The 111986-nt window shown below is 69.0% G+C and carries 108 protein-coding genes (1 of these 108 running past the window's edge); 54 read left to right on the plus strand and 54 right to left on the minus strand.

Annotated features, from left to right (window positions below; genetic code table 11):
- Positions 1-218: 218 nt before the first annotated feature.
- Together V5F74_RS02790 and aat are read left to right on the plus strand one after the other, a co-directional pair.
- Positions 219-1388: a pyridoxal phosphate-dependent aminotransferase gene (locus V5F74_RS02790; protein ID WP_029558003.1), complete on the plus strand. Its 1170-nt coding sequence runs from the start codon at positions 219-221 to the stop codon at positions 1386-1388.
- A gap of 114 nt (positions 1389-1502) precedes the next feature.
- Positions 1503-2174, plus strand: a complete 672-nt coding sequence (gene aat / locus V5F74_RS02795; RefSeq protein ID WP_029558002.1) for a leucyl/phenylalanyl-tRNA--protein transferase — start codon at positions 1503-1505, stop codon at positions 2172-2174.
- Here the strand turns inward: aat and V5F74_RS02800 are convergent.
- The 4 genes from V5F74_RS02800 to speB all read right to left on the minus strand — a co-directional run bounded on the left by V5F74_RS02800 (position 2111) and on the right by speB (position 5607).
- Entirely contained in the window at positions 2111-2782 is a 672-nt protein-coding gene (locus tag V5F74_RS02800; RefSeq protein WP_051679163.1) for a DUF2155 domain-containing protein, read from the minus strand. The genes aat and V5F74_RS02800 overlap by 64 nt on opposite strands.
- A gap of 160 nt (positions 2783-2942) precedes the next feature.
- Positions 2943-3353 (minus strand): NADH:ubiquinone oxidoreductase subunit NDUFA12, encoded by a 411-nt coding sequence (locus tag V5F74_RS02805; RefSeq protein WP_024279594.1) that lies wholly within the window; start codon positions 3351-3353, stop codon positions 2943-2945.
- An 82-nt stretch (positions 3354-3435) separates the two neighbouring features.
- Entirely contained in the window at positions 3436-4533 is a 1098-nt protein-coding gene (locus V5F74_RS02810; protein WP_029558000.1) for a calcium:proton antiporter, read from the minus strand.
- A 93-nt stretch (positions 4534-4626) separates the two neighbouring features.
- Positions 4627-5607: an agmatinase gene (speB, locus tag V5F74_RS02815; protein WP_029557999.1), complete on the minus strand. Its 981-nt coding sequence runs from the start codon at positions 5605-5607 to the stop codon at positions 4627-4629.
- A 294-nt stretch (positions 5608-5901) separates the two neighbouring features.
- On the opposite strand from speB, the gene V5F74_RS02820 reads away from it, so the two are divergent.
- Positions 5902-7110, plus strand: coding sequence for a GGDEF domain-containing protein (locus V5F74_RS02820; RefSeq protein WP_051679162.1), 1209 nt, complete (start codon positions 5902-5904; stop codon positions 7108-7110).
- Between the two features lie 7 nt (positions 7111-7117).
- Here V5F74_RS02820 and V5F74_RS02825 read toward each other — a convergent pair whose 3' ends face one another.
- The 3 genes from V5F74_RS02825 to V5F74_RS02835 all read right to left on the minus strand — a co-directional run bounded on the left by V5F74_RS02825 (position 7118) and on the right by V5F74_RS02835 (position 10008).
- The gene (locus tag V5F74_RS02825; RefSeq protein ID WP_394006156.1) at positions 7118-8899 is read right to left on the minus strand and encodes a hypothetical protein; all 1782 of its coding nucleotides are present in this window, start codon (positions 8897-8899) and stop codon (positions 7118-7120) included.
- 10 nt (positions 8900-8909) lie between these two features.
- Positions 8910-9449, minus strand: a complete 540-nt coding sequence (locus tag V5F74_RS02830; RefSeq protein WP_024279600.1) for an RNA polymerase sigma factor — start codon at positions 9447-9449, stop codon at positions 8910-8912.
- Between the two features lie 163 nt (positions 9450-9612).
- On the minus strand, positions 9613-10008 hold the full coding sequence (locus tag V5F74_RS02835) for a flagellar export protein FliJ (protein ID WP_024279601.1): 396 nt from the start codon (positions 10006-10008) through the stop codon (positions 9613-9615).
- Between the two features lie 468 nt (positions 10009-10476).
- On the opposite strand from V5F74_RS02835, the gene ctrA reads away from it, so the two are divergent.
- On the plus strand, positions 10477-11178 hold the full coding sequence (gene ctrA, locus V5F74_RS02840; RefSeq protein ID WP_024279602.1) for a response regulator transcription factor CtrA: 702 nt from the start codon (positions 10477-10479) through the stop codon (positions 11176-11178).
- A 92-nt stretch (positions 11179-11270) separates the two neighbouring features.
- Here ctrA and copM read toward each other — a convergent pair whose 3' ends face one another.
- On the minus strand, positions 11271-11591 hold the full coding sequence (gene copM / locus V5F74_RS02845) for a CopM family metallochaperone (RefSeq protein WP_245279465.1): 321 nt from the start codon (positions 11589-11591) through the stop codon (positions 11271-11273).
- A 675-nt stretch (positions 11592-12266) separates the two neighbouring features.
- Entirely contained in the window at positions 12267-12920 is a 654-nt protein-coding gene (gene chpT, locus V5F74_RS02850; protein ID WP_029557995.1) for a histidine phosphotransferase ChpT, read from the minus strand.
- A gap of 195 nt (positions 12921-13115) precedes the next feature.
- On the opposite strand from chpT, the gene cysQ reads away from it, so the two are divergent.
- The 4 genes from cysQ (at position 13116) to V5F74_RS02870 (ending at position 16699) form a co-directional block, all read left to right on the plus strand.
- A complete protein-coding gene (gene cysQ, locus V5F74_RS02855) occupies positions 13116-13958 on the plus strand; it encodes a 3'(2'),5'-bisphosphate nucleotidase CysQ (RefSeq protein WP_394006159.1) in 843 nt (280 codons plus the stop codon).
- 258 nt (positions 13959-14216) lie between these two features.
- The gene (locus V5F74_RS02860) at positions 14217-14771 is read left to right on the plus strand and encodes a DUF1134 domain-containing protein (RefSeq protein WP_250166740.1); all 555 of its coding nucleotides are present in this window, start codon (positions 14217-14219) and stop codon (positions 14769-14771) included.
- A gap of 144 nt (positions 14772-14915) precedes the next feature.
- The gene (locus V5F74_RS02865; RefSeq protein WP_394006161.1) at positions 14916-16241 is read left to right on the plus strand and encodes a hypothetical protein; all 1326 of its coding nucleotides are present in this window, start codon (positions 14916-14918) and stop codon (positions 16239-16241) included.
- 47 nt (positions 16242-16288) lie between these two features.
- A complete protein-coding gene (locus V5F74_RS02870) occupies positions 16289-16699 on the plus strand; it encodes a DUF1801 domain-containing protein (RefSeq protein ID WP_394006163.1) in 411 nt (136 codons plus the stop codon).
- Positions 16700-16702: 3 nt separating this feature from the next.
- On the opposite strand, the gene V5F74_RS02875 is transcribed toward V5F74_RS02870, so the two are convergent.
- Positions 16703-17482, minus strand: coding sequence for a DUF2865 domain-containing protein (locus V5F74_RS02875; RefSeq protein ID WP_394006165.1), 780 nt, complete (start codon positions 17480-17482; stop codon positions 16703-16705).
- Positions 17483-17779: 297 nt separating this feature from the next.
- On the minus strand, positions 17780-17941 hold the full coding sequence (locus V5F74_RS02880; protein WP_156026377.1) for a hypothetical protein: 162 nt from the start codon (positions 17939-17941) through the stop codon (positions 17780-17782).
- Between the two features lie 273 nt (positions 17942-18214).
- On the opposite strand from V5F74_RS02880, the gene V5F74_RS02885 reads away from it, so the two are divergent.
- From V5F74_RS02885 to V5F74_RS02910, 6 genes are all read left to right on the plus strand, one after another.
- Entirely contained in the window at positions 18215-19144 is a 930-nt protein-coding gene (locus V5F74_RS02885) for a LysR family transcriptional regulator (RefSeq protein WP_024279610.1), read from the plus strand.
- A gap of 272 nt (positions 19145-19416) precedes the next feature.
- Positions 19417-19911, plus strand: a complete 495-nt coding sequence (locus tag V5F74_RS02890; RefSeq protein ID WP_029557989.1) for a formate dehydrogenase subunit gamma — start codon at positions 19417-19419, stop codon at positions 19909-19911.
- Positions 19911-21473 carry a formate dehydrogenase beta subunit gene (locus tag V5F74_RS02895; RefSeq protein ID WP_029557988.1) on the plus strand — a complete coding sequence of 521 codons (1563 nt, stop codon included), beginning with the start codon at positions 19911-19913 and terminating at the stop codon, positions 21471-21473. Before V5F74_RS02890 ends, V5F74_RS02895 begins: the two co-directional genes overlap by 1 nt.
- A gap of 13 nt (positions 21474-21486) precedes the next feature.
- Entirely contained in the window at positions 21487-24318 is a 2832-nt protein-coding gene (gene fdhF / locus V5F74_RS02900) for a formate dehydrogenase subunit alpha (RefSeq protein ID WP_029557987.1), read from the plus strand.
- 70 nt (positions 24319-24388) lie between these two features.
- Entirely contained in the window at positions 24389-25255 is an 867-nt protein-coding gene (gene fdhD / locus V5F74_RS02905; protein ID WP_394007461.1) for a formate dehydrogenase accessory sulfurtransferase FdhD, read from the plus strand.
- Positions 25245-25475, plus strand: coding sequence for a formate dehydrogenase subunit delta (locus V5F74_RS02910; protein ID WP_024279615.1), 231 nt, complete (start codon positions 25245-25247; stop codon positions 25473-25475). The genes fdhD and V5F74_RS02910 overlap by 11 nt, the downstream gene beginning before the upstream one ends.
- Positions 25476-25511: 36 nt before the next feature.
- Here the strand turns inward: V5F74_RS02910 and V5F74_RS02915 are convergent, their stop codons facing one another.
- From V5F74_RS02915 to V5F74_RS02940, 6 genes are all read right to left on the minus strand, one after another.
- A complete protein-coding gene (locus tag V5F74_RS02915) occupies positions 25512-26501 on the minus strand; it encodes a cation diffusion facilitator family transporter (RefSeq protein WP_394006168.1) in 990 nt (329 codons plus the stop codon).
- 80 nt (positions 26502-26581) lie between these two features.
- On the minus strand, positions 26582-27355 hold the full coding sequence (gene pcaD / locus V5F74_RS02920) for a 3-oxoadipate enol-lactonase (RefSeq protein WP_394006170.1): 774 nt from the start codon (positions 27353-27355) through the stop codon (positions 26582-26584).
- Between the two features lie 93 nt (positions 27356-27448).
- Positions 27449-27835 (minus strand): DUF3126 family protein, encoded by a 387-nt coding sequence (locus tag V5F74_RS02925; protein WP_024279618.1) that lies wholly within the window; start codon positions 27833-27835, stop codon positions 27449-27451.
- A gap of 68 nt (positions 27836-27903) precedes the next feature.
- Positions 27904-28788, minus strand: a complete 885-nt coding sequence (cysE, locus tag V5F74_RS02930) for a serine O-acetyltransferase (RefSeq protein WP_394006172.1) — start codon at positions 28786-28788, stop codon at positions 27904-27906.
- A gap of 78 nt (positions 28789-28866) precedes the next feature.
- Positions 28867-29619, minus strand: coding sequence for an alpha/beta fold hydrolase (locus V5F74_RS02935; protein WP_394006174.1), 753 nt, complete (start codon positions 29617-29619; stop codon positions 28867-28869).
- Positions 29547-30956 (minus strand): hypothetical protein, encoded by a 1410-nt coding sequence (locus V5F74_RS02940; RefSeq protein WP_394006176.1) that lies wholly within the window; start codon positions 30954-30956, stop codon positions 29547-29549. The genes V5F74_RS02935 and V5F74_RS02940 overlap by 73 nt, the downstream gene beginning before the upstream one ends.
- 209 nt (positions 30957-31165) lie before the next feature.
- Between V5F74_RS02940 and V5F74_RS02945 the strand changes: the two genes are divergently transcribed.
- The 3 genes from V5F74_RS02945 to V5F74_RS02955 are packed head-to-tail and all read left to right on the plus strand — an operon-like array spanning position 31166 to position 35046.
- Positions 31166-32998: a type I secretion system permease/ATPase gene (locus V5F74_RS02945; RefSeq protein ID WP_394006178.1), complete on the plus strand. Its 1833-nt coding sequence runs from the start codon at positions 31166-31168 to the stop codon at positions 32996-32998.
- 7 nt (positions 32999-33005) lie between these two features.
- Positions 33006-34349, plus strand: a complete 1344-nt coding sequence (locus tag V5F74_RS02950; protein ID WP_394006180.1) for an HlyD family type I secretion periplasmic adaptor subunit — start codon at positions 33006-33008, stop codon at positions 34347-34349.
- A 55-nt stretch (positions 34350-34404) separates the two neighbouring features.
- Positions 34405-35046: a glutathione S-transferase family protein gene (locus tag V5F74_RS02955; RefSeq protein WP_394006182.1), complete on the plus strand. Its 642-nt coding sequence runs from the start codon at positions 34405-34407 to the stop codon at positions 35044-35046.
- 18 nt (positions 35047-35064) lie between these two features.
- Here V5F74_RS02955 and V5F74_RS02960 read toward each other — a convergent pair whose 3' ends face one another.
- Positions 35065-35814, minus strand: coding sequence for a sulfite exporter TauE/SafE family protein (locus tag V5F74_RS02960; RefSeq protein WP_394006184.1), 750 nt, complete (start codon positions 35812-35814; stop codon positions 35065-35067).
- 139 nt (positions 35815-35953) lie between these two features.
- Positions 35954-36661: an aspartate/glutamate racemase family protein gene (locus V5F74_RS02965; protein WP_394006185.1), complete on the minus strand. Its 708-nt coding sequence runs from the start codon at positions 36659-36661 to the stop codon at positions 35954-35956.
- Positions 36662-36914: 253 nt separating this feature from the next.
- On the opposite strand from V5F74_RS02965, the gene V5F74_RS02970 reads away from it, so the two are divergent.
- The 9 genes from V5F74_RS02970 to V5F74_RS03010 all read left to right on the plus strand — a co-directional run bounded on the left by V5F74_RS02970 (position 36915) and on the right by V5F74_RS03010 (position 46105).
- Positions 36915-38609: an ABC transporter substrate-binding protein gene (locus tag V5F74_RS02970; RefSeq protein ID WP_394006187.1), complete on the plus strand. Its 1695-nt coding sequence runs from the start codon at positions 36915-36917 to the stop codon at positions 38607-38609.
- Positions 38610-38828: 219 nt separating this feature from the next.
- On the plus strand, positions 38829-39773 hold the full coding sequence (locus V5F74_RS02975; protein WP_029557973.1) for an ABC transporter permease: 945 nt from the start codon (positions 38829-38831) through the stop codon (positions 39771-39773).
- An 8-nt stretch (positions 39774-39781) separates the two neighbouring features.
- Entirely contained in the window at positions 39782-40663 is an 882-nt protein-coding gene (locus V5F74_RS02980) for an ABC transporter permease (protein WP_394007463.1), read from the plus strand.
- The gene (locus tag V5F74_RS02985) at positions 40660-41721 is read left to right on the plus strand and encodes an ABC transporter ATP-binding protein (protein WP_029557971.1); all 1062 of its coding nucleotides are present in this window, start codon (positions 40660-40662) and stop codon (positions 41719-41721) included. Before V5F74_RS02980 ends, V5F74_RS02985 begins: the two co-directional genes overlap by 4 nt.
- Entirely contained in the window at positions 41718-41933 is a 216-nt protein-coding gene (locus tag V5F74_RS02990) for a hypothetical protein (protein WP_038193370.1), read from the plus strand. Before V5F74_RS02985 ends, V5F74_RS02990 begins: the two co-directional genes overlap by 4 nt.
- Positions 41930-43372, plus strand: coding sequence for an amidase (locus V5F74_RS02995; RefSeq protein WP_394006190.1), 1443 nt, complete (start codon positions 41930-41932; stop codon positions 43370-43372). The genes V5F74_RS02990 and V5F74_RS02995 overlap by 4 nt, the downstream gene beginning before the upstream one ends.
- Positions 43369-44385 (plus strand): ABC transporter ATP-binding protein, encoded by a 1017-nt coding sequence (locus tag V5F74_RS03000; RefSeq protein ID WP_394006192.1) that lies wholly within the window; start codon positions 43369-43371, stop codon positions 44383-44385. Before V5F74_RS02995 ends, V5F74_RS03000 begins: the two co-directional genes overlap by 4 nt.
- Complete coding sequence (locus V5F74_RS03005) at positions 44385-45635, plus strand: Zn-dependent hydrolase (protein ID WP_394006194.1); 1251 nt, start codon at positions 44385-44387, stop codon at positions 45633-45635. Before V5F74_RS03000 ends, V5F74_RS03005 begins: the two co-directional genes overlap by 1 nt.
- Positions 45632-46105 carry an ureidoglycolate lyase gene (locus tag V5F74_RS03010; RefSeq protein ID WP_394006196.1) on the plus strand — a complete coding sequence of 158 codons (474 nt, stop codon included), beginning with the start codon at positions 45632-45634 and terminating at the stop codon, positions 46103-46105. The genes V5F74_RS03005 and V5F74_RS03010 overlap by 4 nt, the downstream gene beginning before the upstream one ends.
- 6 nt (positions 46106-46111) lie before the next feature.
- On the opposite strand, the gene V5F74_RS03015 is transcribed toward V5F74_RS03010, so the two are convergent.
- From V5F74_RS03015 to V5F74_RS03065, 11 genes are all read right to left on the minus strand, one after another.
- A complete protein-coding gene (locus tag V5F74_RS03015; protein WP_394006198.1) occupies positions 46112-47260 on the minus strand; it encodes an acyltransferase family protein in 1149 nt (382 codons plus the stop codon).
- A gap of 187 nt (positions 47261-47447) precedes the next feature.
- Positions 47448-48392, minus strand: a complete 945-nt coding sequence (locus V5F74_RS03020; RefSeq protein WP_394006200.1) for an NAD(P)H-dependent flavin oxidoreductase — start codon at positions 48390-48392, stop codon at positions 47448-47450.
- A 93-nt stretch (positions 48393-48485) separates the two neighbouring features.
- A complete protein-coding gene (locus V5F74_RS03025) occupies positions 48486-49403 on the minus strand; it encodes an enoyl-CoA hydratase-related protein (RefSeq protein WP_394006202.1) in 918 nt (305 codons plus the stop codon).
- 3 nt (positions 49404-49406) lie between these two features.
- Complete coding sequence (locus V5F74_RS03030; RefSeq protein WP_394006204.1) at positions 49407-50615, minus strand: acetyl-CoA C-acetyltransferase; 1209 nt, start codon at positions 50613-50615, stop codon at positions 49407-49409.
- 24 nt (positions 50616-50639) lie between these two features.
- Positions 50640-52445 carry an AMP-dependent synthetase/ligase gene (locus V5F74_RS03035; RefSeq protein ID WP_394006206.1) on the minus strand — a complete coding sequence of 602 codons (1806 nt, stop codon included), beginning with the start codon at positions 52443-52445 and terminating at the stop codon, positions 50640-50642.
- Positions 52446-52455: 10 nt separating this feature from the next.
- A complete protein-coding gene (locus V5F74_RS03040; RefSeq protein WP_029557960.1) occupies positions 52456-53265 on the minus strand; it encodes an ABC transporter ATP-binding protein in 810 nt (269 codons plus the stop codon).
- Positions 53266-53270: 5 nt separating this feature from the next.
- The gene (locus V5F74_RS03045; protein WP_394006208.1) at positions 53271-54452 is read right to left on the minus strand and encodes an ABC transporter substrate-binding protein; all 1182 of its coding nucleotides are present in this window, start codon (positions 54450-54452) and stop codon (positions 53271-53273) included.
- A 44-nt stretch (positions 54453-54496) separates the two neighbouring features.
- On the minus strand, positions 54497-55540 hold the full coding sequence (locus tag V5F74_RS03050; protein ID WP_394006210.1) for a branched-chain amino acid ABC transporter permease: 1044 nt from the start codon (positions 55538-55540) through the stop codon (positions 54497-54499).
- The gene (locus tag V5F74_RS03055) at positions 55540-56418 is read right to left on the minus strand and encodes a branched-chain amino acid ABC transporter permease (RefSeq protein ID WP_029557956.1); all 879 of its coding nucleotides are present in this window, start codon (positions 56416-56418) and stop codon (positions 55540-55542) included. The genes V5F74_RS03050 and V5F74_RS03055 overlap by 1 nt, the downstream gene beginning before the upstream one ends.
- Entirely contained in the window at positions 56418-57272 is an 855-nt protein-coding gene (locus V5F74_RS03060; protein ID WP_394006212.1) for an ABC transporter ATP-binding protein, read from the minus strand. Before V5F74_RS03060 ends, V5F74_RS03055 begins: the two co-directional genes overlap by 1 nt.
- A 126-nt stretch (positions 57273-57398) precedes the next feature.
- Positions 57399-58160 (minus strand): FadR/GntR family transcriptional regulator, encoded by a 762-nt coding sequence (locus V5F74_RS03065; protein WP_029557954.1) that lies wholly within the window; start codon positions 58158-58160, stop codon positions 57399-57401.
- Positions 58161-58569: 409 nt separating this feature from the next.
- On the opposite strand from V5F74_RS03065, the gene V5F74_RS03070 reads away from it, so the two are divergent.
- Positions 58570-59181, plus strand: coding sequence for a cysteine dioxygenase family protein (locus V5F74_RS03070; protein ID WP_394006214.1), 612 nt, complete (start codon positions 58570-58572; stop codon positions 59179-59181).
- A gap of 66 nt (positions 59182-59247) precedes the next feature.
- Positions 59248-59730 carry a YybH family protein gene (locus V5F74_RS03075; RefSeq protein ID WP_394006216.1) on the plus strand — a complete coding sequence of 161 codons (483 nt, stop codon included), beginning with the start codon at positions 59248-59250 and terminating at the stop codon, positions 59728-59730.
- A gap of 76 nt (positions 59731-59806) precedes the next feature.
- On the opposite strand, the gene ilvC is transcribed toward V5F74_RS03075, so the two are convergent.
- The 3 genes from ilvC to V5F74_RS03090 all read right to left on the minus strand — a co-directional run bounded on the left by ilvC (position 59807) and on the right by V5F74_RS03090 (position 63451).
- Positions 59807-60826 (minus strand): ketol-acid reductoisomerase, encoded by a 1020-nt coding sequence (ilvC, locus tag V5F74_RS03080; protein WP_024279649.1) that lies wholly within the window; start codon positions 60824-60826, stop codon positions 59807-59809.
- A gap of 162 nt (positions 60827-60988) precedes the next feature.
- Complete coding sequence (gene ilvN / locus V5F74_RS03085) at positions 60989-61504, minus strand: acetolactate synthase small subunit (RefSeq protein WP_029557951.1); 516 nt, start codon at positions 61502-61504, stop codon at positions 60989-60991.
- A 186-nt stretch (positions 61505-61690) separates the two neighbouring features.
- On the minus strand, positions 61691-63451 hold the full coding sequence (locus tag V5F74_RS03090; protein WP_029557950.1) for an acetolactate synthase 3 large subunit: 1761 nt from the start codon (positions 63449-63451) through the stop codon (positions 61691-61693).
- A 427-nt stretch (positions 63452-63878) separates the two neighbouring features.
- Here V5F74_RS03090 and V5F74_RS03095 point away from each other — a divergent pair, with 427 nt between their 5' ends.
- From V5F74_RS03095 to lpxK, 7 genes are all read left to right on the plus strand, one after another.
- On the plus strand, positions 63879-64361 hold the full coding sequence (locus V5F74_RS03095; protein ID WP_051679152.1) for a hypothetical protein: 483 nt from the start codon (positions 63879-63881) through the stop codon (positions 64359-64361).
- 10 nt (positions 64362-64371) lie between these two features.
- Positions 64372-65337, plus strand: coding sequence for a 4-hydroxybenzoate octaprenyltransferase (gene ubiA / locus V5F74_RS03100; protein WP_374252648.1), 966 nt, complete (start codon positions 64372-64374; stop codon positions 65335-65337).
- An 84-nt stretch (positions 65338-65421) separates the two neighbouring features.
- On the plus strand, positions 65422-66273 hold the full coding sequence (locus V5F74_RS03105; RefSeq protein ID WP_394006220.1) for a 3'(2'),5'-bisphosphate nucleotidase CysQ: 852 nt from the start codon (positions 65422-65424) through the stop codon (positions 66271-66273).
- Positions 66270-66515: a DUF4170 domain-containing protein gene (locus V5F74_RS03110; protein ID WP_024279655.1), complete on the plus strand. Its 246-nt coding sequence runs from the start codon at positions 66270-66272 to the stop codon at positions 66513-66515. The genes V5F74_RS03105 and V5F74_RS03110 overlap by 4 nt, the downstream gene beginning before the upstream one ends.
- Before the next feature lie 60 nt (positions 66516-66575).
- Positions 66576-67274 carry a lysophospholipid acyltransferase family protein gene (locus tag V5F74_RS03115; protein WP_029557946.1) on the plus strand — a complete coding sequence of 233 codons (699 nt, stop codon included), beginning with the start codon at positions 66576-66578 and terminating at the stop codon, positions 67272-67274.
- A gap of 10 nt (positions 67275-67284) precedes the next feature.
- Positions 67285-68580, plus strand: a complete 1296-nt coding sequence (locus tag V5F74_RS03120; RefSeq protein WP_394006222.1) for a 3-deoxy-D-manno-octulosonic acid transferase — start codon at positions 67285-67287, stop codon at positions 68578-68580.
- The gene (gene lpxK, locus V5F74_RS03125; protein WP_245279373.1) at positions 68580-69596 is read left to right on the plus strand and encodes a tetraacyldisaccharide 4'-kinase; all 1017 of its coding nucleotides are present in this window, start codon (positions 68580-68582) and stop codon (positions 69594-69596) included. Before V5F74_RS03120 ends, lpxK begins: the two co-directional genes overlap by 1 nt.
- A 12-nt stretch (positions 69597-69608) precedes the next feature.
- Here lpxK and V5F74_RS03130 read toward each other — a convergent pair whose 3' ends face one another.
- Entirely contained in the window at positions 69609-69980 is a 372-nt protein-coding gene (locus V5F74_RS03130) for a DUF423 domain-containing protein (protein ID WP_024279659.1), read from the minus strand.
- A gap of 299 nt (positions 69981-70279) precedes the next feature.
- Between V5F74_RS03130 and acs the strand changes: the two genes are divergently transcribed.
- Positions 70280-72232 (plus strand): acetate--CoA ligase, encoded by a 1953-nt coding sequence (acs, locus tag V5F74_RS03135; protein ID WP_374252641.1) that lies wholly within the window; start codon positions 70280-70282, stop codon positions 72230-72232.
- 294 nt (positions 72233-72526) lie between these two features.
- Here the strand turns inward: acs and V5F74_RS03140 are convergent, their stop codons facing one another.
- From V5F74_RS03140 to V5F74_RS03150, 3 genes are all read right to left on the minus strand, one after another.
- Entirely contained in the window at positions 72527-72799 is a 273-nt protein-coding gene (locus tag V5F74_RS03140; protein ID WP_024279661.1) for a hypothetical protein, read from the minus strand.
- A gap of 105 nt (positions 72800-72904) precedes the next feature.
- Complete coding sequence (locus V5F74_RS03145) at positions 72905-73306, minus strand: TIGR02301 family protein (RefSeq protein WP_024279662.1); 402 nt, start codon at positions 73304-73306, stop codon at positions 72905-72907.
- A 59-nt stretch (positions 73307-73365) separates the two neighbouring features.
- Positions 73366-73830 carry an NUDIX hydrolase gene (locus V5F74_RS03150; RefSeq protein ID WP_394006226.1) on the minus strand — a complete coding sequence of 155 codons (465 nt, stop codon included), beginning with the start codon at positions 73828-73830 and terminating at the stop codon, positions 73366-73368.
- Positions 73831-74026: 196 nt separating this feature from the next.
- Here V5F74_RS03150 and V5F74_RS03155 point away from each other — a divergent pair, with 196 nt between their 5' ends.
- The 3 genes from V5F74_RS03155 to V5F74_RS03165 all read left to right on the plus strand — a co-directional run bounded on the left by V5F74_RS03155 (position 74027) and on the right by V5F74_RS03165 (position 76494).
- Entirely contained in the window at positions 74027-74590 is a 564-nt protein-coding gene (locus V5F74_RS03155) for an HD family hydrolase (protein WP_250166741.1), read from the plus strand.
- Entirely contained in the window at positions 74587-75093 is a 507-nt protein-coding gene (locus V5F74_RS03160; protein WP_024279665.1) for a tyrosine phosphatase family protein, read from the plus strand. Before V5F74_RS03155 ends, V5F74_RS03160 begins: the two co-directional genes overlap by 4 nt.
- A 219-nt stretch (positions 75094-75312) precedes the next feature.
- Positions 75313-76494 carry an MFS transporter gene (locus V5F74_RS03165; RefSeq protein WP_394006227.1) on the plus strand — a complete coding sequence of 394 codons (1182 nt, stop codon included), beginning with the start codon at positions 75313-75315 and terminating at the stop codon, positions 76492-76494.
- Between the two features lie 7 nt (positions 76495-76501).
- Here V5F74_RS03165 and V5F74_RS03170 read toward each other — a convergent pair whose 3' ends face one another.
- Positions 76502-77428 (minus strand): class I SAM-dependent DNA methyltransferase, encoded by a 927-nt coding sequence (locus V5F74_RS03170; protein WP_394006229.1) that lies wholly within the window; start codon positions 77426-77428, stop codon positions 76502-76504.
- 79 nt (positions 77429-77507) lie between these two features.
- Between V5F74_RS03170 and V5F74_RS03175 the strand changes: the two genes are divergently transcribed.
- Both V5F74_RS03175 and V5F74_RS03180 read left to right on the plus strand, forming a co-directional pair.
- Complete coding sequence (locus V5F74_RS03175; protein ID WP_029557936.1) at positions 77508-78554, plus strand: ligase-associated DNA damage response exonuclease; 1047 nt, start codon at positions 77508-77510, stop codon at positions 78552-78554.
- Positions 78551-80188 (plus strand): cisplatin damage response ATP-dependent DNA ligase, encoded by a 1638-nt coding sequence (locus V5F74_RS03180; RefSeq protein ID WP_394006231.1) that lies wholly within the window; start codon positions 78551-78553, stop codon positions 80186-80188. Before V5F74_RS03175 ends, V5F74_RS03180 begins: the two co-directional genes overlap by 4 nt.
- Here the strand turns inward: V5F74_RS03180 and V5F74_RS03185 are convergent, their stop codons facing one another.
- On the minus strand, positions 80189-80875 hold the full coding sequence (locus V5F74_RS03185) for a S24 family peptidase (RefSeq protein ID WP_250166674.1): 687 nt from the start codon (positions 80873-80875) through the stop codon (positions 80189-80191).
- 222 nt (positions 80876-81097) lie between these two features.
- Between V5F74_RS03185 and V5F74_RS03190 the strand changes: the two genes are divergently transcribed.
- The gene (locus V5F74_RS03190; protein WP_394006233.1) at positions 81098-81448 is read left to right on the plus strand and encodes a DUF952 domain-containing protein; all 351 of its coding nucleotides are present in this window, start codon (positions 81098-81100) and stop codon (positions 81446-81448) included.
- A 3-nt stretch (positions 81449-81451) separates the two neighbouring features.
- On the opposite strand, the gene V5F74_RS03195 is transcribed toward V5F74_RS03190, so the two are convergent.
- From V5F74_RS03195 to V5F74_RS03205, 3 genes are all read right to left on the minus strand, one after another.
- The gene (locus V5F74_RS03195) at positions 81452-82774 is read right to left on the minus strand and encodes an MATE family efflux transporter (RefSeq protein ID WP_394006235.1); all 1323 of its coding nucleotides are present in this window, start codon (positions 82772-82774) and stop codon (positions 81452-81454) included.
- 4 nt (positions 82775-82778) lie between these two features.
- A complete protein-coding gene (locus V5F74_RS03200; RefSeq protein ID WP_024279675.1) occupies positions 82779-83048 on the minus strand; it encodes a DUF6460 domain-containing protein in 270 nt (89 codons plus the stop codon).
- A 66-nt stretch (positions 83049-83114) separates the two neighbouring features.
- Complete coding sequence (locus V5F74_RS03205; RefSeq protein WP_394006237.1) at positions 83115-84008, minus strand: alpha/beta fold hydrolase; 894 nt, start codon at positions 84006-84008, stop codon at positions 83115-83117.
- 417 nt (positions 84009-84425) lie between these two features.
- Between V5F74_RS03205 and ffh the strand changes: the two genes are divergently transcribed.
- The 4 genes from ffh (at position 84426) to V5F74_RS03225 (ending at position 88965) form a co-directional block, all read left to right on the plus strand.
- A complete protein-coding gene (gene ffh, locus V5F74_RS03210) occupies positions 84426-85982 on the plus strand; it encodes a signal recognition particle protein (protein WP_250166678.1) in 1557 nt (518 codons plus the stop codon).
- A 172-nt stretch (positions 85983-86154) separates the two neighbouring features.
- Entirely contained in the window at positions 86155-86520 is a 366-nt protein-coding gene (rpsP, locus tag V5F74_RS03215; RefSeq protein WP_029557928.1) for a 30S ribosomal protein S16, read from the plus strand.
- A 397-nt stretch (positions 86521-86917) separates the two neighbouring features.
- Positions 86918-88414 (plus strand): leucyl aminopeptidase, encoded by a 1497-nt coding sequence (locus tag V5F74_RS03220; protein ID WP_394006240.1) that lies wholly within the window; start codon positions 86918-86920, stop codon positions 88412-88414.
- Between the two features lie 98 nt (positions 88415-88512).
- The gene (locus tag V5F74_RS03225; RefSeq protein ID WP_394006241.1) at positions 88513-88965 is read left to right on the plus strand and encodes a DNA polymerase III subunit chi; all 453 of its coding nucleotides are present in this window, start codon (positions 88513-88515) and stop codon (positions 88963-88965) included.
- Between the two features lie 197 nt (positions 88966-89162).
- Here the strand turns inward: V5F74_RS03225 and V5F74_RS03230 are convergent, their stop codons facing one another.
- Both V5F74_RS03230 and V5F74_RS03235 read right to left on the minus strand, forming a co-directional pair.
- Complete coding sequence (locus V5F74_RS03230; RefSeq protein ID WP_394006243.1) at positions 89163-89612, minus strand: phage holin family protein; 450 nt, start codon at positions 89610-89612, stop codon at positions 89163-89165.
- A complete protein-coding gene (locus tag V5F74_RS03235; protein WP_029557924.1) occupies positions 89609-89863 on the minus strand; it encodes a hypothetical protein in 255 nt (84 codons plus the stop codon). Before V5F74_RS03235 ends, V5F74_RS03230 begins: the two co-directional genes overlap by 4 nt.
- A 189-nt stretch (positions 89864-90052) precedes the next feature.
- Here V5F74_RS03235 and V5F74_RS03240 point away from each other — a divergent pair, with 189 nt between their 5' ends.
- Both V5F74_RS03240 and V5F74_RS03245 read left to right on the plus strand, forming a co-directional pair.
- The gene (locus V5F74_RS03240) at positions 90053-90697 is read left to right on the plus strand and encodes a 2-hydroxychromene-2-carboxylate isomerase (RefSeq protein WP_394006245.1); all 645 of its coding nucleotides are present in this window, start codon (positions 90053-90055) and stop codon (positions 90695-90697) included.
- Positions 90698-90796: 99 nt separating this feature from the next.
- Complete coding sequence (locus tag V5F74_RS03245) at positions 90797-91276, plus strand: hypothetical protein (RefSeq protein ID WP_394006247.1); 480 nt, start codon at positions 90797-90799, stop codon at positions 91274-91276.
- Between the two features lie 193 nt (positions 91277-91469).
- On the opposite strand, the gene V5F74_RS03250 is transcribed toward V5F74_RS03245, so the two are convergent.
- Positions 91470-92426 (minus strand): alpha/beta hydrolase, encoded by a 957-nt coding sequence (locus tag V5F74_RS03250; protein WP_394006249.1) that lies wholly within the window; start codon positions 92424-92426, stop codon positions 91470-91472.
- 121 nt (positions 92427-92547) lie between these two features.
- Here V5F74_RS03250 and V5F74_RS03255 point away from each other — a divergent pair, with 121 nt between their 5' ends.
- From V5F74_RS03255 to V5F74_RS03265, 3 genes are all read left to right on the plus strand, one after another.
- Positions 92548-93021, plus strand: a complete 474-nt coding sequence (locus V5F74_RS03255) for a secondary thiamine-phosphate synthase enzyme YjbQ (RefSeq protein WP_394006251.1) — start codon at positions 92548-92550, stop codon at positions 93019-93021.
- A gap of 105 nt (positions 93022-93126) precedes the next feature.
- The gene (locus tag V5F74_RS03260; protein WP_024279688.1) at positions 93127-93801 is read left to right on the plus strand and encodes a LuxR C-terminal-related transcriptional regulator; all 675 of its coding nucleotides are present in this window, start codon (positions 93127-93129) and stop codon (positions 93799-93801) included.
- Positions 93802-93939: 138 nt separating this feature from the next.
- The gene (locus V5F74_RS03265; RefSeq protein WP_394006253.1) at positions 93940-95298 is read left to right on the plus strand and encodes an AmpG family muropeptide MFS transporter; all 1359 of its coding nucleotides are present in this window, start codon (positions 93940-93942) and stop codon (positions 95296-95298) included.
- A 9-nt stretch (positions 95299-95307) separates the two neighbouring features.
- On the opposite strand, the gene V5F74_RS03270 is transcribed toward V5F74_RS03265, so the two are convergent.
- From V5F74_RS03270 to leuS, 4 genes are all read right to left on the minus strand, one after another.
- Positions 95308-95760: a hypothetical protein gene (locus V5F74_RS03270; RefSeq protein ID WP_394006255.1), complete on the minus strand. Its 453-nt coding sequence runs from the start codon at positions 95758-95760 to the stop codon at positions 95308-95310.
- 331 nt (positions 95761-96091) lie between these two features.
- Positions 96092-97117 (minus strand): DNA polymerase III subunit delta, encoded by a 1026-nt coding sequence (gene holA, locus V5F74_RS03275; RefSeq protein WP_250166686.1) that lies wholly within the window; start codon positions 97115-97117, stop codon positions 96092-96094.
- 4 nt (positions 97118-97121) lie between these two features.
- A complete protein-coding gene (gene lptE, locus V5F74_RS03280) occupies positions 97122-97706 on the minus strand; it encodes an LPS assembly lipoprotein LptE (RefSeq protein ID WP_051679147.1) in 585 nt (194 codons plus the stop codon).
- Positions 97693-100383, minus strand: coding sequence for a leucine--tRNA ligase (leuS, locus tag V5F74_RS03285; protein WP_029557915.1), 2691 nt, complete (start codon positions 100381-100383; stop codon positions 97693-97695). The genes lptE and leuS overlap by 14 nt, the downstream gene beginning before the upstream one ends.
- Positions 100384-100881: 498 nt before the next feature.
- Here leuS and V5F74_RS03290 point away from each other — a divergent pair, with 498 nt between their 5' ends.
- Positions 100882-102315: a sodium:proton antiporter gene (locus V5F74_RS03290; RefSeq protein ID WP_197023010.1), complete on the plus strand. Its 1434-nt coding sequence runs from the start codon at positions 100882-100884 to the stop codon at positions 102313-102315.
- Between the two features lie 242 nt (positions 102316-102557).
- On the opposite strand, the gene V5F74_RS03295 is transcribed toward V5F74_RS03290, so the two are convergent.
- From V5F74_RS03295 to fabD, 4 genes are all read right to left on the minus strand, one after another.
- Positions 102558-103832, minus strand: a complete 1275-nt coding sequence (locus tag V5F74_RS03295; protein WP_394006258.1) for a class I SAM-dependent methyltransferase — start codon at positions 103830-103832, stop codon at positions 102558-102560.
- A 193-nt stretch (positions 103833-104025) separates the two neighbouring features.
- Complete coding sequence (locus V5F74_RS03300; RefSeq protein ID WP_029557912.1) at positions 104026-106524, minus strand: hypothetical protein; 2499 nt, start codon at positions 106522-106524, stop codon at positions 104026-104028.
- A gap of 129 nt (positions 106525-106653) precedes the next feature.
- The gene (gene fabG, locus V5F74_RS03305) at positions 106654-107397 is read right to left on the minus strand and encodes a 3-oxoacyl-[acyl-carrier-protein] reductase (protein WP_029557911.1); all 744 of its coding nucleotides are present in this window, start codon (positions 107395-107397) and stop codon (positions 106654-106656) included.
- A gap of 133 nt (positions 107398-107530) precedes the next feature.
- Positions 107531-108517 (minus strand): ACP S-malonyltransferase, encoded by a 987-nt coding sequence (gene fabD / locus V5F74_RS03310; RefSeq protein WP_029557910.1) that lies wholly within the window; start codon positions 108515-108517, stop codon positions 107531-107533.
- A gap of 227 nt (positions 108518-108744) precedes the next feature.
- Here fabD and V5F74_RS03315 point away from each other — a divergent pair, with 227 nt between their 5' ends.
- A complete protein-coding gene (locus tag V5F74_RS03315) occupies positions 108745-109812 on the plus strand; it encodes a polysaccharide deacetylase family protein (RefSeq protein WP_394006261.1) in 1068 nt (355 codons plus the stop codon).
- Between the two features lie 24 nt (positions 109813-109836).
- Here the strand turns inward: V5F74_RS03315 and V5F74_RS03320 are convergent, their stop codons facing one another.
- On the minus strand, positions 109837-110934 hold the full coding sequence (locus tag V5F74_RS03320) for an AraC family transcriptional regulator (protein WP_394006263.1): 1098 nt from the start codon (positions 110932-110934) through the stop codon (positions 109837-109839).
- On the opposite strand from V5F74_RS03320, the gene V5F74_RS03325 reads away from it, so the two are divergent.
- Positions 110933-111986 carry the 5' portion of a DUF3047 domain-containing protein gene (locus V5F74_RS03325; RefSeq protein WP_394006265.1) on the plus strand. 38 nt of this gene lie beyond the right edge of the window, so the window shows 1054 of its 1092 coding nt (coding positions 1-1054); it begins with the start codon at positions 110933-110935; its stop codon lies beyond the right edge, outside the window. The two genes, V5F74_RS03320 and V5F74_RS03325, sit on opposite strands and share 2 nt — an antisense overlap.

Below are 111986 nucleotides of genomic sequence, written 5' to 3' on the forward strand. Positions count from 1 at the left end.
CCGCCATTCACGCAGGGACCACAGCAATATCCGCCTTGGCTCGCTCCGGGGCACAGGCTACGAGACTGCCGGACACTGGCTTTGGCAGATGCCAAGGTCAATCCGCTGGCCTTCACGTTGGGGCGAACCCGCCTCAGGGACAGGCAGAATAAGGCGGCAGCACGGCAACGCGGGCATCTGCGCGGCGCACGCCGCACGAGCGCAACGGAAATTCGACTATGCGGAACGGTCTCCCTCTTCTCTCCCGGCGCAGCGCCGTCGAGCCCTTCATCGTCATGGACGTGATGGAGCACGCCGCCCGGATCGAGGCGCAGGGCGGGCATGTGATCCATCTGGAGGTGGGCCAGCCGGCGGCCCCCGCCCCGCTCGTGGCCCGGCAGGCGGCGGCGGCGGCGCTTGCGGCCGGACAGGTGGGCTATACCGCCGCCCTCGGCATCCCTGCCCTTCGGGCGCGCATCGCCCGCCATTACGCGGAGCGGCACGGCGTCTCGGTCGATCCGGAGCGGATCGTCGTGACCAACGGGTCATCCGGCGGCTTCATCCTCGCCTTTCTCGCGTTGTTCGAGCCGGGGGATCGCGTCGCCATCGCCGCACCGGGTTACCCGCCCTATCGTCACGTCCTGTCCGCGCTCGGCTGCGAGCCGGTGCTGATCGAGACCCGCGCGGAGGACCGCCACGCGCTCACCCCCGAGCGCCTCCTGGAGGCGCATCGCGCCGCGCCGCTCAAGGGCGTTCTGGTGGCGAGCCCCGCCAATCCCACCGGCACCATGATGGACCGGGCCGCCCTGACGGCGCTCCATGCCTGCGCCCGCGACCTCGGCCTCGCCTTCGTCTCCGACGAAATCTACCACGGCCTCGACTATGCCTTCCCGGCCGTGAGCGCGGTGGAGATCGGCGAGGACGTCACCGTCATCAACTCCTTTTCCAAATACTTCTGCATGACCGGCTGGCGCGTCGGCTGGATGGTGGTGCCACCCGGCGTCTCGCGCACCATGGAACGGCTGCAGCAGAACTTCTCCATTTCCGTGCCGACCCTGTCGCAGATCGCCGCCGACGCCGCCTTCGAGGGCCGCGCCGAAATGGATCAGGTGAAGGCGACCTATGTGGAGAACCGCCGCATCCTCACCGAGGGGCTGCCCGCTGCCGGTCTCGGCCGCTTCCTGCCAGCGGATGGCGCCTTCTACCTCTATGCCGACGTCTCCGACTTCACCGACGATTCGGCGGCCTTTGCCCGTAGCCTGCTCGATGCCGCCCATGTGGCGGCGACCCCCGGCGTGGATTTCGACCCGTTCCACGGCCGCCAGTTCCTGCGCTTCTCCTATGCCGGCTCGGGGCCGGACATGGCGGAAGCGGTGCGGCGCATCGGCGACTTCCTCAAGCGGGGTTGACGTCGGCGACCCGCTTGCGCGCCGCGCGTGTCAATGGGTCGCGGGTGCCCAGGGAGACCGCCGGCACGCCGCCGCGCCACACGGCCGCTCGATTTGCTGGTAGGATGACCCGTCATGAGCCGGCCGAACGACCAGATCGTCGAGATCACGCCCGATGTGCTGCTGAAGGCCTATGCCTGCGGCATCTTCCCGATGGCCGAGAGCGCCGATGATCCCGGCCTCTACTGGATCGAGCCCGAGCGGCGCGGCATCATCCCCCTCGACGCCTTCCACGTCTCCTCCCGGCTCGCCCGAACGGTGCGCACGGACAGATTCGAGGTGCGCGTGGACAGCGATTTCGAGGCGGTCATCGACGGCTGCGCCGAGCCGCAGGAAGGTCGCGACAAGACCTGGATCAACGATCCCATCCGCCGCCTCTATGGCGAACTGTTCGCCCGCGGGCGCTGCCACACGGTGGAAGCCTGGCACGACGGGAAACTTGTGGGCGGCCTCTACGGCGTGAGGCTGGGCGGCGCGTTCTTCGGCGAGAGCATGTTCCACCGCGAGCGGGACGCCTCCAAGGTGGCGCTGGTGCATCTGGTGGGGCGGCTGATCGCCGGCGGCTTCCGGCTGCTCGATACGCAGTTCGTCACCAGCCACCTCAAGACCTTCGGGGCGCTCGAGGTGTCGCGGCGGCACTATCACAAGCTGCTGGAGAACGCCCTCGAGGTAGAGGGCGATTTCTACTGCTGGCCCCGGGCGGTGACGGGTGAGGTCGCCTTGCAGCCGATCAGCCACACGTCATAGATCGGGTGCTCCACCGCGTGCAGGCCTGGGCTCGCCGCGAACATCCAGCCGGTGAAGATGCGCTTGGCCTGCCCCTGCAATGTCACCTCGTTCACCTCGGTGAAGGAGGTGGTGTTCTGCGTCTCGGTGGCGGGACGCGTGTAGCAGACGCGCGGCGTCACCTGCAGCGCACCGAACTGGGCTGTCTCGCCGATGGCGATATCGAACGAGGTGATGCGTCCGGTGATCTTGTCGAGGCCGGCATAGACCGCATAAGCGTTGGCGATCTTCTGAGTCGGCGGCTGCACCACCACCACGTCGCCCTCATCCCCGGGAGGCGCGGGCTGCATACCAGCGGGGGGCTGCTGGGCAGCGGCCGGAGGCGGCGGGGGCGCTGGACCGCGCTGGATCGCGGCGGGGGCCGCCGGTCGCTGCGCGGGCGCCGCAGGCGGGGCCGCGATCACCGGAACGCTGTTGGGCACCTGGGGCAGCGGACGCTGGTTGGGAATGGTTCCGGGCGGCGGCAGCGGGGTCTGCTCGATGGTGCCGCGGCTCTGCGCCAGCGCCTGAGGCATCGCGGCGGCGATCAGGCCGGCGGCCAGCAGCGAAACGGAGCAGAGGAAGCGCATCAGTCTGTGAACCCGTGGAATGAAGGCGGCAACGCCGGGAAGCGGGCCGGCCCTTCTCCCCTTCTGACCGCCTGAATCGGGCGGTGGCAAGGCGGCGCGCGGAGGAGGCTTCACAGAAAGGAGACCGTGCAGAAGTACCGCGGGACGCCGAGGCGCCGGCCTATTCTCCGGGCGTCCAGGCCTTGTAGTCGCCGGTGACGCGGGGACGCAGGCCACCGGCCAGCACCGAGCCCTTGGGACGGTAGGCGCCGGGCGTGCCGGTCATGTTGCGGCGGTGCGGCTTCTGCCAGGAGCGGGCGGTATAGGTCTCATCCACCGGCGGCGTATCCACCCGATGATGCATCCAGCCCCACCAACCCGGAGGAATCGTCGAGGCCTCGGCATAGCCGGGATAGATGACCCAGCGGCGCTCGAAACCCAGCGTCGGGTCGATCTTGCCGCCCTTGGTGCGATAGTAGCGATTGCCGAACTCGTCCTCGCCCACGAGCTCGCCGAAGCGCTTCGTCCACCACATGGTGCCGACGGTCTGCTTGTTCCACCAGGTGAAGATGTAGAGCAGAAAATTCTTCACGGCCCGCGCCTCGTTCAAGTCGCGCGGAACATGCCACTCGCCCCGCCCGATGTCCACCGCCGGACAGCCACCGACCGGCTCTTTAGGGGGCGAACAGCAGCATCACATAGACGCAGAACACGATGAGGTGGATCACCCCGTTGAGCGCATTGGTCTTTCCGGTGCCGAAGGAGAGCACGGAAAGGACGAAGGTGAGCAGCAGCATGGTGCGGTCCTCGTTGTCGAGGCCGAGCACCATGGAGCGTCCGATCATGACGCTGATGAACGCCATGGCCGGGATGGTCAGCGACACCGTGGCGAGCGCCGAGCCCAGCGCGATGTTGAGCGAGTGCTGCAGATGATTGCGGGCGGCGGCGCGCACCGCGCTGATGCATTCCGGAAGGAGGATCAGCGTCGCGACCAGCGCGCCGGTCACGGCGTCAGGATCTTCCAGCGAGAACTGGGCCAGGAAATCCTCGAAGGTCGCGGCGACCTGGCCGGAGAGCGCCACCACCGCGGCGAGACTCGCCAGCAGCATGCCGATGGCGAGCAGGAAGGCGGAGAGGCCCGGCACCGGTTCGCCGTGGCCTTCCGCCTGCCCGGCGAAATGCTCGCGATAGCGCACCGTCTGCATGTAGAGAAAGGCGGCATAGAGCGCGATAGCGATCAGCGACATGTAGACGAGCTGAAACAGCGAGAAGGCGCCTGTCGCCCCTGCGTGCGTCTCGTTGGGCAGGATCAGCAGCATCACGCCGAGCGCGATGATGGCAGACAGATAGCCCGACGCCCCCTGTTGCTGGATCGTCTGCTCGCGATGACGGATGCTGCCGAGCAGGAGGCACAGGCCGACGATTCCGGCATTCACGATCATCAGCACCGACAGCACGGACTCGCGGGCAAGCGTCGGGTTGTTTTCGCCGTTGAGCATCATGGATGCCATCACCGACACCTCGATGATGGTCACGGACAGGGTGAGGAGCAGCGTGCCCCATGGCTGCCCCAGCCGGGCCGCCACGACGTCGGCGTGCCCGACCGCCGAGAAGGCGGAGCCGCACAGAAGCGCGACCGAGCCAGCCGCGAGCACGCCCGGCAGCACGCCCGGTGTCCCCGGTCCAACGTCGGGCCACAGCAGGAAGACGAGAGCGAGCAGCAACCCCAGGGCGGGGAGAATATAGGCCGAGATGCCTGGCCGCTTTCCCATCTCTTGCCTTCCCGAATCCAGCCTGTGTGCGCTGAGCGCCCTCCCTTATCCCGTCCGCCCGCAAAAGGGTACAAGCACCCCCGCGGGACGGAGCTACAACGCCGGCGAGCGCCCCCCCTCCTTGCGCTCGGCCAGCAGGCACAGATAGAGCGAAGCCAGCGTCGCACCGGCGAGCGCCGTGATCTCCGCATGGTCGTAAGGCGGGGATACCTCCACCACGTCGAACCCCTTGAGGTCGAGCGCACCGAGGCGCCTGAGGCAAGCCATCACCTCACGGGTGGAGAGACCGCCACACACCGGCGTCCCGGTGCCGGGCGCAAAGGCGGGGTCGAGGGCATCGATGTCGAAGCTGACATAGACCGGCGCGTCACCCACCCGATCACAGATATGCCGGGCCAGAGCGGCGGGGCCCATTTCGCCGGCCACGTTGCCATGCACGATCTCGATGCCGTAGCTGCGGGGCGCATGGGTCCGGATGCCCACCTGAATCGAGCGGTCCACCCGGATCAGGCCATCCTTCACGGCGCGGGTGATCATGGTGCCGTGGTCCACGCGGTCCCCGTTGTCGTCCCATGTGTCCTGATGGGCATCGAACTGCACCAGCGCCACCGGCTGCCCGAGCCGCGCCGTCAGCGCCCGCAGGATGGGGTAGGTCAGGAAATGGTCGCCGCCGAGGGTCACGAGGTGGCTGCCGCGGGCGTAGTGGGCGGCAGCTTGAGCGGCTATGGCGCCGGGGATGCCCGCCGGCAGGCCATAGTCGAACACGCAGTCGCCGCCATCCGCGACGTCCAGCGTCTCGAACGGGTCGAAGCCGAAGGGATAGAAGGGATCGCCGTCGAGGATGGAGGACGCGGCGCGGAGGGCGCGCGGCCCGAAGCGGGTGCCGGGCCGGTTCGACACCGCCACATCGAGCGGCACGCCCCACACCACCACCTCGGCCCCCCCGCCGTCACGGGCATAGCGACGGCGCAGGAAGGACGTGACACCCGAATAGTTCGGCTCGGTGGACTGGCCGTGGCGGAAGCCCGGATCCAGCGCGCGGTCGACGGGGCGGGGAAGGGTCGGATCGGCCATATTGTCCTCGCTGGCACTTTTCGCGCACGGCACAGCGCCGCCGGCCCATGCGCGGGTGCATCATAGCGAAGGCCGGGCGCCCCGAAAGCACGGCCAAAAGACGCTTGTGCCGTATTCACCGGCCGCGGGCACCCGTCGGCAATCTGCGGAAACAAAGTCAGCCATCGGAAACAAAATTACGCCGTACAATAGTAGGACGACCGACTTGTGCGCACGTCGACTACACGCTATTGGCGCATACAACCTATTTTTCTCCCCGCGTGTGGTTCAACGCCCCCCGGAGCGGCCCCAGACATGGATTTTCAGGTCCAGACTGTGCTGTCGGTCTCGGCCGTGGTGGGCCTGCTGCTGGCTGGCCTTCAACTTCTGGCGGGATGGCGATTGCGGCAGTCCTGCCTGTTCGTCTGGTCGCTCGCCAACCTGTTCCTCACTACCGGCTGCGTTTTCCTTGCCGCGCGCATCGACATCGGCCTTCCGGCGAGCGTGCTGGTCGGCAATGGCTGCATCCTCATCGGCATGGGGCTCATCTACAGCGGAATCCGCACCCTTGATGAGCGCACGCCGAGGCTGGCCGCGGTGGCGGTGGTGACAGCGCTGGGAACGGGCCTGCTCGGCCTGTCGCTGTGGAGCGGCAACAACCTCGCCGATCGCGTGACCATCACTTCGGTCCTGGTCGGTTGCTGGACTGCGACAGCCGGACGCGCCCTGCTGCAGACGCCCGGCGGGGGACCGATCATCTCCCGCGTCGCATCGGCCTTGGTGTTGATGGTTCTGGCCATCGGCTACACACTGAGGGGCTTGGGAGTGCAGTTCGGCATCGTTCCGCTGCCGGGCGATGGCCCAGTGGAAGTGCTGATCGCCATCGTCGGCCTTGGCCTTGCCATCTGCTGGACCTTCGGCAGTCTTTACATGGTGCTCGAGAAAGTCGCCTCCCTCGACGACCTCACCGGCCTGCTCAACCGACGCTCGATCCTGCAGCGCGGGGAGGAATTGTTGCGGTCCGCGCGTGCCCGGCGCATGCCCTTCTCGCTGCTGCTCGCCGACCTCGACCACTTCAAGTCAGTCAACGACCGCTTCGGCCACGACGTGGGCGACCTCGCGCTGAAGCGCTTTGCGGCCGTCGTGCCGCAGAGCATCCGCTCCAATGACGTCGCGGGGCGCTATGGCGGCGAAGAATTCTGCATCCTTCTGCCAGGAGCCGATGCGAAAGGCGCCCATGCCATAGCCGAGCGATTGCGCCTGCTGGTGGAAGCGCAGCTCCGCGAGGTGGCTTCCCACGACATCGGCGTCACGCTCACCGTCGGGGCGGCGACCTATCTGCCGGGGAGCAGCGGGCCGGATACCATCGCCGACCTCATCATTGCGGCCGATGGCGCGCTCTATTCCGGCAAGGCGCTGGGCCGCAACCGCACCGCCGTGGCGCAGTTGCCATCGGGTGAGGTCCCGAGCGCGCCCCGGGAGACGCCGGGTCACGGCACGATCGCCGCGGAGCCCTCGCGCTAGAGGACGCTCATTCCGGCACCAGCCGGCCGCGATAGACCACGGTTGCCTCAGGCCCCTTTGTCGTATCCGGCCGGTCGGCCGGCTCACGCGTCACCACCAGCTCGGTGCCCGAAAGCCCCTTCCGGCCAAGCCGCGCGAGTTCGGGCACGCGTTCGGACAAGCCTGACGAGAAGGCGCCGATCAGCCACGCACCGGAGGTGGGAGAGACCAGCCACAGTCGATAGGTCTCGCCGTCCGGTGGTGCCGGAGCGAACGACCGCACATGCACGGCGCCGCTATCGGGGTCGATCCGCACCGACACCGCGGGAAGCGGCTCCGCCTGCATCACCGCAACCCAATAGCCCTCACCGGGCCAGACCCACTCGCGATAGGCCGCCACCCCGCCCAGCCCCAGGCAGAGCAGCGCGAGCAGAAGCGAAATCCCGCGCCAGGGACCGTGACGCACAACGACGCGCGTGGGCGCGCTCGGCTCGTCCGGCAGCGCCGACACCTCACCGGAAGCAACCTCAGTTGCCCATCCGGGCAGCGGCGCCTCCTCGGCCTTCTCCCCGGCGGCAGGATCAGCCGACGGGGCCTCGCTCGACGGCGCGTCCTGAGGGGCGGGCTCAGGGGAAGACGCCTCGGCGGCATCTGCGAGCGCGGCAGGCGGCGCGACTGCCTCCGCCTCTTCGTCCGGCTTATGCTCCGTGGCCTCGGTCACGTCCAACGCCATGGGCGCTGCGACAGGTTCAGGCACCCCTTCAGCGACGGGCGGCAGAGCGGCCTCCATGGCGGCCGGCTCCGTTTCAACCGGCGTCGGCGCAGGAACGGGGGCGACGGGCGCGGGCTCGGCCGCATCGGGCGCGCCCTCGGAAACCGCTGGGGCCGTCGGCTCCAGCACCACGGGCGGCTCCGGAACGACGGCGTCCGGCTCAGCCACGGATCCGGACGGCGGAAGGCTCTCCGCGGCCGGTGCCGCTGCCGCAGGCGTGCCGTCCCCGACCGGCGTGGGCGACGCCTCCGCGACGGGCTCCGGCTCCGGCGGCGGATCGGGCTCCAGGAACATGAAGGCTGGCGGCGGCGTGAGCGGCTCGGGCAACGGGCGGGGGCGGGGTGGAGGCGCGACCAGTTGCAAAGGCGCGGACGGCTCCGGCAACCGCGCAGCCGTCGGCACAGTCCCTGGTCCTGGCGACGGGGGACGGGACAACTGGGACGTCACCTGAGGCAGCAGCCCCGCCGACCTCGTGTCGCGGATCGGCCCGGCCGGCACCCGTGGGGTCTCCATCGGCTGGGGCGGCCCTATCGGGCCCGCTTCGAGCGGCGGGAAGGCCCGGCGGCGGGACGGCCGTTCCGCTCCACGCGAAGGCTCGACACGCCCCGGCTCGGCGCCCCGGCCAAGGCCGAACAGCCGGCGCACCCGTTCGACTGCGCCCTCCCCCGTCCCTGCCGCCGAACGCAGCGGCCGGCCTTCCGGCATGGCCGGCCGGCGGGGCGGATCGGGTGAAGGCGACATGCCGCGCGGCAGGGTGGCCCCGCGCAGGGCGGGCGGGGCGCTCCTCAGATCCGAGGCGATGGCCCGCCAGATCTCCGGCGAGGGAATGACCGGCACGGCCAGTTCATGCAGCGGCGCCAGCCGGCGCTCCCACAGGCGGACCAGAGCGGCGAACTGCGGCTCGGCGGCGCAGCGGGCACGCACCCGGCGACGGTCCTCGTTGTCGAGGGTGCCCAGCACGTACTCGGCGGCGAGGATGCGGTCCGCATCAGGCGGCGCCACACGCTCGGGCAGGCGATCGGGAGAGGCCCGGCTCATGGGGTGAACCTCATGACCGCCGCCCCAGGAACTCGCCCAACTGGTGGATGCTGCGGGCCATCCAGGCGCGGATGGCCGGCGCGGGCGCGTCGAAATAGACCGAGAGCGCCTCGTAGCTCCAGCCATCATAGAAGGCGAGCAGCAGCATCCGGCGCCGCTCCTCGGGCAGTCGTCCGAGGCAGGTCAGGAGGCGCGTCAAAGCCGGGCTGCGGTGCGGCGAGGCGATCGGATCATGGCCGCGCTGGGCCACGTCGAACGGCTCGAAGGCGTCGCCCACCGGCCGCTGCCAGGCCATGTCGAGGGCGCAGCCGCGGGCGATGGAGACCATCCAGCACACCGGGTCTTCATTCTGCCGCAGGGTATGCGCCTCGGACCGCACCCGCCGGTAGGCCTGCCGCATGGCCTCCGAGGCAAGCTCGGGCCGGCGCAGCAGGCGCAGCACGATGCCGTAGAGCTTCGGGCTGGTCAGCCGGTAAAGCTCTTCGAACGCGCGCAGGTCGCCCGCGGCAACCGCGTCGACGAGGGCATGGACCTTGCGGTGGGGAGTCACGGAACACTCGTGCTCGGGGTTTGGCCGAGCAGAAGGTACCGGAGCGGTAGACCCGAATGGAAGCCTCAAGGTTGCACGAACCGCCCGCGGACGAGAAAAATCGTCTGCCGCACCGCAGCAAAGGCTACCTGCCTACCCCCTTGAAACTCAAGCCATACCGCGTTCAGAAGCGCACCGGCGCGGCGGGCCTGAGCGGGGGGCGGCGGGTTGCGTTGTCCACACGCGCGGAACGGTCCATCTCTCCGGCCGCCTCCACCAGCGCGAGGTCGGCTTCCGCTTCGGTGAGCGTGGCCTTGGCCTCGTCCTGCTGCACCTTAAGGTCGTCCGCGGAGCGGCGCAGATTGTCCCGGCGGTTGCGCGCGGCGAGCGCCAGCGGCGGATAGGCGAAATGGCGCGGATCGGTGATGCCGGAGCGCGCCTCCTCGGCGGCGATGTCGCGGTCGAGTTCCTGGGCCATGCGCTCGAACTCGGCGATCATCGTGTCGATCTGCGCGAGGCGCCGGCGCGCATCGTCGATCTGGAACCGCTTGGCACGGATCAGGGGGTCACGCGACTTCATCGGCGTCTACTCCGGTACAAATGACGCAGCCCCTCAACGCCCGCCCGTGTGCGCCTGAGGCCTCCGGGAATGAGAATGTCCTGTGCTGGTTGCCCTTTCCTTACCTTCGGCGTCGCCATGGCAGGAAAATCGTACGGATCACGCCGTCGGCAACCAATCGTTTACCGCCTTCGTTAATGATGACGCTACGGTTCGGGTGATGCGCCGCCGTGCGCTCAGCCGGACGCCGGATCAAGGGGCTCGGGCGAGGGGTGGTCGGGCGGTTTGCGTGAGGGCTGTGGAAAAACCTTAAGTGCCTGAAACAGAGTCAGTCTTGACTCTCATGCACAAAGATTTTTCCGCAGACTCTTGTGGGTAGGAATCGAGTTCTGTTAACGATTCTACACACGTAACGCGAATCACCCCGATGGCCGAGCAACGAAAGTCGGCGCCGCCGCCTTTCGGCTAGTTGCGAGGAAAGGGATAGCCATGCGCGTCTTGCTCATCGAGGACGACAGTGCTACGGCCCGAGGCATCGAATTGATGCTGAAGACCGAGAGCTTCAACGTCTATACGACCAACCTCGGTGAGGAAGGCGTGGACCTCGGTAAGGTCTACGAGTACGACATCATCCTTCTTGACCTGAATTTGCCCGACATGTCCGGGTTCGAGGTCTTGCGCTCCCTTCGCGTGGCGAAGGTGAAGACGCCGATCCTCATCCTCTCGGGTCTCGCCAATACGGAAGACAAGGTGAAGGGCTTCGGCTTCGGTGCCGACGATTACCTCACCAAGCCCTTCCACAAGGACGAGATGGTCGCCCGCATCCACGCGATCGTGCGCCGCTCCAAGGGCCATGCCCAGTCGGTGATCCAGACCGGCGACCTGATCGTCAACCTGGACACCAAGACCGTCGAGGTGGAGGGCAACCGCGTCCACCTCACCGGCAAGGAATATCAGATGCTGGAGCTGCTCTCGCTCCGCAAGGGCACCACCCTCACCAAGGAGATGTTCCTGAACCATCTCTACGGCGGCATGGACGAGCCCGAGCTCAAGATCATCGACGTGTTCATCTGCAAGCTGCGCAAGAAGCTGGCGAACGCGTCGGCCGGCAAGAACTACATCGAGACGGTCTGGGGTCGCGGCTACGTTCTGCGCGAGCCCATGCATGGTGCCGAGCGCATCGCCGTCTGACCCGACTGCCCTTTCCCTTTCCTTCTCGTCATGAGGCCCCGCTCCAGCGGGGCCTCATGCGTTTTGGAACCTCTTGCGTTTTGGGGCTCCGGCTACTTCGCCTTCGCGCGGGCCTCGGCGCGGGCGAGCCAGGCCTTCATGAAGGCGATCTCCTCCTCCTGCGCCTTGATGATCCCCCCCGCGAGCTTGCGGATCTCGGGGTCCTTTCCGAAGGCGAGTTCCACCTTGGCCATGGCGACGGCGCCTTCGTGGTGGGGGATCATGCCGCGCACGAAGTCGATGTCGGTGTCGCCGGAATAGGCGATGTCCATGTCCTTGTGCATCTGCGCCCCGGCGGCCTTGAACGCTGCCGTGGAGGGTGTGTCAGCCGCAGTCGAGGCCGGCCCACCCATGGCGTGGGGCATGTTCTGCATGTCGTGCATCATCGGGCCGCCGGGCACGGCCGACTGGGCCGCCGCCGGGTTGATGGACAGAAGGCCGGCTACAACGATGGCAGCAAAGGTCAAGGGCACGGCCGCGCGAGAGCGCGCCGCGAAAGTGCGGGACCGCATGGGGTCTCTCCTGAATGATGAAATGTCCGTTCCGGCACCCTCGGCCGGCGCCGTAGCCGTCAGGCGCGCGGTCTGGGCGGCGGGAGTTGGACCTCGGGTCCGTGGGCCGGCCTGTCGCTTGCGGACGAAAAGGCGAGACGCTGGCCGGGTCCGTTCGGCCCAGTCGCGAGGTCGAGCGCCGGCGCGACCCAGTGGCAGGTCATCAGGCATCCCCAGCCGGAGCAGCAGGACGGTCCCGCCGGCCTGGAGGCGCCGCCGGTATGCCCCAGATGCGCCGGCACCAGAGGCTGGGCGTTCGCACGGGGGCCTGCAGGGCTGTGGGAAGAAGGGCGCTTCTCGGGCGCGGTCGAAGTGACCGTCGCGACATGCGCCATCACCCCGTGCGGGCTCACCTCCGCCTGCGCGCCCGGCGCCATCTCATGGGGACAGCTCGCGTGGGCACTGGCCACACCTGCCAGCGCCAGCACGCCGCAAAGCAGCGCGAGACGCAGAAGCAGGCGTGCGGCCAGACGCATGGGAGCATTCCTCGGGCGACGGTCAGGCGGCAGAGAGCGTAACCGTATCACCGTCCTGGGTGAAGCCGATCGAAAGGCCGCAGTCGCGGGCGAGAAGCCCGGCATAGAAGGGCTGGACGGAATGGGCGTCGAGCCCACCCTCGGGAAGGGTGCCCGTTGCCAGCGCCTCGATGCCCTGCGGAATGCGGGCGCTCTGGCCGGTGGAGACGAGAGCGAAGGTCACGTCGTCCCCCTCCCCCGCCCCGGTGACGCGGATGACGCCGCCCCGCGGAACGGTGGTACCGGCGAGCAGGACGAGGTTGAGCAGCAGCTTCACCCGGTTCTTGGGCAGCAGCACACGCGGCAGCGTCCATTCCAGCGACGTGCGCTGATCCTCGACCACACCGCGCACCACCTGCTCGGCGTCCCCCGTGTCGAGGCGGGCGCCGGCCGAACCCGCCGCCCCGAAGGCGAGGCGGGTGAACTGGAGCCGGGCCGAGGCCTGCCGGGCGCTCTTGGCGATGAGGTCGAGGGCCACGTCGCGCATGTCGGCGGCGTTCTCGTCCTCGAGAACCTCAAGACCGTTGACGATGGCGCCCACCGGGCTGATCACGTCGTGGCAGACCCGCGAGCACAGGAGCGCGCCGAGATCGAGCGCGGAAACGGCAAGCGGAATGCGGGGGGCGTCGGCGGACATGACGTTTCCCGGGGCGGCGACGGAGACGGCGCCGGGCACCGCATGCGTCTCGAAATGGCGAATCCGTCTCGAAGGACGGCCGGCCCTGATACACCGCCGCCGGGAAGGGCCACAAGCCGCGCCCCCCTGCGCCGCATCGACATGCGGTCCGCGCCCGTCTAGAGACGGCCGAAACGAGCCCATCGAGATCCGACCATGACCCAGCGCCCTCCCCGCTCCCCCGCGCCCACCGATGCCGCCATCCTCGCGGGGATGGCCGAGGCGGCGCTGGCGGCCGGCGTCGCCATCCGGCGCATCGAGGCGGAGGGCATCGATGCCCGCCACAAGGCGGACCTCAGCCCGGTGACGGCGGCCGACCATGCGGCGGAAGAGATCATCTGCGCCGCCCTCGCCCATCTCCTGCCCGGCGTGCCGGTGGTGGCGGAAGAGGCCATGGCGCTGGGCGCGCAGGTCGATTGCGGCAACCGCTTCGTGCTGGTCGACCCCCTCGACGGCACCAAGGAGTTCATCTCCGGCAACGGCGAGTACACGGTGAATATCGCGCTGGTGGAGGACGGCACGCCGGTGCTCGGCATCGTCTATGCCCCGGCCCGGGCGCTCCTGTTCGCCGGCCGGCCCGGCGCCGCCTTCCGCGCCATCCGCGCCCCGGGCGCGGCGGTGGATGCGCAGGACTGGACGCCCATCGCCTGCCGCCAGGTGCCCGAGGGGCCGATCGTGGTGGCGGCCAGCCGCTCCCACGGCGATCCCGCCACGGACGCGCTGATCGGCCGCTATCAGGTGGCGGAGCGCATCCCGGCCGGCTCGGCGCTCAAGTTCGGTCTGCTGGCCGAGGGCAAGGTGGACCTTTATCCCCGGCTCGGAACCGTGATGGAGTGGGACAGCGCCGCCGGCCATGCCCTCGTCGCCGCAGCGGGCGGCAGCGTCACCCGTCCGGACGGCAGCCCGCTCACCTATGGGCATGCGGACGCCAGCTACAAGGTGCACGGTTTCATCGCCTGGGGTGCCGGCGGCCCGGCCCGCGCGCGCACCGCCGATTAACGCTCCGATAACACGCAATCACCATGGTGATTGTGATGCAACGGCTCGGGACAAGCGACGGCGCGCCTTTGCGCGGTCACACTGGTCGCCATAATCGAACCGATTCGTCCCGCTGTTTGCGAATTTCACCGCCCGCCCGCTGAAGCCCTCCGGCCGAAGCCCACCGCGAGAGACCCCATGCGCTTTGCTTCCGTGCGCTTCTCTTCTGTCCGCTTCCCCCGGAGCCTCCTGAAGACCGCCCGCGCGCTCGCGGTCGCCATGGGCGTTGTCTCTGGCCTGCCGCTCGCCGCCGGGCTCACCCCGGCCGCCGCACAACAAGGGCCGGCGCCACAGAACTATTCAACCAACGAACTGGTGAGCAAGGGCCATTCCTTCTTCGGCAGCGTCTCCCGCGGGCTGGCGCTGTCCATCGAAAAGGCGGTGGGCCAGTGGGGCCAGCCCAACGGCTACATCCTCGGCCAGGAAGGCGCCGGCGCCTTCATCGGCGGCCTGCGCTACGGCGAGGGCGTGCTCTACACCCGCAACGCCGGCGACCTGAAGGTCTATTGGCAGGGCCCCTCGGTGGGCTGGGACTTCGGCGGCGACGGCGCCCGCACCATGATCCTCGTCTACAACCTCAAGAGCGTGGACGACATCTTCCGCCGCTTCGGCGGCATCTCCGGCTCGGCCTATCTCGTCGCGGGATTCGGCATGACCGCGCTCGGCGCCGACGGGATCGTGGTGGTTCCGATCCGCTCGGGCGTGGGCGTGCGCCTCGGGGCCAATCTCGGCTACCTCAAGTTCACCCCCAATCCCACCTGGAACCCCTTCTGATCGCATTGGGGGCCTGACGGCGCTGGCACGCGCGCGCGGGCCATGGCATGAATGGCGCTGGCGCCCGCCTGCGACGGCGGGCGGAAGGCTCGGTCGCAGGGCGGCTCCGCCGATGTGGCCTCTAGGCAAAGGGCGAGTGCGCGCGTGATCGAGCAGATCATGTACTTCATGCTGGGCGTGCTGATCGCAACGCTCGTGGCTTTGCTCGTGCTGCCCGCGGTCTGGCACCGGGCCGTCCGGCTCACCACCAAAAGGGTGGAGGCGGCGGTGCCCATCTCCATCTTCGAGGTGCAGGCCGACAAGGACCAGCAGCGCGCCTTCTTCGCCCTCAACCAGCGGCGGCTGGAGCTGCAATCCGACGCCATGCGCGACACCATCGTCGCCAACGCCGCCACCATCGAGACCCAGCGCCAGCGCACGTTCGAGCTGGAAGGGGAACTGAAGACCCTCCAGGCCCAGCACACATTCCTCCAAGCCACCAGCGCCGAGCGCGATGTGCTTTTGGGCGAGACGCAGGACCAGCTCGCCGACCGCACCGCCACCGTCGCTCGCCTCGAAGAGGCGCTGGCGGATCGGGTCGCCGCCCTCGCCGCGCTGGAAGCCGCCCACGGCACCCTCACTGGGGATGCCCGCGCCCAGGCCGAGGCCTTGAAGGCCCGCGAGGAGGCGCTTGCCGCCGCCCGCACCCGCGTTACTGCCCTCGAAGCGGACGTGGCGAGCCTCAGCGCGCGCCTCGCCGACACCGCCCGCCGGCTCGAGGAAACGTCCGCCACCCTTGAAGCCGAGCGCGCCGCCACACTTGAGGCCCGCGCCATCGCGGCCCAAGCCGCGACCGAGCTTTCCACCGATCTCACCGAGGCGCAGGAAGCCCTTGCCCTCAAGGTGGTCGAGAGCGAGGCGCGGGCGCAGACCATCGCCGCTCTGGAGACCGAGCGCGACCGCCTCGCCCAGACGCTCGCCATGGCGGAGGCCGACCTCGACGCCAACCGCGCCGTCGTCCACGCCTTCGAGCAGCGGCGCGCCAGCGAGTTCGGCGCGGCCGAGGCCGAGAACCGGCGGCTTGAGGATGCCCTGCGCATGCTCAAGGCCGACCACGCCCTCATGGAAGAGGCGGTGCAGCGCCGCCGAGACGACAGCGCTTCTACCCCCGCCCCGCTCGCGAGCGAAGTCCCTGCTGCCGACGGTGCCGACAACGCGATCCTGCGCGAAAGCATGACCGACCTCGCGGCGCGCCTCGCCGCCCTCACCGCCCGGTTGGAGGGTAACGGCTCGCCCATCCGTCAGGCCGTGGCGGATGACGCCGGCGGCGACCTTGCCGCGCGCATCCGCGCCCTGCTCGATCCGGCCGACGGCAATGCCGAAGAAGAGGCATCCACCGGCGACGCTCCGGCGATCGAAGCCAATGCCGTTCCGTCCGATGGCACCGTCCGTCGCAATCGCAAGTCCGCGCGCAGCCGGGCGGCCGTCTGAGGCTTCCGGCCGGACGCGGGCCCCTCGCGGAGACCCCAGGAGGCCGCATGAGCGATCCTGATTCTCCTGCAGCCCGCATCGACGCCAGGATTGCGAGACTGAAGGACTGGCGCGGCGACGCCCTCGCCCGCGTGCGCGCCCTGATCCACGAAGCCGATCCTGAGGTGACCGAGGCGGTGAAGTGGGTGAAGCCCACCAATCCGTCCGGCGTGCCCACATGGGAACATGACGGCATCCTCTGCACCGGGGAGGTCTACAAGACCTATGTGAAGCTGACCTTCGCCCACGGCGCGGCGCTGAACGATCCGAGCGGGCTTTTCAATGCGGGCCTCGGCGGCGGCACCCGCCGGGCCATCGACATTCATGAAGGGAAAGAGGTGGAGCCCGAGGCGTTCAAGGCCCTGATTCGGGCCGCCGTGGCCCTCAACACCGCCCGGCAGGCCTCGAAGGGCCGGTAACGCCTATCGCGAGGCCACCGTGAGCTCGTCGAGGCGCGCCCGCATGGAGCGCGGCAATTCGGGGAAGCGGGACGGCTCGACGAAGTCCGCCGCGCGGTAGGGTGGTCCCTTGGTCTTGCCGGTGAAGACGCGGCTGCCCTCGGCGGTTATCACCACATCGCCGCGCTTCAGCGTGGGGTCTTCCATGACATCCACATGGGTGAGGCCGCCGACCTTGCCGTTGCAGGTGCAGCCCTCGACGAGGCGCTGACGGTAGACATAGGCATTGGGCAGTTCCGAATAGGGCTTGCCCTCGCGGGTGACGGCTCCCTCGATCCCGCGCGCGGGATCCGAGGTGCTCACCACGGTCATCTTCGCGGCCGGACAGAAGGCGGCGCATTGGGCGAGATCGCTCTTCTCCACCCCGGCGCGGCCGGCGAGCGGGAAATACCGCCCGTCGCAGGTGCGCACGCAATAGCCGTGGCCACCGCCGCTGTAGCTCGGCGCCGCATCAAGCATGCGCGGGGTGACGATGATGCGGGGCTGCTCGCTAGACCGATAGGTCGGGCGAGCGCCGAACAGAGCTGAGAAAAAGTCCGTAAGGGGCGACCCGCCATGCGAGGGGAACATCCCCCGCGACTGCGCCCTGGCATCGCTGCCGAAGGGCACGAGCGCCAGCGCGAGGCCCATGGCGAAGGCCACCATCAGCGCCAGCAGCCCGTCTTCCCGGCCGCGTGCCGATGGAAGCGCACGCTTGCCAGTAGTTTCGGCCTGTGGTGCACCTTGCCCAGCTTGATCTGCCATTTTCCACCCCATCCCAGGCTCTTCGCATCCCAAGCGTTACCGCGCGGCCACGCGCCGTCTCGAGGCCATGACTGGCGAGATGCCCGCTCAGGCCCCAGATGATGGCGGCGCTCCGATCGTTCCGCCCGACGTTCGATGCCGGTCAGGGCAGCGGACGTTCGGGCCGAAGGCGCTGGCATCGAATTTGGCGCGGTTGCCCGCGCGTGAAGATGCCCCGGGGCATGGAGCTCAGGACGTGCGATATCGCCCGGACGCCTGGCCGCGCAAGCCACGGACAAGCTCCATCGCGATATGATCTCAGGCGAATGCGGATACGCTGCGAACAGGCGGCCTGGGCGTTTCGGCCGGGTGCTCGTGCGGCTGCATCAGGAAGGCAAGGGTGGGCGTCGCGACCAGCAGGGTGGCGAACAGCATCACGACCACAGAAATCAGAACAGACCCATTGGCTACGCGGAGCATCGCGGGACTCCCTCTCCCCGATTCCGGCTGATGGTCCGCCGCACCATCGCCATCCCTAATATAACCTTAATTGCTGGTGGACGGTTCCCGTGCCCAAGGTCACGTTCGCGAGAGTGGGATTGCGCGAATCAGCAAATACACCTTCGGCTTACCGCCACCGACGGCAGCGATGTTTCCCGTGTCGCGCTGCGGCAGTGGATGACCTCCGCCGGCGCTGCGGTGCGGCAACGAAGCCGCCTTGCGCGCCACCGCCCGCCGCACTGATATGGCGGCATGATAGACAAGCTCGAATACCTGATCGCTCTTGCCCGTGAACGCCATTTCGGCCGGGCCGCCGAAGCCTGCGGCGTCACCCAGCCCACCCTCTCCGCCGGCATCAAGCAGCTGGAGGACACGCTGGGGGTGCTGCTGGTGCAGCGCGGCTCCCGCTTCATGGGCTTCACCCCCGAGGGCGAGCGGACGCTGGAATGGGCGCGGCGCATCGTGGCCGACTCGCGCGCCATGCGTCAGGACATCGACGCGCTGAAGCGCGGCCTCGCCGGCCCCCTGCGCATCGCCGCCATTCCCACCGCCCTGCCCATGGTGGCGGCGCTGACGACCCCGTTCCGCGCCCGCCATCCGGACGTGCGCTTCACGGTGATCTCGCGCACCTCCATCGAAATCCTGAACCACCTGGAAAATCTGGAGATCGACGCCGGCCTCACCTATCTCGACAACGAGCCCCTCGGCCGGGTGAACACGGTGCCGCTTTATCGCGAGCGCTACCGCCTCGTGACGGCCGCCGACGCCAAGTACGGCGACCGGGAGAGCGTGACCTGGGCGGAGGTGGCCGAGCTGCAGCTCGCCCTTCTCACCCCGGACATGCAGAACCGGCGCATCGTGGACAACCTCCTCGCCGCCGCCGGCGCCAGCCACAAGCCGACACTCGAATCCAATTCCATGATCGTGCTGTTCACCCATGTGCGCACGGGACTTTGGTCCAGCGTGATGCCGGCCATGCTCGCAGACTCGCTGGGGCTCACCTCCACCGTGCGGTCGATTCCGATCCTGGAGCCGGACATCTCCCACTCCATCGGCCTCGTGGTGCCCCATCGGGAGCCGACCACGCCGATCACGGCGGCTCTCGTAGCGGAAGCGCGGCGCATCGCTCCGAAGCTGGAGCAGGCCACGGTGACCGATCCGGCAATTGCTGCAATGCAATAATTTGGGGCGGCCATGGCCGCTCCCAAAACCGTGTCCGCATAGAAAAACACGATCAATATACCAAGAACCATCCCAGACTGACCGGAATGACGCAGGCCAGCGCCTTGATTTCCGGTTCCGGCGCGTCTCCAACGGGCGCCGCTTGATAGAGATGTTCTATCGCAACATCCCACAGCTGCCTTGATTGAAGGGCCGCGTATGACACACTTTCCCCCAAGCAACACGAAGCAGCGGCAACGCGGCCTCGGTCAGTTGGGGAAAGTGAGACGTCCATGGCGGTCTATGAGGATTGGAGCACCGAGCGCGCAGCGCAGGTGATCGCGGAGCACAAGCATCTCGACGGGGCGACCATGCCCATCCTGCACGCCCTGCAGGAGACGTTCGGCTTCGTGCCAGATCCCGTGGTGCCGATGATCGCGGAGACGCTCAATCTCTCCCGCGCCGAGGTCTACGGCGTCCTTACCTTCTATCACGACTTCCGCCGCGAGCCGCCGGGCCGCACGGTGGTGAAGCTCTGTGCCGCCGAGGCGTGCCAGTCCATGGGCAGCACCGCCCTCACCGCCTATGCGGAAGAGAAGCTGGGCGTCTCCATGGGCGAGACCTCGGCCGACGGCCGCGTGACGCTTGAGCCCATTTACTGCCTCGGCCTGTGCGCCTGTGCCCCCTCCGCCCTCGTGGACGGGCAGCTGGTCGGCCGCCTCGACCGCGCCACGGTGGACGAAATCGCCGAGTGCGTCGCCGCCGGCAAGCACTTCGGAGAGGTGTAATGAAGTCCCCCCGCATCTTCGTTCCCAACGACGCCACCGCCATCGCCTGCGGCTCCGACCGCGTCGCCAAGCGGCTTGAAGCCGGCCTTCTCGCCCGTGGCATCACCGCCGACATCACCCGCAACGGCTCGCGCGGCATGTTCTGGCTGGAGCCGCTGGTGGAGATCGAGACCGAGCGCGGCCGCATCGGCTACGGCCCCGTCACGCCCGCCGAGGTGGACGAGCTGCTGCACGCCGGCTTCCTGCATGGCGCCGACCATCCCAAATGCATCGGCGTGGTGGACGAGCTGCCCTGGCTGAAGAAGCAGACGCGGCTCACCTTCGCCCGCATCGGCATCATCGACCCGCTTTCCCTCACCGAGTACGAGGCCCACGGCGGCTATCGCGGCCTGAAGCGCGCGCTGGAGCTGGGACCGTCCGGGACGGTGGAAGAGGTGTTCGAGAGCGGCCTGCGCGGCCGCGGCGGCGCCGGCTTCCCGACCGGCATCAAGTGGCGCACGGTCGCCGCTGCCCCGGCCGACCAGAAGTACATCGTCTGCAACGCAGACGAAGGCGACTCGGGCACGTTCGCCGACCGCCTCATCATGGAGGCGGACCCCTACTGCCTCATCGAGGGCATGACCATCGCCGGACTCGCCGTGGGCGCGACCAAGGGCTTCGTCTACTGCCGCTCGGAATATCCCCTCGCTTTCGTGGTGATGGAGAAGGCCATCGAGAAGGCCCGCATGGCGGGGCTGCTCGGCGACAACATCCTCGGCTCCGGCGTCTCCTTCGACATGGAAATGCGCATGGGCGCCGGCGCCTATGTGTGCGGCGAGGAAACCTCGCTGCTCGAGAGCCTGGAAGGCAAGCGCGGCCTCGTGCGCGCCAAGCCGCCGCTGCCGGCGCATGTGGGCCTGTTCGGCAAGCCCACCGTCATCAACAACCTCGTCTCCCTCGCGACCGTGCCTATCATCCTCGACAAGGGCGGCAAGTTCTATCGCGACTTCGGCATGGGCCGCTCGCGCGGCACCATGCCCATCCAGCTCGCGGGCAACATCAAGCACGGCGGCCTGTTCGAGACGGCGTTCGGCATCTCGCTGGGCGAGCTTGTCAACGAGATCGGCGGCGGCACGGCCTCCGGCCGTCCCGTGAAGGCGGTGCAGGCAGGCGGGCCGCTCGGTGCCTACCTGCCGGTGCACCAGTTCGACACGCCGTTCGACTACGAGGCCTTCGCGGCCAAGGACGCGCTCATCGGCCATGGCGGCATCGTGGTGTTCGACGACACGGTGGACATGGCCCACATGGCCAAGTTCGCCATGGAATTCTGCGCCCACGAGAGCTGCGGCAAGTGCACGCCCTGCCGCATCGGCTCCACCCGGGGCGTCGAGACCATCAACAAGATCGTCGCCGGCGAGAAGCGCGAGCAGAACCTCGCCCTGCTGGAAGACCTCTGCCACACCATGAAGCTCGGCTCGCTCTGCGCGCTCGGCGGATTCACGCCATACCCCGTCGTCAGCGCCCTCACCCATTTCCCGGAAGACTTCGGCGCCACGCCGAAGCTGCCGGCCGCCGCAGAATAATTGGAGGAACGACATGTCCCTCGTCCATGAAATCGACTACGGCACGCCGGCTTCCAAGTCGGAGAATCTGGTCACGCTCACCATCGACGGCATGAAAGTGCAGGTGCCGGAAGGCACCTCCATCATGCGCGCCGCGATGGAGGTGGGGAACCAGATCCCCAAGCTCTGCGCCACCGACATGCTCGACGCCTTCGGCTCCTGCCGCCTGTGCCTGGTCGAGATCGAAGGCCGCAACGGCACGCCCGCCTCCTGCACCACGCCGGTGGCGGACGGCATCGTGGTGAAGACCCAGACCGAGCGGCTCAAGAAGATCCGCAAGGGGGTGATGGAGCTGTACATCTCCGACCACCCGCTGGACTGCCTGACCTGCTCCGCCAACGGCGATTGCGAGCTGCAGGACATGGCCGGCGTCGTCGGCCTGCGCGACGTGCGCTACGGCTACGAGGGCGAGAACCACACGAAGCTCGGGAAGGACGAGTCCAACCCCTACTTCACCTATGAAAAGTCGAAGTGCATCGTCTGCAATCGCTGCGTCCGCGCCTGCGAGGAAGTGCAGGGCACCTTCGCGCTCACCATCTCCGGCCGTGGCTTCGACAGCCGCGTTTCGCCCGGCATGGACGAGAGCTTCCTCACCTCGGAGTGCGTCTCCTGCGGCGCCTGCGTGCAGTCCTGCCCGACCGCGACGCTGAACGAGAAGGCCATGTACAACATCGGCACCCCCGAGCATTCGGTGGTGACGACGTGCGCCTATTGTGGCGTCGGCTGCACCTTCAAGGCCGAGATGCGCGGCGACGAGCTGGTGCGCATGGTGCCCTACAAGGATGGCAAGGCGAACCGGGGCCATTCCTGCGTGAAGGGCCGTTTCGCCTATGGCTACGCCGTCCACCAGGACCGCATCCTGAAGCCCATGATCCGCTCCTCCATCCACGAGCCGTGGAAGGAAGTGAGCTATGAGGAGGCCATCGCCTACGCCGCCTCCGAGTTCAAGCGCATCCAGGAGAAGTACGGCAAGCGCTCGGTGGGTGGCATCACCTCCTCGCGCTGCACCAACGAGGAGACCTACCTCGTCCAGAAGCTGATCCGTGGCGGCTTCGGCAACAACAACGTGGACACCTGCGCCCGCGTCTGCCACTCGCCCACCGGCTACGGCCTGTCCGTGACCTACGGCACCTCGGCCGGCACGCAGGACTTCGACTCCATCGAAGAGTCCGACGTGGTGCTTATCATCGGCGCCAACCCGACCGACGGCCACCCGGTGTTCGGCTCGCGCCTCAAGAAGCGGCTGCGCCAGGGTGCCAAGCTCATCGTGATCGATCCGCGCCGCACCGACGTGGTGCGCTCGCCCCATATCGAGGCGGCCTACCACCTGCCGCTGCGCCCCGGCACCAACGTGGCGATCGTGACGGCCATGGCCCACGTCATCGTCACCGAGGGGCTGGTGAACGAGCAGTTCGTGCGCGAGCGCTGCGACTGGGACGAGTTCCAGGAATGGGCCGCCTTCGTCGCCGAGGAGCGCCACTCCCCCGAGGCGGTGGAGAAGTACACCGGCGTTTCCGCCGAGGCGGTGCGCGGCGCGGCTCGCCTCTACGCCACCGGCGGCAACGGCGCCATCTATTACGGCCTGGGCGTGACCGAGCATTCGCAGGGCTCGACCACCGTCATCGCCATCGCCAACCTCGCCATGGCCACCGGCAACATCGGCCGCAACGGCGTGGGCGTGAACCCGCTGCGCGGCCAGAACAACGTGCAGGGCTCGTGCGACATGGGCTCGTTCCCACACGAGCTGCCGGGCTACCGCCACATCTCGGACGACGCCACCCGCGCATCGTTCGAAGCCCTGTGGGGCGTCGGGCTCGACGACGAGCCGGGCCTGCGCATCCCGAACATGTTCGATGCGGCGGTCGAGGGCACCTACAAGGGCATGTATGTGCAGGGCGAGGACATCCTCCAGTCCGATCCCGACACCAAGCATGTCTCCGCCGGCCTTGCCGCGCTGGAGTGCCTGGTGGTGCAGGACCTGTTCCTGAACGAGACCGCCAACTACGCCCACGTCTTCCTGCCGGGCTGCTCCTTCCTTGAGAAGGACGGAACCTTCACCAATGCCGAGCGCCGCATCCAGCGCATCCGCAAGGTGATGGCGCCGAAGAACGGCTATGCGGACTGGGAAGTCACCCAGATGCTGTCCAACGCCCTGGGCTTCCCCATGACCTACAGCCACCCCGGCGAGATCATGGACGAGATCGCGGCGCTGACCCCCTCGTTCGCCGGCGTGAACTACAAGCTGCTCGACGAGATGGGCTCGGTGCAGTGGCCCTGCAACGAGAAGGCGCCGGAAGGCACCCCGATCATGCACATCGGCGGCTTCGTGCGCGGCAAGGGCAAGTTCATGCTCACCGAGTACGTGCCCACCGACGAGAAGACCGGGCCGCGCTTCCCGCTGCTGCTCACCACCGGCCGCATCCTCAGCCAGTACAACGTGGGCGCCCAGACCCGGCGCACCGAGAACGTGGTCTGGCACCCGGAGGACGTGCTGGAGATCCATGCCCACGACGCCGAAGTCCGCGGCATCCGCGACGGCGACTTCGTGAAGCTGGACAGCCGCGCCGGCTCCACCTCGCTGCGCGCGGTGATCTCCGATCGCGTCGCCCCGGGCGTGGTCTACACCACCTTCCATCACCCGGTGACTCAGGCCAACGTGGTGACCACCGACTATTCGGACTGGGCCACCAACTGCCCCGAATACAAGGTGACGGCGGTGCAGGTCTCGCCCTCCAACGGCCCGACCCAGTGGCAGGAGGAGTACGAGAACCTCAGCCGCACCAGCCGCCGCATCGCGGCGGAGTGAGGCCGGGGGCCTCCGCCCCCCTGCTCCCCCCTTCCGGGCGCCCTCAGGTGCTCCCATCTGAATGGACGAGATGACCGACGAGCCCGCCTGCCCGCTCCCCTCAGACCTCCCCGCGCCCCCTCCGGCGCGGCGGGTGGAGCGTGTGCAGCTGCGGGACGGGCAGGTCTCCTCCGGCACCCGGGCGGTGCCCGAGGAAGTGCCGGTAGCCCTCACCTTCAACGGCACCACCCATGCGGTGATGATGGCGAGCCCCACCGACATCGCCGCCTTCGCGCTGGGCTTCGCCCTCACCGAGGGCATCGTCGCGGCGAAAGAGGAAATCCTTTCCCGCGATGTGATCGTCGTCGATGAGGGCATCGAGGCGCGCATGTGGATCGCCGAGGAGAAGATGAAGCATCTCTCCGCCCGGCGCCGGGCGCTCGCCGGCCCCACCGGCTGCGGCCTGTGCGGCGTGGAGAGCCTCGCCGAGGCGGTGAAGCCCGCCGCCCATGTCACTGCCACGTCCGTCTTCGCGCCGGACGTGGTGCTGGACGCCATGGCCACGCTCGGCCCGCTTCAGGCGCTGAACCGCGAGACCCGCGCGGTGCACGCCGCAGCCTATTTCGAGCCCGGCCGCGGCATCCTCGCGCTGGCGGAGGACGTGGGCCGTCACAACGCTTTGGACAAGCTGGTCGGCATGGCCGCCGATGCCGGCTTCGACACCGCGCGGGGCCTGCTGCTACTCACCAGCCGCGTCTCCATCGAGATGGTGCAGAAGGCGGCGGTGCTGGGCGTGGGCGTCATCGCCGCGGTGTCCGCCCCGACTTCCCTCGCCATCCGCACGGCGGAGGCGGCGGGCATCACCCTTGCCGCCATCGTGCGCGATGACGGCTTCGAGATTTTCACCCATCCCGGGCGCATCGCGCCCGCTTCATCGGAACGGGACCATGTCGCATAACTCCACCGAGAAGCTGGTCTATATGGCCAACCAGATCGCCACCGCCTTCGCCGCGCAGAAGCACGAGGCGGCCGTGGAGGCGACGCGCACGCACATCAAGAAGTTCTGGGACCCGCGCATGCGCTCCAAGATCGCCGAGCATGTGGCGCACGGCGGCGAGGGACTTCAGCCCATCGCCCGCGAAGCGCTGGAAGGGTTGCAGGCGCCGAAGGCGGCCTGATTTCGCCCGCCGCCCGCCTGGAGCGGGCGATCGGCTTTACACCACATCCCTCGGCGCGAGGGCGCATTGCATGCGCCCCTCTTCCACCTGCAGCACCGGGTGGACGATGCCGAAGCGGGCTTTCAGCTCCGCGCACGTCTCCGACAGGAAATCATCGTCCAGCGTCGCGCCGGGCCGCACCAGATGGGCGCTGAGCGCCACCGATGTGGTGCTGAGGCCCCAGATGTGCAGGTCGTGCACCTCACTCACCCCCGGCCGCGCGGCGAGATAGGCTTCCACCTCCGCGGCGTCGACGCCCTCCGGCACCATGTCCATGGCGAGGTTCACGCTGTCCCGCAGCAGCCCCCATGTGCCGGCGATGATGGCGACGGAGATCGCCAGCGACACCACCGGGTCCAGCCACAGCCAGCCTGTGAGGGCGATCACCGCACCGGCGATCACAACGCCCAGCGAGATCGCGCCGTCCGCCACCATGTGCACGAAGGCGCCCCGGACGTTGAGGTCGCCCTTGCGCCCCGCCATGAACAAAAGCGCCGTGCCGATGTTCACGCCGACGCCCACCAGCGCCACCACCATCACGATTCCGGTCTGGATCGGCTCGGGATCGGCGATCCGGCCGAAGGCTTCCAGGATGATGCCGCCGGTGGCGACCAGCAGCAGCGTCGCATTGGCGAGCGCGGCGAGGATGGAGGATCGGCCGTAGCCGTAGGTATGCTTCGCCGTCGGCGCCCGGCGCGACAGCCATGCGGCACCCCAGGCGAGCAGCAGGCCGAGCACGTCGGAGAGATTGTGGCCCGCATCCGCCAGAAGGGCGAGCGAGCCGGACATTAAGCCGAACCCGGCCTCGATGACGACGAAGCCGAGGTTCAGCCCCGCGCCGATGGCGAAAGCCCGGAGCGAATCCGGCGGAGCATGGGAATGGCCGTGGCCGCCATGGCCGTGCGAATGGCCGGCGTGGTCGTGGTCTTGGTCGTGGCTATCGTGGTCGTCGTGATCGTGGCCGTGACCGCTCTGATGGGATGCCATGCCGCGCCTCCACGCATTCGCGGCATCTTCCACAAGCGCCGGGCGATGTCACGCCCGGCCGGCGCGACGCGAGCGCGCGCCTATGCGAGGAACGCCGAGACGGCCCGCACAAACGCCTCCGGCTGCTCGATGGCGGAGAGGTGCCCGCCCGGCAGGCGCGCCAGCTTCGCACCGGGGATAGCCGCGGCGATGGCCTCGCCCCAGGCCGGCGGCGTCGAGCGGTCGCCGTCGGAGACGATGACCAGCGTCTGGGTGGCGATGCGCGGTAGGTCGGCGCGGAAATCCATGTCGCGCATGGCGGCGCTGGTGCCCATGTAGCCGGAAGGCTTCGTGCCCGTGACCATCGCACGGACCTCCGCCACCCGGGCCGGGCGCTGCGCCTTGAACTCGGACGTGAACCAGCTGTCGATGACGGAATCGGCGATGGGGCCTGTGCCGTCCTTGCGCACCGCCTTGATGCGGTGATCCCAGAAACGCGCCGGGCCGGCATGGGCGGTGGTGTTGGACAGGATGAGGCGAGTGAGGCGCTGCGGTGCGTTCAGCGCCAGCCACTGGCCCACCATGCCGCCCAGCGACAGGCCGCAGAAATCGGCGGTGGCGAGGTTCAGCCGGTCCATGATCGCCAGCACGTCGCGGCCGAGGTCGCCCATGGAATAGACTTGGTCGGGCGCGGCGCTCTCGCCATGGCCGCGGGCGTCGTAGCGGATGAGGCGGCGGCCCGCGAACAGCGGCACCACCTCGTCCCACATGCCGAGCGTGCAGCCGAGGGAATGGGAGAGGATGAGCGGCGGCGCGCCCTCCGGCCCCGTCACCTCCACCCTGAACCGCTCCCCGGAGACCTCCAGCAGCGCCACGGCGCCCTCCCCTCTGGATTCAATATGCCAGAGGTGTAGCGCGTTCAGGGCCGGGCGCAAGCGTCCCGCTGGACGCCCGCGCCTGTCGCAGGCTCACTCGAGGTCGGTCTCGAAGATGGCCATGCGGAAGTTCTGCGTGGCCTTCCCCTTTTCCTCGTCCTTGGTGAGAGTGCCGATGGCATCATCGCCGAGATAGACCTCGGCCGTGTCCTTGGACTTGGCGAAGGCGACCACCTTGAACTTCGGGTTGCCGAACTTGGTGCGGAGGTAGCTGGGAGCGTCCTTGTCCAGAACCGGCATGCGGAAATGATAGGAAAGCTCGCCGTCCTCCTCGTCCTTGTCCAGAGTGCCGATGGCTTCCTCGCCGAGGAACACCTCGGCGCTGCCCTTCGGCTTCGCGCGGGCGGCCACGTTGATCTGCGGATTGTTGAAGAGGTTCCGCATATAACGCTGCACCTGCTCGATCTCGGTCTTGTCCAAGGGGTGTCCTCCTGAGAGCGGATGGCCGCCTTATGGCCGCCATCGGGCGCGCGTTCAAGCCGGCGGGGTCAGATGTCCGCACCGGACCAGATGTTGTCCTCGAACATCTGGTCCATGGAGCGCGAAGGCTCGGCGCAGCCGGCCTCGCCCACCACCTTGGCCGGGATACCGGCGACGGTCGAATTGCGGGGCACGGGCTTCAGCACCACGGAGCCGGCGGCGACGCGGGCGCAGCGGCCCACCTCGATATTGCCGAGCACCTTGGCGCCGGCACCGATGAGCACGCCGCGGCGGATCTTGGGATGGCGGTCGCCGCTCTCCTTGCCGGTGCCGCCCAGCGTCACGCCCTGAAGGATGGAGACGTCATCCTCGATCACCGCCGTCGCGCCGATGACGATGCCGGTGGCATGGTCGAAGAACACGCCGCGGCCCATGGGCACCTGGGGATGGATATCCACGGCGAAGACGGACGACGCGCGACTCTGGAGGTAGAGCGCGAAATCCTTGTGCCCGTTGTTCCACAGGAAGTGGGCGAGCCGGTGCGACTGGATGGCGTGGAACCCCTTGAAATAGAGCACCGGATCCAGCGTGCGGTCGGCGGCAGGGTCGCGGTCCACCACGGCCATCACGTCGGCGCGCAGGGCCTGGGAGATGTCCTTGTCGCGGGCCACCGCATCAAGCCAGGCGGCGCGGATGGCGGAGCCCGGGAGGTCGGTGTCGCCGAGGCGGGCGGCGATGCGCTCGCCGATCACGGCTTCGAGGCTGGGCTGGCCGAGGATGGCGCTTGTGAAGAATCCGGCGAGCAGCGGCTCGCGCTCGGCGGCCTCCTCGGCCTCGTTGCGCAGGCGCGCCCATACGGGGTCCACCACATCGTGCCAGCGCTCGGTGCCAAGGCGCGTCACGCGCGGCACGGCAAGCTCCGGCATCTGGGAAACCATCGGCACTTGCGGCATCTCTGCCTCCTCGGGGATCAAACTTGCTCCTGTTCTAGCACATGCTGCGGCAAGGCGAGAGGTTCCCGCCGGCCGGCGTCAGGGCCGGGACTTCAGGAAGTCGAGAGCGCCCTGCTTGAACACCTTGTCGCCCACGGCGGGATTGTGATCGCGGTTGGGAATGTCGAGCTGGGTGCCGTCCGGCAGCAGCGCCACCAGCGGCGCGGCGGCGCCTGAAACCGTGTCGCGGGTGCCGATCGCCACCATCACCGGCTGGAAGATGCGCCCCACCTCCTCCCGCGTCAGCACCTGCCGCGAGCCACGGATGCAGGCGGCGAGTGCCTTCAGGTCCGCCTTGTTGGCATCGGCGAAGGCGCGGAACATGCGGCCCATGGGGTCCGCAACGTCGTCGAGGCTCGGCGCCTCCAGCGCGTCCGCCACCGTCTGCGGCAGGCCCGCGCCTTCCACGAGGTGGATGCCGAGACCGCCGAAGATGGCCGAGCGCACCGCATGGGGAAAATGCAGCGCCATCTGGGCGGCGACCCGCGCGCCCATGGAGTAGCCGATCACATCCGCCCGCTCGAGGCCGAGATGCCGGAGCAGGTTGTGGGCGTCCTCCGCCATCAGGCGGGTGTCGTAGAGGGCGGGATCGTAGAGCTTTTCGGATTCCCCATGGCCGCGATGGTCGAAGGCGATGACGCGATAGCCCGCCTCGGTGAGCGTCTTGGTCCAGGAGGGGCCGACCCAGTTGATCTCCTTGGTGGAGGCGAAGCCGTGGATCAGGAGGACCGGCTCGCCGGCACCCTGATCGAGATAGGCGATATCGACACCGTCGGAGGAGAAATGGGGCATGAGGGACCTTCGCGGGGAACGGCGAGCGGGAATGTGTCGCGCCGCTCGGGCGCGCGGGCCGGGAAACTAGAAGGTCCCTCCCCGCCTGCCAACTCCCCACCCGTCTCACCATCCCGCGCCAGGGCGCGCACTGCCTTGGTGGCGGCCAGCACGTCGCGGGTGGCCTCGGCGATGACATCCGCGGCGGCAACAGCGGGAACCGCGATCTCCGGCACGGGCGCAACGGTCGGCGCGCGCCGCACGAACAGCTTTCCGCGTGGCATCGCGCCGGGCGCCGCGTGCCGGTGCCCCCGCCGCCGCTTGCGCCGCCACGTCCGGCGGGCGCACGCGACGCAGAAGGAGTTGAAGCTCGACACCAGCGCGAACAGATAGAAGGCCGCGAGGAAGCCCCACCAGATGAGGTGGAACAGCAGGCTGGTGATGGTGATGGCGCCGCGCCCCAGCGTCTTCAGGATGGCGAGCGTTTGCGCGCCCTTGGCGTCGGCGAGCCGGGCGACGCGGGAGAGGTCCCGGCCGCCCTCGGCCACCTTCAGCCCTTCCAACGCGGCGCGGGTGCCGGCCTTGGCCTCGATGCGGGCGGTGTCGTCCAGCATCCGCGTGAGGGTGGCGAGGCGATCGGTGCGCACCACGCTCTTCACCGCCGCGCCGTCCACCGTCGTCGCGCCGGAGAGAAGGCGGCGCAGGGCCACGAAGTCCACGCTTTCCCGGGCTGCCCGGGTGAAGCTGCGCAGCAGGCCGGCGGAGAGGCGGCCGGTGCGCTTCGCCACCTTCACCAGCGAGATGCCCATGCGCACCGGCAGGCTCGCGCCCACGGTGGCATAAGTGCCGGCAGTGACGGCGATGCCTACTGCCGACAGGCCGAGAATGAGCTGGTCCGGTTCCTCCCCGCGGGCCATCTTCAGGCCCTCGCGGCCGGCGTCGCGGATGTCCCCCCAGACCATGAGGTCGCTCGTCGCCGCGCCCGCGAGGCCGGCGAGATCATTGGGCTGGCCGGTGACGAAGCCCATGCCGAACGCCTTGGCGGAATGCAGCGCCTGCGCCGTCGTGCCATTGGCCGCCTCCACCTGCTTGCGCAGATCAGGGGACACGGCGAGGTGCCGGGCATCGGCCAAAGCGAGATAGGAGGTGGCGAGGGCGGTATCGTCCTCCGCCAGCGCCGCCGCGATGGCGCGCGCCGCATCCTCCCCCGTGAAGTCCCGAAGGCCGAGATCGGCGAGGGCGGCGGGATCGTCGCGGGCGGCGATCAGCTTCGCGCTCTCCTTCGCCACGGGCACGAGCCAAGGCGCCGCACCCAGCAGCGAGATGAAGACGACGAGGAAGGCGAAGATGCGGGCCATGGTCTTTCCGTGCCGTCATCCTCGCATCCCATTGTGGCGAAGTCGAAAGCGTTTACGGCCGGACCAGCCTGCCCTAACGGCAATGCAAATTGAGCCACGGCTGCCCCTTCCACCGCTTCCGCCGGCCGCTCCCGCCGCATAAAAGGAAGGCTTGGCGCCCTTGCGCGCTATACGAGCATTGGCCCCAGCCGGGCCGGAGACGCCGGGGCATGAGCGTAAAGGGATCGAGAGAGCCAGCCGCCTCGGGCGCACCGACGGCGCTGGACCGTGCTCTCCGGACGATCCGGCCGGCCTTCGTCAGCGTCGTGGTGTTCAGCTTCTTCATCAACCTCCTCGGCCTCAACGCCTCCATCTACATGATGCAGGTCTATGACCGGGTGCTGGGCAGCCGCAGCATCGAGACGCTGGTGCTGCTCACCCTCATCACCGCCTTCCTCTATCTGGTGTGGGCGGCGCTGGAAGGGCTGCGGTCCCGACTGCTGGAGCGGGCCGGCATCGCCTTCGACACCAAGGTGGCGGCGGACGTCTTCGATGCCGTGCGCCGCATGGCGCTGCGCGCGCCGGGCAACGGACAGGCGCAGGCATTGCGCGATCTCGACACCGTGCGCGACTTCTATGCCGGTGCCGGCCTCGCCGCTCTGTGCGACGTGCCGTGGGTGCCCATCTACATGATCTGCGCCACGCTGCTGCATCCCTATTATGGCGTGCTGGCGGTGGCGAGTTGCCTGTTCTCCGGCTTCCTCGCCGTGCTGAACAACCGCGCCACCCGCCAGAGCCTCGCCGAGGCGAGCCGCGCCAGCATCAAGGCCAATGCCCTCGCCACGGCCACCCTGCGCAATGCGGAAGTGCTCAAGGCCATGGGCATGTCGAAGGCTCTGCGCGCGCGCTGGAGCGAGGCGCACGAGGGCGCCATGGGCTGGCAGAGCCGGGCCGGCGACCGGGGCGCGCTTCTCATCGGCATCACCAAATTCAACCGTGCGCTGGTGCAGAGCATCGTGCTCGGGCTCGGCGCGTGGCTCGCCATCCAGAAGCAGATCTCGCCGGGCATGATCATCGCCGGCTCCATCCTCGTCGGCCGCTGCATCCAGCCCATCGAGCAGGCGGTGAGCAACTGGAAATCGGTGGTGAACATGCGCACCGCCTATGGCCGCATCCAGCTGCTGCTGCGCGCCGCCCCTCCCCCGCCCGAGCGGCTGCGCCTGCCGGAACCCACGGGGGTGGTGAGCGTGGAGAACCTGTTCGTGCGGGCGCCGGGCCGCGAGACGGCGGTGCTGCGGCAGCTGTCGTTCCGGCTCGACGCCGGCAGCGTCCTCGGCGTCATTGGCCCGACGGCGGCCGGCAAGTCCACCCTCGCGCGGGCGCTGGTCGGCGTGTGGCCGGCCGCGTCAGGCGCACTGCGGCTCGACGGATCGGACCTTGCCCATTGGGACGAGGAGCAGCTCGGCCGCCATGTCGGCTACCTCCCGCAAGACGTGGAGCTGTTCGCCGGCACCATCGCCGAGAACATCGCCCGCTTCACCGCCGCCGAGCCGGAGGCCGTGGTGGCGGCGGCGCAGCTCGCCGGGGTCCATGAGATGATCCAGCAACTGCCGCAGGGCTACAATACCGAGATCGGCGACGGCGGCCTCGCCCTGTCGGGCGGGCAGCGCCAGCGCATCGGCCTTGCCCGCGCGGTGTTCGGCCTGCCGGCGCTGATCGTGCTGGATGAGCCCAATGCCAGTCTCGATCCGGCCGGCGAAGCCGCGCTCACCGAGGCGCTGAAGCAGTTGAAGGCGGCGCGCCGCACGGTGGTGCTCATCACCCACAGGCCGGCCGCCCTCGCCCAGTGCGATCTCGTGCTCGCGCTCAAGGATGGCGCCGCCCTCGCCTTCGGCCCGCGCGACGAAGTGATGAAGCGCGTCGCCCAGGGTTCGGCTCCCACGCAGATGCCCCAACCCGCAGCCTCTGCCGGGGGTGGGGCACCGACTGTTCGCGTCCGCAAATCCGTCGCCGGCCTCGGCACCGCACCGGCCTCGTCGGCCGGCCCGGCGAACCAGCCGTGAGGCGCGCATGACCTCGCCCGCCTTTCCCGACCGTCCCTTCGCTGGCGCCTCGCCCCAGCCGCCCTCGGGCTATCGCAGCGTCGCGCTCGCGGGCTACGCCCTGATCGCCGTCACCTTCCTGGGCTTGGGCGGGTGGGCGGCGATGGCCCGCGTCGACGGCGCGGTGGTCGCGCCGGGCGTGATCGGCGTGGAGAGCAAGCGGCAGGTGGTACAGCATCTGGAAGGCGGCATCGTCGCCGCCATCCTGGTGCAGGAAGGGCAGAAGGTGGGACGGGACGAAACCCTGTTCCGGCTCGATCCCACCCAGTCGCGGGCCAATGACGAGGCCGCCCTCGCCCAGCGACGTGCCGCGTTGGCTCTGGAAGCCCGGCTCGTCGCCGAACGGGACGATGCCACCACCATCACCTTCCCCCCGGAGCTTCTGGAAATCGCCCGCGTGGCCGCCGTCCGGGAGGCCATGGCCGACCAGATCGCCCAGTTCCGCGACCGCCGCGCCGCCTTCCAGAGCCAGATCGACATCCTGAACGGCCGCATCGTCCAGCTCGGGCACGAACTGGAGGGACTTGCCCAGGAACGCGCCTCGGCCCGGCAACAACTGGCGTTCGTCGAGGACGAATTGACCGCCGTTCGCGAGCTGGAGCGCAAGCACCTCGTCAACAAGTCGCGCGTCTCCTCGCTCGAGCGGGAAAAGGCGCGGCTGGACGGGCTCGTCGGCCGCAACATTGCCGACGAGGCCAAGGCGCGCGGCTCCATCGGCGAGCAGAAGATGCAGATCGTCCAGCTCACGCAGCAGCGGGCCGAGGATGTCGGCTCCCAGTTGCTCGACATCCGCGAAAAGCTGGCGGAGCTGAAGGAGAAGGTTCAGGTCACGCGCAGCGTGCTGGAGCGCATCGAGATCCGCGCTCCCAGCAGCGGCATCGTGCAGAACATCAACCCGCGCATCTACACGGTGGGTGCCGTGGTGCGCCCCGGCGACACGCTGCTGGAGATCGTGCCCCTGGACGCGCCGCTGGTGGTGGAAGCCCGCGTGCCCGTGCAGGACATCGACCGCCTCGACCTCCATGAGGCGGTGGAAGTGCGCTTTCCCGCCTTCCACGGCCGCACCACGCCCATGGTGCTCGGCCATCTCGCGTCGGTGTCGCGCGATCGGCTGGTGGACGAGACCACCCACCAGCCCTATTTCCTCGCCCGCGTCGGCGTGGACGAGACGGACGTGCCGGCCGACCTGCGCAGCCGGCTCCAGCCGGGCATGGATGCGGAAGTCGCCTTCCACACCGGCTCGCGCACGGTGATGAGCTATCTGCTCCGCCCCCTCGCCGATGCCATGGCCCGCGCCTTCACGGAGCGATGACGGCCTCGCGCCGGCAGGCGAACGGGACTAGAAGGGCGCCGAAAGAGGACGGGATATGACCATGCTGAAGGTCTGGGGCCGCATCAATTCGGTGAACGTCGAGAAGGTGATCTGGACCGCGCAGGAGCTTGGCTTGCCCTTCGAGCGGATCGAGGCCGGCGGCGCCTTCGGCGTGGTGGATACTCCGGAGTTCCGCGCCAGGAATCCGGTCGGCCGGGTGCCGGTGATCGACGATGACGGCTTCGTGCTGTGGGAATCCAACGCCATCGTGCGCTATCTCGCCACCCGCCACGGGCTCGGCACGCTGATGCCCGCCGATCTGCGCGCGCAGGCCGAGGCCGGGCGCTGGATGGATTTCCAGCTCGGCACCGTCGCCGCTCCTCTGAGCGCGCTGACCTGGGGCATCGTGCGCACCGCGCCGGAAAAGCGCGATCCGAAGGCCCTCGCACCGGCCTTCGCCAGTCTCGGCGCGGCGATGGCGATCGTGGAGGCGGGGCTCGCCGGTCGCACTGTTCTGGTGGGCGAGAGCCTCACCGTCGCCGACATTCCGCTCGCCTGCTGCGCCCACCGCTGGTTCAACATGCCGCTGGAGGGCACCGGGCTGGAACGGCCCGACCTGCCCAACCTTGCCGCCTGGTATGGACGACTGAAGGCGCGGCCGGCGGTTGCGGGACTGATGCCGACGCCGCTCACCTGAGGCGCGGGTGATGCGCCTTCAGAAGTGCGTCACCCCATCGTAGATCAGCTTCACGCCGACCACCGCGAGGATGGTGTAGACGAGGCCGAAGAAGCGCGCCGGTGAGACGCGGCGCACCAGCCAGACGCCGGCCATGGTCGACACCACGGCAATGGGGATCAGCGCGGCCGAGGTGGCGAGATTCTCGAATGAGATCTGGCCCAGGGCGAGGAAGAACGGCAGCTTCACCCAGTTCACCACCGCGAAGAAGGCGGTGGCCGTCGCCGCGAACTGCTGCACGGGGAGCGGGCGCCGCAGCAGATAGATCATCAGCGGCGGACCACCCGCATTGGCGATCATGCTGGTGAAGCCGGAGACGGCGCTCCACACTGCGGCGGCGATGGGGCCCGACTCCCCCGGGGCGCGCTTCAGCCGCCGCGACAGGAAGGCGCGTGCCGCCTCCACCACCGAGAGCACGCCGATGCCGAAGGCCACCGCCGCGTCGGACACGGAGGCCGCGAGCAGATAGCCGAGCACGATGCCGGCAAGAGCGCCCGGAAGGGTGCGCATCAGCTCCTTCCGGCTCCAGCGGCGCCAGTAGGCGTAGAGGCTCACCACGTCCTGGACGATCAGCACCGGCAGGATGATGGCGGCCGCCTGGATGGGCGACATCACCAGCGCCAGAATGGGCTGGCCCAGCACCGAAAGGCCGGTGAAGCCGCCCTTGGAGAGACCCACCACAATGGTGGCCGGCACGGCGGCGGCATAGAAGAGGGGATCGACGATCAAGGGGGAACTCGCTGCGGCAGCCGCCCCTCACGCGGGGACGGGCACCGGTCGCGCGGAGGCGCCGGCCTGCCGCCTATAGCAGCCCGCCCGGCGCGGCACGACAGAAAATCCCCTGCAAGGCCAAGCCCCAGTCTGCCGCTCAGCGCCTCTCCCTGCGGCATGAGCCGAGCCGGGCGAGGGCCAGCGCCTGCTCGAATCCGGCTTCGAGGGAATCGATGATGGGCAGGGGCGCGGCGACCTCGATCTCGGCGGCGTAGCCGGCCAGCGCCGCGCCGCCGAGGATGAGCACGTCCGGCGCCTGTGCGGCGATGGTCTCCTCCACCACCCGCGCCACCGCCCAGGTCTTGTCCGAGGAGCCGTCCGCATGGCGGGCAGACAGCGCGAGGGCGTCGCCGGGCACCATGGCGATGCCGGCGCAGCGTCCGTCCAGATGGGTGCGGCGCATCAGCTCGCGCAACATGGCGGGCCATTCGCCGTGCGGCACCACGATGGAGAAGCGTTCGCCCAATTGGAGCGCGGCGAGGATGCTCGCCTCGGCCATGCCGGCGAAGGGAAAGGCGAAGGTGCCGCGCAGCGCCTCCAGGCCCGGCTCGCCGAAGCAGGCATAGAGGGCGGCATCGAAGGGGGGACGCCCTTCCTCCTGCTCCTTCGCCACGGCCGCAGCCACCGCCTCCAGCGCCGCATGGCCCGCCACCGCCGCGGATTGGCGCGTGGTGACATAGGGCTGGCCGAAGCTGGCCGTGACGCCGGCAAGTTCGACGCCTGCGGGCGCACGACGGTTCAGCGCCGCCACCATGCGATCGGTCACGGCCTCGCTGGTATTCGCGTTCAGGACCAGAATCTTCAAAGCGCCCTCCCCCTGCCCGCCCCAAAGGAAGCATCCGGGGGCCGCCCTGAAAAGCGCCCCGCACGCCTCTCGACCCAAAATGCATGCGATGAACCGCATTTGCTCAATTGATAGGCAATCATGCAATTTGTCGATGATTTGACGACGAACTGTTTCAAGCATTCCGCAGCGGCACAAAGGATCGGGACGGCTTCTGCGCCGTGGCACAGGGGTTGCTAGCCAGCATGGGCATCGCGCCGAAGAGGACTCGACGATGCTCAAGAAAGACCTGCGCAACAGCCCGGCCAGCCGCCTCCTGAGGACGGCCGCCTTTCTCGTGGCCACGGGGGGCGCCATCGCCGTCCCGGCCCTTCTGGCACCGGGCTTTGCCGCTGCTGAGACCACCCTGCGCATCGGCATGACGGCGGCCGATATTCCGCGCACCCTCGGCCAGCCCGACCAGGGTTTCGAGGGCAACCGCTTCACCGGCCTCACCATGTATGACGCGCTGGTGCTGTGGGACCTGTCCTCGGCCACCAAGCCCAGCATCCTCGTTCCCGGCCTCGCCACCGAGTGGAAGGTGGACGATCAGGACAAGACCAAGTGGATCTTCAAGCTGCGCCCCGGCGTGACCTTCCATGACGGCTCGCCGTTCAACGCCGATGCCGTGGTGTGGAACGTGGACAAGGTGCTCAACAAGGAGGCACCCCAGTTCGATGCCAGCCAGGTGGGCGTCACCGCCTCGCGCATGCCAACCCTGCGCTCGGCGAAGAAGATCGACGATTTGACGGTGGAGCTGACCACCGCCGAGCCCGACTCCTTCCTGCCCTACAACCTCACCAACCTGTTCATGGCGAGCCCCGCCCACTGGCAGAAGCTCTATGAGACCGCCGAGGGCGTCGACGCCAAGGCGAAGGCCGCCGCGGCCTGGACCATCTTCGCCCGCAGCGCCTCCGGCACCGGCCCGTGGAAGATGGCCGCCTTCGTGCCGCGCGAGCGGCTGGAGCTGGTGAAGAACGCCGCCTACTGGGACAAGAACCGCATCCCGAAGACCGACCGCATGGTGCTCCTGCCCATGCCCGAGGCCAACGCCCGCACCGCCGCCCTCCTCGCCGGGCAGGTGGACTGGATCGAGGCGCCGGCGCCCGACGCCCTGCCGCAGCTGAAGTCTCGCGGCTTCAAGATCGAGGCGAACGAGCAGCCCCACGTCTGGCCCTGGCAGTTCTCTCGCATCGAGGGCTCGCCGTGGAACGACATCCGGGTGCGCAAGGCGGCGAACCTCTGCATCGACCGCGAGGGCATGAAGGAGGGCCTGCTCGGCGGCCTCATGGCTCCCGCCACCGGCACCGTGGAGCCCGGCCATCCCTGGCGCGGCAACCCCACTTTCCAGATCAAGTATGATGTGAAGGAAGGCCAGAAGCTGATGAAGGAGGCCGGGTTCGGCCCCGACAAGAAGCTGAAGGTGACGACGCAGACCTCGGCCTCGGGATCCGGCCAAATGCTGCCGCTTCCCATGAACGAATACCTGCAGCAGGCGCTGGCCGAGTGCTATTTCGACGTGAAGCTCGACGTGATCGAGTGGAACACGCTGTTCACCAACTGGCGCAAGGGCGCCAAGGACCCGTCCGCCAACGGCTCCAACGCGGTGAACATCACCTACGCCGCCATGGACCCGTTCTTCGCCATGGTGCGCTTCCTCCAGTCGGGCATGGCGCCGCCGGTGTCCAACAACTGGGGCTACATCAACAACCCCAAGTTCGACGAGCTGGTGAAGAAGGCGCGCAACTCCTTCGACCCCGCCGCGCGCGACGCCGCCCTCGCCGAGCTGCATGCGGCTTCGGTGGACGATGCGGCCTTCCTCTGGGTCGCCCACGATGTGGGCCCGCGCGCGCTGAGCCCCAAGATCAAGGGCTTCGTGCAGCCCAAGAGCTGGTTCGTGGACTTCTCGCCGGTGTCCATCAGCCAGTGAGGCACGCAGGGTAACGGCGCGCGCTTCCGTTCCCCTGACGGCCGTCATGCCCGGGCTTGTCCCGGGCATCCACGTCGGGCCGCCTGAGTGACCTCTGACGCTGAACCCGGCCGCACCACGTGGATGGCCGGGACAAGCCCGGCCATGACGGTCGGCAGATACGCATCCAAGCGCGGAGCCGCCGGCCCCGCGCCCTTCCAACACAAGCAGGATCGCCCCGTGCTGGTCTATGTCCTCAGGCGCATCGTCTATGTGATCCCCATCGTCGTCTCGGTGGCGCTGGTGTGCTTCCTTCTGGTGCACATCACCCCCGGCGACCCGCTGGTGGCGGTGCTGCCGCCGGACGCCTCGGCGGAACTCGCGGCGCAGCTGCGCGCGGCCTACGGATTTGACCAGCCGCTTCCGGTGCAGTTCGGCCTGTGGGTCTGGCATGCGCTGCATGGCAATCTCGGCACCTCCATCGCCACCGGCCGCCCGGTGCTGGCCGAGGTGACGGCGGCGGTCGGCAACACCTTCATCCTGGCGGTTTCGGCCGCCATCATCGGCTTCGCGCTGGGGGCCTTCTTCGGCCTCATCGCCGGCTATTTCCGCAACACCTGGGTGGACAAGCTCGCCACCTCCATCGCGGTGGCCGGCGTCTCCGTGCCCCACTACTGGCTGGGCATGGTGCTGGTCATCATCTTCTCGGTGTGGCTCAACTGGCTGCCTGCCGTGGGCATGGGGCCGGGCGGATGGTCGTGGGACTGGGAGCACATGCGCTTCCTCATCCTGCCCGCCGTCACCATGTCGGTGATCCCCATGGGCATCGTGACGCGCACGGTGCGGGCGCTCACCGGCGACATCCTCTCGCAGGATTTCGTGGAGGCGTTGCGCTCCAAGGGCCTGCGCGAGACCCAGGTGTTCCGCCATGTGGTGAAGAACGCCCTGCCCACCGCCATCGCCGTCATGGGCCTCCAGCTCGGCTATCTGCTGGGCGGCTCGATCCTCATCGAGACGGTGTTCTCCTGGCCGGGCACGGGCTTCCTTTTGAACTCCGCCATCTTCCAGCGCGACCTGCCGCTGCTGCAGGGCACGATCCTCGTGCTGGCGCTGTTCTTCGTCTTCCTCAACCTCGTGGTGGACATCGCCCAGGCGGCGATCGACCCGCGCATCAAGAGGGCCTGATCGTGGCGATGACCAGCGATGCCGCCCTCGAGGCGGCCCCCGTCGAGAAGGCCCGCGGCTATTGGGCGACGGTGGCCCGCCGCATCTCCCGCGACAAGGTGAGCATGGCCTGCGCGGCCATCCTCATCCTCATCGTGCTCGCGGCGATCTTCGCGCCCTGGCTCGGCCTCGCCGATCCCTACCAGGGCTCCATGATCCGCCGGCTGCGCCCCATCGGCACGCCGAACTATCCGCTCGGCACCGACGAGCTCGGCCGCGACATGCTCTCCCGCCTTGTCTATGGCGGGCGCCTCTCGCTGCTCATCGGCATATTGCCGGTGATCCTCGCCTTCGGCATCGGCACCAGCCTCGGGCTGCTGGCCGGCTATCTCGGCGGCAAGGTCAACACGATCATCATGCGCACGATCGACGTGTTCTACGCCTTCCCCTCGGTGCTGCTGGCCATCGCCATCTCGGGCGTGCTCGGGGCGGGCATCGTCAATTCCATCGTCTCGCTCACCGTGGTGTTCGTGCCGCAGATCACCCGCGTGGCGGAGAGTGTCACCACCTCGGTGCGCTCGCTCGACTTCGTGGATGCGGCGCGGGCGTCGGGCGCCGCGGCGCTCACCATCATGCGCGTGCATATGCTGGGCAACGTGCTCGGGCCGATCTTCGTCTATGCGACGGGCCTCATCTCCGTCTCCATGATCCTCGCGGCGGGCCTCTCCTTCCTCGGCCTCGGCACAAGGCCGCCGGAGCCCGAATGGGGCCTGATGCTGAACACCCTGCGCACTGCCATCTACGTCAATCCGGGCGTCGCGGCTCTGCCGGGCGTGATGATCTTCGCCGTCTCCATCTGCTTCAACATGCTCAGCGACGGGCTGCGCAGCGCCATGGACATCCGCAATTGAGCACCATCGAACCTCTTGAGGACCTCGGCGGACCGGCCCAGCCGCTGCTCGCCGTCAACAGCCTCACCAAGCATTTCCCCATCGGCGGCGGCCTGTTCGCCGAAAAGAAGACCGTGCGGGCGGTGGACGACGTGTCCTTCGCTGTCGCCAAGGGCGAGACGCTCGGCATCGTGGGTGAGAGCGGCTGCGGCAAGTCCACCACCGCGCGCCTGCTCATGCACCTCATGCCGCGCACCTCTGGCGAGATCCTGTTCGACGGGCAGGTCGTCGGCTACAGCCTTTCCATGCGCGAGTTCCGGCGCGGCATGCAGATGGTGTTCCAGGACAGCTATGCCTCGCTGAACCCGCGCCTCACCATCGAGGACAGCATCGCCTTCGGGCCGAAGGTGCACGGCATCCCCGACAAGGAGGCGCGGGCGCTGGCCCGCGAGCTGATGGGCAAGGTGGGCCTGCGCCCGGAAGTGTTCGCCAACCGCTATCCGCACGAGGTCTCCGGCGGCCAGCGCCAGCGCGTGAACATCGCCCGTGCCCTCGCCCTGAAGCCACGGCTCGTCATTCTCGACGAGGCAGTCTCGGCGCTGGACAAGTCGGTGGAGGCGCAGGTGCTGAACCTGCTCACCGACCTCAAGCGCGAGTTCGGCCTGACCTACGTGTTCATCAGCCACGACCTCAACGTGGTCCGCTACATCTCCGACCGGGTACTGGTGATGTATCTCGGTCAGGTGGTGGAGGTGGGACCGGTCGATGAGGTGTGGGAGGCCCCTGCCCACCCCTATACGCGCGCTCTGCTCGCCGCCATGCCGGCCCTCGACCCGGACAAGCGCACCGAGACGCCGCCCCTCTCGGGCGATCCGCCCAACCCCATCGATCCGCCCGCCGGCTGCCGCTTCCACACCCGCTGCACCTTCGCGGAAGAGGTGTGCGGACGGGTATGCCCGGCGCTCTCCCCGGCGACGCCGGGCGATACGGCGCCCGATGCCCATCTCGCCGCCTGCCACATGGTCATTCCGGGCTCCGGCCACAGCCGCGCGCCCGCCGCGACGGAGGTCGCCGCATGAGCCAGCATCTTTCGTCTGAAGACGCCGCCGCCATCATCCGCGCCGCCGGACTGAACCTTTCCCCCGCAGATGCCGCGCGCATCGCTTCCGGCATCTCGCCCGGCCTTGCCGCGTTCTCCGCCGTGGCCGGCACCCTGCCGTTCGATCTGGAGCCGGCGACCTTCCTCGCGGTGCAGCGGCCCTGCGCGGAGCCGAAGGAGGGCGGCCAATGAGCCTGTCGCTCCGCCCCTCCGCCGGCGCGCCGGCCGATCCGGCGCTGATGACGCTCGCGGAAGCTGCCATGGCCATCCGCGCCGGCGTGCTCTCCTCCCGCGAGGCGACGGAGGCGTGCCTCGCCCGCATCGCCCGGCTCCAGCCGGCGCTCAACGCCTTCATCGCCATCGAGCCGGAGGCAGCGCTGGCCGCCGCGGATGCGGCCGATGCCGCGCTGGCTCAGGGCGAGGTGAAGGGGCTGCTGCACGGCCTGCCCCTCGCCCACAAGGATATGTTCTACGAGGACGGCCGCGTCTCCACCTGCGGCTCGAAGATCCTGCGGGACACGGTGGCGACGACGAATTCCACGGCGCTGGCCCGCATCAAGGCGGCGGGCACGGTGCGGCTCGGCGCGCTGCACATGGTCGAGTTCGCCTATGGCCCCACCGGCCACAACGCCCATTTCGGCGCCGCGCGGAACCCGTGGAACACCGCCCATGTCACCGGCGGCTCCTCCTCCGGTTCGGGGGCGGCGGTGGCGGCGCGGCTGACCTATGGCGCGCTCGGCTCCGACACCGGCGGCTCCATCCGGATGCCGGCGCATTTCTGCAGCGTCACCGGACTGAAGACCACGGTCGGGCTCGTGAGCCGCTACGGCGCCATGCCGCTCTCGTTCTCCCTCGACACCATCGGCCCGCTGGCCCGCACGGTGGAGGATTGCGCCATCCTGCTCGGCCTCATGGCCGGGCACGACCCGCTGGACCCCACCACCGCCACCGCCCCAGTGCCCGACTATCTCGCCGCCGCCGAGGGTCGCCTCAAGGGCCTCACCATCGGCATCCCCGATGCCTTCTATGTGGATGATCTCGACCCCGAAGTCGCCCGCGTGCTGGACGAGACCATCGCCACCCTGAAGCGCGGCGGCGCGCGCATCGTCAGCGTCTCCCTGCCGGACCAGATGAAGCTCTCCGGCGCCTCGCAGGTGGTGCTGAACTGCGAGGCCTCCGCCAGCCACAAGGCGTGGCTTCTGGAGCGTCCGCAGGATTATGGACCGCAGATCCGCTCCCGGCTGGAGAACGGCTTCGCCATCCCCGCCGTGACCTATCTGGAGGCGCTGCGCTGGCGTGGGCCGGCGCTGGCCGAGCATCTGGCGGCGGTCGCCGAGGTGGATGCCGTGCTCGCCCCCACCGCCCCCATGCCCGCCCCCACCATCGCCGAGACCGATACGGACGGCGGGCCGGGCGCGGAGGCGATGATCCAGCGCATCACCCGCTTCACCCGCCCGGTGAACTATCTCGGCCTGCCAACGGTGAGCCTGCCCTGCGGCTTCACCCGCACGGGCCTTCCCGTCGGCTTGCAGGTGATCGGCCGGCCGTTCGCCGAGGCGACATTGATCCGCATCGGCGCCGCCTTCCAGCGCGAGACCGATTTCCATGAACAGATGCCGGAGGAGCCATGAGCGAAGCGAACGGCACGAAAACCATGGCTGAAGCCGCAAGGCCCCTCGTCGACATCCGCGACCTCACCATCCGCTTCACCGGCGAGCGCACCGTTCATGCGGTGAACGGCGTGTCCCTCTCCCTCGGCGAGGGCGAGGTGCTGGGCCTGCTGGGCGAGTCCGGCTCGGGCAAGAGCGTCACCATGCGTGCGCTCATGCGCCTCCTGCCCAAACGGCGCTCGGTGATCTCCGGCAGCGTGCATGTGGCGGGGCAGGATGTGCTCGCCATGGACGACGCCACCCTCTCCGACTTCCGCGGCCGCACCGTCTCCATGATCTTCCAGGAGCCGGCGCTGGCGCTGGACCCGGTCTACACCATCGGCCGGCAGATCTCGGAATCGGTGATGCGCCACGAGGGCGCGAGCCAGCGCGACGCCACCGCCCGCGCGCTGGAGATGCTGGAGCTGGTGCGCATCCCCTCGGCGAAGCGCCGGCTGGATGCCTATCCCCACGAGATGAGCGGCGGCATGCGCCAGCGCGCCATGATCGCCCTCGCCTTGGCCTGCCGCCCCAAGATCCTGCTCGCGGACGAGCCCACCACCGCCCTCGATGCCACCGTGCAGATCCAGATCCTGCTGCTGCTGCGCGAGCTGCAGCGGGAGATGGGCATGTCGGTGATCTTCGTCACCCACGACATCGGTGTCGCCATCGAGATCTGCGACAAGGTGGCGGTGATGTATGCCGGCCAGATCGTGGAGACGGGCACGCTGGGCGAGATCGTCCGCACGCCGCAGCATCCCTATCCGCGCGGGCTGCTCGCCTCCACCGTCCATGGCGCGGCGCGCGGGGCGCGGCTGGAGACCATCCCCGGCACGCCGCCCTCCCTCGACAAGGCGCCCGTCGCCTGCTCCTTTGCGCCGCGCTGTGCCTTCGCGCAGCCGCGCTGCACCGTCGCGCCGCCGCCGCTCGTCCATCTCGGCCCCGGCCGCGACGTGCGCTGTGTTCTGGCTGAAACCCCCGTCCCGGTGAATTGATGTCCGCACCTGCCACCAACCTCACGATCAACGCCGACCGCCTCTGGAGCACGATCATCGAAACCGCCCGCTTCGGCGGCACGGAGAAGGGCGGCGTGCGCCGTCTCACCTTGTCGGAGGAGGACCGGCAGGTGCGCGACTGGTTCCGCGCCGCCTGCGAGGCCGCCGGCTGCACCGTCACCGTGGACGGCCTCGGCAACATGTTCGCTCTGCGGCCGGGCAAGGACATGACCAAGCCGCCGCTGGGCATCGGCTCGCACCTCGACACCCAGCCCACCGGCGGCAAGTTCGACGGCGTGCTGGGCGTGATGGCGGCGCTGGAAGTGGTGCGCACGCTCAACGATGCCGGCATCGAGACAGAGACGCCCATCTGCGTCTGCAACTGGACCAACGAGGAAGGCTCCCGCTTCGCCCCGGCCATGATGGGCTCGGCGGGCTACGTGGCGGACCTGCCGGTTTCCGACATCCTCGCCCGCACCGATGCGGACGGGATCAGCGTCGGCGCAGCGCTGGACGCCATCGGCTATCGTGGGCCGGAAGAGGTGGGCGCGCAGAAATTCTCCGGCTTCCTCGAACTCCACATCGAGCAGGGGCCGATCCTGGAGGCGGAAGGCCTCCCCATCGGCGTGGTGGAGCACGGGCAGGGCATCATCTGGTACGACGGCCGCATCTCCGGCTTCGAGAGCCATACGGGCTCCACGCCCATGCATCTGCGCAAGGATGCGCTGGCCGCTTTGTCCGAAATCGTGCTGGCCATCGAAGCCCTCGCCAAGGCGCACGGGCCGAACGCGGTGGGCAGCGTCGGCGAGGCGGTGATCGCGCGGCCCTCGCGCAATGTGATCCCCGGCGAGATCGCCTTTTCCGGCGAGTTCCGCACCCCGGACGCGGGCATCCTGGATGCCCTCGACAAGGCGCTTCAGGCGCAGGTGAAGGAGATCGCCGCGCGGCGGAAGGTGGACATCCGCCTCGACACCATCTGGCGCAAGGAACCCACCCATTTCGACGCGGCCATGACCGGTGCCATCGCCGCCGCGGCCGACCGGCTGGGCCTGTCGCACCGGCCCATTGTGTCGGGTGCCGGGCATGACAGCTTCCACCTCGCCACCGTGGTGCCCACCGCCATGGTCTTCGTGCCGTGCAAGGACGGCGTGAGCCACAACGAGCTGGAATCCGCCAAGCCGGAGGAGTGCGCCGCTGGCGCCAACGTGCTGCTGCACGCGGTGCTCGCGGTGGCGGGCGGCGGCGCGTGAGGCCTCTCGTCCCACGTCCGCTGACGGGGGAGGCCTTCGCGCCCTATGGCGAGGTATTGGCGGTGCCGCAGACGGTGGGGGTGCGCACGTCGTTCAACACCGTCCTCGCGAACCTGCGGCCCGATGTTCCGGCCTGCCTCTCCCTCATCCTCGCCGCGCCGGTTCCTCAGCCGGTGGGGATCGAGGTGATCGAGCGGCACGTCTTCACCTCCCAGAGCATCGTGCCGATGGCACCGGCCCGCTGGGTGATCGTGGTGGCGCCGGGCACCGGCCGGGACGGGCCGGATCTGGCGGCGGCGGAGGCCTTCCTGCCCGCGCCGGGACAGGGCATCACGCTGGCGCCGGGCACCTGGCACGCGCCGTTGACGGTGCTCGATGCCCCCGCCCCGTTCGCATTCCTCATGTGGCGCAACCACGCGACGGACGACGAAGAGATCATCGCCATTCCTCCGATGGCGGTGGCGGTTTAGCGCCGCTCACGCCTCGGCCAGTCGCGCCCGTCCGCGTTTGCGAATGAAGCGCAGCCCATCCAATACCGGGCGTTCCACCGCGACGAGGAACAGGCTGGCGCAGGCGAAGGCGGCGAGGGCTGTAACCGCGAAGAGCAGCGCGAGGCCTCCGACGCCCACGGGCGCGAAATGCACGAAGGCCCAGGCCGCCGGGCCCACGATCAGCGGCACATGCACCAGATAGAGGGGAAACGAGAGCGCGCCGAGGTGCTGCAGCCCCGGCCGCTCGAACAGGTCCCGCAGCCACGGTGTGGTGAGGAACGAGACGATGACGAGCAGCGCCCCGGCCTCCCGCCAGCCGTCGCCGCCGAGGCGGGACAGCACGGCATCGGCGAGACCCGGCCCGTCCGCATGGCCGGGATAGGTGGCGCCGAGCACGAGACCTAAGAGCGCGAGAAGCGTGCCCCGCATCGGCATCGGCTTCAGCCAACCGCGCAGCTCGAACAGCAGCGCCCCGCCGCAGAAGGCCGCGAGCGAGAAATCGACCACAATCCCGAGGCCAAGGCCCCCCGCCACCAGCGCCGGCACCCGCGCCCGCCCCCGCACGAGGGCATAGCCGCCATAGATGAGGATCGAGCCCATCAGCTCGATGCGCATGGTCCAGAGCGGGTTATTGAACAGCGGCTTGCCCGTCTCCACGAACACCTGCACCGCCCCTTCCCACGCCGCCAGCCACAGGGGCGGAATGGGCGGCTGGTGGGTCCAGCGAAACCACGTACTGCCGGAGAGCGCCTGCGCCGCCTTTCCGGCATCGGGAAAGCCGGCGATCCAGAACCATGCGATGAGCGATGCCGCCAGCGCCGGCAGGGCGAGGCGGAAATATCTGAGGCCGATCAGCAGCGGCGCTTCCTTCAGCGTCCGTGGCGCCGAGGCGGCCAGCACGAAGCCGCTCAGGGCGAAGAAGACGGCCACGGAGAAATGCCCGTTCCACAGCACCGCCAGCGGCGTGTCGGAAACGGAGAAACCGGTGCGGCCCCAGGATCGAAAGGGGCCGGGCGTGAAGGCGTAGAAGAAATGGAAGATCGCCACCGTGCAGGAGGCGAAGCCGCGCAAGCCATCGAGGCTGGTGACGCGGCCGAGGGGAGGCTCGATGAGGTGCGTTTCGGAAACAGGCATCAGGCGGGCATCGGGGCAGCAAGCGGGAGCCGGACCGTAGCCCCGCCGGGGACGCGGGTCCATCACCCGCGCTGACCTGTGCCGGATTGACCGGGCAGCCATCCCGCTGCCTGCTCCCGCCGACGCATGAGCCTTCCGGTCAGGCCGGAGGGCGACGGCGGAACGGGGAGACGGCGGCGCAGCGCTGTCAGGCGCCCCCAAACGCATCCGACGAGAGCGACCTCAGCGCCGCGCGATACTCTTCCCGAAGCCGCGCGCAAAGCTCGGCCGCGCCGGGCAGATCGGCGATGCCGCCCACCCCCTGCCCCGCCGACCAGACATTCTTCCACGCCTTCGCCTCGTTCGACATGTCGAGCTTGGCGTGGCCCTGGAGATTGTCCGGGTCGAGCCCGGCGGCGCGGATGCTGGGCTTCATGAAGTTGGCGTTCACGCCACTGATGGCGGGCGTGTAGAGGATGTCCGCCGCCGAGGAGGACAGGATCATGTCCTTGAATTCCTGCGGCACCATGGCCTCGCGCGTGGCGATGAAGCGCGTGCCCATGTAGGCGAGGTCCGCCCCCGCCGCACGCGCCGCGAGGATCTGGGCGCCGGTGTTGATGGCACCGGCCATGAGGATGGTGCCGGCGAACACCTGCCTGATCTCGGTGACAAGGGCGAAGGGGCTGAGCTGCCCCGCATGGCCGCCGGCACCGGCCGAGACGGCGATGATGCCGTCCACGCCGGCTTCCGCCGCCTTCTCCGCATGGCGGCGGCTGATGACATCGTGGAAGACGACGCCGCCATAGGAATGCACCGCCTTCACAAGATCAGGCACCGCCCCGAGCGAGGTGATGACGAGCGGCACCTTCTCCTCGACACAGATGGCGAGGTCCGCCTCCACGCGCGGGTTGGACTTGTGGACGATAAGGTTGACGCCGAACGGCGCCGCATCCTCCACCTCGGCAAGGCGCGCCTTGATCTCCCGCACCCAGTCGCGGAAGCCGTCGCTGGTGCGGGCGTTGAGCGCCGGGAAGGTGCCCACCATGCCCGAGCGCGAGACCTCCACCACGAGATCGGGACCGGAGGTGAGGAACATGGGCGCGGCCACGGCGGGGATTTTCAGGCGGCCCTCGAAGGCGGCGGGAAGCGGCATGGGATGGTCCTTGTTCTCGTGCGGCGGGGCCGCCGTCTCGTTTGTAAATTTCGAACCGTCATACCCCGGCTCGAGGCACGGGATGACAAGCGCTTACGATGCCGCTCCACCCGCCTTGGCGGCCTGGCGGGCAAAGAAAGCGGCGATCTTGTCCTGCGCCTGCGGGCTCTGAATGAGGGCGGCGCAATAGTCGCGCTCCACTTTCAGCGCCTTGTCCATGGGCAGGCGTGCCCCCTCGAACATGCAGGAGAGGATGGCGCGCGGCGCGGGGTCTTCCCCCTTGGTCCGCGCCAGCACGCGGGCATTCCAGACCGCGAACAGGTCGCCCGCGGCGGTGCTGGTCGGCGCGAGGCCGGCCAGGCGAAAGCCCTTCACATCCCATGGCGCGACAGGGTTGACCCGCCCCTCGCGCAAGGCGGCCTTGGCGGCGGGAAGGAGATCGTCCGGCGTCACGATCGCATCGATCAGCCCCACCGCCTGCGCCTCGACGGCGCTCATGGGCCTGCCGTCCACCAGGATCGGCAAGGCGGCGGCGATGCCCAGACGGCGAAGCACGCGCTGGGTGCCGCCGGCGCCGGGCAATATGCCGAGCGTCACCTCCGGCAGGCCGAACAGGCCCTTGGGATTGTCCGCGACGAGCCGGTGATGGCAGGCGAGCATCAGCTCCAGTCCTGCCCCCAGCGCCGTGCCGGGCGCAGCAGCCACCACCGGCTTGCCGCACGTCTCCAGCCGGCGGAACAGCGCCCCCATGCGACCGATGCGGCGCGCCGCCTCCGGCAACGTCACGTCCGGTGCCGAGAGGCCGTTCATGATCGCGAGATCCGCCCCCGCAAGGAAGGAGGACTTGCCCGAGGTGACGATGATGCCGGAGACGGCGCCATCCGCCGCCAGCCGCTCCACCTCGGCCTCCAGCGCATCGACGAGCGCCCAGCCCAGCGTGTTCACCGATCGGCCGGGCTGATCGAGGATGAGAATGGCGATGCCGTCGCCGTCGATCTCCGTGCGCAGCATGGCTCAGACCCGCTCGATGATGGTGGCGACGCCCATGCCGGCGCCGATGCACAGGGTGGCGAGCGCGGTGGCCTTGCCCGTCCGCTCCAGCTCATCGAGCACGGTGCCGAGGATCATGGCTCCGGTGGCGCCCAGCGGGTGGCCCATGGCGATGGCGCCGCCGTTCACGTTCACCTGTGCGGGATCGAGCCCCAAAGCGTCGATAAAGCGCAGCGCCACGGCGGCGAAGGCCTCGTTGATCTCGAAGAGGTCGATGTCGGCGGCGCTCATGCCCGCGCGCTTCAACGCCTTCTCGGCGGCGAAAGAGGGGGCGGTGAGCATAATGGTGGGTTCCGAGCCGATCTCCGCGAAGGCGCGGATGCGCGCGCGCGGCTTCAGGCCCGCCGCGGCCCCGGCCTCCCGCGAGCCGATGAGCACGGCCGCCGCGCCATCCACGATGCCGGAGGAGTTGCCGGCGTGGTGGACGTGGGCGATCTCGCCGACTTCGGGATAACGCAGGCGCGCGATGGCGTCGAAGCCGGGGTCCGCCCCCATGGCCGCGAAGGCGGGCTTGAGGCGGGCGAGATCGTCCATGCTGGAATTGCCGCGTACCGTCTCGTCGCGATCCAGCATCACCTCGCCGATAGCGTCGGTGACGGGCACGATGGAGCGGGCGAAGCGGCCCTCCGCCCACGCCCGCGCGGCGCGGTGATGGCTCTCCACGGCGAAGGCATCCACGGCGGCGCGGTCATAGCCCCATTTGGTGGCGATGAGATCGGCGCTGATGCCCTGCGGCACGAAGCGGGTGGCGAAAGCCACGTCCGGATCCTGGCTCCACGCCCCGCCGTCCGAGAGGATGGGAATGCGCGACATGCTTTCACAACCAGCGCCGATCACCATGTCCGCCTGCCCGGCCATCACCTTGGCAGAGGCCATGTTGACCGCCTCCAGCCCGGAGCCGCAGAAGCGATTGATCTGTACGCCCGCCACCTCATCGTCATAGCCCGCGCGCAGCGCGGCGATGCGCGGCAGGCACTGGCCCTGCTCGCCGATGGGCATGACGACACCCATCACGATGTCGCTCACCGCCGCCGTATCGAGGGCGCTGCGGTCGCGCAAAGCGGACAGCACGGTGGTGGCGAGATGCACCGGAGTCGCCGCATGCAGCGCGCCATCCGGCTTGCCGCGGCCGCGCGGGGTGCGCACGTGGTCGAAGATATAGGCGTCTGGCATGGAGGGTCCTTGCAGCCGCGCCGCTCAGGCGTAGAGGCCTTCGATCTCGGTGGCGTATTTCTTCTGGATGTTGGAACGGCGGATCTTCATGGTCGCCGTCACCTCGTCGTCGTCGTGGTCCAGCTCCTTGGTGAGGAGGTGGAAGCGGCGGATGTGGGACACCTGCGCCAGCTCCGCATTGGCCTTGGCGATCTCGCCCTCGATCAGCGCGCGAACCTGCGGGTTTTCGACGAGATTGCGGAAATTGGTGTAGGCGATCGCCTTCTCCTCCGCCCATTTGCCCACCGTCTCGAAATCGATCTGGATGAGGGCGGAGACATATTTGCGCGCCTCGCCGATAACGATGCATTCCTTGATGAAGACGCTGGACTTCGCGACGTTCTCGATCTCCGACGGGCTCAAATTCTTGCCGCCCGCGGTAATCATGATGTCCTTGAGGCGATCCACGATCTTCACCTGATCGCCCACCATCTCCACCACGTCGCCGGTGTGCAGCCAGCCATCGCGGAGCGCAGCGGCCGTCGCCTCCTCGTTGCGGTAGTAGCCGGCGAAAACGAGGTCGCCTTTCACCATCAGTTCGTTGTGCGGGCCGAGTTTCACCTCCACGCCCTCCGCGGCCGGACCGACGCAGCCGGGGCGCAGATCGGTGAGGCGCTGGCCGGTGCACATGCCGGTGGTCTCGGTGGCGCCGTAGACCTCCACCAGAGGCACGCCGAGGGTGCGGAAGAAGCGCACGATATTGGGCGAGATGGGCGCCGCGCCGGTCATCGCCACCTTCGCGCGCCTGAGGCCGATGAAGTTCTGCAGCGCGCGGAAGAAAAGCAGGTAGGCCACGAAGAAGAGCGCCCGCTCCTTCAGCGAGCGCTTCGACGGGTGCTTCTCGGCGAACGGCTCGCACGCCTTCACGAGGCGTTCGTAGAGCGCGCGGCGCAGGCCGTCCGCCTCCATCATCTTGATGGTGATGGACGCCGCCAGCTTCTCCCAGATGCGCGGCACGCCAAGGAACATGGAGGGAGCGACCTCCCGCAGATCTTCCTGGATGGTGCGGATGCTCTCGCCGAAATTGACCTGTGAGCCCAGGTAGATGGGCGCCATGGTGGTGAGCATCTGCTCGGCCACGTGGCAGAGCGGCAAGTAGGAGACGTGGGTGGTGGTCTCGTCGAGCCCCAGCCGCTCGGACAGCGCGATCGCCTCGGCGCGCAGGTTGCGATAGGTGAGCATCGCGCCCTTGGGCTTTCCGGTGGAGCCCGAAGTATAGATCATCAGCGCCACATCGGAGAGGGACTGGCGCGCCAGCGCCTCCTCGATGATCCCGGGCTGGGCCGCGCGATGGGCGGCGCCCATCTCGATCATCGTGTCGAAGGCGATCACCTCGCCGCCCGCGTAGGTGCGCAGGCCCTTCTTCTCCACCACCACGATGCGCCGGAGCTTGGGCAGTTCGGCCCGGCGCTCCAGCACCTTGTCCACCTGCTCCTGGTCCTCGCAGACGACGATTTCCGCCTCCGCATGGCCGAGCACATAGGCCACCTCATTGGCCGGGCTGGTGGGGTAGACACCCACCGTGACCGCCCCGAGAAGGCCGGCGCCGAGCTGCGTCAGCACCCATTCGATGCGGTTTTCGGAGAGCACCGCCACATGCCCGCCCTCGGGCAGGCCGAGGGCGCGCAGGCCGTGGCCGGCGAGGGCCGCGCGCTCGAAATAGGCCTGCCACGACACCGGATTCCAGATGCCGAAATCCTTCTGGCGGATGGCGGTGCGCGGGCCGATGCGCTGCGCATTGAGACGCAGCATCTGCGGCAGGGTGAGATCGGGGAAGGTGGGTGCGGTCATGGTCGCGCGCTCACGAAAGCCAGCGCTTGCGGCGCTTGTAGTGCTTGATGTCGCGGTAGCTTTTCGCCCCCGCCTCCCCGGCCATGCCGAGGTAGAATTCGCGCACGTCCTGGTCCGCCATCAGCCGCTCGGTGGGGCCGTCCAGCACGATCTTGCCGGTCTCCATGATGTAGCCGTAGTGCGAGACGGCGAGGGCCACCGCCGCGTTCTGCTCCACCAGCAGCATGGAGACGCCCCGCTCGCGATTGATGCGGGCGATGATGGTGAAGATCTCCTCCACCAGCTTGGGCGACAGGCCGAGGGAGGGCTCGTCCAGGAGGATCAGCTTCGGCTCCGCCACCAGCGCGCGGCCGATGGCCAGCATCTGCTGCTCGCCGCCGGAGAGATAGCCCGCGCGGCCGTTGCGGCGCTCGTGCAGGCGGGGGAAATACTCGTAGACCGCGTCGAAGGACGAGGGCTTCGTTTTGCGCCCGGTGAGCGCATAGGTGGCGGCGACGAGGTTTTCCTCCACCGTGAGGTCCTCGAAGATGCGCCGCCCCTCCATCACGTGGAACAGGCCGCGGCGCACGAGGTCGTGCGGCTTCAGCGCGCCGCTCGGCGCACCGTCGAAGGTGATGGCGCCGGAGGTGACGTCGCCGTCCTCCAGCGCGAGAAGGCCGGACACCGCCTTGAGGGTGGTGGATTTGCCGGCGCCGTTGGAGCCCAGCAGCGCCACCACCTTCCCGGCCTCCACCTTCAGCGACAGGCCGCGCAGCACCTGGATCGTCTTGTTGTAGACGACCTCGATGTTGGAGATGTCGAGTATGGCGTGCGCGGTCATATCAATCACTTCTTCAGGCTGATCCAGTCGGATGCCGGCTTCATCTGCTTGTCGGCGGCGTTGAACTGGTAGATGCGGCCGACGGGGACGGAATTTCCGGGCACCGAGATCGGGACGCCGATGATGCCGCCGGTGTCGAAGTCCTTGATGGAATTGAGCGCGGCCTTCAGCGTCTTGCCGTTCAGCTCCTGCCCGGCGGCGAGCGTGCGCTTTGCCGCCTCGCCCATGAGCATGGCGGTGAGGAAGCCCTGCATGTAGCCCGTCGCCTGATAGGTGGGGCGGAGCTTGCGGATCTTGTCGAGGATCGGCGCATCCGGAGCAGTGTCGTAATAGTAACGGTAGGGCATCACGCCCATGAAGCCGTCCGCCGGCGCGCCGACATTGGCCCATAGCGAGTTGTCCATGGACCAGAAAGTGCCCATGAACTTGGTCTTGAGCCCGAGTTGCTTGGCCTGAGACATGAATTCCGGCAGCGGCGCCAGCACATAACCGTGGAAGATGGTGAAGTCCGGGTTTGCGCGGCGCAGCTTCAGCACCTCGGTGGAGACGTCCACGGCGGTGGGCGGGGTGACGATCTGCGCCACCACATCGAGCCCCATGGCCTTCGCCCGCTTCACGCTCGCCTCGATGGGGTCGCGGCCGAATTCGGTGTCCGAGTTCACGAAGACGAGCTTCGCGCCCGGCTGCGCCTTGGCGATGTATTCGAGCAGGATGGCGAACATCTCCACATAGTCCGGCCCGGCCATGAACTGGAACGGATACTTCTCGGGATTGTTCAGCTCGCTGCCGAAGGAGGCGCCGGCCATGAGGATGGTGCCGCGGCGGTTCAGCTCCTCGTTGATGGTCTTGGCGAAGCCGGTACTGTCGCCATAGTAGAGGTGAATGTCGTTCTGGGTGGTGAGCTTGTTGAACACCGCCACCGAGGTATCCACCTTGTAGGCGGTGTCCTCATAGGCGAGGCGCAGCTTGCGCCCGGCGATGCCGCCGGCCTCGTTGGTGAGCTTCACATAGTCGGACATCCCCGCCTCGATGGCCACGCCGGCGAAGGCGAACACGCCGGTCAGCGGGATGGACCCGCCGATGACGATCTCCTTCTCCTGCGCATAAGCGGTGAAGCCGGGAAAGGCGGAGGCAAGGCCGGCGCCGGCGGCGAGGCCCATGATCTGGCGTCTGTTGAGACTGGTCATTGGCGTTTTCTCCCTTGGATCTTTTTACTTTGTCTTTTCTTGCGTCACGTGCGGAACGGCCACAGATGGAAGAAGCGGCGCGCGCGGCGCACCATTTCCGCAAGTCCGTGCGGCTCGAATACGAGGAACAGGATGATGAGCGCCCCGAACACGATGGTGCGCACCGGCGAGAGCGCCGCGCCGGCATTGGGGAAGATGGGCGCGAGCCAATCCACCACATACTTCAACAGCTCCGGCACGAGCGTCATGAAGGCCGCGCCCAGCACCGAGCCGATGATGGTGCCGAGCCCGCCCACGATGACCGCCGCGAGGAAGAAGATGGAGGTGGCGAAGGGGAAGCTCTCCGGCGTCACCACGCGGAAGAAATAGGCCCACATGCCGCCCGCCACGCCCGCGTAGAAGGACGAGAGGGCGAAGCTCATGAGCTTGTACCGGAGCAGCGGGATGCCCAGCACTTCGGCCGAGATATCCCGGTCGCGGATGGCGATGAAGGCGCGGCCGATGCGGGTGCGGAAGAGGTTCGCCGCGCCCAGAACCATCAGGCAGGTGATGGGCACGATGACGAAATAGAGCGCGAACGGGCTCGCCAGCTCCAGCCCGAACAGCCGCGCCGGCGCGACATTGATGCCGCGCACACCGCCCGTCACCGAAACCCAGTGGGTGAAGACGAAATGCAGGATCACCGAGGCCGCGATGGTGGCGATGGCGAGATAGAGCCCCTTCACCCTGAGGCTCGGAATGCCCACCAGCACACCCACCAAAGCGGACACGAGGCCGGCGGCCAGGATGTTGAGGAGGAAGGGCATTCCCACCTGCCCCTCGAAGAAGGCGACCGTATAGGCCCCCACCGCCATGAAGGCCGCCTGCCCGAGGCTGACGAGGCCAGTAAAGCCGGTGAGGATGTTGAGCCCCGTCGCGCTCGCCACGTTGATGGCGACGAGGCAGGCGAGATAAAGCCAGTATTGGTTGAGCACGAAGGGCGCGAGCACCAGCATGGCGAGGAGCACGCCCATCCACGCCCGCTGCGTCGAGGTGACGAGCAGGCCCTCGTCGGCGATGTAGGTTTCCTTGGCGGTTGCGATGCGCATCAGAGCCGCTCGATCTCCACGGTGCCGAACAGGCCGTAGGGCCGGATCATCAGCGCCGCGATGAGGATGGAGAAGGTGGTGACGAGCTTGTACTCGCCGCCGAGGAAGGTGCCCGCCCAGGCCTCCACGAGGCCGATGAGGATGCCGCCGACGAGCGCGCCGAGCACGCTGTCCAGCCCGCCGATGATGACCACCACCAGCGCCGAGAGGCCGAACACGCCCATGGTGGGCGAGATGCCGCCGATGGCCCCCACCAGCAGCCCCGCCCCGGCGGCGGTGGCGCAGGCCACCATCCAGGCCAGCGAGAACACCGCCGGCACGTTGATGCCGCATGAATAGGCCGCCGCCTGGTCGGTCGCCGTGGCGCGCAGGGCGACGCCGCCGCGCCAGAAGCGGAACAGCAGCAGAAACAAGGCGATGACCAGCGCCGACACCACGAAGCCGATGGCGATTTTGCGCGAGACATAGGCCTCGCCGATGAACACCGGTGCCTGCCCCATGAAGTCCGGCAGCGCGCGCGGATCGGTGTTCCAGATCAGCTCCGTGGCGCCGATGAGCACCGAGCCGAGCCCCACGGTCAGCATGAGCACTGAGATGGAGCTTTCCCCCAGCATGGGCCGGATGAGCGTGCGCTCCACCACGAAGCCGAACAGCGCACCGCCGGCGATGGCGAGCGGAATGGCGAGCCAGGTGGCGAGGCCGAAGGCGGTGACGAAGGCGAAGAAGAGATAGCCGCCCAGCATCAGGATCTCGCCCACCGCGAGATTGATGACGCGGGTCGCCTTGTAGATCAGCACGAAGGACAGGGCCGTGAGCGACAGCAATGCGCCGGAGCCGAGCCCCGCCAGTGTCACCTCGGTGAAGAAGAGCCAATCCATCAGGCCGCCTCCCCCACGCCGGAGAGGCGGCGCATCAGCTCGGCCGGGTCGCCCGAGCCGAGATAGGCGGCGGCGACTTCCGGATTGCCCTGCACCTCGGCGGGCAGCCCCTGCGCGATGACCTTGCCGAAATTCAGCACCACCACATGGTCGGAGATGTCCATCACCATCGCCATGTCGTGCTCCACCATGAGGATGGAGATTCCCCACTCTTCCTTCACGTCGAGGATGAAGCGGGCCATGTCCTCGGTCTCTTCCCGGTTCATGCCGGCGACGGGCTCGTCCAGCATCAGGAGGCGCGGACGCATGGCCAGCGCCCGGGCCAGCTCCACCCGCTTCTGGAGGCCGTAGGAGAGGGAGGCGACGGGCTTGTTGCGGATGTGGTCGATTTCCAGGAAGTCGATAATCTGCCGCTCCACCTCGGCGCGCAGCTCCATCTCCTCGGCCCGGGCCGCGCCCCAATAGGTCAGCGCCTGCAACAGGTTGGTCTTCATGTGGGCGTGCCGGCCGAGCTTGATGTTGTCGAGCACGGTCATGCCCTTGAAGAGCGCGATGTTCTGGAAGGTGCGCGCCAGCCCGGCCTTCGCCCGCTCCGGCGGATGGGTGCGGGTGATGTCCACGCCGTCGAGACGGATCGCCCCGGCGCGCGGGCGGTAGAAGCCGGAAATGCAGTTGAACAGCGATGTCTTGCCGGCGCCGTTCGGGCCGATGAGGGCGGTGATGGAGCCCTTCTTCACCTCGAAGGACACATCGGTGAGCGCCCTGAGCCCGCCGAACCACAGGCCGAGGCCGTCCACCGCCAGATGCGCGGCGACGGGCGCAGGCGTTGCCGCAGAGGCTGGCGCGGCGTTCATGCGCCCTCCCCCGGCCGCGGGCTGGCGCACGGGCGCCGCCCGGCCACAGGGACCGAGTTGACGTGTTCCAAGGCATTCCCTCCAAAGCCGCCGGTTTTCCGGCGATCATTTTGGCTTTACTTCACCTCAACTCTGCGACTTGCTCAGCGCATAGCGCGCGAAGATGCGCTCCACTGGCTCGTCAATCTCGCGGCCGGCCCGCACGAAGCCCTTGCGCCAGTCCACCAGATGCCGGCGCATCCAGGTGCGGGAGAGTTCGAGGTCGCGCGCCCTGACTGCGTCGATGATGAAGCGGTGCGCCTGCGCCATGCGCCCGGCGCCCTCGGGCACCCTCCGGCAGATCATCTCCGTGGAGGGAAAGAACAGCAAGGCGGCGGGCTCGCGCGCCATCTCCAGCACGCGGTTGCCGCAGGCACGGGCGAGGAGCGCGTGAAATTCTGAATCCAGCTCGGCCACGACGACGGGATTGTTCACCGCCGCCTCGAGGCGCTCCTGGTTATCTTCCAGCGCCGCCAGCATGTCCGCATCCGCATGGACGACCGCGCCTTCGACCGACCCCACTTCCAGCACCATGGCGGTGTCGAACAATTCGCGAAAGGTCACGTCCTGCAGCACCAGCGCGCGGCTGATGCGGGTGGAGAGGCCGCCGGCCCGCGGCTCGCAGACGAACAGCTTGCGGCTCGCCTCCCGCCGCACAAGGCCGCCCTGCTCCAGCACGCGGATGCCCTCGCGCACGGTGGAGCGGTTCACCCCGAACTGCCGCACCAGCGCCGCCTCGGTGCCGATCTCGTCCCCCGGCCGCAGCCGGCCGGACACGATCTCGGCCTCGATGGCCTCGGCGACCATCTCGTAGGCGGAAGGGACCTTGATGCGGTCGAACCGTTCCATCGCGGGCGGAAAATCCTCAAAAGGAGGCTTTGTCGGACAAAAGGCTATTTGCAGCGAAATGGGTTGTCAACGGGGAGAATAGGAAATGCATTTTTCGGCATAAATAACTGACAAAAAACATTTTTCCTAGTCTTGACGATTTCGCCCGACATCTTTTGCATCGCATCATTGCAGGCGCACACTGATGCGTTTGCCGATCGCGCGGCGCGTCGTATTCACGCGTCCCGGACAGTCCCCGGCCCTATTCTTGCCTCGCTCGCCAGCGCGCGATCCCAACGCGCGACGTGCCTTGGACGGGTCTGGTCATGCCATTGTTTTTCCAACGAGATTGCGCACATCAAGGGCGCGCCCCCGGCGTGTCGCAAAGCAGACGACGCGCAGCGGTCCCCAGCTTCGGGATGGCCGCGCGATGACGACCACCCCACCCGAGCCGCTGCGTCGCTTTTGCTGGGACATCCAGTCCATGGTGGAGCTGGCGGACGATCCGCGCGAGATCCTGATGATCGGCCGCGACCTCATGGGCCGGCTGGTGGCGCAGGACGATTGGCTGCCGGAGGTGTTCGCCCGGCTCGACGACGCGCCGTTCCGTCAATACCAGCTCTATGCGGACCAGATGACCCGCTTCACCGTCATCGCCACCGTGCTCGCCCCCAGCGCCGCGCTGCCGGTGAGCGAGCAGACAGTCTGGGAACTGGCCGGCGTGCTGCGCGGCGAGGTCCTGCGCCAGAGTCTCGCGCTGCCGGACGGCGCACCGCCGGTGGCACGGGCGGCTTCGAAATGCCTCGGCGCGGGCGCGGTGGATGCCTTCTCGCCCAAGGACGGGGACGGGCTCGCCATTGCCAACGGCTCGTCCACCGCTCCCGCCATCCTGATCGAGGTACATGGCGCGGAGATCGGCGACCAGCCCCGCAGCACGGTCGGGCCGGACGGCACCGTGGGCAGCTTCACCACCGTCTACGCCAACCCGCCGGAGGCGCCGGCCTGGGACATCCTGACCATCCAGGCGCGCATTGTGGACTGACGGTTGCCGGCCGGCGGGCGGCGGTGCTCTAGTCGTCCGGCGCCCGCCGGCGCGGAGACCTGCGAGATGCTGCGCCGCGCCGTCCTTGTCCTCGCTCTCCTCCTCGCGCCGGCCCTCGCCCATGCCGAGGACCGTTCGGCGGGGGACCGCGCCGCCGAAGCCGCCATCCGCGCCCGCCTTGCCGCCTGGACCGAGGCGTTCAACCGGGGCGATGCCGCGGCCACCTGCGAGCTGTTCGCCGACGATCTGAAATCCGATGTGCGGGGTGCCCCTGCGGGGGACAAGGCCGCCGTCTGCGCGCGCATCGCCAGGGCGCTGGCGAAGTCCGGCGGCAAGCTCGCTTATGTCTGCCAGATCCACGAAATCCTGGTGTCCGGCGACCTCGCCATGGTGCGCCTCACCTGGGTGCTCACCGAGCGCCCGGGCGGCAATGCGCTTTCGCGCGACGAGGGCATGGACATCTTCCGCCGCGACGCCGACGGCATCTGGCGTATCGCCCGGTTCATGGCATTCGCGGTGGAGAGCGAGAGCACGCCGGGCGGGAAATAGCCACCACCAAGCCCCGCCAACAAAAAAGCCCCGGAGCAGCCTTCGCCGCTCCGGGGCCTGCCTCAGCGCGTGAGGATCAGTTCTTGGACTTGTCCACGAGGGCCTTGGCCTTGATCCAGGGCATCATGGCGCGCAGCTTCTCGCCGACTTCCTCGATGGGGTGGGCGTTGACGCGGGCGCGAGTGGCCTTGAAGGAGGCCTGGTTGACCTTGTTCTCCAGCATCCAGTCGCGGGTGAACTTGCCGGACTGGATGTCGTTCAGCACGCGCTTCATCTCGGCCTTGGTCTCGGCGGTGATGATGCGGGGGCCGGTGACGTACTCGCCGTATTCGGCGGTGTTGGAGATCGAGTAGTTCATGTTGGCGATGCCGCCCTCATAGATGAGGTCGACGATCAGCTTCACCTCGTGGAGGCACTCGAAATAGGCCATCTCGGGGGCGTAGCCGGCTTCCACCAGCGTCTCGAAGCCGGCGCGGATCAGCTCCACGAGGCCGCCGCAGAGCACCACCTGCTCGCCGAAGAGGTCGGTCTCGCACTCTTCCTTGAAGGTGGTCTCGATGACGCCGGCGCGGCCGCCGCCGATGGCGGAGGCGTAGGAGAGGCCGAGGTCATGGGCGTTGCCCGAGGCGTCCTGGGCGATGGCGATGAGGGTCGGCACGCCGCCGCCACGCTGGTACTCGGACCGTACGGTATGGCCGGGGCCCTTGGGGGCGACCATCAGCACGTCGAGGTCCTTGCGGGGCTCGATGAGGTTGAAGTGCACGTTGAGGCCGTGGGCGAACAGCAGCGCCGCGCCGTGCTTCATGTTGTCGGCGAGGCTCTCGCGATAGATGTCGCCCTGCAGCTCGTCGGGGGTGAGCATCATCACCACGTCGGCGATCTTGGCGGCCTCGGCGGGCGCCATCACCTTGAAGCCCTCGGCCTCGGCCTTCTTGGCGGAGGCGGAGCCGGGACGCAGGCCGATGATGACATCCTTCACGCCCGAGTCGCGCATGTTGAGCGCATGGGCATGGCCCTGGCTGCCATAACCGATGACGGCGACCTTCTTGCCCTTGATCAGGTTCAGGTCGGCGTCGCTGTCGTAATAAACGCGCATCGTGGTCTCCTTATGGGCGTTATCTCGAATTGGGGGATGGCCGCGGCTCCTTTGCACCGGATCGCGGCAAATGGAAACAGGCGTTTCGCCCGGCACCGCTGCCGGTGAACGCCTGTTTCCGATTGGTCACATTGTCAGGCCGCGGTCCTCACGTGGCCCATTTCACATGGCCTCCGGGCCGCGGGAGATGGCCACCACGCCGGTGCGCGCCACCTCCACGAGGCCGAGCGGCTCCATGAGCCAGGCGAACTGGTCGATCTTGTCCGACTTGCCGGTGATCTCGAACACGAAGCTCTCGCGGGTCGCATCGATGACGCGGGCGCGGAAGGCCTCGGCGAGCCGCAGCGCCTCGCCGCGGGCCTCGCCCACGCCGCGCACCTTCACCATGGCCAGCTCGCGCTCCAGCGCCGAGGCCTCCACGGTCAGGTCGCGCACCCGGTGCACGGGCACGAGGCGGTCGAGCTGGTTCTTGATCTGCTCGATCACCATGGGCGTGCCGGTGGTGACGATGGTGATGCGCGAGAGGTGCCCCTCGTGGCTCACCTCCGACACCGTCAGGCTGTCGATGTTGTAGCCGCGGCCGGAGAACAGGCCGATGACGCGCGCCAGCACGCCCGGCTCGTTGTCGACCAGGACGGAGAGGGTATGGCGCTCGATGGGCTCGGAAGAGTTGGGCATGGGTGTCTCGGATGGAATGGCGTGAGGGCGCGGGGGAAGAGGCTCCCTCTCCCCTTGCGGGAGAGGGTCGGGGTGAGGGGTATGGTTCAGCTTGGCCAGCGCCGGGCGTTTCGACCCGGCGGCCTCACCCCTCACCCCCAGCCCCTCTCCCGCGAGGGGAGAGGGGAGGAAGCGAAAGGGCCCGCCTCACACCAGCATCTTGCCCTCGTCGGTGATGGCCTCGTCGAGGTCCACGGCCATGTCGCCGAGGATCATCTCGTTGTGGGCGCGGCCCGAGGGGATCATGGGGAAGCAGTTTTCCTGCTGGTCCACGATGCAGTCGAAGATCACCGGCCGCTTGATGGCGATCATCTCCTCGATGGCGGCGTCCAGATCCGAAGGCTTGTCGCAGCGGATGCCCACGCCGCCATAGGCGTCGGCGAGCTTCACGAAGTCGGGCAGCGCCTCGGAATAGGAGTGGGAGTAGCGCGCGCCGTGCAGCAGTTCCTGCCACTGGCGCACCATGCCCATGTACTTGTTGTTCAGGATGAAGATCTTCACCGGCAGGTCGAACTGCACGGCGGTCGACATCTCCTGCATGTTCATGAGGATGGAGGCTTCGCCGGCGATATCGATGCACAGGGCGTCGGGGTGCGCCTTCTGCGCGCCGATGGCGGCGGGCAGGCCGTAGCCCATGGTGCCGAGGCCGCCGGAGGTCATCCAGCGGTTCGGCTCCTCGAAGCGGAAGAACTGCGCCGCCCACATCTGGTGCTGGCCCACCTCGGTGGAGATGTAGACGTCCTTGTCCTTGGTGAGATTGTAGAGCCGCTCGATGGCGTATTGCGGCTTGATGATCTCGTCCGACTGCCGGTAGGCGAGGCAGTTGCGCCCCCGCCAGCGGTCGATCTGCGTCCACCACGCATCCAGCGCCGCCTTGTCGATGGACAGGTCGCGGGCCTTCCAGGCGGCGAGCATATCGGCGAGCACGCGGGTGCAGTCGCCGATGATGGGCAGGTCCACCTTGACGTTCTTGTTGATGGACGAGGGGTCAATGTCGATGTGGATCTTCTTGGAGCCCGGCGCGAAGGCGTCGAGGCGGCCGGTGATGCGGTCGTCGAAGCGCGCGCCGATGCAGACCATCACGTCGCAGCCGTGCATGGCCATGTTGGCTTCATAGGTGCCGTGCATGCCCAGCATGCCCAGCCACTGGCGGTTGGCCGCCGGGAAGGCGCCGAGACCCATGAGGGTCGAGGTGACGGGCACGCCGGTGAGGCGCGCCAGCTCGCGCAGGATACGGCTCGCCTCGGGACCGGAATTGATGACGCCGCCGCCGGTATAGAAGATGGGCCGCTTCGCCCCGGCCAGCATCTCCACCGCGGCCGCGATCTGCGGCGCCTCGGCGTCGAGCTTCGGACGGTAGGTCTTGTGCTGGATGTTCTCGCGGCCGACATAGGTGCCGGTGGCGAACTGCACGTCCTTCGGAATGTCGACCACCACCGGGCCGGGCCGGCCGTTCTGGGCGACATAGAAGGCCTCATGCAGCACGCGCGCGAGGTCGTTCACGTCCCGCACGAGGTAATTGTGCTTGGTGCAGGGGCGGGTGATGCCGACCGTGTCGCATTCCTGGAAGGCGTCGTTGCCGATGAGGTGGGTGGCCACCTGCCCGGTGATGCAGACGATCGGGATGGAATCCATCAGCGCGTCGGTGAGGCCGGTGACGGCATTGGTGGCGCCGGGGCCGGAGGTGACGAGCACCACGCCGACCTTGCCGGAGGAGCGGGCATAGCCCTCGGCCGAATGCACCGCCGCCTGCTCGTGCCGCACCAGGATGTGCTCGATGTGGTTCTGGTGGAACAGCGCATCGTAGATCGGCAGCACGGCACCGCCGGGATAGCCGAAGATGTGCTCGACGCCCTGGTCGGCGAAGGCCTGGATCACCATCTCGGCGCCGGTCATCTGCTTGCTCATGGTGCAACTCCCTGCGGGAACCATCCGGTCCCGGCCGGCGCGCTTCGCCGGACTTTTATCCTTGTCTCCACCCGGCCTGCGGCCCGGCTCGATCCTGAAATTCCGCGCCGGCGCCCCGGCTCAGAAACGACGAAGGGGCCCGAAGGCCCCTCGTCACGCGCCACTTCATTCGTCACAGCCCTCAGGCCAGACGGAAAGTGGCGCACCACCCTACGAGAAGAATAACGATCTTGCGCATGGCCGCGCTGTCCCTTTCAAAAGTTGCGCGAAATTACCCACGCGCAAGGGGTCCGTCAAGCGCCGATGCACTCCGTTAGGGAATGCGTGGTAGCTTTCCGCGCGTTCCGCCGTGATATTGCCCAAAGTTGGGGGTCTGTATATCAAACCTGCGGTCCGAGAGGATCCCGATGAGGAGGGGCTCTGCCTCATGAAGACGTTCACGCTCGCGATTTCGGCCACTCTGGTCGCAACTGCGCTGTCCGCCGGCGTCGCGCTCGCGGATTGCCAGACCGATGTCGCGTCGGTTCGCGGTGAACTGGAGGAGAAGGGCAAGGCCCTGCAGGCAGTGGTGAACAAGAAGGAGAAGGACCCGCAGGTGCTCTGCCCCGCGTTCCGCGCCTTCGCCGCCGCAGAGCAGAAATGGGTGAAGTTCCTCACCGACAACAAGGACTGGTGCCAGATCCCGCAGCAGGCCGTCGATCAGGCCGCCGCCTCCAACAAGAAGACCGTGGACATCCGCAACCGGGTCTGCGAGGCCGCCGCCAACGGCGCGTCCGGCGTGGGCGGGCCGAACAAGCCGCCGCCGCAGGGCTCCATGTCCAGCGCGCTCGGGATCACCACCGGCTACAGCATCGATGCGGGGAAGAACACTGGCGTCTTCGGCACCCTCAACGGCAACGCACTGAAGTGAGGTCGCCGGATTGAGTGCCCGCGAAGGGGCTGCCGCCCCGCCGATCGCCGATGCCCCGCGTGGTAACTGGGTGGAGCGCCTGGCCCCTGGCCCGGTGCGGCCATACCTGCGACTCGCGCGGATGGACCGTCCGATCGGGTCCTGGCTCCTGCTTCTGCCCTGCTGGTGGTCCACGGCGCTCGCCGCCATCGCCAATGACGACCCCTATCCCTCGCCCAAGCTGCTGGTGCTGTTCGCCATCGGCGCCGTCGCCATGCGCGGGGCGGGCTGCACCTGGAACGACATCCTCGACCGCAAGATCGACCGGCAGGTGGCGCGCACCCGCGGCCGCCCCGTCGCATCCGGACAGGTGAGCGTTCCCGCCGCCTTCGCGTTTCTGATTTTTCAGGCCCTCGTCGGCCTCGCAGTGCTGCTCTCGCTGCCGCATTTCGCCATCGTCACCGGCATCGCCTCCCTCGGCGTGGTGGCCGTTTACCCGCTGATGAAGCGCGTGACCTCGGTGCCGCAGCTCATCCTCGGCATCGCCTTTTCCTGGGGCGCGCTGATGGGCTGGGCGAGCGTGATGCGCACCATCGCCGATCCCGCCTTGCTGCTGTTCGCCGGCTCGGTGCTGTGGGTGTTCGCCTACGACACCATTTATGCCCATCAGGACAAGGAGGACGACGCCATCGTCGGCGTGCGGTCCACCGCCCTCCTGTTCGGGCGCAGCACCGGCCTTGCCGTGTCGCTGTGCTATGCGCTGGTGGTGTTCCTGTTCGCCGCGGCGCTCATGTCGGTGCCGGTGGGGCCGTTCGCCTATCTCGGGCTGATCGGCTTCGCCATTCACCTGTGGATGCAGGTGCGCCGGCTCGACATCGACGATCCCGAGCGCTGCCTCGCCGTCTTCAAGTCGAATCGCGATGCCGGCCTGATCCTGTTCGTGGGCCTCGCCCTCGACACCCTGCTGCCCAACACCATCCTCCCTCTCCTGCCGTAAGGACACCCTTCGGGGCGGTCCGATTGACGCGGTGCAGCATGAGATGGCTTGCCTCGCGGCGTCCGCGCCCCTATTTGGCAGGCAATGAGCACCGAACCGACGCGCGCCGGCGGCGGGGATCATCCCCGTTTCGCCATCGACGACGCCTTCGCCCGCCGTATGGTCCATACGGTGGCCGAGGCCGGCGAGATGGCGCGTGGCATGTTCGCGGCCGGCGTGAAGACCTGGACCAAGGGCAACAATTCTCCCGTCACCGAGGCCGACATGGCGGTGGACGCCTTCCTGCGTCAGCACCTGACGGCGCTTGATCCCGCCGCCGGCTGGCTGTCCGAGGAATCGGCCGATACGCCCGCACGCCTCTCCGCCTCGCGCCTGTGGGTGGTGGACCCCATCGACGGCACCCGCGCCTTCATGGCTGCCGGCAGCGACTGGGCGGTGTCCGTGGCGCTGGTGGAAGCGGGACGGCCGGTGGCCGCCGCCTTGTTCGCCCCGGCCACCGACGAGATGTTCACCGCCATTGCCGGCGCCGGTGCCTTCCGCAACGGCCGCGCCCTCGCCGTCGCCTCCCGCGCGCGGCTGGAAGGGGCCCGGGTCGCCGGCCCGCCCGCCGATCTCGACCGCATCGCCCGCGCCGCCCCCATCGAGCGCCTGCCGCGCATCCGCTCGCTGGCGCTGCGCCTCGCGCGGGTCGCCACCGGCGAAATCGACGTCGCCTTCGCCGGCGGCAATTCCAATGACTGGGATCTGGCCGCCGCCGACCTCGTCGTCACGGAGGCGCAGGGCCACCTCACCGGCCACGACGGCATTGCGCTGCGCTACAATGCGCCCATTCCCAGCCACGCCCCCCTCGTCTGCGCCGGTGCGCCGCTGCACCAGGCCGCGCTCGAGGCGATGGGCGCACCCGTTTCTTTCAAAGCCGCATTGGATACGCCATGACCGAGACGAAGAAGCAGTTGCCCCACCTGGTTTTCGGCGGGGAGCTCACCGCAATCGACAGCGCCGAGTTCAAGGATCTGAGCAAGCTCGACATCGTCGGCATTTATCCCGACTATGCCAGCGCAACGGCGGCCTGGAAGGCCAAGGCGCAGCAGACGGTGGACAACGCCATGATGCGCTACTTCGTGGTACACCTCCACCGCCTCCTCGATCCGGAAACCGGCAAGGTTCAGGGCGGGTGAAGATCGGGTTCCTCGTCCCTCACCCGGTGCGGGACGCAACAACAGTGGGCAAACCATAAGATGTGGCGGCGACTGAGGACAAACCGCGCCTTCAAGGTGGCAGCGGGAACGACGTTTGCGTCCTATTTCAAGCTGGTGGCGCATACGACCGATTTCGTCGTCGAGCCCCCGGACGTCTTCGACACCATCGACGAGCACCTGCCGGTGATCGTCACCTTCTGGCACGGGCAGCATTTCCTCACCCCGTTCGCCATGAAGCCCCACCACAAGGCCAAGGTGCTGATCTCCCGCCATGCGGATGCGGAGATCAATGCCATCGCCGCCGAGAAGCTGGGCGTCGGAACCATTCGCGGCTCCGGCGCCACGTCCAAGCGCGACTTCCACCGCAAGGGCGCGGTCTCCGCCACCTACCAGATGCTGGACACCCTGGCGGAAGGCATCAATGTGGCGATGACCGCCGACGTGCCCAAGATCGCCCGCAAGGTGGGCATGGGCGTCGTTACCATTGCACGCTACTCGGGACGCCCTATCATCCCCGTCGCCATGGCGACCCATAATCGCATCACATTGAAGAGCTGGGACCGTGCCAGCCTGAACCTGCCGTTCGGGAAGGGTGCCGCCGTCGCCGGTGCGCCGATCTGGGTCGACCGCGACGTGGACGAGGCCGGCCTCCTCGCCGCCCGCGATCAGGTGCAGGCCAGCCTTGAGGACGTGACCCGCCGGGCCGAGGCGCTGGCCGCACGGACCTCTCGTCGATGAAGGCCTCGACATGAAGGGGCGCAAGCTGCCTCTCACCCTCCGGGCCTACCGGCGGGCGAGTTCCGTGGCGGCGCTGCTGGCGCCGGCCTGGCTCTCCTATCGCGTCCGCAAGGGCAAGGAAGACCCGGCGCGCCTCGCCGAGCGGCGCGGCTATGCCAGCACCGAGCGCCCCCCGGGCCCGCTGGTGTGGGTGCATGGCGCCAGCGTCGGCGAAGTCATTTCCGTCCTTCCGCTGATCGAGCGGCTCTCCCAGCGCGGCTTCCGCGTGCTGCTCACCTCCGGCACGCTCACCTCCAGCCGCGTGGCTGAGCGGCGGGCGCCCCCCGGCGTCATCCACCAGTTCGTGCCGCTGGACGCCCGCGCCTTCGTCGCCCGCTTCCTCGACCACTGGTCGCCGGACCTCGTGCTGCTGGCCGAATCCGAACTGTGGCCGAACCTGCTCGCCGAGCTGGGCCGCCGTGGCACGCCCGTCGTGCTGGTCAATGGCCGGCTGTCCGAACGCTCCGCCACCCGCTGGAAAAAGCTTCCCAAGAGCGCGCGGGCGCTGCTCTCCCGCGTGGACCTGTGCCTCGCCCAGAGCGAGGAGGACGGCGCGCGCTTCCGGGCGCTGGGTACGCCGCGGGTGGAAGTCTGCGGCAACCTGAAATTCGACGTGCCGCCCCCCTCCGCCGACACGGCCGAACTCCAGCGGCTCGACAAGGCGCTCGGCAAGCGGCCGATCCTGCTCGCCGCCTCCACCCATGAGGGTGAGGAGGCGCTGATGATCGAGGCGCACGAGATCCTCACCTCCAAGATCCCGGAGCTGGTGACGGTGATCGCCCCGCGCCATCCCGAGCGCGGGCTGGATGTGGCGGCGCTCGCCCAGGCGGCGGACCTCGCCACCCGCCAGCGCAGCCTCGGCGAGCTGCCGGACCGGGAAACCGACATCTACATCGCCGACACCATCGGCGAGCTGGGCCTCTTCTATCGCATGGCGCCGGTGGTCTTCATGGGCGGCTCGCTGGTGGAGCATGGCGGGCAGAACCCGATCGAGCCGGCGAAGCTCGGCGCGGTGGTGCTGCACGGCCCCCATGTCTGGAACTTCGCCAACATCTACGAGCGGCTCGATGCCGACGAAGGCGCGGCGGAAGTCACCGATGCACTGGGCATCGCCCGCGCCGCCTATGCCCTCATCAAGGACCCGCAGCTGCACGGCGAGATGGCCGATGCGGCCCACGCTGCCGTGACCTCGCTGGGCGGCGCGCTGGACCGCACGCTGGTCGCCATCGAGCCCTATCTCGTCCACATCCGCCTGCAGGCCCGCTGATGCTGCGCGCGCCCGCCTTCTGGTGGCGCGACCGGCCGGGCCTTGCCGCCGCTATGCTCTCTCCGGTCGCCGCCGTCATCGGCGGCGTCGCGCTGCGCCGGCTCGGGGAGGCCGGCGGCATGGTGGACGTGCCGGTGATCTGCATCGGCAATCCCACGGTCGGCGGCGCGGGCAAGACCCCCACTGCCATCGCCCTCATCGAACGGCTCAAGGCGCGCGGCGCGCAGCCCTTCGCCCTGCTGCGCGGCCATGGCGGCAAGGCCAAGGCCCCCCTTCGGGTCGATCCAGCCTCCCACACCGCGGCGGATGTGGGGGACGAAGCCCTGCTGCTCGCCATTCATGCGCCCACCATCGTCGCCGGCGGGGACCGGCTGGGTGGCGCGCGGCTGGCGGTGAAGGCCGGCGCGAGCCATGTGGTGATGGACGACGGCTTCCAGAACCCCTCCCTCCACAAGGATTGCACGCTGCTGGTGATCGATGCCGGCGTCGGCGTGGGCAACGGCTGCGTCACCCCGTCCGGGCCGCTGCGCGCTCCGCTGGCCCCGCAGATCGAGAAGGCCGATGCGCTGCTGCTGATCGGCGACGGCGCGCCCGGCGAGACGGTGGCCGGGCTGGCCCGCGCGGCGGATCTGGCCGTGCTGCACGGGCACCTCGCGCCGGAGCCCTCGGCCGTCGCGGCGCTCAGGGGCAAGCCTCTCGTCGCCTTCGCCGGCATCGGACGGCCGGAGAAGTTCTTCGCCACGCTGGAGGCGGAAGGGCTCAATGTGGTCGCGCGCCACGCCTTCCCCGACCATCATCCCTACCGGACGGACGAGATCGCCCGCCTCGCGGCGGAGGCGCGGCGCCTCGGCGCGCGGCTGGTGACGACGCAGAAGGACTTCGTCCGGATCGGCTTCGCGTACACCGTCAGCGCGAAGATCGCGAACCTGCCCGTCAGCCTCGCGCTGGACGGGGGCGATCGGCTCGACGCCCTGATCAGCTGGGCCGAGGCCCGCGTCGCCGCCCGCAGGCTGTAAGGCCGGACCGGCTCAGTGTCGCCGGGCGAGCAGCGCGGTCGCCGCCACCATCAGCCAGCCGAGGATCATCAGGCTGCCGCCAAATGGCGCACTGCCGCCCAGGAGCTTGACGTCCATCAAGGCCCTTGCGGCCAGATCGCCCGAAAAGAGAAGCGTGCCGAGCGCGATGGCGCTCGCCCCCACCTTCAGCAGCACGCCCCCGCGCGTGAGCTGGAGGGCAAGAGCGACCAGCGCCGCCAGCGTCGCGGCGTTGAACAGCAGGAAGTGCGACGCGGTCTCAAGGTTGGTGCCCCCGCCCACATGGGCCGCAGCAGCCGCGGCCGCGACACCGGCCGCACCGAACAGGCCGGCAAGAAGGACGAGAAGACGGGTCCAGAGGTCCATCGGGTGTATCCTGTCGGGCGTTTGCCGGGGCGTTTCCTGGGGCGTTTTTTGCGGGCGCATCGCGGGCGGTTGTCTATACGCCCGGCGGGCGGATCGCGGGAGCCGCGCCGGCTGCGGCATCGCGCGCCGCCACGGCGGTGCGCACCCCGGGGACCAACCAAGGGCTATGAGCCCAAAGTCTTGACCGGCGGTGCCTTGTGAAGCGTCGAGGCGCTCAGCATAATCCGCCCCAACCAAGGCGGGTACCGCCGTGAATGATGGACAGCGGACGAAGCGGTCCGCGCGAGGGAGGCAGAAGAATGTCCGACAAGGTCTATGACGTTCCGTCCCAGTGGGCCCAGAAAGCCTATGTGGACGACGCGCACTACAAGTCCATGTATGCCGCCTCGGTCAACGACCCGAACGCCTTCTGGGGCGAGCACGGCAAAAGGATCGACTGGTTCACGCCCTACACGAAGGTGAAGAACACTTCGTATGATCCGGGCCACGTCTCCATCAAGTGGTTCGAGGACGGCGTGACAAACGTCGCCTACAATTGCGTGGACCGGCACCTCGAGACCCGCGGCGACCAGGTGGCCATCATCTGGGAGGGCGACAGCCCCGACGAGAGCCGCAAGATCACCTATCGTGAGCTGTCCTCCGAGGTGAACAAGCTCGCCAACGTGCTGCGCAACCGCGGCGTGGAGAAGGGCGACCGCGTCACCATCTACCTGCCGATGATCCCCGAGGCAGCGTTCGCCATGCTCGCCTGCGCGCGGCTCGGCGCCATTCACTCCATCGTGTTTGGCGGCTTCTCGCCGGACAGCCTCGGCGGGCGCATCGCCGATTGCGGCTCCAAGGTCGTCATCACCGCCGACGAGGGCCTGCGCGGCGGTCGCAAGGTGCCGCTGAAGGCCAATGTGGACGCGGCCGTGAACCAGATCGAGGGCGGCGTGGACCACGTGATCGTGGTGCGCCGCACCGGCGGCAAGGTGGACATGACCCCCGGCCGCGACGTCTATTACGACGAAGCCGCCGCCATGGTGACGGACGAATGCCCGGCCGAGCCGATGAATGCGGAAGATCCGCTGTTCATCCTCTACACCTCCGGCTCCACCGGCAAGCCGAAGGGCGTGCTGCACACCACCGGCGGCTATCTCGTCTATGCGTCCATGACGCATCAGTACGTGTTCGACTATCACCCCGGCGACATCTACTGGTGCACCGCCGACGTGGGCTGGGTGACGGGCCATTCCTACATCGTCTATGGCCCGCTCGCGAACGGCGCCACCACGCTCATGTTCGAGGGCATCCCGAACTATCCGAGCGTGTCCCGCTTCTGGGACGTGATCGACAAGCATCAGGTGTCGATCTTCTACACCGCCCCCACCGCCATCCGCTCGCTGATGCAGGCGGGCGAGGAGCCGGTGAAGAAGACCTCGCGCGCCTCCCTGCGCCTGCTCGGCTCGGTGGGCGAGCCCATCAATCCCGAAGCCTGGGAGTGGTACTACCGCGTGGTCGGCGAGGAGCGCTGCCCCATCGTCGATACGTGGTGGCAGACCGAGACCGGCGGCATCCTCATCACCCCCCTGCCCGGCGCGACGAAGCTCAAGCCCGGCTCGGCCACCCGTCCCTTCTTCGGCGTGCAACCGGAAGTGGTGGATGCGGCGGGCGGCGTGCTGGAAGGCGCCTGCGAGGGCAACCTCGTGATCGCCGACAGCTGGCCGGGCCAGATGCGCACGGTCTATGGCGACCATGAGCGCTTCGAGCAGACCTACTTCGCCACCTATCCCGGCAAGTACTTCACCGGCGACGGCTGCCGCCGCGACGCGGACGGCTTCTACTGGATCACCGGCCGCGTGGACGACGTCATCAACGTCTCCGGCCACCGCATGGGCACGGCGGAGGTGGAAAGCGCCCTCGTCGCCCATCCGAAGGTGTCCGAGGCCGCCGTGGTCGGCTTCCCGCACGACATCAAGGGCCAGGGCATCTATGCCTACGTCACCCTGATGGACGGCGAGGAGCCCACCGAGGAGCTGCGCAAGGAGCTGGTGGCCTGGGTGCGCCGGGAAATAGGCCCCATCGCCTCGCCCGACCTGATCCAGTTCGCGCCGGGCCTGCCCAAGACCCGCTCGGGCAAGATCATGCGCCGCATCCTGCGCAAGATCGCGGAAGACCAGTTCGACAGCCTCGGCGACACCTCGACGCTGGCCGATCCCGGCGTGGTGGAAGACCTCATCAGCAACCGCCAGAACAAGCGCGACGCGGCCTGAGGGCACGTCTCAGGCGCCCTTCATCGTCACCGTCATGGCCCGGCGCGTCCGGGCCATCCACCGGGCCGATGGAGCGGTGGGACGGACGAAGATCCCGCCCGGCCGCACCGTGGATCCCCCGGAGGAACCGGGGGATGACGGCGGTGAAAGCGAAACCAAGACCAAGCCGGCGTCCCTCGGGGCGCCGGTTTTCTTTTGGCACCGGCGCACAAGAAAAAACCGGACGTTCGCGAGAACGCCCGGCGGGAGGAATGCGACGATCATGGAAGCGGCGAGGGAGGCTCGCCGCGCCGCTCAGTGCGAGCGGCTGACCACGGTGTATTCGCCGGCGGCGACCCGCTCGGCGACGCGCGCCATATATTCGGAGCTGGCGGCCTCGCCATAGGTGGCGACGAGGCTGCGCAGGGCGGTGAAGAGCGCGGCCTGCACCAGGCAGTCCTCGTCCAGCCCTTCGCGCACGGCCTCGACCCACGCATCGTTCAGATAGGTCAAGGCGGCGTGGCGGTCATCGGCGGCCATGTCCGAGATTTCGGGCAGGTCGATGACGGGGTTGGTCAAGGTGGACACGATGGGCTGCCTCCGCGCCGCAGAACCGAACGGCGCACCGGATATCTAGCACTTCACGCTGGGGGATTCAGGCGAGTTCTGACCAAAAGGTTAACACAGAAGGGGTCAATTCCCCCCATACCGCACCACGATTTCGTGAGTGAGCCGCCCGCCCTCGTCGAGCTGGCGATCCACCGCCATGCGCGCCGCCGGCGTGCAGCTGCGATAGACCTCGGCATAGCTGGAATAGCCGCGGTTGAAGCTGGCGATGATCTTGGAGCGGCGGGCGTCCGAGGGCTGCTCGGTATCGATGAGTGCCTGCATCTCGTTGCGCCAGCGCTGCGCCTCGGCAGTGACGCCGCACAAGGGCCGCAGGTAATGCAGGGCGCCGAGAATTTCCGCGAGGCGCATCAGGTCGCCGTCATAGGGCGGGGGCGCGCCTTCCGTCGGCCCGGCGGCGCGGGACGCGGCGGGGCCGGCGAGCACGAGGCCGGCAGTCAGGAGAAGGGCGAGCGCGCGCATCATCATGGTTCCGCCGCCACTCCTGCGGCGCCCGGCGCGCGCGGTCAAGGGGGCCAACCGGCGGTTCACATCTCGCCCATCAGGAGCGCGGCCTTGGCCACCACCTCGGCGAGCCCCTCGGTGGTGGTGAGGGCGGCGACCTCGTTGGGCCGGAACCAGCCGACCTCGGCCGCCTCCTCGCCGGGCTTCGGCTCCCCGCCGCGCCAGCGGGCGGCGTGGGCGAGGACCACGAAATGGGCCTTCAGCTCCCCCTCCCGGTTGCGCACGATGATGTCGCGGGCGGCGGCGAGGCCGACGATCTCGGCCACGACCCCCACCTCTTCCATCACCTCGCGCACGGCGGCCTCGGCCACCGTCTCGCCCGGCTCCACCCGTCCGCCCGGCAGGCTCCACAGGCCGGCGCCGGGATTGGCGGCGCGGCGGGCGAGCAGCACGAGGGGGCCGCGGAACACGGCGGCGCTGGCGGCGAGCGTCGGGCGCACCTCCACCCGCGGGGGAACGGCCGTTGCGCTATCCAGGGTGTCGGACATGAAGGATCTCGGGCGAGGCGATGCAGCCGGAGCCGTGACGGGCGGCTTGTGAGGTTTCGGCCGGAGCTTACCTTTCCCCGATCCGAGGAGCACGCGATTCGTGACTGAGCCAGACGTCCCCGCCAAACCCGTTGCCAAACCCGTTGCAAAGACGACCTCCCGTCGTGCCGGCGCCGCGCCGCGCGCATGGCAGCGCATGCTCTCCGGCCGCCGGCTCGACCTGCTCGACCCCTCCCCCCTCGACGTGGAGATCGAGGACATCGCCCACGGTCTCGCCCGCGTGGCGCGCTGGAACGGCCAGACATCGGGCGCCAACATCTTCTCCGTGGCCCAGCATTCCCTGCTGGTGGAGAAGATTTCCCGCCGCACCCATCCGGATCTCGACGCCCGCTGGCGCCTCTGCGTGCTGCTGCACGACGCGCCGGAGTACGTCATCGGCGACATGATCTCCCCCTTCAAGGCGGTGCTGGGGGGCGACTACAAGACGGTGGAGGCGCGCCTCCTCAATGCCATCTGCGTGCGCTTCTCGCTGCCGGTGGGCTGGCCCGATCAACTTTTGAAGATCGTCAAGGCGGCGGACCGTGCCTCGGCCTATTTCGAGGCGACGCGTCTGGCGGGATTTGCGGAAGAGGAGGCGAAAGCCTTCTTCGGCCGCCCGGCCCGCCTCGACGCTGGGGTGGAAAAGGACTATCTCACCCCATGGGAGGCGGAAACGGCGAAAGCCCGTTTCCTCAAGAGATTCGAGGAGCTTGCGCCATGATCCATGTCTGCTCCCTCGCCAAGCTGCACGATACGGTCGCCACGACCGGCGCGCGGCATGTCATCACCCTCATCAATGGCGGCACGGTGCTGACCCGGCCGAGCAACGTCGACCCCACCAACCACCTCTTCCTCGGCATCAACGACATCGCCGAGGAGATCGAGGGGCTGGTGGCGCCCGGCGAGGCGCACATGCTCGAGCTGTTCGAGTTCGTGCGCGCCTGGCCGCGCCAGACGCCGCTGGTGATCCATTGCTATGCCGGCATCTCGCGCTCCACGGCGGCGGCCTATGCCACGCTCTGCGCGCTGTTGCCGGATCGCGACGAGATGGAGCTGGCCCAGCGCCTGCGCCACGCCTCGCCAACAGCGACGCCGAACCCGCGCATCGTGTCGCTCGCCGATGCAGCGTTGCAGCGGGAGGGCCGGATGGTTGCCGCCATTCACTCGATCGGTCGCGGCGCCGATGCCTTCGAGGGCGAGCCCTTCTCCCTGCCGGTGGCCTGAGCGCAGCCGGAGCCTGGACGGGACCGCGCGCGATCTCAGCCCTGCATCGCGCGGGCAGCACGGATGCCGGCTGCGCGCGCGATGCACTCGCGAGCATGGCGGGCATGGGCTATGTTGCGCCGCAACTTATCCTGGACAGACTGAGCTGCGGGGCTCTGGCGCCTCTTCGCCAGCCCGCGCCGTCTGCCCTGCCCCGGCCGCCCCGGCCAGAGACAGCCCATGCCCGCTTCCGCTCCGAGCCCGAACCAGCTGGGCTTCGCCCGCATCTTCGCCATGGCCGCCGCTGCCGGCGTCGCCGTGGCGAACATCTATTACAACCAGCCCATGCTGGCGGTGATGGAGGCGGACCTGCCCGGCCCGTTGACGCCGCTGGTGCCCACCGTGACGCAGCTCGGCTATGCCGCCGGCCTGTTCCTGCTGGTGCCTTTGGCCGATCAGCTGGAACGGCGGCGGCTCATTGTCCTGCATTTCGTCGCGGTGGCGGCGGCCGCCGCGTTATCGGCCTTGGCGCAGGGCCCGCTGGCGCTGCTCGCGGCCTCGCTGCTGCTCGGCCTCGGCTCCACGGTGGCGCAGCAGATCGTGCCATTTGCCGCCCATCTCGCGCCGCCGGAGAAGCGCGGGGCGACGGTGGGCACGGTTCTCTCCGGCATCCTCGCCGGCATCCTGCTCAGCCGCACGCTGGCGGGCTTCGTCGCCGCCCATGCGGGCTGGCGCGCCATGTTCTGGCTGGCGGTGCCCATGGCGCTCGCCGCCGCGGGCCTGATGGCCGCCATGCTCCCCCGCAGCAAGCCGGAGGGCGGGTTGAGCTATGCCAGCCTCATGGGCTCACTCCTCGGATTGTGGAAGGAGTTCCCGACGCTCCGCCGGGCGGCGATCACGCAGGCGCTGATCTTCGCCTCCTTCATCGCCTTCTGGACCATCCTCGCCTTCCGGCTGGAGGGGCCGCCGTTCGGCCTCGGCTCGGAGGCCGCCGGCCTGTTCGGCATCCTCGGGCTGGTGGGCGTGCTCGCCGCGCCGCTGTTCGGCCGCTTCACCGACCGGCGGGGGCCGGCCAGCGTCGTGGTGCTCGGCACCGTGCTGGCGCTCGCGGCGTGGCTGTTCTTCTCGCTTTGGTCGCAACTGGCGGGTCTTGCCGTGGGTGTGGTGCTGATCGACCTCGGCATCCAGAGCGCGCTGGTGGGCAACCAGCACCGCATCTTCGCCCTGCGGCCGGCGGCACGCGCGCGGCTCAACACCATCCTCGTGGGCACCATGTTCCTCGGCGGCGCCTTCGGCTCGGCCGTCGCCACGATGGCCTGGACATGGGGCGGATGGGCCGCCGTCTGTGCCACCGGGCTCATCCTGTGCGTGGGGGCGCTGGTCATCACGCTGCTGTCCGGACGGAACACCGCCAGAGGCTGAAGCGGCTTCAGCCGGCCGCCAATACACCCACCAGCCCCGGCACCGGCGCGCCCTTTTCCGAGCGGGTGGAGGCCCGCTCCAGCAGCACGACGGTAAGCCTCGCCTCCGCCGCCAGCGCGCGGACATAGTCCTCCCCATGGGCATAGCGCAGCGTCTCGCGCAGCAGCACGCCTTCGCCCTCGTGCGTCTCCAGCGTGAAGGCGAAGAGGCCGCCAGGCGCCAGCGCGGCGCGCGCGGCGTGGAAGATGGGGGCAAGATCACCCACATAGCAGAGTGCGTCGGCGGCGAGGACGAGATCGAGGCCGCCGGCCGGCATCGCCCCCAGCGCCGCGCCCATCTCGCCGGCTTCGAGGGCGGCATAGAGGCCGAGCGCCCGCGCCTTCTCCAGCATGGCGGGGGAGAGGTCCACCCCGTCGAGCCGCTCGACAAGCGGCGCGAAGAGCACGCCGGCGAGGCCCGTGCCGCAGCCGAGGTCCAGCGCCGCGCCGAAGCGGACGTCGCGCCCCTGGGTGGCACAGGCGGCCCGCACCGCCTCCAGCAGCAGCTCGGGGCCGCGATAGGCGAGCTTCTCGCGCAAAGCGGTATCGAAGCGATCGGCGTATTGGTCGAACAGGGTGCGCACATAGGCCGCCGACATGACGCCGTCCGCCTCGCCCCCGAGCCGCGCCCGGCGCAGCCCCGCGCCCAGCCGGTCGGCGGGATCGAGCGCCAGAGCCCGTCCATAGGCCTCCCGCGCCGACTCAGCCTCCCCCTGCCCTTCCCGCGCCTCGCCCAGCAGGAACCAGGCGGCGGCGAAAGCGGGCGCCGCCTCCACCGTCTCGGCGAGGAGCTCTGCGGCGGCGGCAAAATCTCCCTCGGCGAGGAAGGCGCGCGCCCAGTCGAGCCGTCGGTCGAGGACGGGATCGCCTGATGTGTCGAAGGCAGCAGCGGACAAGCTCGATCTCGCAGTTCGGGGGAACCTCGCGCAGGCGCGCAAGTCTCCCCATATAGTGGTGAACCCGCCCGATAAAGTGATGCGCCCGGAAGACCTCCTTTGCCCCTCGCCCAAGGGACTTTACAGCCCCGCCGGCGACTTCTACGTGGACCCCACCCGCGCCGTGCCGCGGGCGGTGATCACGCACGGCCATTCCGACCATGCCCGCGCCGGCCATGCCCATGTGCTCGCCACCCGCGAGACGCTGGACATCATGGCCTTGCGTATGGGGCCAGGCTTCGCGGGGGCGACGCAGGCGCTGCCCTATGGCGAGGAGATCATCATCAACGGGGTGAAGGTGAGCCTTCATCCCGCCGGCCATGTGCTCGGCTCGGCGCAGGTGCGGCTGGAGAAGGACGGCCTCGTGATCGTCGTCTCTGGCGACTACAAGGACGCCGCCGATCCCACCTGCGCCCCGTTCGAGCCCATTCGCTGCCACGTCTTCGTCAGCGAGGCGACGTTCGGCCTGCCGGTGTTCCGCCATCCCCCGGCGGCGGGGGAGGTGGACAAGCTGCTCGCCTCGGTGCGCATCTTCCCCGAGCGCACCCACATCGTCGGCGCCTACTCCCTCGGCAAGGCGCAGCGGATGATGGCGCTGATCCGCCGCGCGGGGCACGACGCGCCCATCTACGTCCACGGCGCGCTCACCAACATCACCGACTATTATGAAAGCTGCGGCATGGATTTCGGCGAGATCCTGCCGGTGAAGGGCGCGCCGAAATCCGCCTTCGCCGGAGCCGTCGTCATCGCCCCGCCCTCCTCCATGACGGACCTGTGGGCGCGGCGCTTCGCCGATCCCATCACCTGCTTCGCCTCCGGCTGGATGCGCGTGCGCGCCCGCGCCCGGCAGCGGGGGGTGGAGCTGCCGCTGGTGGTGTCCGATCACGCCGACTGGGATGGCCTCTGCGCCTCCATCCGCGCCACCGGCTGCGAGGAATTGTGGGTGACGCACGGCGCTGAGGACGCCCTCGTCCACTGGGCCCACACCCGGCAATTGCGCGCCCGCCCCCTCCATATGGTCGGCTACGGCGAGGAGGACGAGGAGGCGGTGGTGCCGGCGCCGGAGGGGGAGGCCCCTGCCCCATGAACCGCTTCGCCGCGCTGCTGGATCGCATGTCTTACGAGGCCGGGCGCAATGCCAAGATCCGGCTCATGGCGGACTATTTCCGCTCGACGCCGGACCCGGAGCGCGGCCTCGCGCTGGCGGCGCTCACCGGGGCGCTGTCGTTCGCCAATGCCAAGCCGGGCGTGGTGCGCACGCTGATCGCCGAACGGGCGGACCCGGTGCTGTTCGAGATGTCCTACGACTATGTGGGCGACCTCTCGGAGACCGTCGCCCTCATGTGGCCCCGGCCAGAGGGCGCGCGGCCGCACGCGCCGCTCTTGTCCGAGATCGTCCACGGCCTCTCCACCTTCTCCAAGGTGTCCCTGCCCCGGCATCTGGCCGACTGGCTGGACGGCCTCGACGAGACCGGCCGCTGGGCGCTGCTGAAGCTCATCACCGGGTCCATGCGGGTGGGCGCCTCGGCGCGCCTTGCCAAGACCGCCGTGGCGAGCTTGGGAGAGGTCACGCCCGACGAGGTGGAGCTGGTCTGGCCCGGCCTTGAGCCGCCCTATGAGGAGCTGTTCGCCTGGGTGGAAGGGCGTGGGGCACGGCCGGAGACCTCCAACCCCGCCCCGTTCCGTCCGGTGATGCTGGCCCACGCCATCGAGGAGACGGATTTCACCGCCCTCGACCCGGCCGATTTCCGCGCGGAATGGAAGTGGGACGGCATCCGCGTACAGGCGGTCGCGGGCACGGGCGCGGACGGGCAGCGCGTGGTGCGGCTCTATTCGCGCACCGGGGAGGACATCTCCGACACCTTTCCCGATATGGCGGAGGCCATCGCCTTCGACGGCGCCATGGATGGCGAATTGCTCATCGTCCGCGACGGCCGCGTGGAGCCGTTCAACGTGCTCCAGCAGCGGCTGAACCGGAAGACGGTGACGGTGAAGATGCTTGCGGAGTTCCCCGCCCACATCCGCGCCTACGACCTGCTGGTGGACGGCACGGACGATCTGCGCGGCGAACCCTTCGCCACCCGCCGCGCCCGGCTGGAGGCGCTCGTCGCCCGCCTGCACACCCCACGCATCGACCTCTCGCCAATGGTGCCCTTCTCGACCTGGGAGGAGTTGACCACCGCCCGCCGCGATCCCGCCTCCGCCGGCGCGGGGGCGGGGGCGGATGCCGGGGCGGTGGAAGGGGTGATGATCAAGCGCGCGGACAGCCTCTATCTGCCCGGCCGGCCCAAGGGGCCGTGGTGGAAGTGGAAGCGCGATCCGCACACGGTGGATGCGGTACTCATGTATGCCCAGCGCGGCCACGGCAAGCGCTCGTCCTTCTATTCGGACTACACCTTCGGGGTGTGGACGATCGGCGAGGAGGGCGAGGACATTCTGGTGCCCGTCGGCAAGGCCTATTTCGGCTTCACCGACGAGGAATTGAAGCAGATCGACGCCTTCGTGCGCCGCGCCACCATCAACCGCTTCGGCCCGGTGCGCGAGGTGGTCCACGAGAAGGACGAGGGGCTGGTGCTGGAAGTGGCCTTCGAGGGCCTCGCCCGCTCCACCCGCCACCGCTCCGGCATCGCCATGCGCTTCCCCCGCATCGCCCGCCTGAGGTGGGACAAGCCGCCGGGCGAGGCGGACCGGCTGGAGACGCTGGAGGCGTTGCTGGGGTGACTACTGGCTCGCCCACACGATCCGCGCGATCCAGTCCACCTGATCGAGCGGAATCTGCCGGTCCTCGTGGGCGGGGTTGAGGGAGCGCAGCTCGATGTGGCGGGCGGTCTTGCGCACCAGTTCCTTGGCCAGCACCTCGCCCTCCTTGGTCTTCAGCACCACCCGGTCGCCGCGGCGCGGCTCGGAGGCGGGGGAGACCACAACGATGTCGCCGTCGCGATAGACCGGCTCCATGGAATCGCCGGCGATTTCCAGCGCATAGGCATGGGCGTCGTGGACGTCGGGAAAGACGATCTCGTCCCAGCCGGCGCCCACCGGGAAGCCCGCATCGTCGAAGAAGCCGCCGGAGCCGGCCTGGGCGAAGCCGATCTGCGGAATGGCATGGAGCGGCCGCGTCGGGGGCGGCGACGCGTCCTCGGCGAAGCCCGCGCCGCCGCCATGGGCGGCGGTCCGGTCGGAGCCGTCCAGCAAGGAGAAGAAGTGCTCCGGGCTGGTGCCGGTGGCGGCCAGCGCCTTGGCGATGCTCTCGGTGGAGGGCCAGCGCGGCCGGCCGTCGATGGTCACGCGCTTGGAGCGGTTGAAGGTGGTGGGGTCGAGCCCCGCCCGCCGGGCGAGGCCGGAGGTGGACAGCCCGTGCTGCTCGGCGAGTTCATCGACGGCACGCCAGATCTTACCGTGGGTCAGCATGGGAAAGACGTTCCTTGCCTCGAGCTTCCTTGGCCTCGACAGCGAATCCGGATGCGGACCGGGGCCACCCGCGCGACACCACGCCCCCCGATGCGTGGAAGATATGAATTTGTTCCCCATTTGTACAGGACTTCAGTCCGCATGCAACCATAAGGCGAACGCAGTTGCCCTTTCGTTCGTGCCGGCCTATGTGCGTCGCCGATCCATTGAGGAGCATCGCCCGTGACTGCCGCCCCCCTCATCTACAAGATCGCCCCCGCCGCCTTGTGGGCCGCCGCCGCGCAGGCGGGCGTGTTCACCGGGGCGCCGGTGGACGTGGCGGACGGCTACATCCATTTCTCCACCGCCGCGCAGGCGCGCGAGACGGCGGCGAAGCACTTCGCCGGACAGGCCGACCTGAAGCTGGTGGCGATTGAGGCGGCGGCCCTGGGCACGGCGCTGAAGTGGGAGCCCTCGCGCGGCGGCGCCCTCTTCCCCCATCTCTATGCGCCCTTGCCGCTCACCGCCGTGCGCTGGGTGCGCGACCTGCCGCTGGGCGCGGACGGGGCGCACGTCTTCCCGACCCTCGACTGAGGCTCACCCGAAGGTCCGCCGCTCCAGCGCTGGCAGCCGCAGGGCCTGGAAGCCGCCGCGCGCGAGGAGGAAGGCGAGCATGGCCAGCCACAGGCCGTGATTGCCCAACGGCCGCAGCGCGAGGAACACGCCGAGATAGACGCCCAGCGAGGCCAGCATCAGGTTGCGCATGTCGCGCGACCACAGCGCGCCGATGTACACGCCATCGAAGGCATAGGCCGTCACCCCGGCCACCGGCAGCAAAGCGGCGTAGAGGAGATAGATGCGCGCCTCGGCCCGCACCTCCGGGCTGGTGCTCATGGCGTCCACGATGGCCGGGCCGGTGATGAGGTAGACCGCCCCCGCCAGCACCGCGAAGGCAAATCCCCACACGATGGACAGCCGCACCCCGGCGGAGAAATCCGCCCGGCGTCGCGCACCCACGGCCGAGCCGCAGATCTGCTCGGCGGCGGTGGCGAAACCGTCGAGGAAATAGGCGGCCACCATCACCATGTTCTGGAGAATGGCGTTGGCGGCGAGGGTCACGTCGCCCGCCCGTGCGCCCTGCGCGGCGAAGAAGGAGAAAGCGAACATCAGCGCCGCGGTGCGGATCATGATGTCGCGGTTGAGCATGACGGTCTGGATGAGGCGCGCCTTGTCGAGCAGCACCGTCTTCGCCACCCCGAGCCGCCCGCCCAGCAGCACGGCGCACAGGACGAGCCCGGCCGCCGCTCCGACGATTTCGGCGACGAGGGTTCCCGCCGCGGAGCCGGCGACGCCCCATCCGGCGCCAAGCACGAGCGCGGCCGAGAGCACCATGTTGAGGACATTGATTCCCAGCTGGAGCACCAGCGCCCGCCCGGTGCGGCCGAGGCCCACCAGCCAGCCCAGCACCACGTAATTGGCCAGGGTGAAGGGCGCGGCGAAGATGCGGATGGCGTAATAGTCCCGCACCGCCGCGTTCACCTCCTCGCTCGCTCCCGCCAGCGACAGGGCCGCGCTCTCGATGGGCGTGCGCAGGAGCACGATCAGGAGGCCGAGCGCGCCGGCGACCAGCAGGCCGCGCGCCAGCACCGCCCGCTCCTCCACCGCATCACGTCGCCCCACCGCCTGCGCGGCGAGGCCCACCGTGCCCATGCGCAGGAAGCCGAACACCCAGAACAGCATGTCGAAGATGATGGCGGCGAGCGCCACGCCGCCGAGCAGCGACGCGCTGCCGAGCCGACCCACCACCGCCGCATCCACCACGCCCAGCATCGGCGTGGTGAGGTGCGCCAGCGTCATCGGCAGCGCGATGGCGAGCACGCGCCGGTGCGTTACGCCCCCCGAGACGGCGGCGAGGGACACGGCCTCAGCGCCGGCCGAACACGCGCATGAGCAGCCAGAGCGGAATGACGATGACGGCGCCGAGCAGGAAGTAGCGCCACATGCGCTCCACCGCCTCGAAGCTGAAGCTGAACAGGTTGCGCAGCAGGCGCTGGAGGCTGGTGAGGATGTTCATCGGGTCGAGCCCGAGGGCGGCGAGGATCACGCCCACCACCACCGAGAGCAGCACGAGCCGCACCAGCACCCAGGCGGGCGACCCGCCGAAGAAGCGCGTGAGATCGTTGTTCTCGGACATGGGCGGGGCTCCTGTGACGGCCGTGGTTTAGCACGACCGTCGCGCAGGGGGGAGACGGAGCCTGCCTCAGCCCGCCCGCAGGAAGTCCGTCACCAGCGCGACGGTGGCGGCGGGGTTCTCCTCCATGATCCAGTGGCCGCTGCCGGGCACCACGTCGCCCGTCACGTCGGTGGCGGCGAAGCGCATCACCTCGGCCATGCCGAGGCCGAAGGAATGCTCGCCGCCCAGCGCCAGCACCGGCATGGCGAGCTTGCCCGCCGTGAGGAATTCCGCGTTGTCGACGGCGTCCTGGTCGAAGGCGGCGAACTGGGCGAAGCCCGCGTGCATGGCGCCGGGCTGGGCATAGAGCGCGGCGTAATGTTCCCGTGCGGCCTCCGAGAAGTGGCTGGGATCGGCGGAAAACTCGTTCCAGAAGCGGTCGAGATAGATGCGCTCGCGCCCGGCGACGAGGCGCTCCATGTCCGGCCCGCCGAAGCGGAAATGCCAGAGCAGCGGGTTCTTCAGGATCTCCTCCCACGGGCCCACGCCCGGTAGCGGCGCGTCGATGAGGGCGAACTTCGTTACCCGGTCACGATGGAGCGCGGCGAAGGCGAAGCCCACCATGTTGCCGATGTCGTGGGTGACGAGCGCAACCTTGTCGATGCCGAGGGCATCGAGCACGCCGGCCATGTCGGCGCCCTGGGTCTTCTTGTCGTAGCCGCCGGGCGGCTTGGCCGAGAGGCCCATGCCGCGCAGGTCCGGCACCACCACGGTGTGGGTGGGCGCCAGCGCCTGGGCGAGCGCGCCCCACATGTCGCCGGTCTCGCCATAGCCGTGGATGAGCAGCACCGCCGGCCCCTGCCCGCCCGTGCGGACATAGAGGGTGGTGCCGTTGGTCTCGATCTCCGAGATGCGGAAATCGGCGGGAAAGGGAACGATCTGGCTCGCTTCGGGGGCAGCAGTCGAAGGCGTCTGGGGCATGGTTTCCTCCCCGCCGCTGGCCGGCGGATGCGCGAGATGCGCTAAGGGAAAGTATGGTCTGTTCCGATGACGACCAGTAGTGGTGCTGCGCGCAAACTTCGCTTGCGCGGCGAACCTTGCCGCATCGTCCCGAGTGAGCGCAGAATGGGTGGGCGCAGCGGCCGCGCGCCCTGCCCCGACGGCGGCGAATTTGCCTCTCCGGCACAAACCTGCTAACAGCCCCAGCTTCACACGGACGGCCATGCCGATCCCGCCGACCGGGCCGAGAGCCCGGAGGCCCCCGCCCGACAGCGCGATGCGCCCTCGGGCGTGCTTTGCGTTGGCTTGATGTGGCGTCCCTTGGATGCTCCCTCATCCGGCCCGCGCAGCGCGGGAGATCATCGCCGTCCGGTGTGAAGCTGCAACACCCGGGTGCCCATGTTCGATACCCTTTCCGACCGCCTCGGCGGCATACTCGACAAGCTGAAGCGGCGCGGCGCTCTCACCGAGGCCGACGTCGGCGAGGCCATGCGCGAGGTGCGCCGCGCGCTGATCGAGGCGGACGTGGCGCTGGACGTGGTGCGCTCCTTCACCGACCGGGTGCGCCAGCGCGCCGTGGGCGTGGAGGTCATCAAGTCCGTCACCCCCGGCCAGATGGTGGTGAAGATCGTCCACGACGAGCTCGTGGCGACTCTCGGCTCCGACGCCGACCCCATCGACCTGAACGCCCCCGCGCCGGTGCCGATCCTGATGGTCGGCCTGCAGGGCTCGGGCAAGACCACCTCCACCGCCAAGATCGCCAAGCGCCTCACCGAACGCGGCAAGCGCAAGGTGCTGATGGCCTCGCTCGACACCCGCCGTCCGGCGGCCATGGAGCAGCTGGCCACGCTGGGCAAGCAGGTGGAGGTCGCGACCCTTCCCATCGTCGCCGGCCAGTCTGCCGTGCAGATCGCCAGGCGCGCCATCGAGGCGGCCAAGCTCGGCGGCTACGACGTGGTGATGCTCGACACCGCCGGCCGCGTCACCCTCGATGAGGGGTTGATGGCCGAGGTGGCCGAGGTGAAGGCCGTCACCAAGCCGCATGAAGTGCTGCTGGTCGCCGACAGCCTCACCGGCCAGGACGCGGTGAACACCGCCAAGGCCTTCGACGGCCGCGTGGGCCTTACCGGCATCGTGCTGACCCGCGCCGACGGCGATGGTCGCGGTGGTGCGGCTCTTTCCATGCGCGCCGTCACCGGCAAGCCCATCAAGCTGCTCGGCACCGGCGAAAAGATGGACGCGCTGGAGGATTTCGATCCCCATCGCGTGGCCGGCCGCATCCTCGGCATGGGCGACGTGGTCGCCCTGGTGGAGCGGGCCGCCGAGAATATCGACATCGAGAAGGCGAAGATCACTGCCGAGCGCATGCGCAAGGGCACCTTCGACCTTGACGATCTGCGCGGCCAGCTGGAGCAGATGTCCAAGATGGGCGGCCTCGGCGGGCTCATGGGCCTGATGCCCGGCGTCGCCAAGGTGAAGAACCAGATCGCTGCCGCCAACCTCGACGACAAGGTGTTCAAGCGGCAGGTGGCCATCATCAATTCGATGACCCCCAAGGAGCGCCGCGCGCCCAAGCTGCTCGATGCCTCGCGCAAGCGCCGCATCGCTGCCGGCTCCGGCACCAAGGTGGAGGAGATCAACCGCCTCCTGAAGATGCATCGCCAGATGGCCGACGTGATGAAGGCCATGGGCGGCGCCGCCGGCAAGCGCGGCCCGCTCGCGGGTCTCGCCGGCATGATGGGCTTCGGCGGCGGCGGCCCCTCCCCCGAGATGCTGCAGGAGATGGCGGAAAAGATGGGCAAGGGCGGCCCCGGCGGCATGCCCGGCGCGCCCGGCGGCCTTCCGCCGAACTTCCCCGGCCTGCCCGGCGGCGGCCTGCCGTCCAAATTCCCCGGCGGCCTCCCCGGCCTGCCGAAGGGCTTTCCTGGAGTGGGAGGGCCCGGCAAGAAGAAGTAATTCCGCTCTCTCCCGTCATGGCCGGGCTTGTCCCGGCCATCCACGTCCAGCGGCCTGGCGCATTCCTGCGAGAAGCGTGACGGCGGGACGACGTGGATGCCCGGGACAAGCCCGGGCATGACGGCCTCAGACACTCACATCCACCAATCGAACGACCCAAAGGAAGAAGACCATGTCCCTCAAGATCCGTCTCGCCCGCGGCGGCGCCAAGAAGCGTCCCTACTACCGCATCGTCGTCGCCGACGCCCGCGCCCCGCGCGATGGCCGCTTCATCGAGAAGATCGGCACCTTCAACCCGCTGCTCGCCAAGGATTCCGAGACCCGCGTGGTGCTCGACACCGAGAAGGCGAAGGCCTGGCTCGAAAAGGGCGCCCAGCCCACCGACCGCGTGGCCCGCTTCCTCGACGCCGCTGGCCTGCTGAAGCGCGAAGCCAAGAACAACCCGAAGAAGGCCGAGCCCGGCCAGAAGGCCCAGGAGCGCGCCAAGGAGAAGGCCGACAAGGCCGCCGCGGCTGCCGGTGGCGAAGCCGCCGAGTGAGGCTTTCCTTTCGGGAAGATGAGGAATGGGGGCGCCTGGCGCCCCCTTTTCTTTTGGGGGGTGCTTGCCCGTGGCCAGCAGCTTCGACACTCTTTCCACCCGTCATGGCCGGGCTTGTCCCGGCCATCCACGTGGGCAGGCCGGGAATTGGTCTGCGGACGGTGGTGCCGTCGGCCCGACGTGGTTGCCCGGGACAAGCCCGGGCATGACGATTGCTCGTATCCCGCCCTTCTCCTCAAGCGCCCCGGCACCTATCTAAGCCCCAGCCCCGAAAGCTCGGGCGCGGCGGCACCACCGTGACGCTGAGGGCGGTTCCCCCTGTCCGCCGACCGGGCTAGACAAGGGCGACGCATATTCTGAATCCATTCTGCCCCTCCCGCTGCTTCTGGAGCGCCTGATGTCCGATCCCGTCACCGTCTCGTTCGCCCGGCTCACCGCCGCCGCCAAGGGCGTCCTCGTGGTGCTCACCGACGAAAGCCTCGCCTTCGGCACGCAGGCGCAGAAGCTGGTGAAGGGGGCGGACAAGGCGCTGACCCGCGCGTTCGACGCCGAGAAGTTCAAGGGCAAGGCCTGGAGCGCGCTGGACCTGCTCGCCCCCGCCGGCATCGAGGCGCCGCGCCTCATCATCATCTCGGTGGGCAAGGCGGCGGACCTGAAGCCCAAGGATTTCCTGAAACTCGGCGGCCTCATCGCCGGCAAGCTGCCCGCCTCCGCCCGCGAGGCGAGCGTGGTGCTCGACCTGCCCGGCACCAAGATCTCCGCCGATTCCGCCGCCGAGGTGGCGCTGGGCATCTCGCTGCGCAGCTACAGCTTCGATCGCTACAAGACCAAGAAGAAGGACGATGCCGAGCCGACCGCCCGCGCCGTGACCCTCCTCGTTTCCGACGAGGCCGGCACCAAGCGCGCCTATGCCGCCCGGCAGGCGGTGGGCGACGGCGTTCTGTTCGCCCGCGACCTCGTGAACGAGCCCGCCAACGTGCTCGACCCGCCGGAATTCGCCCGCCGCGCCGAGGAGCATCTGTCCGGCGTGGGCGTCGAGATCGAGGTGCTGGACGATGCCGCCCTCGCGGAAGCCGGCCTCAAGGCGCTGCTCGGCGTCGGCCAGGGCTCCATCAAGGAGAGCCGCGTCGTGGTGATGCGCTGGAACGGCGGCCCCAAGGACGAGGCCCCCGTCGCCTTCATCGGCAAGGGCGTCACCTTCGACACCGGCGGCATCTCCATCAAGCCGGCCGCCGGCATGGAGGACATGAAGGGCGACATGGGCGGCGCCGCCTGCGTCACCGGCCTCCTGTATGCGCTCGCCGCCCGCAAGGCGAAGGTGAACGCGGTGGGCCTCATCGGCCTCGTGGAGAACATGCCCGACGGCGCCGCCCAGCGCCCCGGCGACATCGTCACCTCGCTCTCCGGCCAGACCATCGAGATCATCAACACCGACGCCGAGGGCCGGCTCGTGCTCTGCGACGTGCTCTGGTACGCCAAGGAGCGCTTCAAGCCCAAGTTCATGATCGACCTCGCCACCCTCACCGGCGCGATCCTGGTGGCGCTGGGCTCGGAATATGCGGGCCTCTTCTCGAACGACGACGAGCTGTCCCAGCGCCTCACCCAGGCCGGCCAGGAGACCGGTGAGCGGGTGTGGCGCATGCCGCTCGGCCCGGAATACGACAAGCTGATCGACTCGAAGTTCGCCGACATGAAGAACACCGGCGGCCGCAACGCCGGCTCCATCACCGCCGCCCAGTTCCTGCACCGCTTCGTGGACAAGACCCCGTGGGCGCATCTCGACGTGGCCGGCACGGCCATGTCCTCCCCCGCGAGCGACATCAACAAGAGCTGGGGCTCGGGCTGGGGCGTGCGCCTGCTCGACCAGCTGGTGAAGGACCATTACGAGGGGTGAGGCTCGGCCTCTCTCATCACGTCGTCCTCCGGTCATGCCGGAGGACGACGGCCTGACGAGACAGGACGCTCGCGCCCCCGCGTGCTAGCCTTTCCGCAATGACCGAAATCCTCTTTTACCACCTTGAGCGCCGCCCTCTGGAGCAGGTGCTGCCGATGCTGCTGGAGAAGTCGCTGGAGCGCGGCTGGCGGTGCGTGGTGCAGTGCGGGTCGGCGGAGCGGCGGGACGCGCTCGATTCCCATCTGTGGACCTATAGCGAGGCGTCCTTCCTGCCCCACGGCACGGAGGCGCAGCCGCTGCCCGAGCGCCAGCCGGTGCTCATCGCCACCTCCGAGGCCAACCCCAACGGCGCGCAGGTGCGCTTTCTGGTGGATGCGGTGCCGCTCGCCGATGCCTCGCCCTATGCGCGCGTCGTCCATCTCTTCGACGGGCGGGACGACGAGCAGGTGGCCAAGGCCCGCGAGCGCTGGCGCGAGGCCAAGGCGGTGGCCGACAACGAACTCACCTACTGGCAGCAGGACGAGAACGGGCGCTGGGTGCGCAAGGCGTGAGAATTGCCCTGCGGTAACTCAGGAAGAATCACCTCGTCGTCCGTCATCGCCCGCCTTGTGCGGGCGATCCACGGTGAGGCCGGGTCCACACCTTCGAGCATGCCTCAAGCGGCAAGGTGGATCGCCCGGACACGCCGGGCGATAACGGCGCTCATGAGGGAGGCATTCCTCCCGCACGCATAAGGCTCTGCCTGCCCCTACGCCCGCGGACTGCGGCGGAACAGGCGGGTGAGCAGCGTCAGCGCCGGCAGGATCAGCCCCGGCACGGCGGCGAGCGAGGCGTAGGAGGCGACGTTGGCCTGGGTGGCGCGCAGGTCGGCAGACACCGCATCCATGGCCGACTGGCTCACCTGATTGGCCAGCGCCAGCTCGCGGGAGGGCTTCAGCATGGCGCCGATGATGGCCACGATGAGCGCGAGGAAGAGCCCGCCGCCGCCCACCACCACGGCCGCCCAGATCGGCCCCATGGATTGCTCCAGCGCCAGGAACAAGGCGACGCCCAGCATCACCACGCCGAAGCTCGCCACCAGAGCGGCGAAGGCGAACAGGCCGGCGCGGGCCGCGATGTGGCGCAAATGGATTTCGGCAATGATGGTGTTGGTGCGCAGCAGAATCTTCAGATTCCGCATCAGCTGGTCGAAATTCATCCCGCGTCCCTTCCTCTGCGCACAACCCTGACCGGCCGGAGCAGCGAGCCTGCCACCGCCCCCGCCAGAAACGACACGGCCATCCACGCCAGGGGGTTCATCCGCACGGCGCGCCGCGCCTTCGCGCCGCCCGCCGCCTCAGGTCCGCCCGGCGGATCGCTCGGCGGTCCCTTGGCCATGGCCGCCTTCAGCGCCACCCCTGCCAGCTCGCTCTTGAGCTCGACCAGCTCGGATTCCCGTTCGTCGCCCATACCGCCTCCCGGAACGTCTCCGGGCCGCCTGAGAGGGAAGCACCGTGCGCCGCCCTGTCAAGCCGCCCTGCGCAAGGACAACTTCCGGATCGGTCGATTGATCCCCGCGCCCGGGCTTCAAGACGGTGGAAAGAGGCTCTAGCATCGCCCTCCCGCCCAAGGACGATCCCAAGAGAAGGCCTGCCCCCAATGAGCCCGCCCCCCGCCGCGCCGCGCACCCTCGACTATTTCTTCTCCAGCGTGAGCCCCTGGACCTTCCTGGGCCACGGCCCGGTGATGGCGCTCGCCGCGCGCCATGGCGTGAACGTGCGCTTCCATCCGGTGGCCCTCGGCCCCGTCTTCGCGGAAACCGGCGGCCTGCCGCTCGCCAAGCGCGCCCCGCCGCGCCAGCGCTACCGCATTCTTGAGCTTCAGCGCTGGCGGCAGAAGCGCGGCGTGGACCTCAACGTCCATCCCGCCCACTGGCCGTTCGACGGCACGCTGGCCGACCAGACCATCCTCGCCGCCATCGAGGCCGGGCATGCGCCCGGCGCGCTGATGGAGCGCATCTTCTCCGGCGTCTGGGTCCGGCAGGAAAATCTCGGCCTGCCCGAGGTCATCGCCGCCTGCGCCGACGCGGTGGGCCTGCCCGGCGCCGAGCTGGTGGCGGCGGCGGGCGAGGAGAAGATCGCCGCGCTCTATCTGGAGAACCGCGCCAAGGCGCTCGCCGCCGACGTGTTCGGCGCGCCGTCCTATGTGCTGGATGGCGAGGTGTTCTGGGGCCAGGACCGCATCGACCTGCTGGACGACGCCCTCACCTCCGGCCGCGCGCCCTACCGGCCGGACGTGGCCTGAAGCCCCCTGCCCCCTTCCGGCCCCGATCGGCGTGATTATCTAGCGGGAATGACGCGGCGGAACGGGCCGCGGACGTGACGGCGGGATTTGGAGGCGCGCATGGTCTTCCCGGCTCATCCGGCGCATTCGGCCGGACTTCCCTTCGCGGCGGTCCTCGCCGCGAGCCTTCTGGCGGCGCCTGCCCTCGCGCAGGCGCAAGTGCCGCCCGTGCCGCCCGGCGACACCACGGCGCCGCGCTTCTCCTTCGCCCCGGTGGAGGGCGGCGCGCTGAAGCTCGACCGGGAGACCGGCCGCGTCTCCCTGTGCGCCAAGCGCGGCACGGGCTTCACCTGCGAGGCGGTGCCTGACACGCGCGATGCCTATGAGGCGGAGATCGCCCGCCTTCAGGGGGAGGTGGACACCCTGCGCCGCTCGGCCCAGCTTCCACCGCTCCCGCCCCTGCCGCCGACGCCGGGGCCGAACGCCAGCCCCGACACATCAGACATGGACCGCGCCCTCGACTATGCCGAGCGCTTCTACAAGCGCCTGCGCGGCCTCATCGACGAATTCCGCGCGCCCAACGGACAGGAGAAGCTCTGAGGGCGCGAAAGGCCGAGGGGTGGGGGCTTCGCCATTGGCCCCGCCCGTCATGCCCGGGCTTGTCCCGGGCATCCACGTCGAGCCGTTTCGCGCTCGCCTGAGTCGTAGTCCCGGCCGAGCCACGTGGATGGCCGGGACAAGCCCGGCCATGACGGCGGGAAAAACAGGGGGCTGGCCGCTGACGCCCCTTCCCTCAGAACTCCGCCAGATACCCGTCGATGCGCTTCAGCGCCTGGTCGGCGATGGTGCCGGGGAAGGCGATGAAGACGTGGCAGCCGCCGGGATAGACCTCCAGCTCCGTGCCATTCCCCGCCGCCGCCCACGCATTGGCCATGAAGAGGGTGTCGTCCACCAGAGGATCGCGGCCGCCGACGATGAACAGCGCCTTGGGCAGGCCCTTGAGGCGCGCCAGCAGCGGCGACACGTCCGGGTCGTCCGCCTTGCCTTCAAGCCGCAGGTAGTTGTCGACGAAGAACTGGATGTCCCGCGTGTTCAGCACCAGCGGCAGGTCGCCCCAGTTGCGGACGGAGGGGGTCAGGCGCAGGTCATAGCAACCGGCGGTGAGCACGGCGGCGGAGAAGGGCGTGAGACCGTGGCGATCACGCAGCCGCACGAGGGTCGCGACCGCCAGCGTGGCGCCGCCCGATTCCCCGCCGATGGCGAAGCGCTCGGTGCCGAAGCGGGCCTTCGCCTCCTTCACCAGCCAGAGCGCCGCCGCCTCGCAATCGTCCGGGCCGGCGGGATAGGGCACTTCCGGCGCCAGCGCATAATCCACCGAGACCACCGCCAGCCCGCAATTGGCGGCGATGCGGTCCAGCAGCGCCTCGTTCTCGCGCGCCGAGCCCAGCGTCCAGCCGCCGCCATGGATGTGGAAATAGACGCCCTTGGGCGCGCCGTCCGGCTTGTAGATGCGCACCGGCACCGGGCCGCGCGGGCCGGGAATGGTCTCGGCCGTGGCGCGCGGGCTTTCCGGCGCCAGGGGAAACACACCCTTGCCGGCGAGGCGGGCGGCGCGAATCTCGGGCAGCGGGGTGGCCCACCGGTCGGGGATGGCGGACAGGACCTTCACGATGGCATCGTTGACCATGCGCGTGTCGGGCGCGATGGCCGCATCGGCGAACACGGCGGGATCGAGAACCAGCTTCGACATGGAAGAACCCTGATCGTTGGGCGTCGCCGCCCGAAAAGGCGGCGCGGCAGGCCGTGAACTGGTACGTGGCGGGCGAACACTGCGCAAGAAGCGAACACCGCAAGCAGGAGGAGACATCACCATGGCGCGCACCAGCCGCACCCCGGCGCGACTGAGCGGGGCCGTGCGCCACGCCGAGGCGACGCTTCAGGTGGAGACGCCCGGCGAGGGCTTCACCGACATCACCCGCGAGGCCACCGCCTTCCTCACCGAGATCGCCGCCGGCGACGGCGTGCTCACCGTCTTCTGCCGCCACACCTCGGCCTCCCTCACCATCCAGGAGAATGCCGACCGGGACGTGCAGACCGATCTTCTCACCGCCCTGCGCACCCTCGCACCGCGCAATTTCCGCTGGGTGCACGACACCGAGGGGCCGGACGACATGCCGGCCCATGTGCGCACCATGCTCAGCGACGCCAGCCTCTCCATCCCCGTGCGCGGCGGGCGGCCGGGGCTCGGGACGTGGCAGGGCATCTACCTCGTGGAGCACCGCGAGCGGCCCCATCGGCGCGAGGTGGTTTTGACTTTCACCGGAACGCTTGGTCAATTTCCCTGATCGGCTTGTCACCGCTTCGCCACGGATTGATGATTGCAGAATCGATTCGCGCTAACGTTGTGGCGACCGCGCGACAAGAAGCTGAAGCCTTGCGGGGGAGGAAGCATGGTGGAAGATGCCGGGAACGGACTGCGCCTCGTCATCGCCGACGACCATCCCCTGTTCCGCGGTGCCTTGCGGGAAGCGGTGCTCGGCCGCAGCGCCGATGCCAGGATCGAGGAGGTCGGCACCTTCGACGACCTGACGGCGCTCTTGGAGCGCGACCCCGAGTTCGACCTGATCCTGCTCGATCTCACCATGCCCGGCGCGCGGGGCTTTTCCGGCCTCATCTATCTGCGCGCCCAGTACATGGCGATCCCGGTGGTGGTGGTCTCCGGCAACGAGGAGCCGGCGGTGATCCGCCGCTGCCTCGATCTCGGCGCCTCCGGCTTCATCCCCAAGAGCATGAGCGTCGGCAACATGCGCGATGCGGTGGCGCAGGTGCTGAAGGGCGAGACCTTCCTGCCGCCCGACATCAACGTGACCACCAAGGCGGATGCCGAGACCGACGCCATCATCGCCCGCCTCTCCACCCTCACGCCCCAGCAGGTGCGGGTGCTGATGATGCTGGCCGAGGGCCGGCTCAACAAGCAGATCGCCTATGAGCTGTCGGTCTCCGAGGCGACGGTGAAGGCCCACGTCTCCGCCATCCTCCAGAAGCTGGGCGTGGAAAGCCGCACCCAGGCCGTGATCGCGGTGTCCAAGGTGGAACAGGGCCTGTGGAGCCATCCGCAGGCGTGAGCACGGACCGGCCCGTTCTGCCACGGTAGGAACCTCTTCACCGGTCACGCTCATAAAGCAGGGCGAGGACCGGGATGCCGCGCGCAGCATCCCGCAGCGGCACGCCACCGGCGTTCCGGGAATGGCGGAAGGATCGAGATGACCGAGCAAAGCCTCAGCCCGACCGGCTCCGAAGCCCCCCGGCGGCGCACCCTGAAGGAGGCCGTCGCGCTCTATACCCAGCGCGACGTGCTCTCCGTCAGCCTGCTCGGCTTCTCCTCCGGCCTGCCGCTGGCGCTCACCGGCGGCACGCTCTCGCTGTGGATGAAGGACGTGGGGGTGACGCTCACCGCCATCGGCCTGTTCAGCCTCGTGGGCCTGCCCTACACGCTGAAATTCCTCTGGGCGCCGATGCTGGACGCGGTGGACGTGCCGATCCTGTCCCGCCTGCTCGGGCGGCGGCGCGGCTGGCTTCTGGCCTGCCAGGTCGTTCTCATCGCCGCCATCGCGGCGCTTGCGCTCCAGGACCCCATCAGCGCCCCCTTCGGCGTCGCCGCCTGCGCGCTGGCCGTCGCCATCGCCTCGGCGACGCAGGACATCGCGGTGGATGCCTTCCGCGTGGAACGGCTGGAGAGCGCAAGCGAACAGGCCGCCGGCATGGCCGGATACGTCACCGGCTACCGCATCGCCATGCTGGCCACCGGTGCCGGTGTCATCGCGCTGGTCGCCTATCTGGAAACGGCGCTGGGCCTGCCGCGCGGCACCAGCTGGTTCTGGGGCTACATGATCGCCGCCGGATGCGTCGCCATCGGCCTCGTCGCCACCCTGTTCGCCCGCGAGCCCCGGGCGCCGGTACGCGCGCCGGATGAAGGCACCGGGCACCGGCTCATCGCCACCACCGTGGGCGCGTTCGGCGAGTTCCTGCGCCGCAACCAGGCGGTGATGATCCTGCTGTTCGTGATGCTGTTCAAATTCTGCGATGCCTTCGCCGGCGTACTCACCGGGCCGTTCGTGCTGGACATCGGCTTCTCGAAGGCGACCTACGTGGAGATCGTGAAGGTGGTGGGCTTCGGCGGCACCATCGCCGGCAGCTTCGTGGGCGCGTGGATCGCCCGCGAGCGTCCGCTGGTGACGTGCCTGTGGATCTCCGGCGTCCTCCAGATCACCTCCAACCTCGGCTTCACGCTCCAGGCCTATGTGGGCCCGAACGAGGCGGTGCTGACGGGCGTCATCCTCATCGAGAACTTCACCAGCGCCATCGGCACGGTGATCTTCGTGGCCTATCTCTCGGCCCTGTGCGGCGCGCGGGAGCACACGGCGACCCAGTACGCGCTGCTGACGGCGCTGACCGCGGTGGGCCGCACCCTGCTCGGCTCCTCCAGCGGCGCCATCGCCGAGGCGTCGGGCTGGCCGCTGTTCTTCGTCCTCACCGCCGTCGCCGGCCTGCCGGGCCTCGCGGCCCTCGGCTGGCTCCAGATGAAGGGGCACTTCGCCGAGCTGGCGCGGGACAGGGCCTGACCGGCCCCCTCAGCGCCGGCCGAAGGCGGGCCGGCTGAAGAACAGCAGCACCAGGGCGAGCGGGATCATGATGTGATCCAGGATCTTGCCCGGCGGGGCGTGGGTGACATCCAGCGGGCGCATGTGGCCGAGCAGGTAGCGGCCTGCATATTCCACGACGATGAACACCAGCAGCAGCGGGATCAGCGCCCGGTAGCGCGCCAGGGCGACCACGTAGAGCAGCCCCATGATGAGCTGCGACAAGCCCCAGAGCGCGAACACGAAGATCACCGCCTGCCCCGCCTGGACCGGCGAGAAGGTGTCGAGCGGAATGTGCGCCACCGACTGCGCCCCGCCATCCGGCGCCAGCATGTGGAACAGGCTGCGCCCGATGGTCATGGCGGTGATCGCCGCGAACACCGCCAACACCGCACGGTGGCCGGGGAAGTGGTTGTCGATTCGGTCCGGCAGGATCCAGTTCATGCGGCGCTCCGGGCAGAAACAGAGGCGGCACGCGAGACGAAGCCGCCGCCCGGACTTATGGCATCGCTTGGCGCCCGGACCCGATGGCGGAAAATGGCCCGAAGGGTGGGTCCGTCCAGGCCGTCATCGCCCGCCTTGAGCAAGGCCCCTCCCCTCTGTCCGCCGTCGTGCCCGGGCTCGTCCCGGGTATCCACGTCGGGCCGATGGAGTAGGTGTCCCAGAACTATTCCCGGCCGAGCCACGTGGATGGCCGGGACAAGCCCGGCCATGACGGCGGTTCAGGGGATAATAGCCAGGACAAACCCCGAACGACCGCTGCGACGAGCGGCTGCTACCGCCGCCGCCCCGCCTGCTGGGCCACCTGCAACACCACCCGCTCGCAGATGGCGGGGGCGAGCGTCGCGTTGCGGCGGGCGGCGAGGACCGCGTCGTCGACGGCGAGCAGCGCCTTCATGCAGCGGTCGGGGTCGAGGCCGCGCAGGGCCTTTTCCAGCTTGGGCTTGCGCGAGAAATGCACCGGCGGGCGGGCGGAGCCCACCACGCTCTCGGGGCTCGATCCCCCCGCCACGGCCAGCGTCATGGGGTGCAGCGCGGTGAGCGCGCGCAGCAGGCCGCCCAGCACGGCATCCGGCCGCGTTGCCGCGCCGAAGGCCTTGGAGAGGGCCGCCAGCGCATCCCGCGTCTCGCCGGCCAGCGCCGAATCCACCACGTCGTCCAGCGCCAGCGCCGAGGCATCGCCGACGATGAGGCGCACGTCCTCCAGCGTCACGCGCTCGGTGCCCATGCCATAGAGGATGAGCTTGGCGATCTCCCCGCGCGAGGCCAGCCGGTCGCCGCCGATGAGGGAGACGAGCAGCTCGCGCGCATCGCGATCGATGGAAAGGCCGGCCTCCGCCATCATCTGATCCACGAGGCGGGCGAGGTCGCGCTCGCTGTCGGCGTAGCAGGCGATGGCGAGAGCGTTCTGGGCGTTCTCGCACAGGGTGCGGAGCGGGGCGCCCTTCTTCAGGTCGCCGGCCTCCACCACCACCAGCGCATCGCAGGGGTTGGAGAGCACCGGCTGGATCGCCGGCACGATGTTCTTGGAGCCGGCGCGCACCCACACCACCCGCTCGCCGCCGAACAGGCCGATGGTGGAGGTCTCGTCGATCAGCCGGCGGGGATCGGAGGCGATCTCGTCGCCCTCCAGCCGCACCAGCGCGAAGGGATCGTGGGCATCGGGCACGGCGCGGCGCACCAGTCCCTCGGCGCGCTCGCGCACGAGGCCGGTGTCGGGGCCGTAGATGAGGATGACGCTCTTGGACCGGTCGCGCCGGGCGAGCGCCGCGTCGGCGTCGCCGGGCCGGACCGCGACCATCCGCTCAGCTCGCCGAACGGGCCGGCGGCGCGTTGCCGGTGCGGATGAACCACGCGGCAAGCTGCGCCTTGATCTGGTCCGCCACGGAACGGGCGGCCCGCTTCTCGGCGTCGATCTGGGCGCTGTAGTTGGCGAAGCGCTGGTCGCTGGTGTCGATGGTGGCGGAGCCGGTGGCGGCGCCTTCCACCTGGGTGATCTTCTTCTTGTCGTCCGCCTTGATGATGCGCCAGTTGGCGGTGACGCGGATGATCTGGTTCTCGGGCAGGCCCGAGGCCGAATTGATGAGCGCGGTGGAGACGGACGAATCCACCGTGATGATCATCTGCAGCGGCGCGCCCTTGGGATTCCCCTCGCCGCCGGTGAGGGCGAAGATCAGGTCGTTGCGCAGATCATTGCCGAGCCGGCCCTGGATCTGGACGATCTCCACATCCCGCATCTTGTCGAGCAGCGCCGGGCCGCCGGTGGTCGAGTTCTCCGCATAGAGCGGCTGAAAGCAGCCCGCGAGCGCCCCGGAAAGGGCGCACACCAGCATCAGCCGCCCCAGAAGGGCGGCGGGGCGCATGCGGAAGGACGGATCAGGCGACGACATTCACGATCCTCTGCGGCACCACGATGATACGCTTCGGCGCGCGTCCGTCGAGTGCCCGCTGGACGCTTTCCAGCGCGAGCACGGCGGCCTCGACCTCGGCCGGGGTCGCCTCGCGCGGGACGACGATATCGTCGCGCTTCTTGCCATTGATCTGGATCGGAAGTGTGACCGTGTCGCGGCGCAGCAGATCGGCCTCGGTGGCCGGCCAGGAGGCCTCCGCCACCAGCGTGCTCTCCTGCGACCCGTGGCCGAGCGCGACCCAGCACTCCTCGGCGAGGTGCGGCGTCATGGGCGCCACCACGCCCGTCAGCATCTCGGCGGCTTCGCGCAGCGCGAAGGCAAGGTCTTCCGGCACCTCGGGCGCCGAGCGGGCGGCGGCGACGGCCGAGCCGAACACGTTGGCGAACTCGTGGACATGCGCCACGGCCACGTTGAAGCGCAGCCGCTCGATGTCCTCGGCGACCGTCGCAACGAGCCCATGAGCGGCGCGGCGCAGGCCCAGGGCCTGCTCGCCAAAGGTCGCGGGGCGCGCGGCGCCCGGCTTGGCACCCAGCTCCACCGCCTCGTTCACCAGACGCCACACGCGCTGCACGAAGCGCCAGGCGCCCTCGATGCCGCCCTGCGTCCACTCGCTGTCGCGCTCGGGCGGGGTGTCGGAGAGCATGAACCAGCGGGCGCAGTCCACGCCGTAGGTATCCGCCACCACCTCGGGCGCCACCACGTTGCGCTTGGACTTGGACATCTTCTCCGGCGGGGAGACGGTGACGGGCGTGCCGTCCGAGATCCGCACTGCCTTGCCGTTGCCGAGGAGCTTCACCTCCTCGGGGAAGAGCCACTTGCCCTCGGTATCCTTGTACGTCTCGTGGACGATCATGCCCTGGGTGAAGAGGCCGGCGAACGGCTCTTCCAGGTCCACCCGGCCGCAATGCTTCAGCGCGCGGGTGAAGAAGCGGGAATAGAGCAGGTGCAGGATCGCGTGCTCGATGCCGCCGATATACTGGTCCACCGGTAGCCAGTGGCTCACCGCCGCCTTGTCCAGCGGCTTCTCCACGTTGTCGGAGGCGTAGCGCAGGAAGTACCAGGACGAATCCACGAAGGTGTCCATGGTGTCCGTCTCGCGCCGGGCCGGCTTGCCGCACTTGGGGCACGGCACGTCGCGCCACGCCTTGGCGCGGTCCAGCGGGTTGCCGGGACGGTCGAACGTCACGTCATCCGGCAGTTCCACGGGCAGCTGGTCGCGGGGCACGCCCACCGGGCCGCAGTCGTCGCAATGGATGACCGGGATGGGGCAGCCCCAGTAGCGCTGGCGCGAGATGCCCCAGTCGCGCAGCCGGAAGTTCACCCGCCGCGTGCCCTGCGGCTCGCCCGCCACGCGGAAGCGCTCCAGCTGGCGGGCCACCGCCTCCTTGGCCTCGGGCACGCTCATGCCATCGAGGAAGGCGGAGTTGAACAGGGTGCCGTCGCCGTCATACGGCCCATCGGCCACCGAGAAGGTGGCGGGGTCGGCGCCCTCGGGCAGCACCACGGGGGTGATGGCGAGGTCGTATTTGGTGGCGAAATCGAAGTCGCGCTGGTCGTGGGCCGGGCAGCCGAAGATGGCGCCGGTGCCGTAGTCCATCAGCACGAAATTGGCGACGTAGACCGGCACGGTGCGCGTGGCGTCCAGCGGATGGACGACGCTGAGGCCGGTGGCGTAGCCCTTCTTCTCCTGCGTCTCGATCTCTTCCGCCGAGGTGCCGCCGCGCTTGCACTCGGCGATGAAGGCGGAGAGCTGCCCGTCCGTGCCGGCGAGGTGCTTGGCCAGCGGATGATCGGGGGAGAGCGCGAGGAAGGAGGCGCCGAACAGGGTGTCCGGGCGGGTGGTGTAGACCTTCACCGCCTTGGTGCCGGCGGGCAGCTTCTCCGCACCCGCCTTGGCGAACTCGAACAGCACTTCGAGCCCTTCCGAGCGGCCGATCCAGTTGCGCTGCATGAGGCGCACCTTGTCCGGCCAGCGGTCGAGCGTGTCGATGGCGTCGAGCAGTTCCTGGGCGAACTGGGTGATGCGCAGGAACCACTGCGACAGCTTGCGCCGCTCCACGATGGCGCCGGAGCGCCAGCCGCGGCCGTCGATGACCTGCTCGTTGGCGAGCACGGTGTTGTCCACCGGGTCCCAATTGACCTCGCTCTCCTTGCGATAGGCGAGGCCGTTGTCCAGGAAGTCGAGGAAGATGCGCTGCTGCTCCACGTAATAGGACGGGTCGCAGGTGGCGATCTCGCGGTTCCAGTCGAGCGACAGGCCGAGCAGCTGGAGCTGCTCGCGCATGGAGGCGATGTTCTCGTAGGTCCAGCTCTTGGGGTGGATGCCGCGCTCGATGGCGGCATTCTCCGCCGGCAGGCCGAAGGCGTCCCAGCCCATGGGATGGAGCACGTTGAAGCCCTGCATGCGCTTGTAGCGCGCGAGCACGTCGCCCATCACATAATTGCGGCCGTGGCCGATATGGATGCGCCCCGACGGATAGGGGAACATCTCCATGACGAAGAATTTCGGACGCGGGTCGTCGTTGCGCGTGCGGAAGATGCCGCGCTCGGCCCAGGTCTTCTGCCACTTCGGCTCGGCTTCGCGGGCGTTGTAGCGGTCTTGAGTGCGGTCTTGCGCGCGCTCGGCGGCGTTGTCCGGCATACGATCTTGGGTCATGGGTCCGTCAGGCGTCGAAACGGCCGGGACTAGGACAGAAACAAACCCTGCGGTCAACCGTCCCGCACCGCCGAAGGTGCCCCGGACCAGCGACGGCGCAGCCGGAGCCCCCCGTTCCCCGGACAAGCGACACCGAAGGTGGAGCGCTGAGCCGGGGTCCAGCGCAAGACTCCCGCGCAGCGGGGCCGTCCCTCCCCTCTCCCCTTGCGGGAGAGGGGTCGGGGGGTGAGGGGGGCGGCCTCGTCATGCGTCGCGATGCCGGTTCTCGCGGCACCACACCCCTCACCCCACCCCTCTCCCGCAAGGGGAGAGGGGGCACGGCCAGCACCTTCCGTCGATGCTGCATGCGTCCCGGGCACGAAGGCGGTGCAAGTGCCCCCGCCCATTTCACTGAAGGACGACGGCGGCCGGTTTGGCCTTGCCACATGCCGGCCCATCGTCCATCAAACCGTGGGGACATCAATCTGGAGGGTGGCGATGACGGCGCCGGGTCGCGGGATGAGAGTCGCTTCGGGAATTGCCGCAACACTCCTCCTGACCACCCTATCAGCCGCGCCTGCGCTTGCGGCGGACGGGGTTCCCGCCCTCAACGGCGCGAAGCTTCCGCTGCTCTGGGGCATCCCCTTCGCCGGCATGCTGCTGTCGATCGCCCTGTTCCCGCTGCTCGCGAACCACTTCTGGCACCACCATTACGGCAAGGTGGCGCTGTTCTGGGGGCTGGCCTTCGCGGTGCCCTTCTCGCTCACCTACGGCCCGTCGGCGACGGCGCACGAGGTGGTGCACACGGCACTCTTGGAATACATCCCCTTCATCATCCTGCTGTTCGCCTTGTTCACCGTGTCCGGCGGCATCCTCGTCACCGGCAATCTCAAGGGAACGCCGCTGGTCAACACGGTGATCCTGGCCTTCGGCACGGTGATCGCCAGCCTCATCGGCACCACCGGCGCCTCCATGGTGCTCATCCGCCCGCTGCTGCGCGCCAATGACGACCGCCGGCACAATGTGCACACGGTGGTGTTCTTCATCTTCCTGGTGTCGAACATCGGCGGCTCGCTGACGCCGCTGGGCGACCCGCCCCTGTTCCTCGGCTTCCTGAAGGGCGTGAACTTCTTCTGGACCACCACCCACCTGCTGCACGACACGGCGGTGATCGCGGCCATCCTGCTCGTCGCCTATTACCTGCTGGACCGCTTCTTCTACGCCCGCGAGGACGAGGTGATCCGCAATCCGCCGGACCCCACCCCGGCGACCGACAGCCTCGGCCTGCGCGGGGCGCAGAACCTGCCGCTGCTCGGCGGCATCATCGGCGCCATCCTCATCTCGGCGCTGTGGAAGCCGGGCATCAATTTCGACGTCTACGGCACCCATCTGGAGCTGCAATGGGTGGTGCGCGACGTGCTGCTCGTGGTGTTCGCGCTGATCTCGCTGGCCATCACCCCGGCGCTGGTGCGCGAGCGCAACGGCTTCGACTGGGAGCCCATCCTGGAAGTGGCGAAGCTGTTCGCCGCCATCTTCCTCACCATCATCCCCGTCATCGCCATCCTGAAGGCCGGCGCCAGCGGCGCCCTCGCCCCGCTGGTCAACCTCGTCACCACGCCGGACGGCCAGCCGGTGAACGTCTGGTACTTCTGGCTGACGGGCGCCCTCTCCGCCTTCCTCGACAATGCCCCGACCTACCTCGTGTTCTTCAACCTCGCCGGCGGCGATCCCCACCAGCTCATGGGGCCGCTCGCGGTGACGCTGGAGGCGATCTCGGCCGGCGCGGTGTTCATGGGCGCGCTGACCTATATCGGCAACGCGCCCAACTTCATGGTGCTCTCCATCGCCCGTCATCGCGGCGTGAAGATGCCGAGCTTCTTCGGCTACATGGCCTGGTCGTTCAGCTTCCTGCTGCCGCCCTTCGCGCTGATCACCTGGCTGTATTTCGTCTGAGGGGGCGGGCATGACGGTGGCATACGCACCACCCTCGCGCCCCGGACGCATGCAGCGTGAGCGGAATGCGAGCCGGGGCCCAGCGCAAGGGACCGCCGTAGGCGCTTCCGGGCCTTACGATCCTCGGGCTTTGCCCCGCTGCGCGGGGAGTCTTGCGCTGGCCCCCGGCTCGGCGCTCCGGCTTTTGCCGTCGCTGGTCCGGGGAACAGGCCGCCGGCGTCGCCGGCGCCCGTCGGGCCCCCCTACTCCCCCGCCAGCCGAAGCGGTGCACCCTGCGCCGCTTCCGCCCACCTGAGCCGCGCCTCGGCCTCGGCGATGTAGCCGCGGGTGAGCGGCACCGCCTCCTGGCGGCGCGCCAGCTGGATCTGGAACACGTTCAGGCCCTGATGGCGGAAGCCCATCTCGCTGGCGGCGAGGTAGAATTCCCACATGCGGCAGAAGCGCTCGTCGGTGAGCCGCGCCGCCTCCTCCCGGCGGGCGAGGAAGCGCTGGCGCCACGCCTTCAGCGTCTCGGCATAATGCAGGCGCAGCAGCTCGATGTCGGTGACGACGAGCCCGCTCTTCTCGATGTGCGGCGTCACCTCCGACAGCGCCGGAATGTAGCCGCCGGGGAAAATGTATTTGGCGATGAACGGGTTGGTGACGCCGGGCGGGTCGGAGCGGCCGATGGCGTGCAGCAGCATCACCCCGTCGTCCTTCAAGAGGCTCCGCGCCTTGCGAAAGAAGGCGCCGTAGTGGTCCACGCCCACATGCTCGAACATGCCCACCGAGACGATGCGGTCGAACGGGCCCTCCACGTCCCGATAGTCCTGCAAGGAGAATGAGACATGCCCCGCCAGGCCCCGCTCGTCGGCGCGGGCAGTGGCGAGCGCCAGCTGCTCCTGCGAGAGGGTGACGCCGGAGACCTCAGCCCCCGCCATCTCGGCGAGATAGAGGGCGAGCCCGCCCCAGCCGGAGCCGATGTCCAGCACCTTCAGCCCCGGCCGGTCCAGCACCAGCTTCGCCGCGATGTGGCGCTTCTTGGCGAGCTGGGCATCGTCGAGGCTCTGCCCCTCATGCTCGAAATAGGCGCAGCTGTACTGCCGGTCGTGATCGAGGAAGAGGGAATAGAGCCGGCCGTCGATGTCGTAATGGTGCGCCACGTTGCGCCGCGACCGCTCGGGCGGGTTGAACTGGGCGATGCGCCGCCCGAGCCGCCGCAGCACATGGAACGCCTTGGCCGGCACGCTGGGATTGAAGGATGCGGGCTGGGACATGAGCAGCGCGAGGAGGTCGGCGATGCTGCCTTCCTCCATCACCAGCGTGCCGTCCATATAGGCTTCGCCGAGCTTCAGCTCGGGATCAAGCACGATGCCCCGCTCGGCCTCGGCGGTGGTGAAGCGCACGGCGAGCGGCTCGGGGATCGGTCCGGCGCGGGGGGAGCCTTTCACGGTGAAGGTGCGGCCCGAGGCCGTCGTCACCTTCAGCGCGCCATCGACGACGACACGACGCAGAAGTGTCTCCAGCAACCGTTCCATCGGCCGCCTCCGGTTTCGTCCGCTCGATCCTTTCCCGCTTCCCGGCACCGGATGGTTCGGGCCACCCCCTGCGCCCCGAAATTCCCGGCCTGAAGCGCCGCAACCTCGAAATGAAAACACCAACCGTGCCGCACCGCAATACGGCACGCGACGATTTGACCCGCGGGGGGCGTGCGGGCCGGATGAGCCCGCCTCAGGGCGTCGGCCCGGTGCAGGCTTCCGAGCGTGTGGCGAGGGCGGTCCACACCTGCTCCACGGCGGTGCGGTTGTTGCAGCGGTCGGCGGTGGGCTCCAATTGCTCGTGCAGGTTCATCTGCACGGGCTTGGAGAGCCACCAGCTCATGGAGACCTGCCGGATCTTCTCCGGCGTCGCCGTGCCCACCGGGCAATGGCCGGCGCTGTCCTCGGGCCAGACCTTGATCTGCACGAGGTTCACCGCGCAGCGCCCGCCGAAGCGGCCATCGAGCCAGGCGGCGGCATGGGCCACGGCGAGCCGGCCGCGCCCGCTGCGCACCGCGCCGATGGCATCGACGGGGCCGACGACCTCAGGCAGAAAGCTCTGCTCCGCCGCGTCCGGCACCACCACGCCGCGGGCGGTGCGCTCCTCGGTGAGCACGCTCTGGGGATCGTTGGAGACGACGAGGACGAAGGGCGCGAGGGCCGGCTCCACGTCCACCATGGCCTGCGCCAGCTCCAGCGCGCTCTCGGCGCCGAAATTCTCGAAATAGCCGCCGTCCACGATGCGATCCACCACGTCCGTGTCCACCTGATAGATGGAGCCGGGGGGCGAGATCACCGGGAAGCGGGCCGAGTTGGTGGCCGCCGTGGAGAGCCGCACGTCGAGGTCCGAGCGCACGAGGCTGTGGAAGTCGATGGCGTGGGTGAAGATGGGGCATTCGGCCGTGGGGCCGCCGCTCGGGCAGCGGCTGGAGGCCGCGTAGGTCGGCAGGATGTCGGTGGTGATGATGCGCTGGCCGGTCTCCACCGACGTGCCGTTGAGCACGAGATAGGGCACCCAGTGCTCGGGATCGCGCGGGGCGCCGAGGAAGGGCTCGGAGAGGCGGCGCGCGGCGCCGGGGCCGGCATTGGCGCCCGCCGCCGCCACATGGCGGGCGAAGCTCGCCTCCCAGGCCTCCTCCAGCAGCGCGGCGCGATCGCGCAGGAAGAGCTGCACCTGATCGTGGAAGGCGAGGCCGAAGAAGGTGGCGGTGAGGAAGTCGTCCGCCGTCATGCTCTCCAGGCAGTCGCGCCAGCCGTGGATGGCGCCGCCGAACCAGTGGGCCGGCGCTTCGGTGGGGCACGGCGGCGCAGTCCCGGTGCGGGCGGACAAGGCGGCGGCCACCACCGCCGCGCCGTAGGAGCCGCCCGAGACGCCGGAGAGGGCGAAGAGGTGGGTGGCGACGTTCTTCCCCTGGCGTTCCTGGCCGTCGAGCACGCTCTGGATGGCCGCCGAGAAGCGCCCGTCGTCCCGCGCCGCGCGGCTCACCTTCGAGCCATCGGCGCGGGTGAAGCCGAAGGCCTGCTTCTGCCGGTCGTAGTCGAGGAAATGGCCGATCACGCTGGCGGTGAAGAAGCCCGCCCGGCTCGCCCCGCCCGCGGCGGCCACGATGATCGGGCGCGGACAGGATGAGGGCTGCTCCGCGCAGCCATTGGCCCGCATCCACAGATGGACGGCCTGGACGAGGCTGGTGCGGCGATAGGCCGGCTCGTCGGCGGTCACGGTGCGCACCGCGTGATTGTCGCCGAACACGTAGACGCCGACGGCCCCGGCGATGAACAGGCCGGTCAGGATCGGCACATGGAAGCGCCGCCCCACCGAGGACAGATAGGCGAGGATCGGCACCCAGCCGCCGAAGATGAGCGGCACGGCAAAGGCGAGCGGCAGGCGCGCGGCGAGCCAGTGCGGGCTCGCCACCAGCACCGCCACCACCAGCAAGGCGTAGAAGAGGAGCGCGAGGCGGCCGGAGGCGTGGAGCTGGCCCGCCGCATCGTCCCGCCTCGGCGCGATCGCCAGCAGGCCGAACACCGGCTTCAGCCACCGCCCGAGCACGCGGTCCAGCGCGGCGAGGGCTCTCACCCGCGTCAGCCGTCCGCGCAGCACGCAATAGAGATAGAAGAGCGGCACCGCCGCGAGCATGGCCCAGACGAGCAGCACCAACTGGTGGTGGGCGGCGGCGATGGCGGGGCGGTCGGCCAGCGTCGGCAGATTGCCGATGGCCGCATTGGCGCCCATGGCGAAGGCGAGGAAGGGCGCAAGGCCGATGAGGCGGGGCACCTCGCGCACCATCGCCGCCATCAGCCGGTCACGCCCGACGATGCCGCGGTGACCGGCCGAGGCATCGCGCCGGGCGACCAGCACCGCGAGGCCGTTGTCCGTCTCCACCAGCAGGCGCGCGGCGTAGTGCACCGGCATGGCCCATAGCAGGAAGACGGCGGCGACGAGGGAGAAAATGGCGCGGGAGAGGCCGGCCGCGGCGCCCACCGGGGCGCCGGCCATGGCCACGTCGAGGGTCACGTCCTGCGCCTGCGTCACCCCCGCCATCAGCGCGAGGCCGAGGAGGACGCTCAGCAGCGGAACCCGGACCACCCACAGCACGAGAGTGAGATCGAGGATGCGGCGCCAGAAATGCGAAACAATGCCCCTGGGCTTCTGCCGCAGGGGGACGTTTGCCGGCCGAGAGCCCGCACGCACACGCTCTATCCTCATGCGTGCCTCCCATCCCCCGCACGCATCTCTAGGATAGAAGTGTTCCGATCCCGCTTACAACTTACGCCCGGTTGAAGGTAGCAGGCGGACGTCGGGATGCGGGATCGAAGGGCCTCAGATCATCGCCATGCCGCCGTTGACGTGCAGCGTCTGGCCGGTGACGTAGGCGGCTTCATTGGACGCGAGATAGACGCAGGCGGCGGCGATGTCCTCGGGCGTGCCGAGCTTGGCGGCGGGCACGGCCTTGAGGATGCCCTCGCGCTGCTTCTCGTTGAGCGCGTCGGTCATGGGGGTGGCGATGAAGCCGGGGGCGATGCAGTTCACCGTCACCCCGCGCGAGGCGACTTCCTGCGCCAGCGACTTGGACATGCCGATCATGCCGGCCTTGGCGGCGGCATAATTGCCCTGCCCCGCATTGCCGGTGACGCCGACGATGGAGGTGATGGAGATGATGCGGCCGGAGCGGCGGCGCATCATGGTGCGCACGGCGGCGCGCGACAGGCGGAAGGCGGCGGTGAGGTTCACCGCGATCACCTGGTCCCACGCCTCGTCGGACAGGCGCATGAAGATGTTGTCGCGGGTGATGCCGGCATTGTTGACGAGAATGTCCACATGCCCGCCCAGCGCCTCCTCGGCGGCGGGGATGAGCTTCTCCACCTCTTCGGTGTTGCCGAGGTTGCACGGCAGCACGAACACGCGCTCGCCGCCCATCTCGGCGGCGATGGCGTCGAGCGCCTCGCGGCGGGTGCCGGAGACGGCGACGGTGGCGCCCTGGGCGTGCAGCGCCTTGGCGATGGCGCCGCCGATGCCGCCGGTGGCGCCGGTCACGAGCGCGGTCTTGCCGGTCAAATCGAACATGTCAGCCCCCAGTTTCTTTCGGGTGTCGCGGCTTTTGCGCCGCCGGTTGTATCGGCTTGGTCGGGTGGTGTCCCGACACAAGGGCGCCCTCGCCCGGATTTTTCCGGGGAGGGCGCCCGTCGGTGAGAAGATGTCAGGCGGCGGAAGCGGCCGCGTTGCGGGCGGCGATGAAGGCGGCCACGTCGTCGGGCGTGCCCACGGCGCTCGCCGCGATCTGCTTGTCGATGCGCTTCACGAGGCCGCAGAGCACCTTGCCGGCACCCACCTCGACCACGCGGTTCACGCCCGCGCCGGCCATGTAGATCACGCTTTCGCGCCAGCGCACGGTGCCCGTCACCTGCTCCACCAGCAGGCGGACGATCTCGGCCGGATCGGTGACGGGGGAGGCGCGCACGTTGGCCACCAGCGGCACGCGGGGCGTCATCACGGTGGAGCCGGAGAGGGCCACTTCCATGGCCTCGGCGGCCGGGCCCATGAGGCGGCAATGGAAGGGGGCGGACACCGGCAGCAGCACCGCCTTCAGCGCGCCGCGCTCCTTGGCGATGAGGATGGCGCGTTCCACGGCGGCCTTGGTGCCGGAGACCACCACCTGCCCGGGGGCGTTGTCGTTGGCCGCCTCGCACACGTCGTCGCCGGCGGCTTCCGCCGCCACCGCGACGGCCTGGTCGTAGTCGAGGCCGAGCAAAGCGGCCATGGCGCCCTCGCCCACCGGCACCGCATCCTGCATGGCGCGGCCGCGGATGCGCAGGAGCCGCGCCGCCTCGGTGACGGTGAGGGCGCCGGCGGCGGCCAGCGCCGAATATTCGCCCAGCGAATGGCCGGCGACGAAGGCCGCCTCGCGGGCAAGATCAAGCCCCGCTTCCGATTCGAGAACCCGCAGCGCGGCAATGGATACCGCCATCAGCGCCGGCTGGGCGTTGGCGGTGAGGGTCAGTTCGTCGGAAGGGCCTTCCCACATCACCCGCGTCAGGCTGTCGCCGAGGGCGGCATCCACTTCCTCGAACACGGCCTTGGCGGCCGGAAAATTGTCGGCGAGGGCCTTGCCCATGCCCACGGCCTGGCTGCCCTGACCGGGAAAAATGAAGGCAGTCTGGGGTGTTGTGCGCGACCCTTCGGTCATGGGCGGCCTCCGGCTGGAAATTGGCGAGCGGAGAGACACCGGGATTGTGGGCGAGTCAAGGCAAGGGGGTGGCAAGAGCCGCGTCAGGGCGATTCTCGAATCGCGTGTCAAGCCAACCTTACGATAAGGAAACTGGGGGTTGGCCACGCCCGCTTCACAATTTATCCATAACGAGCGATGGACATTGGGCGCAGCTCTGCACGTCCGCATCAGAAAGTGGTTCCGCCGTGAAGCCTGAAGTGAAGGCCATCCGGGGATTTCCGGCGCTTCTTGCCGCCGCTCTCCTCTCCGCCACCGTCATCGTCCCCGCCTGCGCGCAGACTCTGACGCCGTCCGGAACCGCGCCTTCCGCGCCGCCCACGTCGACCTTCACCGCGCCGCACCCCGCGCTGATGACCGGGCCCGTGCCCTCCTCCATGATGGAGCCGCCGCCGCCGAACCTGCCCTCGAGCACCGGCATGGCGGCGCCCGCGGCCGAGGCGACGGGCACCAACCCGCACAATCTCATCGCCTATTCCTCGGCGACGGTCGATGGCCCCTACATCGCCATGACCTTCGACGACGGCCCCAACCCCGAGACCACGCCGCGCCTTTTGAAGATGCTGGAGCAGCGCGGCATCAAGGCCACCTTCTTCGTGCTCGGCAGCCGCGCCGTCGCCTCGCCCAACATCATCAAGCAGATGATCGCGCAGGGGCACGAGGTGGCGAACCATTCCTGGGATCACCCCCAGCTGCCCAAGATCCCCGTGGCCGCCGCCGACAAGCAGATCGGCGACACCAACGCCGCCATCGAGCAGATCACCGGCCTCAAGATCCACAATCTGCGCCCGCCCTACGGCGCCATGACCCCGGCGCTGCGGGCGCATCTGCGCGAGAAGTTCGGCTCCACCTTCATCTACTGGTCCGTGGACCCGCTGGACTGGAAGGACCGCAACGCGCAGGTCATCCACGACCGCATCTTGAAGAATGTGCATCCAGGCGCGATCATCCTCTCCCATGACATCCACCCCACCACGGTGGACGCCATGCCGAAGACGCTCGATGACCTCATCGCCAAGGGCTACAAGTTCGTCACCGTCTCCCAGCTCATCGCCATGAACAAGGCGATGCCGGAGCCCAAGGTCGCCTCCCTGAACCCGGCGCCGAAGAAGAAGCCGAAGCCCCAGGGCACAGCCGCCGCCGCCAACACCACCGGCTCCACCGGCACGAAGCCGGCGACGACCGCGACGGCCAAGCCCGTCAGCGCCAAGCCGACCGCGGCGCCGCGCCCGCCGGCCAGCGTCGGGCTGTATTGAGGGCAGTTCGCTTTCCGCCCCGGCTCAGGCGCTCCGGCGCTGCCAGGCGCGGGGGGAGAGGCCGGTCCAGCCGCGGAACGCCCGGGTGAAATGGGCCGGCTCCGAATAGCCGAGGTCCAGAGCGACGGCGGCGATGGAAACTCGGCGCTGCCGCAACAGGCTCTCCGCCTCGGCCCTGAGGACCGAACGGGCGACCTGCTCGAACGTGATGCCGCGAAGCACAAGCCGGCGCTGCAGCGTGCGCGCCGACATGCCGAGCCGCCGCGCCACCGGCGCCAGCGCCGGCCGCCCCGACAGAAGCTCCAGCCGGATCAGGTGCTCCACCAGACCCACCAGATCATCGGGGATTGCCTCCCGTCCCGTGGGCTCCACCAGCTGCGGCCTCGGTGCGGGGTTTTCCGCAAGGAGATACGCCTCGGGAAAGCTCACAAGGGCGCGGGCGCTGCGGCCAAGATCCGTGCGCAGCACATCCTCGACCGCCGTCCGGCCAGGGAGGGGCGGCCCGGCCACCGCCGCCCGCAATGGGGTGAAGCGCGGGCCGATGAACCGGCGCAGCAGATCGAGCATGTAGCCGAGGGCGAGGCATTCGTTGAACTGGCGCCCTTCGTCGGAGCGGTCGGTGACGCCATAGGTCCAGTGGGCGATCCCGTCTTCGGCCCAGAGTTCGATTCGCGTCGAGGATTGCAGCAGGGTGCCCATCATGCTGTTGGCGCGGGCGATGGCCACGTCGAGCCGGTCGGCGCCGAGTACGTGGTCGGCGAGGGCGCCGAGGCCGAGGATGCCGGCTTCCACCGACAGCCGCGCCCCCAGCGCCGGATCGCCGATCTCCCGCGCCGCGCAGGCGATGAGGCGCAACTGGTCGCGCAGGAGGATCAGTCGCTCGGGATGGTCCACCAGCCGCAGCGGGAGTTCGGCGGCGCGGAACACCTTCGCGGGTGAGCCGCCCGCGCGCTCCACCACCTCTGCGACCCGCCCCATGGAGCGGGCCTTGGTGAGGCCCCATCCGGTCATCCGCGTCTCGTCCTGTCGCGAAATGGCAAGAACCGCCGCCGGCCCCGCGCCATTCTCGCGGCTGACGGGCGGCACAACCGCCCGCGCAGCTTCAGGGATGGAACGCAACATGAGCAAATCTTCTGAAATCGAGGCGCCGGAAGCGGTTCAGGCTGCCCTTCGCACAGCCGTTGGCGCGGTGCAGGCGGAGGTACGGGCGGGCGCGGTGCTCCACCTGCCGGCCCATGACGCCCAATGGATGGCGACTGGAATATCCGTCACGCGGGGCGAGACGGTCACACTCCTGTCTTCGGGCATCGCCTGGCTCTCCCGCGCTTTCGACCTGTTCGTTACCGGCGGTCTGTCGCTCTGGTACCGTATCGGCGACGGCCCCATCGGCAAGGTGGGAGGCGACACCTTCAGCTTCACCGCCGAGCGGGACGGGCCGCTTGAGCTGATCTGCCACCTGGCGGGGCAGTGGATCGACGAAAGCGGGCGCTTCGATCCCGCCTCGACCCTGGAGAACGGTGGCCTTTGCGTCGCGGCTCTGGTCTGGCGCGGCGACCGGGACGCGGGCCTTGCCGCCTTCGCGGCGGTCGATTCCACTGGCCTTGCGGCCCGCGAGGTCGCGCGGATCGCGGCCTTTCGCCCGCTGCCGCCGGGCTGGGCGCCCCTTTGGCGGGTGGGCGCCACCTCCATCTTCTGCGAGGCGGTGGACACGGACGCGCCCCCGCGCATCGCCTGCCGCTGCGTCGAGGATGCCGGCATCATCAAATATCCGCTCAGCCTGGAGCTGACCGACGACCTTGCCATCGCCTGGGACTGGCGCATCCAGCGCCTGCCCTCCACGGTCGCCGAGGACATCGCGCCGACCCACGACTATCTCTCCCTCGCGGTGGAGTTCGACACCGGGCAGGACCTGACCTATTTCTGGAGCTCCTCCCTGCCGGTGGGCACCACCTTCCGCTGCCCGCTGCCCTGGTGGGACCAGGTAGAGACCCATATGGCCGTGCGCTCCGGCGCCGAGGGCCTCGGCCAGTGGCTCGGCGAGCGGCAGCCGCTGCTGTCCGACTACCGGCGCTGCGTGGGCGGCGCCGATCCGGCGCGGGTGGTGGGTGTGTGGATCATCGCCCTGAGCGCCTTCCAGCGCGGCACGGGCCTCGCCGATTTCGCCCGCATCCGCC

It is taken from the genome of Xanthobacter aminoxidans (assembly GCF_043193615.1).
GTDB lineage: Bacteria > Pseudomonadota > Alphaproteobacteria > Rhizobiales > Xanthobacteraceae > Xanthobacter > Xanthobacter aminoxidans.

Coding starts and splice junctions, on each gene's coding strand:
- V5F74_RS03040 (WP_029557960.1), bottom strand. CDS start 53,265: ATGACCGCGCACGCCATACTCGACATCTCCAACATCGAGGTCGTCTAC.
- ctrA (WP_024279602.1), top strand. CDS start 10,477: ATGCGCGTCTTGCTCATCGAGGACGACAGTGCTACGGCCCGAGGCATC.
- holA (WP_250166686.1), bottom strand. CDS start 97,117: ATGGTCGCGGTCCGGCCCGGCGACGCCGACGCGGCGCTCGCCCGGCGC.
- fdhF (WP_029557987.1), top strand. CDS start 21,487: ATGTCCCTCGTCCATGAAATCGACTACGGCACGCCGGCTTCCAAGTCG.
- V5F74_RS03095 (WP_051679152.1), top strand. CDS start 63,879: ATGAAGACGTTCACGCTCGCGATTTCGGCCACTCTGGTCGCAACTGCG.
- V5F74_RS02990 (WP_038193370.1), top strand. CDS start 41,718: ATGAGCCAGCATCTTTCGTCTGAAGACGCCGCCGCCATCATCCGCGCC.
- V5F74_RS02810 (WP_029558000.1), bottom strand. CDS start 4,533: ATGGGAAAGCGGCCAGGCATCTCGGCCTATATTCTCCCCGCCCTGGGG.
- lpxK (WP_245279373.1), top strand. CDS start 68,580: ATGCTGCGCGCGCCCGCCTTCTGGTGGCGCGACCGGCCGGGCCTTGCC.
- V5F74_RS03225 (WP_394006241.1), top strand. CDS start 88,513: ATGACCGAAATCCTCTTTTACCACCTTGAGCGCCGCCCTCTGGAGCAG.
- V5F74_RS03185 (WP_250166674.1), bottom strand. CDS start 80,875: ATGCTGACCCACGGTAAGATCTGGCGTGCCGTCGATGAACTCGCCGAG.
- V5F74_RS02800 (WP_051679163.1), bottom strand. CDS start 2,782: ATGCGCTTCCTCTGCTCCGTTTCGCTGCTGGCCGCCGGCCTGATCGCC.
- V5F74_RS02915 (WP_394006168.1), bottom strand. CDS start 26,501: ATGGCATCCCATCAGAGCGGTCACGGCCACGATCACGACGACCACGAT.
- ilvC (WP_024279649.1), bottom strand. CDS start 60,826: ATGCGCGTTTATTACGACAGCGACGCCGACCTGAACCTGATCAAGGGC.
- V5F74_RS03265 (WP_394006253.1), top strand. CDS start 93,940: ATGACCGAGCAAAGCCTCAGCCCGACCGGCTCCGAAGCCCCCCGGCGG.
- V5F74_RS03130 (WP_024279659.1), bottom strand. CDS start 69,980: ATGGACCTCTGGACCCGTCTTCTCGTCCTTCTTGCCGGCCTGTTCGGT.
- V5F74_RS02945 (WP_394006178.1), top strand. CDS start 31,166: ATGAGCGTAAAGGGATCGAGAGAGCCAGCCGCCTCGGGCGCACCGACG.
- V5F74_RS02895 (WP_029557988.1), top strand. CDS start 19,911: ATGAAGTCCCCCCGCATCTTCGTTCCCAACGACGCCACCGCCATCGCC.
- V5F74_RS03035 (WP_394006206.1), bottom strand. CDS start 52,445: ATGACCGCACCCACCTTCCCCGATCTCACCCTGCCGCAGATGCTGCGT.
- leuS (WP_029557915.1), bottom strand. CDS start 100,383: ATGACCCAAGATCGTATGCCGGACAACGCCGCCGAGCGCGCGCAAGAC.
- V5F74_RS03220 (WP_394006240.1), top strand. CDS start 86,918: ATGTCCGATCCCGTCACCGTCTCGTTCGCCCGGCTCACCGCCGCCGCC.
- V5F74_RS03060 (WP_394006212.1), bottom strand. CDS start 57,272: ATGAACGCCGCGCCAGCCTCTGCGGCAACGCCTGCGCCCGTCGCCGCG.
- V5F74_RS03065 (WP_029557954.1), bottom strand. CDS start 58,160: ATGGAACGGTTCGACCGCATCAAGGTCCCTTCCGCCTACGAGATGGTC.
- V5F74_RS03030 (WP_394006204.1), bottom strand. CDS start 50,615: ATGCCAGACGCCTATATCTTCGACCACGTGCGCACCCCGCGCGGCCGC.
- V5F74_RS03155 (WP_250166741.1), top strand. CDS start 74,027: ATGCTCTCCGGCCGCCGGCTCGACCTGCTCGACCCCTCCCCCCTCGAC.
- V5F74_RS02860 (WP_250166740.1), top strand. CDS start 14,217: ATGGGCGTTGTCTCTGGCCTGCCGCTCGCCGCCGGGCTCACCCCGGCC.
- V5F74_RS03205 (WP_394006237.1), bottom strand. CDS start 84,008: ATGCCCCAGACGCCTTCGACTGCTGCCCCCGAAGCGAGCCAGATCGTT.
- V5F74_RS02835 (WP_024279601.1), bottom strand. CDS start 10,008: ATGAAGTCGCGTGACCCCCTGATCCGTGCCAAGCGGTTCCAGATCGAC.
- V5F74_RS02910 (WP_024279615.1), top strand. CDS start 25,245: ATGTCGCATAACTCCACCGAGAAGCTGGTCTATATGGCCAACCAGATC.
- acs (WP_374252641.1), top strand. CDS start 70,280: ATGTCCGACAAGGTCTATGACGTTCCGTCCCAGTGGGCCCAGAAAGCC.
- V5F74_RS02885 (WP_024279610.1), top strand. CDS start 18,215: ATGATAGACAAGCTCGAATACCTGATCGCTCTTGCCCGTGAACGCCAT.
- V5F74_RS03020 (WP_394006200.1), bottom strand. CDS start 48,392: ATGCCGCTTCCCGCCGCCTTCGAGGGCCGCCTGAAAATCCCCGCCGTG.
- V5F74_RS03045 (WP_394006208.1), bottom strand. CDS start 54,452: ATGACCAGTCTCAACAGACGCCAGATCATGGGCCTCGCCGCCGGCGCC.
- V5F74_RS03295 (WP_394006258.1), bottom strand. CDS start 103,832: ATGGAACGGTTGCTGGAGACACTTCTGCGTCGTGTCGTCGTCGATGGC.
- V5F74_RS03230 (WP_394006243.1), bottom strand. CDS start 89,612: ATGAATTTCGACCAGCTGATGCGGAATCTGAAGATTCTGCTGCGCACC.
- V5F74_RS03270 (WP_394006255.1), bottom strand. CDS start 95,760: ATGAACTGGATCCTGCCGGACCGAATCGACAACCACTTCCCCGGCCAC.
- V5F74_RS03055 (WP_029557956.1), bottom strand. CDS start 56,418: ATGGATTGGCTCTTCTTCACCGAGGTGACACTGGCGGGGCTCGGCTCC.
- V5F74_RS03255 (WP_394006251.1), top strand. CDS start 92,548: ATGGCGCGCACCAGCCGCACCCCGGCGCGACTGAGCGGGGCCGTGCGC.
- chpT (WP_029557995.1), bottom strand. CDS start 12,920: ATGTCCGCCGACGCCCCCCGCATTCCGCTTGCCGTTTCCGCGCTCGAT.
- V5F74_RS03110 (WP_024279655.1), top strand. CDS start 66,270: ATGACCGAGACGAAGAAGCAGTTGCCCCACCTGGTTTTCGGCGGGGAG.
- fdhD (WP_394007461.1), top strand. CDS start 24,389: ATGACCGACGAGCCCGCCTGCCCGCTCCCCTCAGACCTCCCCGCGCCC.
- V5F74_RS03150 (WP_394006226.1), bottom strand. CDS start 73,830: ATGTCCGACACCCTGGATAGCGCAACGGCCGTTCCCCCGCGGGTGGAG.
- V5F74_RS02970 (WP_394006187.1), top strand. CDS start 36,915: ATGCTCAAGAAAGACCTGCGCAACAGCCCGGCCAGCCGCCTCCTGAGG.
- V5F74_RS02825 (WP_394006156.1), bottom strand. CDS start 8,899: ATGAGCCGGGCCTCTCCCGATCGCCTGCCCGAGCGTGTGGCGCCGCCT.
- V5F74_RS03235 (WP_029557924.1), bottom strand. CDS start 89,863: ATGGGCGACGAACGGGAATCCGAGCTGGTCGAGCTCAAGAGCGAGCTG.
- V5F74_RS03050 (WP_394006210.1), bottom strand. CDS start 55,540: ATGCGCATCGCAACCGCCAAGGAAACCTACATCGCCGACGAGGGCCTG.
- fabG (WP_029557911.1), bottom strand. CDS start 107,397: ATGTTCGATTTGACCGGCAAGACCGCGCTCGTGACCGGCGCCACCGGC.
- cysQ (WP_394006159.1), top strand. CDS start 13,116: ATGACCCAGCGCCCTCCCCGCTCCCCCGCGCCCACCGATGCCGCCATC.
- V5F74_RS03200 (WP_024279675.1), bottom strand. CDS start 83,048: ATGTCCGAGAACAACGATCTCACGCGCTTCTTCGGCGGGTCGCCCGCC.
- V5F74_RS03160 (WP_024279665.1), top strand. CDS start 74,587: ATGATCCATGTCTGCTCCCTCGCCAAGCTGCACGATACGGTCGCCACG.
- V5F74_RS02820 (WP_051679162.1), top strand. CDS start 5,902: ATGGATTTTCAGGTCCAGACTGTGCTGTCGGTCTCGGCCGTGGTGGGC.
- V5F74_RS03115 (WP_029557946.1), top strand. CDS start 66,576: ATGTGGCGGCGACTGAGGACAAACCGCGCCTTCAAGGTGGCAGCGGGA.
- V5F74_RS03165 (WP_394006227.1), top strand. CDS start 75,313: ATGCCCGCTTCCGCTCCGAGCCCGAACCAGCTGGGCTTCGCCCGCATC.
- V5F74_RS03105 (WP_394006220.1), top strand. CDS start 65,422: ATGAGCACCGAACCGACGCGCGCCGGCGGCGGGGATCATCCCCGTTTC.
- V5F74_RS03180 (WP_394006231.1), top strand. CDS start 78,551: ATGAACCGCTTCGCCGCGCTGCTGGATCGCATGTCTTACGAGGCCGGG.
- cysE (WP_394006172.1), bottom strand. CDS start 28,788: ATGCCGCAAGTGCCGATGGTTTCCCAGATGCCGGAGCTTGCCGTGCCG.
- V5F74_RS03290 (WP_197023010.1), top strand. CDS start 100,882: ATGAGAGTCGCTTCGGGAATTGCCGCAACACTCCTCCTGACCACCCTA.
- V5F74_RS03145 (WP_024279662.1), bottom strand. CDS start 73,306: ATGATGATGCGCGCGCTCGCCCTTCTCCTGACTGCCGGCCTCGTGCTC.
- V5F74_RS03175 (WP_029557936.1), top strand. CDS start 77,508: ATGCGCCCGGAAGACCTCCTTTGCCCCTCGCCCAAGGGACTTTACAGC.
- V5F74_RS03250 (WP_394006249.1), bottom strand. CDS start 92,426: ATGTCGAAGCTGGTTCTCGATCCCGCCGTGTTCGCCGATGCGGCCATC.
- V5F74_RS02940 (WP_394006176.1), bottom strand. CDS start 30,956: ATGGCCCGCATCTTCGCCTTCCTCGTCGTCTTCATCTCGCTGCTGGGT.
- V5F74_RS02980 (WP_394007463.1), top strand. CDS start 39,782: ATGACCAGCGATGCCGCCCTCGAGGCGGCCCCCGTCGAGAAGGCCCGC.
- V5F74_RS02950 (WP_394006180.1), top strand. CDS start 33,006: ATGACCTCGCCCGCCTTTCCCGACCGTCCCTTCGCTGGCGCCTCGCCC.
- V5F74_RS03260 (WP_024279688.1), top strand. CDS start 93,127: ATGGTGGAAGATGCCGGGAACGGACTGCGCCTCGTCATCGCCGACGAC.
- V5F74_RS02880 (WP_156026377.1), bottom strand. CDS start 17,941: ATGCTCCGCGTAGCCAATGGGTCTGTTCTGATTTCTGTGGTCGTGATG.
- V5F74_RS02790 (WP_029558003.1), top strand. CDS start 219: ATGCGGAACGGTCTCCCTCTTCTCTCCCGGCGCAGCGCCGTCGAGCCC.
- ilvN (WP_029557951.1), bottom strand. CDS start 61,504: ATGCCCAACTCTTCCGAGCCCATCGAGCGCCATACCCTCTCCGTCCTG.
- fabD (WP_029557910.1), bottom strand. CDS start 108,517: ATGACCGAAGGGTCGCGCACAACACCCCAGACTGCCTTCATTTTTCCC.
- lptE (WP_051679147.1), bottom strand. CDS start 97,706: ATGTCGTCGCCTGATCCGTCCTTCCGCATGCGCCCCGCCGCCCTTCTG.
- V5F74_RS02935 (WP_394006174.1), bottom strand. CDS start 29,619: ATGCCCCATTTCTCCTCCGACGGTGTCGATATCGCCTATCTCGATCAG.
- aat (WP_029558002.1), top strand. CDS start 1,503: ATGAGCCGGCCGAACGACCAGATCGTCGAGATCACGCCCGATGTGCTG.
- V5F74_RS03240 (WP_394006245.1), top strand. CDS start 90,053: ATGAGCCCGCCCCCCGCCGCGCCGCGCACCCTCGACTATTTCTTCTCC.
- V5F74_RS02995 (WP_394006190.1), top strand. CDS start 41,930: ATGAGCCTGTCGCTCCGCCCCTCCGCCGGCGCGCCGGCCGATCCGGCG.
- V5F74_RS03120 (WP_394006222.1), top strand. CDS start 67,285: ATGAAGGGGCGCAAGCTGCCTCTCACCCTCCGGGCCTACCGGCGGGCG.
- V5F74_RS03015 (WP_394006198.1), bottom strand. CDS start 47,260: ATGCCTGTTTCCGAAACGCACCTCATCGAGCCTCCCCTCGGCCGCGTC.
- V5F74_RS03090 (WP_029557950.1), bottom strand. CDS start 63,451: ATGAGCAAGCAGATGACCGGCGCCGAGATGGTGATCCAGGCCTTCGCC.
- V5F74_RS03075 (WP_394006216.1), top strand. CDS start 59,248: ATGCTGCGCCGCGCCGTCCTTGTCCTCGCTCTCCTCCTCGCGCCGGCC.
- V5F74_RS03320 (WP_394006263.1), bottom strand. CDS start 110,934: ATGTTGCGTTCCATCCCTGAAGCTGCGCGGGCGGTTGTGCCGCCCGTC.
- V5F74_RS03245 (WP_394006247.1), top strand. CDS start 90,797: ATGGTCTTCCCGGCTCATCCGGCGCATTCGGCCGGACTTCCCTTCGCG.
- rpsP (WP_029557928.1), top strand. CDS start 86,155: ATGTCCCTCAAGATCCGTCTCGCCCGCGGCGGCGCCAAGAAGCGTCCC.
- V5F74_RS03005 (WP_394006194.1), top strand. CDS start 44,385: ATGTCCGCACCTGCCACCAACCTCACGATCAACGCCGACCGCCTCTGG.
- V5F74_RS03070 (WP_394006214.1), top strand. CDS start 58,570: ATGACGACCACCCCACCCGAGCCGCTGCGTCGCTTTTGCTGGGACATC.
- V5F74_RS03000 (WP_394006192.1), top strand. CDS start 43,369: ATGAGCGAAGCGAACGGCACGAAAACCATGGCTGAAGCCGCAAGGCCC.
- V5F74_RS02890 (WP_029557989.1), top strand. CDS start 19,417: ATGGCGGTCTATGAGGATTGGAGCACCGAGCGCGCAGCGCAGGTGATC.
- V5F74_RS02875 (WP_394006165.1), bottom strand. CDS start 17,482: ATGGCAGATCAAGCTGGGCAAGGTGCACCACAGGCCGAAACTACTGGC.
- copM (WP_245279465.1), bottom strand. CDS start 11,591: ATGCAGAACATGCCCCACGCCATGGGTGGGCCGGCCTCGACTGCGGCT.
- V5F74_RS03025 (WP_394006202.1), bottom strand. CDS start 49,403: ATGCTGCGCACGGAGATCGACGGCGACGGCATCGCCATTCTCATCCTC.
- V5F74_RS02870 (WP_394006163.1), top strand. CDS start 16,289: ATGAGCGATCCTGATTCTCCTGCAGCCCGCATCGACGCCAGGATTGCG.
- V5F74_RS02955 (WP_394006182.1), top strand. CDS start 34,405: ATGACCATGCTGAAGGTCTGGGGCCGCATCAATTCGGTGAACGTCGAG.
- speB (WP_029557999.1), bottom strand. CDS start 5,607: ATGGCCGATCCGACCCTTCCCCGCCCCGTCGACCGCGCGCTGGATCCG.
- ffh (WP_250166678.1), top strand. CDS start 84,426: ATGTTCGATACCCTTTCCGACCGCCTCGGCGGCATACTCGACAAGCTG.